A 108,928-nucleotide genomic window follows, 5' to 3' on the forward strand; every position below is an offset into this window, starting at 1 on the left:
AAATCCGCGGGGGGCGCCCGGGCGGGGGGGGGGGGGCCCGCCCCCCCTCCACACCCGCCCTCAAACGCCGACCGGCACCACCCGCAGCGAGACGATCTCATAGGGCGTCAGATCCACGGTCGCGACGCGGTCCCGCAGCGCGACAGGCCCCAGATCCGCCTCGAGGATGGTGACCTTCCGCACCTCCGCCACATCGAACCCAAACCGCAGATCCACCGGCCCGCGCGTGCGCTCATTCTCGAAGATCCGCACGATATAGCCACGCCCATCCTCGGCCTGCTTGACCGTCTCGACCACGGTCGAGAAGCCCGATACGCCCACCATCTGGACCAAAGGCGCGGCCCCCTGCCCGCCCGACACAGGACGGCACAGAACCGGATTGTTCAGGACATAGCCGCTCTCGGTCACATCCGAGCGCCAATTCCCCTCATGGGGGAGCAGCGCATAGGTCATCTCATGGCGGCCCTGATCCTGCTCGGGATCCGGCATGGTCGCGGATTTCAGCAGGCTGAGCCGCATGACATTATCGCGGATATCATAGCCGTATTTGCAATCGTTGAGCAGGGCGACGCCGTAATTGCCCTCGCTCAGATCCGCCCATTTATGCCCCACGCTCTCGAACCGCGCCCAGTCCCAACTGGTGTTGGAATGGGTGCTCCGCTCCGTATTACCGAACTGGATGTCATAGGTCGCGCGCGGGCTGAAGACCGCGACCGGGAAGGCGCATTTCAGCAGGATGTGGGAGGCCTGCCAGTCCACCTCCGTCTTGAACTCGATCCGCTTGGAGTTGTGATGCAGGCAGATCCGCTGGGTGATGGTGGAGCCGCGCCAGTGATGTTCCACCTCAAGGCTTGCGCGCAGCGGGCCGCGTTCGGTGATCTCGAAGCGCACGGGCGCGTCGATCACCTCGCAGCGATCCTCGTAGAAGATGTCGATATCCCAGGCGTCCCAAACCATGGGCCTGTCCTCAAAGGCCAGAAGCTGGTTGCCAAAGGCGTCCTCGGCCAGCACCTCCCGCAGGGCGGTCTTGTCAAAAACAGAGACCAGCTGGCCGTTTGGCGCCACATGCACCCGGATCAGATCATTCTCAAGCACCGCGCCATCGGGGAACTCGGTGATCCGGAGCTCAGTCGGCTCCGGCGCCTCCTCCGACGGGCCAAGGCCAAGCGCCGCATAGCCCGGCAGAGCCGGCAGGTCGATCAGCGTGCCGCCCTCCACCCCTTGGGTCCGCAAGACCCGACCCGAGCGCAAATCCGCGAGGCCCGAGACCGCCGCCCCGATCCAGCCGATCCGATCCACCGAGAACCCCGTGGGGTTCACGGCCATGACCTCGGCCTCTGTGGGCATCTGCGTGCCCAGCGCCGTCAATGCGGCCTCCCGCAGGGCCGTGCCCGTCTCCATCACCTTCGCATAATCCCGCTCCGCATCCGCGAAAACCTCGGTGATCGAGGTCCCCGGCAGGATGTCATGGAACTGGTTGAGCAGCACGAGCTTCCACGCCTCCTCCAGCGCGGCGACGGGGTACTCCGCCCCCGTGGTCAACCCGGCGAGGCTCGCCAGAAACTCCACATCATGGAGCAGGATCTCCGCCTTGCGATTGGCCCGCTTGATCCGCGCCTGGCTTGTCAGAGTGCCGCGATGGAGCTCCAGATAAAACTCCCCGGACCAGGTGGGCAGGTCATGGGCGACCTCGGCCTCCACCCGTTCAAAGAAATCGCGCACCTTGCCCATCCGGACCCGCGGCGTGCCCGGCAGCGCATCATAGGCCCGCGCCGCATCGATCAGCTCCCGCGTCGGGCCGCCGCCACCATCGCCGTAGCCGAAGCAGGTGATCAGCTCCTGATGCAGGTGCTTCTGACGGAAATTCTCCCATGTGCCAAAGACCTCGCGCGCGGTCATCTCCGCCTTGTAGGTCGTGGGATGGGGCAGGTATTGCACGGTCGAGGGCGTCGTCAGGAAATGGCTCAGCACGCGGGAGCCATCGATCCCCTCCCACCAGAAGAGCTGGTTCGGCATCTGGTTATACTGGTTCCAGTTCAGCTTATTGGCCACGAACCATTTCATCCCGGCCTGCTTCATCAGCTGCGGCAAGGCGGCGGTGAACCCGAACGTATCGGGCAGCCAGAGCACGGGAGTCTCGGCCCCCTCGCCGAACTGGTCCTCGTAATAGCGCCGCCCGTACATGAGTTGCCGCACAAGGCTCTCACCGCCTGCAAGGTTGCAATCGGGCTCGACCCACATGCCCCCCATGGGCTCCCACCGGCCCTCGGCCACACGCGCCTTGATCCCCTCGAAGACCTGCGGATAGTCCTCGGCGGTCATCTCGTAGAGCACGGGCTGGGACTGGCTGAAATGGTAGTCCGGGTATTCCTCCATCAGGGCCAGAACGTTCGAGAAACTGCGCCCGCATTTGCGCCGGGTCTGATCCACCTGCCAGAGATAGGCGATGTCGATATGGGCGTGGCCGATGGCGAGGATGTCGACCTCCATCTCGCCGCGATACCCGGCAAGCGTGTCGCGAAACACCGCAAGCGCGCCGGGCACACTGTCATAGAAGGCGTCCGAGCGGATCGGGTCGCGCGTGTCGAGCTCCTTGAAACAGAGATCCAGCGCCCGCAGGATACGGCCCCGCGCGGTGTTGCCCTCCTCCATATGCCCTGCCACGTCGAGCGCGCGGGTCACGAGCGCCACAAGCTCCCGCGTGGGCGTGTCGATCTCGACCACGGCGCAGGGCTTCATGAAGAGCTTCTGTTTGGAGTTGCGGTCGGGGGGCCAACCGCTCAGCCCCGTCCAACCATGGAGCGCGAGCGTGTGACGCGCCCCGTCGCAGAGCCCCGGATCCAGATAGATCTCGTGATGCTGCCGGTCCGCCGAGGCGCAGCTCACCCCGTCGATATAGGCAAGCCCCTCCGGGTGGCAGAAAATATCCCCCGCAACCCCAAGCGGCAGGTGCAGCGCAACCGGACCATGGGCGCCAAACCCATCGGGCACGGCAAACTCCGAGCGCAGGACGAAATCCTGGCTCCAATCGCCCCAATAGCTGTCAAAGGGGATCTCATCCCAGCCGGAGGCATCCACATCCGCGCCCACCGGGGCGTCGGCCAAGGGGCCGGACAGCGGCAGGTAGCGAAAGGGCGGGATCAGAGAGGCGCGGCGATGGACCAGCGGCGTGATCAGCGGCAAACGGCTGAGGATCTTTTGCTCGGTCCAGAAAATCTGGTGCTTCATGGGCTCCTGTCATGCCTTTCGGTCCCGGCCCCCTCAGGCCCTCCGCTCATAGCGCGGCCCAGGTTAAGAGAGAACAAATCCCGGCACCTCCCCGCGGATCACCGTCTCGGTCGAGCGCGCGATTTCGGCCAGACGGGCCGCATCCGCCGCCTCATCTGCATGGCCCCAGTCGCGCCCGAGATCCGGCCACGGGATCGCCTCGATCAGCATCTGGGTATAGGGGTGCTGCGGGTCACCAATCACCTGTTTCGGCGGGCCCGCCTCAACCACATGGCCGTGATAAAGCACCATCACGTAGTCGCTCACATGGTAGGCCGTGGCGAGGTCATGGGTGATATAGAGGATCGAGATGCCGTAGCGGTCCTTCAGGTCGTAGATGTTCTTGAGGATCGTCGCGCGCAGCGAGGCATCGACCATGGAGACCGGCTCATCGGCGATGAGCAGCTTCGGCTCCAGCATGAGCGCGCGGGCCACGATCAGGCGCTGACGCTGTCCGCCCGAGAGCTCATGGGGAAAGCGGCGCAGGATGAGCTGCCCGTCAAGCCCCACGGCCTCGCAGGCCTCGATCATCTTAGCCTCAACCTCGGCGTCCGAAGAACCAAGGCCGAAGCGTTTATAGGGAAACTTCAGGGCGTGATCGACCCGGTAGAACGGGTTGAAGCAGGCATAGGGGTCCTGGAACACCGCCTGCACGGATTTGCGGAACTCCAGCCGCTCGGCGGCGGAGTGTTTGGCGATGTCGTCCCCCTCAAAAAGGACCTGCCCCGAACTTGGCGGATTGAACCCCAGCATCAGGCTGCCCATGGTCGATTTGCCCGAACCGGACTGCCCGACAATCGAGATGATCTTCGGCTTCTCGCCATCCAGCGCGAAACTCATCGGATGGAGCGCGGTGACGTCTCCATAGACCTTTGAAACGGATTTGAACTCCAGAAGCGGCACGCCTTCCTTGCCGCGTTTGACCGGCGCGGCACCGACCTCGGCATCGAGAAAACTCTCGCCACCCACCAAGGGCACCGAGGAAATCAGCTGCTTGGTATAGGGATGCTCGGGCGCCTCGAGAATCTGCTGCACCGAGCCATGCTCGACCAGCACACCGTCCTTGAGCACCGCAAGCTCATCCACCGATTGCGCCATGAGCCCCATATCGTGCCCGATCAGGATCAGACCGGAGCCAATCCGCGCCTGCACATCTTTCAGCGTCTGCATCACATGGCGCTGGGTCACCACGTCGAGGGCCGAGGTCGGCTCATCCGCGATGATCAGTTCCGGGTTCAGGGACACGCCCAGCGCGATGCAGACCCGCTGCTTCATCCCACCCGAGAGCTCATGCGGGTAAAGCCGCCCGGTCCGCGCCGGCAGGCCGACGCTCTCAAGGCAGGCATCCGAGCGGCGCTTCAGCTCCGCCGCATCGGTCTTGCCCTCATGGGCGATGATGCCGTCCCAGATCTGGTTCTCGATCCGCATGATCGGGTTCAGCGAATTCATCGCCCCTTGCGGGATGTAGCTGACGCGGCTGAGCCGGGTCAGGCGCATCTCTTCCTCGCTGAGCGCGAGCATATCCGTCTCGCCGAGCTGGATGGCGCCACTGGCCACGCGCCCCGAGCCGCCGAGCATCCGCATCACCGAGAGCGCCGTGGTGGTCTTGCCCGAGCCGCTCTCGCCTATGAAGCCGACCCGGATGCCCGGGCGGATCTTGAGCGACAGTTTCGTGACCGCATGGACCACCCCTCGTGCTGTGGGGAAGTCGATGGAAAGATCCGTGAGTTCGAGGACATGTTTGTTCATGAGGCGACCTCAGATCTTGCGCAGGCGCGGGTTGGAGACCTCATCGAGGCCGAGATTGATCAAGAGAAGCGCGATAAACATAGTCGCCAGCAGCATCGTGGGCAGCCCCCACCACCACCAGAGGTTCTGGATCAGCGCGCCGGAATTGATCGCGTCATAGATCACCCGGCCCAGGGTCGGGATCCGCTGCGGGCCGAGGCCCAGGACCTCCAGCCCCACGGCGGTGACGATGGCGGTGGTCACGTTGGCGATGAAGGATCCGAAGAGGTACGGGATCAGGTTCGGCAACATCTCCTTGAACATAATGTGGAAGGTCGAGGCCCCCGAGAGCTGCGCCATCTGCACATAGCCCGAGCGCTTCATGGACAGGACCTGCGCCCGGATCAGGCGCGTAGGGGATTGCCACATGAAGCCCGCGATCAGGAAGGCCATCATCACAAGGCTTACGTCTCCGAAGGCCGACTGGAACACCACAAGGATCAGGAGCGGCGGGATCGTGATCATCACGTCCGAGAGCACGCGGATCGTGTCATCCACACGGCCCCCGACAAACCCGGCGGAGAAGCCGAGGAAGATCCCGAGGCTCATGCCGATGATCGAGGCAATCGCGCCGATCATCAGGGTGTTGGGCGTGCCGATGATCAGCATCGCCAGCATGTCGCGCCCGGCCCCGTCGGTGCCAAGCGGGAATTCCGCGACGCCTTCCTGACGGCGCAGGTTCTCAAACCCGAGCGGCGGCAGTTTCAGCGGCGTGGAGCCGGTGAAGACCAGGTCCGTATCCCAGACCATCCGCCCGATGATCCCGCCAAGGATGATCACCAGCAGGATGCCGACGCCCCAGAGGAGCTTGGGATTGAACCACGGATTGTCGAAGCGATTGAAGCGCGAGACCGGGGCGGCATTGGCCTCGGCCGTTTGCTGGTTGACGGAGTCGGTCATGCCGCGGCCTCCTCGGACAGACGGATCCGCGGGTCGATCAGCGGATAGATCAGATCGACGAGGAAGACCGAAAGCGCGGTCATCAGGATGATGATGTAGCTGACCCCTTGAATAACGGCGAAGTCCTGATCGAGGATCGCGTCATAGAGGAGCTTGCCCATCCCATTATAGCCAAAGATCCGCTCCACCAGGATCTGGCCGGAGACCAGCAGCCCGATCTTGAGGGCGAAGGCGGTGATCTGCGGCAGGATCGCATTCCGAACCATGTATTTGTAAAGGACATAGCGCGGCTTGAGGCCCTTGGCCTTGGCGAGGTTTACGTAGTCCTCCCCTTGCACCGAGATCATCAGCCCGCGCATCCCGAGGGTCCAGAAGCCGAAGGTCACCACGATGATCGAGAGCGCAGGGAGCGTGCCGTGTTCGATCACCGAGGAGATGAAGGCCCAGTCCCAGCCGGGCTCCACCGTCAAGCCGTAGCTGCCCGTGAGCGGCAACCACCGCAGCGTGATCGAGAAGATATACATCAGCAGCAGCCCCGACAGGATCGGCGGAATCGAGGTGAAGATCATGAAGGTCGGGATCACCACCTTCCAGATCTTCGGCGTCCGCTCCCAGACCATGAAGGCGCCCAGCGCGTTGCCGATGAGGAAGGTGATCACCACCGACAGGATCATCAGGCCCAGCGTCCAGGGCAGCGCCTGCGCGATCAGCACGGAAACCGGGGTCGGGAAGGATGCGGTGGAGATCCCGAGATTGAAGGTCAGCAGGTTGCCCATGTATTTGAGGTACTGCACGATCAGCGGATCGTTCAGCCCGAAATCCGCGCGCAGCTGGGCGAGGATCGCCTCGCTATCGGCCACCGCGCCGCCCCCGGCCGCCATACGGCTGAGCATGATCTCCGCCGGGTCCACGGGGGAGAACCGCGGGATCAGCCAGATCAGCGTCGCCGCGATGAAGACCGTCAGCACGAAGGTGATCGTGCGGTTGAGCAGATAGCTCCGTGGAATGCCAAACATGGCAGCCCTCCCCCCTCTCAAAGTGATGTGCAGGACGCCGCGCGGCGTCCCGCCGTCGCGCCTCAGGCGGCTGCAGCGCTCGCGCGGCTCGCGTGGTGGTTCCAGCCGCGCAGAACCATGCGCTCGTCCGGATGGGTGTTGCCTTCCACCACCCGGTCCTGACCGTCATACATCTGTACCAGCACGGTCTTGCGGGTCCGGTCCGATCGGTTCGGCATGGAGCCATGCAGGGTCAGATAGTGAAAGAACACCACATCCCCGGCCCTGGCCTCGAGGATCTTGGCCTCCTCGATCGGATATCGGTCGAGCGTGGCGTTGGACTGGCGCCCATCGGCCCCCTCGATCCGGCCCAGCTTGTGAGAGCCCGGGTAAACCCGCAGGCAGCCCATCTCATCCGTGGCATCGCTCACATGGACAATCGCCGCGATCATCCGGTCCTGCTCGGTCGGGAAATAGGGCCAGTCCTGATGCATGGGAAAAGGCGCCCCGGCCTCCGCCGGTTTCTGGAAGAGCTTGGAATGGTGCAGCACGATGTCGGGGCCAAGGATCTCTTCGGCGACATCGAGAAACCCGTCATCGAGAAAGGCGTTGAGCCAGCTACGGGAATACTTCTGCACATTATGGGTGTGCAGGATCTTGTCGCCGGCCCGGGCCAGACGAGCGGTCTCGTCACCCTCCCATGTGGCATCCACCTGTTCGCCAGAGCGCAACAACTGCCCGACGATACGGTCAAAATCCGTGGCCAACGGAGCCAACTGGCTTGCGCTCAGCAGGCCCTTTGCGTGGTAATAGCCATTCTCTTCAAAAAAGCGCCCGATCTCGGATGTGGATCTGTCGGACATGGGTCCTCTCCCTTGGATACATCCCCGGGCAGGACCATCCCGCCCGGGGCATTCTCTCAGATCAGTTCGCCTTCTCGAGGTTGTGAATGATCTGATGCGTGTGGTTCCACCAGAAGAACGGGTGGTTGTAATAGTTCTCAGAGGTCGGCCAACCGGTCCAATAGGTCGTGTTCATCGGCAAAAGCTTCGCCGACTGCACGAGCGGGATAAACGGCACCTCCGCATCGAGATACTGATAGGCCTCGGCGACAAGCGTCGGCACTTCAGGATCCCCCAGGGGCAGCCCGCCGATCTTGTCCACCAGCGCGCTATAGGCCTCGGCGCCCGGACCATCCCAGCGCGAGGTGTTGTTGAACCCGGGGCTCCGCTCGCCCACGGGCACCACATCCTTCACCGTATAGCGCCCCATGGAGGCCCAAGGCTCGTTCACCGACCCGCAAGAGAGCCAGCTATAGGACATCTCGAACCCGCCAAAAGGCAGGACCTCGCCCCAGAACACCCCGTTTTCCACGGGCACCGACTTGGCCTGAATGCCCGCGCGGGTCAGCTGCTCGGCGATCACATCGATGGTGCGGGTGTACTCGGTGGAGGCGGAGTTCACGTGGATATCCACGCTCAGGACCTCACCATCCTTCTCATAGAGCCCGTCGCCATTCTTGGCCCAGCCCTCGCCCTCGATCAGCGCCGCCGCCGCGTCGAGATCCGGCGCATCCGACAGACCAAAGCCCGCCGCCTTTACTGCATCGATGAAGGGCGCCATCGAACCATACTGCGCGAACATCGTCTCCGAGGCGACCGTCGCCCCCTCGGCAGCCACATTCACGATCTGGTTGCGGTCGATGATCATCGCCACGGCCTTGCGCATATTGGCGTTGTCCCAGGGCGCGATGGTGGTGTTGATCTCCAGCTGGCGCGCACAGGGATCGGCGGCCGCGTAAGGGTAGTCCGGGTACCAGGCGATCACCGCCGGGTTCTGGAACTTGATCGCCTCAAATGTCCCGACCGACACGTTCTGGGACGCATCGAGCTGGTTCGTCGCCATGAGCTGCGCGCGGCTCTCCTCCCCGCCGGTCTCCAGCCAGATCAGGCGCTGGGGCTCGGGCAGATCCATGAAGCCCGACTTTGCGCCCCACCAATCATCATTGCGGTCCCAGATCGCCCGGTTCGTGGCGCTGGACGTATACGTATAGGGCCCGGTCCCGATGGGCGGGAAGAAGGCGAAGGTCGCCGGGTCCTGCCCGTTCCAGACATGCTCCGGCATGATCAGAAAGGAGCCAAAGATCCGCACCCCGAAATTCTCGACAAGGAAGCGCGGGTTGGGCGCGTTCAGAGTAAACCGCACGGTCAGGTCATCGACCTTCTCCACAGAGGCCACCTGGGCCCGGATCGTTGCGGCCTCGCGCGAGGAAATCTCGCTGTTCTCAAGGGCCATGGAGACAGTGAAAACAACGTCATCAGCGTTGAATGCCTCACCATCGGACCATTCCACACCTTCGCGCAGTGAGATCGTGAAAACGTCATTGCTGTCATTGCCCTCAAACCCGCTGGCCAGCCAGGGGTCGAGCTCGCCCGTGCCGTAATTCAGGATGAAGAGCGGCTCCCACATGGCCTGATGCGCGCCATGCATGCGCTTGGTGCCGGGGGTGAACCAGTTGAAATTCTCAGGATCCTTGATGGTTCGGTCGAGATCGAAGATCACCGTATCCTCGCGGGCCACATCCTGAGCCAGGGCGGCCCCGCTGGTGGCGGCCAGCGCCGCAATCGAGATCGAAAGCAAGCTGCGTCTGAGGGTCATATCTGTTCTCCTGTTGTCGTGATCCGGCTTGGGTGCCGGTTGTTTTAAAAGGGTGGACGCTTGACAGAATGTCGCAGCTCCGCCGAGGATCAACCCCTGCGGTCAGCCTTCCGGTCGCACATAGTCCATGACAAGCACCCGTGTGTCCGGGGTCAGGTCCGATCTGGTAATCTCCGCATGGGCGCCGAAGGCGAAATCCACCTGCCCGTCGTCAAAATGGCTCAAAAAGCTCTCGATCCACATGGTGTTACGGGGCCGGTAGGTGAGCGTGCGGAAATGCATCGGGATCACCAACTTCGGCTTGGCCTTGTGGATCATCGTCATCAGATCCGGCAACTCGATGGTCAGATACCCGCCCGCCAGCGCCAAAAGGACATCCACATCTTCGAAAAACGCGATCTGATCCTCGGTGAGCGGGTTTCCCACATCGCCCATATGGGCGATCTGCATCCCGTCCATCTCGAACCGGTACATTCCGTTCTGGCCTGGCACACCGCGGGGGTGATGCTCCCATTCCGCGGCTTCGACCGCGCGGATCTCGCGCCCGGCCACGGTTTGAACCCCGCCATGATCCAGCGCCACATTGAGCGCGTTACACACCGCAGGCGCGCCGGGGATCAGGTCCGCCCGGCAATGGGCGTCATCGTCATCAGACGAGATGACCACCAGATCGGCGCTTTCGGTGATGGGCGCATAGCCCACGCCTTCGGGCGTATAGGGGTCCGTGATGACCGAGCCCTTGGCATCGCTCAGCCGGAACGCCGCATGGCCAAACCATGTGATATTCATGAACGCCCTTCCCCTCCCAAAGTCGGTGCGCGAGATTTTTGCATAGGTATGCAAACACCGTGAATGAACCATAGCGCCCGGATCAAAGCAAGCCTCTTCGTCAGACCTAGTGCCCTCGCGCGCAACGTGGTTCTCTCTGCGCAGAGAAAAGGACACCCATCATGAGCATCACCTATTGGCTCGCCCTCGGGGCCGTCGCCCTGGGGGGCGCGGGCATTGCGACCCAAGCCCCGATCAACGCAACTCTCGCCCGCAGCGCCGGCGATCCGGTGGCCACCGCTGCGATCTCTTTCGGCGTGGGCTTCATCGTGCTCAGCGCGATCACCCTGGCCCGGGGCACCGTGCCCAGTTGGGAGGCGCTCGCCCCGTTGCCCTGGTGGGCCTGGACCGGCGGCGCCCTCGGCGCGATCTATGTCTGCGCGGCCGCCTGGAGCGCGGACCGCATCGGGGTCGTCTCTCTCGTGGCGGCTCTGGTCTTCGGCCAGCTGATCGCGGCCCTGATCCTCGATGCGATCGGCGCCTTTGGCATGGCTGCTCGCGAGATCAGCCCAACCCGGATCCTCGCGGTCCTCATGGTGGCAGGCGGGCTGCTCCTGTCGCGGGTCTGAGCGCGGCTCCGACGTCAGCGCCCTAGTTGCCGCCTAGATTTCGGGGGCTGTTTTCCGGCGAGACATCATTGCCTCGGGGCCGGGCATGGTGGCGCCAATGGCCCGACGGGTCCGTGCCCCGGCAGAGGATCGCCTCGACCCCCTGGGCCCAGGCGGCGTCGGTCATCCGCACCTCCGGCGGGCAATAGCGGATCGTCAGACCACAGCGGCGGCGCGCGCTGAGATTGGGCGCCGAGCCATGGGCCAGCATATCCGCATGGACCGACATCTCCCCCGCGCGCAGGGCGTTGGTCACCGGCGCGCCGAGGCTCTCGGTCTCGACAAGCTCCTTGTTGAGCACGCCGCCTTCCGAGGCCCGCCAGTCCAGCGCGCCCTTGTCATGGCTGCGCGGGATGAACTGCATTGCGGCATTTTCCGCATCGGTGTCGTCGATGGCCAGCCAGACCGTCACCGTCCGCGCCGGAGCCAGATGCCAGAAGGCCGCGTCCTGGTGCCAGGGCACATGTTTCGGATCCCCGGGCAGCTTGCAGAAGAAATGTGAGGCCCAGCAGACGATGTTGGGCCCGACCAGATCCTCGACCACATCGAGAATCGCCGGGGCCGTGCAAAGGTCCCAGATCGCCTGGGCACGGGCCTGGTAGCAGTTGATCGCATAGGCCCCGTCGCGACCAAGTCCGGCAAGCAGCCCGTCGAATGTGACGCGATTGGCCTCGGCCTGGCTGGGCGAGAAGGCCCGGAGCCCCGTCAGATACCCTTCGCGATTGTAGTGCGCGATCTGGTCGGGGCTGAGCGTACGGGGGTGCGGTGTTTGAACCGGCGCGAAGGAGAGATCGGGCGATGTGTCAAGCATGGGGGATCCTTTCGCGGCCCAGTATTCCTCTGTTCCTGCGACTATTCTCGCGCTATTTTTCCCTAAACCTCCTCTGCATTGACCTTCTCATGTCTCTGACCCTGCGCCACCGGGACTATCTGAGCCCACCCACCGCCTTTCACTTTGCTCGCGTGACGCTTGGGGAGGGGCCAAGTCCTGCGCCCCATGGGCAGGATTTCCATGAGCTGTTCTATGTGACCGACGGGAGTGTGCAGCACCGGATCAACGGCACGCGGATGTCCTTGGACCCTCGGGCCCTGTGCTTTGTCCGACCGCAGGACCGCCACGGGCTGAGCGGGCCCGCGCAGCTGGTGAATGTGCTGGTGGCGCCGGACAGCCTCGCGCATCTGGTTGCGCGCTACCCGGAGCTGGCAGGGCGCACGTTCTGGAGCGATGGGGCGCGGCCCGTGACCCTGAACCTTGATGCGGATCAGGCCGCCATGATGACCCAGGCGCTCGCGCGGCTCGAGGCGGGGCCCCGGAGCCAGCTCGCGATCGAAGCGCTGCTGCTGGAGCTGCACACGCGGATCCTGCGCCCCCTGCCCGCACTGCCCGGCGGCTTGCCGGGGTGGCTGACGCGCACCCTGCGCGCGGCGGAGGACCCGGCCGTCTTTGCCCGTGGTCCCGCCGCCTTGGCCGAGATCGCCGGGAAGTCTCCGGCCTATCTGGCGCGCAGTTTCCGAGCGCATCTGGGGGCAACACCGACAGAATGGATCAATGCCCGGCGGATGGCCCATGCAGCGCGGCTGATGACCGGGACCGATCTGAGCCTGACCCGGGTGGCCGAGGCCTGCGGTATTGAGACGCCCAGTCACTTTCACGCCCTCTTCAAAGCCCATCACGGCGCGCCCCCGGCCAAATGGAGGCGCGCCCATCGGCGCGACATCGTGCAACCGCCGAAGCGCGCAAAGTGAGATCCCCCGGCGCGGTCCGCATGCGGACCGCGGGGACCCGCATCACTGGACCGTCCTGCCCGGAAGGGGGCGAACCCGGTCGTGTGGGCGCGTCCGCGCGGGGCGCGCAGCGGACCGCGCCACCGAACGCCGAGAGCCGCCGGGACGTCGCGGCGCGCTTGCGCCCCTCCGCGCCCCGTGTCAGCCTCAGTCCAAGCAGCAGGAGACCCTATCGTGAGCAACACCGAACCCGGCCCCACCACCACAGGCCAGCAGGTTGACTTGCACCGCGCGCATTTGCCGGAGGCCGGTTTACCGCGCAATCCGGGCATGGCGCTCGATCTCGACTGGGTGCGCGCGGTTGCGGTGAATACCTCCGCCGTGGAGCGTCGGGCCGCGACCCTGCCCGGGCGGCGGTCGGTCAAGAAGGACTATCAGGCAGCCTGGCTCCTCAAGGCGATCACCCTGATTGATCTGACGACCCTTGCGGGCGATGACACACCGGGCCGTGTGCAGCGCCTCTGCGCCAAGGCGCGTCAGCCCGTGGATCCCGAGATCCTGAACGCCCTCGGGATGGGACCGATCACCACCGGCGCGGTCTGCGTCTATCACGACATGGTCGAAGTGGCCGTCGAGGCGCTTGAGGGCTCGGGCATTCCGGTCGCGGCGGTCTCTACGGGGTTTCCCGCCGGCCTCTCGCCCTTTCATCTCCGCGTGGCCGAGATCGAGGAGAGCGTGGCCGCCGGAGCCGACGAGATCGACATCGTCATTTCGCGCCGCCACGTCCTGACCGGGAATTGGCAGGCACTCTATGACGAGATGCGCGCCTTTCGCGCGGCCTGCGGACCGGCCCATGTGAAGGCAATCCTGGCGACAGGGGAGCTTGGGACCCTCGGCAACGTGGCCAGGGCCAGCCTGATCTGCATGATGGCAGGCGCGGATTTCATCAAGACCTCAACCGGCAAGGAAGGGGTCAACGCGACCCTGCCCGTGAGCCTGACAATGATCCGCGCGATCCGCGACTATGAGGCCGCGACGGGCATCAAGGTGGGCTACAAGCCTGCGGGCGGGATCTCCAAGGCGAAGGACGCGTTGGTCTATCTGAGCCTTTTGAAGGAGGAGCTCGGGGATCGCTGGCTGCAGCCGGATCTCTTCCGTTTCGGCGCCTCCTCGCTTTTGGGGGATATCGAGCGGCAGCTCGAGCATCATGTCACCGGGGCCTATTCCGCGGCCCACCGGCACGCGCTTGGGTGAGGGCGGGTTATGAGTATTTGGGGAACAATGAAGGGGCCTGCGCAATGACGATCAAGGAGATCTTCGAGACGATGGAGTATGGCCCGGCACCGGAGGATGACGGCCCCGCAAAGGCCTGGCTGGACGCCCATGACAGGGTCTTTGGCTGCTTTATCGGCGGCGCGTTCCTGGCCGCGGGGAAGACCTTTGCCACGGCCAATCCGGCCCGTGCGCAGGAGCTCGCACAGGTCACGCAAGCCAGCGTCGCGGATGTGGACGCGGCTGTTGCCGCCGCGCGCAAGGCGCAACCGGGCTGGGCCAAGCTCGGCGGCGCCGGGCGCGCGCGGGTGCTCTATGCGCTGGCGCGGCTCTTGCAGAAACACGCGCGGCTTTTTGCGGTGCTCGAGACGCTCGATAATGGCAAGCCCATCCGCGAAAGCCGGGATATCGACATCCCCCTCGCCCAGCGGCATTTCTACTACCATGCGGGCATGGCCGCCCTGATGGAGGAGGAGCTGCCCGATCGCGCGCCGCTGGGTGTCTGCGGGCAGATCGTGCCGTGGAACTTCCCGCTGCTGATGCTCGCTTGGAAAATCGCGCCGGCCCTGGCCATGGGCAACACGGTGGTTCTGAAACCAGCCGAGTGGACACCGCTTACGGCGCTGCTCTTTGCCGAGATCTGCGGCGAGGCGGGGGTGCCGCCCGGTGTGGTGAACATCGTCACGGGGGATGGCGCGACCGGGGCGGCGCTGGTGGCGCATCCGGATGTGGACAAGATCGCCTTCACTGGCTCCACCGAGGTGGGGCGCGAGATCCGGCGCGCGACGGCGGGCACAGGCAAGGCGCTGACGCTCGAGCTGGGGGGGAAATCTCCTTACATCGTCTTCGAAGACGCGGATCTCGATTCAGCGGTCGAAGGGCTGGTGGATGCGATCTGGTTCAACCAGGGGCAGGTCTGCTGCGCGGGCTCGCGGCTGCTCGTGCAGGAGGGGATCGCAGAGGCGTTCCATGACAAACTGCGCGCCCGGATGGAGACCCTGCGCATTGGCGATCCGCTTGATAAGTGCATCGATGTGGGGGCGATGGTCGATCCGGCCCACTGCGCCAAGGTTGCGGCCATGGTGGCCAGCAGCGGTGGCGCGGTGCATCAGCCCGGCGCGGTGCCTGCAGAGGGGGCCTACTACCCTCCGACCCTGATCACCGGCTTGTCCCCGGCGGATCCGCTGATGCGGGACGAGGTTTTTGGCCCGGTGCTGGTCTCCACGACCTTCCGCACGCCGGCGGAGGCGCTGCAAGTGGCCAATGCCACGCGCTATGGGCTGGCCGCAACGCTCTGGTCCGAGGATATCAACCGCGCCCTGGATATTGCTCCCAAGCTCGCGGCGGGCGTGGTTTGGGTCAATGCCACGAACCTCTTTGACGCGGCGGCGGGCTTTGGCGGCGTCCGGGAGAGCGGGTTTGGCCGCGAAGGGGGCTGGGAGGGCCTGCGGGCCTATACCCGGTCCAAGGACGACACCAAGCCGTTGAAGCCGCGCGCGCCGGTGGCAGCACCCGCTGCGCCCAAGGCAGACGGGATCGACCGGACGGCCAAGATGTATATCGGCGGCAAGCAGGCCCGGCCTGATAGCGGCTATTCCCGGGCCATCTGGTCGCCCAAGGGGCGGCTTCTGGGCCATGCGCCCGAGGGCAACCGCAAGGATATCCGCAACGCCGTGGAAGCTGCGACCGGGGCCGCCAGCTGGGGCCGGACGACCGGGCATCTGCGGGCGCAGATCCTCTATTACGTGGCCGAAAACCTCTCGGCGCGGGCCGACGAGTTCGCAGCCCGACTCAAGGAGATGACGGGCGCGCGGGAGCCTGCGACCAAGGCGGAGGTCGCGGCCTCGGTGGACCGGCTCTTCACCTATGCGGCTTGGGCGGACAAGTATGACGGGGCGGTCAAGCCTGTGCCCCTGCGCGGTGTGGCGCTGGCCATGCCGGAACCGGTCGGGGTGATCGGAGCCTTTGCGCCGGAGGACGCGCCGCTTCTGGGGGCCGTCTCGATCCTTGGGGCCACGCTGGCCATGGGGAACCGGCTGGTGCTGGTGCCCTCCTTCCCGTTCCCGCTGGCCGTGACGGACCTCTATCAGGTGCTGGATACGTCCGATGTGCCCGCCGGGGTCGTCAATATCGTGACCGGGTCGCCCGAGGCGCTGGCCAAGCCTCTCGCGAGCCATCTCGGGGTCGATGCGGTCTGGAACTTCTCGGGCGCGGAGATCTCGGCGCAGATCGAGGCAGAGGCCGCCGGGAACCTCAAGCGCAGCTGGGTGTGCCATGGAACGGCGCGGGATTGGACCAAAGCCGATGCCCGAACTTTTCTGGCCGAAGCAACCGAGACGAAGACCATCTGGGTGCCCTACGGCGCGTGATCCTGGGCGCCTTCGCCCGCGGCGAAGGCGCGGACACGCTCTGTTTCTGGCGGTTCCGAGTGCTGAGCCGAAGGGCTTCTGGGCGGGTCCGCGGGGTCGGGGGGACCGCCCCCGCCCCCCGCCAAGGGGGGTGAAAGACCTCAGGCCTTGCCGCGGACCTTGTCCCACCAGCGGCGCATCCGCCCCTTGGTGGCATCGGCGCGGTCATCGGCCCGGTGCATCGCGATCACCATGTCATCCACGATCGGCTCGATCCGCGCTTCATGGAAATTCGCCCACCAGCGCCAGATCCGCAGCGCGATCAGCGCCAGCACCAGGAAGAACGCGATATTGAACCACGGAATGATCGTCGGATCCGGCGAATCCGTGACTTTCACAGCCACCGCATTCGGGAAGATCGAGAAGAAGTTCGACCGCCACCCGTAATGCCGCACGATCACCCAGGTCGGCGCATCCGCCTCGGAGACCAGATCCTTGGCACGCGCATTCACATCGCTGGAATCAAACTTGAAATAGAACGGCCAGCCCCAGCCCGTATCCTCGTTGCGATAGACGATCTCGCGCCCATTGGGCCGCACCGCATCGATGAAGCGCACATCCCGGCTATCGGCCATGGGCGCGCCGCTATCGGGCTGGGCCCAGAACAACCGGTTGTTATCCGTGAAATCCACGCGCCGCTCATAGGCATCCACCATGCGGACCACATCATGCTGGGGCAGCACGTAATGCAGCAGCCCACCGATCAACACCAAGAGGATCAGTTTCAGCGTCCAGCGCAGATAGGTCCAAAACATCTCAATCCCAATTCGTCAAAAGCGCCAGCAGACCGATCACCGCCACCGGAAACGCATACACACCCCAGATCAACCTCTGCCGGAGCGACCGCTCCAGGGGCGCAAGGCCATCCTTCTCATAGGCCTCCCATGTACCGGGACGCCCCTCCGCCAGCCAGCGCTCCTCCAGCTCCGCCGACTTGCGTGACCGCTGTAGCATGGCCAGCAGGATATGCGCCACTGCCAGCACCAGAAAAACCAACACGCCAACCCGCAGAACCGCCATGGATCTCCCCTTTTTTGCTGCTTTGCCAACTCATGATTAGAAATGGGGCGCGCAGAGCCAAACGCAACGGATAGGCCTGCTTGTGGAGCCCAGGTTGCCAGCCTAGGCTCGCCCCATGCAGACCTTCGCCCCTCTGAGAGACACGATCACCGCTCCGTCCGAACCCTGGGTCATGTGGTGCAGTTACGCCTGCGCAAGCCGCGGCAACAGGAGCGTTGCTGCAGTTGAGGCCAATCCCCGCTCGGCCCTCGCGGTTCACGAGAAGGACAGGAGCCCCAGCGTTTGCATGCCCGTCAATGCGCATCGCAATCTGGTCGCTTTTGGCCATCGTCCGGCCGCAGACTGGTTCGTCGGACAAGCAACAGAACGAGAATTCTCTCGAATACGGGCATACGACATGCAAACAAATGCGGCGCCTCGGAAATCGCCGCGGGAGCCTCGATCTTGATCCAACCGGGACCCGCAGTGGGGTGCAAGACTGGGCCCACCGCCGGTAAGGAGTCGACTGGGTTCGGCAAGATCGGGCTTCAGAGAAGCTGCATCGCCCATGGGCCGAGGAACCGCAATCTCGCACACCATCCAGATGAATGGCTGGCCAAACACGACAGGATCGACAGCGCGGCCCAAGGCTCAGCGGACCGCCGACTGACTGGAGGAGCACTGACATGACCTATGACCCGGGCTTTCTGCCCCATGAGATCCTGATCGGCGGGTCTTGGGGCCCCTGCGCCAGCGGCGAGACAGTGGCCCTGATCGACCCATCCGATGGCAGCCATTTGGCCGAGATCGCGCGCGGCGGTGCGGCTGATATCGACCGAGCGGTTGCAGCAGCACAGGCCGCGCTCGACGGCGACTGGGGCAGGCACAGCGCCACCGAACGGGGCCGCTTGCTCAGCCGCCTCGGCACGCTGGTCCTGCGCGAGGCGGACAGGCTCGCCGAGATGGAAGCCCGCGATGTGGGCAAACCTTTGGGCCAGGCCCGGGCGGATGCGCTGGCTCTGGCGCGGTATCTGGAATTCTATGGCGGGGCCGCCGATAAGATCATGGGCGAAACCATTCCCTATATGGAAGGCTACACGGTCTATACCCTGCGCGAGCCCCATGGGGTGACCGGCCATATCGTGCCCTGGAACTACCCGATGCAGATCATCGGGCGTTCGGTCGGGGCGGCCCTCGCCATGGGCAACGCCTGCGTGTTGAAACCCGCCGAGGAAGCCTGTTTGACAGCTCTGGCCTTTGCCAGGCTCGCCGAAGAAGCGGGCCTGCCCCCGGGCGCGCTCAATGTCGTACCGGGCCTGGGTCCTGAGGCAGGGGCTGCCCTCAGCGCCCATCCCGGCGTCGACCATATGAGCTTCACCGGCTCGGTTCCCGTGGGCGGCGCGGTGCAGGCCGCGGCGGCGACCCAAATCACCCCCGTGACACTGGAGCTGGGCGGCAAATCCCCGCAACTGGTCTTCGCCGATGCGGATCTCGACGCCGCCCTCCCCTTTCTCGTCAATGCCGGGATCCAGAATGCCGGGCAGACCTGCTCTGCCGCCTCCCGGATCCTGATCGAGGCGTCGATTTTCGAAGAGGTCGCGACCCGCATGGCCGAAGCCTATGGCGGCCTGACTGTGGGCCCGGCACGGAGCGACCCCAAGGTCGGCCCCTTGATCTCTGCCCGCCAGAAGGCCCGCGTGACGGAAATGCTCGCGCTGGCCGACCCGACCCATATCCGCGCCAAGGGTGTGCTCAGCCCAGACGCGCCCGAGACCGGCGCCTATGTCGTGCCGCATCTGCTCTCCGGTATGGAGCCGGACCACGCGCTCGCCCAGCAGGAGATATTTGGCCCCGTACAGATCCTGCTGCCTTTCGAGACCGAGGATGAGGCCGTCGCGATCGCCAATGGCACCGAGTTCGGCCTCGTCGCCGCGGTCTGGAGCCGGGATGGCGGGCGCCAGATGCGCCTCGCCAAACGTCTCCGCGCCGGGCAGGTCTTTCTCAATACCTATGGCGCAGGCGGCGGCGTCGAGCTGCCCTTTGGCGGGGTCGGCAAATCAGGGCACGGACGGGAGAAAGGGTTCGAGGCGCTTTACGGGTTCTCGCAACTCAAGACCGTCGCGGCGCGGCACGGCTAGGGATTTGAGTATTTGGGGAACAATGAATTCCCAAACTCTCTTTTCTTAAGTCCTGAAATATCCCCGCCGCAGGCCCCCGCCCCGGCACGGGGCGGAAAACATCATGTGCGCCGAAGGCGCTCCGCTTTGTTCAGAGCTAAAGCAACCCCTCTGAGACAAAGCGGGCGCGGACATCCGTTTTCGGGCGTGCGCCAAAATGGCTGATCACTTCGGCCGCGGCGATCACACCCATGCGCCCGCAGGTTTCGAGCGTCTGACCCGTCGCCAAACCATAGAGGAACCCGGCGGCAAACTGGTCTCCAGCCCCTGTCGCATCCACAGGCACCACCCGATTGACCGACACCTCCGCCCGCTCCGTACCGCGCAGGGCCACGACCGGGTCGCCGGATCGGGTACAGACCACCAGCTCACAGACCGCCGAGGCTTGCGCGAGCGCCGTGTCCAGATCCTCGGTCTGGTAGAGCGCCTTGTATTCATGCTCATTGCCGATCACGAAGGTCAGCTCATCGGCCACAAGCCGCTGGAAGTCCGCCCGGTGCCGGTCGACGCAGAACGGATCGGACAGGGTGATCCCTGCCTGCCCGCCTGCCGTACGCGCAAAGCGCGCCGCGGCCTCGAAGGCAGCCTTCCCCGGAACCTTGTCGAAGAGATAGCCTTCGAGGAACAAGAGCCCCACCTTGTCGAACACGTCCTCGGCCACATCCTCGGGCCCCAGATCCGCGCCCGCACCAAGATAGGTGTTCATGGACCGCTCCCCATCCGGGGTGACAAAGATCATCGAGCGCGAGGTGGGCGCCTCCACATCCGCTTGCGGCGGGTTCGGGAAGGCCGTGCCCTCGGCCTCCATCCCCTGGGCATAGAACCGGCCCAGCGCATCATCCTTCACCCGCCCGATAAAGGCGCAGCGGAGGCCGAGCTCTCCCAGCCCCGCCAGAGTGTTCGCCACAGACCCTCCCGGCGCCTGCACCCGGTCTGACATGGCGGCATAGAGCATCTCGGCACGGGAGCGTTCGACCAGCTGCATGATCCCCTTCTCGATCCCCATGTGGTCGAGAAAGCTGTCATCGGTCTGGGCGAGCACATCGACGATGGCGTTGCCGATGCCGACAACCTGAAACGGGTGGGTCATAGGGCGGGATCCTTTACGACAGCATCTAGTTCGGTCTCGACCAGCCAATCGCGGTCGATGAAACGGCTCACTTCCATGAAGGTGCAGGCCGGGCGGATATCACCGAAGACCTCGCCATGGGCGCGGGCAGCCTCCTGCCATGTCTCGGCATCGGTCAAAAGGATCCGGCTGCGCAGCACATCCTCGGGGCGCGCCCCGGCCTCAGCAAGCGCGGCGAGCCCGATCTCGAGGCATCGCCTGGTCTGGCCATAGACATCACCCGGGCAAGCCGTCCCGCCGGTCTCGGCAATCGGTGCGGTGCCCGCGACGGCGACGATCTCGCCAATCCGCACGGCGCGCGAAAACCCTATCACCGGCTCCATGGGCGAGCCTGAGGCCACATTGATCCGGCTCATTCGGTCTTGTCCTCAAACGGGCAGAGATCGCGGATCAGGCAGGCGCCACAGGCCGGTTTCCGCGCCTTGCAGATATAGCGGCCGTGGAGGATCAGCCAGTGATGGGCGTGGTGCTGGAAATCCACCGGAATGTGATCCTCGATGGCGCGTTCCACGGCGACCACATCCTTGCCCGGGCAGATGCCCGTCCGGTTGCCGACGCGAAAGATATGGGTGTCTACGGCCTGGCTCGGATGGCCCCACCACATGTTCAGCACCACATTTGCGGTTTTCCGGCCCACCCCTGGCAGGCTTTCCAGCGCGGCACGGGAATTCGGCACCTCGCCGCCATACTCCTCCACAAGGATGCGGCTGAGCTTGATGACGTTCTTGGCCTTGTTGCGATAAAGCCCGATCGTCTTGATTTGCTCGATCACGCCCTCTTCGCCGAGCGCCAGCATCTTGTCGGGTGTATCGGCGATCTTGAAGAGCGCGTCGGTCGCCTTGTTCACCCCCGCATCGGTCGCCTGCGCGGACAGGGCCACGGCCACCACCAGCGTATAGGCGTTCACATGGTTGAGCTCGCCCTTCGGCTCCGCCTCGGCGGTCTGGAACCGGGTAAAGATCTCGCGGATCGTGTGGTAATCGAGTTGCTTGGCCATCCGAGCCCGTATGCCCAATGCGCGGCCTCGGGGCAAGCGGCGCAAATGCGCAAAATTCGGGTCGCGAGGCGGGGTGGAGCGGATTAGCTTGAGCCCAACAGGAGGCTTACGATGTCCGACCCGGCCAAGACCGAAATCATGACCGACCCCATCCATGACGACCGCTACCATTATGGTGTGATCCGCCGCGCGATCGACGAGATCGATGCGGCGGGCGGCGCGCCATTGCCGCTGGAGGATCTGGCGACCCGGATCGGGCTTAGCCCGGCCCATCTGCAGCGCACGTTTTCCGCCTGGGTCGGGGTTTCGCCCAAACGCTACCAGCAATACCTGACCCTCGATCATGCGAAGTCTCTGCTCGCCGAGCGGTTCACCACCCTGGAGGCGGCGGATGAGCTGGGGCTCTCGGGGTCGGGGCGTCTCCATGATCTCTTTGTCACCTGGGAGGCGATGAGCCCCGGGGAGTTCGCCCGCAAGGGCGCGGGGCTCACCATTCGCTGGGGCTGGTTCGACAGCCCCTTTGGCCTCGCTCTGGTGATGGGGACAGACAAGGGGATCTGCGGGATCGCCTTTGCCTCCGAGACCGGGACTGAATCGGCGATGGAGGATATGGTCGCGCGCTGGCCCAATGCGGACTATGTGGAGGATCCGATGGGGCTGCGCCCCTGGGCGCTGGCAGCCTTTGGGGCCGAGGACGGCGATCTGGCCAAAGCGCCGCTCTACCTGATTGGAGCGCCGTTTCAGATCAAGGTCTGGGAGGCGTTGCTGCGCATCCCCTCGGGCCACGTCACCACCTATTCCGAGATTGCCCAAGCCATCGGATCACCCAAGGCCGTGCGCGCCGTGGGCACTGCCGTGGGACGCAACCCGGTCAGCTGGCTCATCCCCTGCCACCGCGCCTTGCGCAAATCCGGCGGGCTGGGCGGATACCATTGGGGCCTTCCGGTGAAACGCGCCATGCTCGCGCAGGAGGCAGCCCAGCTCGCAGAAGCCAGTTGACCCCGCTTGGCGCGATTTCTCCGGCAGTTCCGCGCCAAATCACGCGGGTTTTGGGCGTTGGCTATTGAATAACACCGCCAACTGTCCCGATATGCTGGGAAACAACCGCCTGAGGACGAGTACACATGCCCCTACGCACCCCCCTGATCCTGATTACCACCGGCGCGCTGACCCTGTCGGCCTGCACCGTGAGCGAGGATAACAGCAACCTGGCCACCGGTGCCGCGATTGGAGGTCTGATCGGGGCCGCCATCGGCGCGGGCGAGAGCCGGGACAAAGCGCTTGTGGGCGCCGTGCTCGGCGCGGGCGTGGGCGCGGCCATTGGCGACGCGCTGGACCGGCAGGCGCGAGCGCTCGAAGAAGACCTGAACAATGACGCGGTGAAGATCGTCAACACCGGCTCCGAGCTGATCGTGACCCTGCCCCAGGACATTCTCTTTGCCGTGGACAGCACCGTGGTGCAGCCGACATTGCAGGCGGATCTGGTGGCGCTCGCGGGCAACCTGCTGGAGTATCCGGAAACGACCGTGCAGGTGATCGGCCACACGGACAACACGGGCTCTGCTGCCTATAACCAGGACCTGTCCCAGCGGCGCGCCAATGCAGTCTCGTCGATCCTGTTGCAGAACGGGGTGCCGGCCTCACGCGTGGTGTCCTTCGGGCGCGGCGAGGACCAGCCCGTGGCCTCGAACCTCGACGCCGCCGGGCGCGCCCTGAACCGTCGCGTGGATATCGTTATCACGCCCCGCTAGGCGTGCGGTAAAGATACTGGCCCGCATGGGTTGCAGCGCGCCTCCGGTGGTCATATCTTTTGACCAATCAGGGGGCGCATCATGCCATTTCAACGCATCCAGTCCGAGAAGCTCTCGCATTCCGTGGTTCGCCAGATCGAGAAGCTGATCCTGCGCGGCATCCTGCGCCCGGGAGAGCGTCTGCCCTCGGAGCGGGAGCTGTCAGAGAAGCTGGGCGTGTCTCGCCCCTCCCTGCGCGAGGCGCTGGCCGAGTTGCAGGAACGGGGCCTTTTGGAGACCCGGGCCGGAGCGGGTGTCTATGTGGCCGAAGTTCTGGGATCGGCCTTCTCCGAGGCGCTGATCCAGCTCTTTGCGCAGCATGACGAGGCGGTGTTTGATTATCTCGCCTTTCGCCGGGATCTGGAGGGGCTCGCCGCGGATCGCGCCGCGCGGCTCGGGTCCGAGACGGATCTGCGGGTGGTCGACACGATCTTTCGCAAGATGGAAGCGGCCCATTCCAAGCGGAACCCGGATGAGGAATCCGCGCTCGATGCGGAGTTTCACCTCGCGATCATCGAGGCCAGCCACAACGTGATCATGCTGCACATGATGCGGTCCATGTTCGATCTGTTGCGCGAGGGCGTGTTCTACAACCGCAAGATCATGTTCAAACAGCGCGCGACAAGGGACCAGCTGCTGGAACAGCACCGGGCGATTAACGCCGCCGTGCAGGCCCGGGATCCTCTGGCCGCGCGAGAGGCCGTGCAGACCCACCTGGACTTCGTGGAAGGCTCCCTCGCCGATTGGCGGCAGATGGAAAAGAACGAAGCCATCGCCCGGCAACGCTTCGAGCACGAGCAGCAGCGCTAGGGACAGTGGCGCCTTCCGCATGCGGAAGGCGCTGACCCGCAAGCTGCCACTGGGTATCCCAAGCTACTCACGATAGGACAGAGCGCGTCTGCGCGGTCCACATGTGGACCGCGCCCCCTGAAACGAAAAAAAACCCGGCACGGGGCCGGGTTCTTCAAGATCGTTCTGAAATCGTCCCTCAGTGAAGCTTGGCTTGCACTTCCTGGATAGCAGCGGCGTTCATAGCCTCCAGCTCGGACTTGCCCAGCTTGGCTTCGATCACCTCGGCCGCCGCGGCAACAGCCACGGTCACGGCTTTGTCCTTGACCTCTTTGACAGCGGACGCCTGCGCAGAGGCGAGCTGCTCTTCTGCGGCCGCCAGGCGACGCGCAATCGAGGTTTCCAGGTCGATCTTGGCCTGAGCGGCTGCGGCTTCTGCGTCTTCCTTGGCCGTGGCCACGATCGCATCCGCCTGCCCCTGCACCTCGCGCTGCTTGCGCTCGTAGGAGGCCAGGATGGTCTGCGCTTCTTCGCGCAGCGCCTTGGCTTCGTCCAGCTCGGCCTTGATGCCTTCAGCCCGCTTGTCGAGCATCCCACCCAGCATCTGCGGCACCTTGAAGTACAGCACGACGCCGATGAAACACAGGAACGAAATCAACACGATGAAATCCGTGTTGGCCAGCGAGAAGAACGGCCCCTTGGCGGCCAGGGCCGGTGTCGCCACCAGCGAGATCATCGCGGGAAGGATCAGTCTGGTCATGTCCTTACCCTTTCACACGCTGCGCCACAGCCGACGAAACATCCACATCCGTGGCGTTCGGCAGCAGGGCAGAGACCAGCGCGCCTGCGGTCTCGGTCGCGACCTCGGTCACGCTCTCCATCGCATTGGCCCGGATCTCGGCAATGGCTTTCTCCGATTCCGCAGCTTTCGCGGCGATCTCGGCATCGGCCTTCTCAGTGGCCGCGTCCAGATCCGCCTGGATCTCGGCCTTGGCTTCGGCAACGATCTTCTGTGCTTCGGCACGGGCATCGGCCAGCGCCTGGTTATAGGCTTTCTCAGCCTCCACGGCCGCGAGCTTCAGCTCTTCGGCGGCGGCCAGATCGTTGGTGATCGTCCCGCTGCGCTCGGCCAGAACCGACGCGATGCGCGGCAAGGCCACCTTGGTCAGGATCAGATAGATCGCTGCCAGCGTGATGATCAGCCAGAAAATCTGGTTGGGAAAGGTCGAGAAATCCAGCTGGGGCATGCCCGGCGCGGATTCAACGGCCCCTTGTGCGTCTGTTGCCATGCGTCCCTCCTTGGCCCTCTTTCACATCGGATCAGCCCATATCAGGCTGACCCGACCGTAAGGATGGCTTTGGAAAGCTTAGACGGCGAACATCAGCAGCAGAGCGACGAGGAATGCGAAGATCCCCAGAGCTTCTGCGAAGGCGATGCCGATGAAGAGGGTCGCGGTCTGACCAGCAGCAGCGGAGGGGTTCCGCAGCGCGCCTGCCAGGAAGTTGCCTGCCACGTGGCCCACACCGATTGCGGCTGCGCCGGAACCGATTGCTGCCAGGCCTGCGCCGATATGTGCGAGTTCACCTTCCATGATGTGTCTCCTTACGATGGAATGAGTTCGATGAGATGGGACGCAGCAACCCGCCGCGCCCGTGTTCGTTAGTGATGCGGGTGCAGTGCGTCCTTGAGATACACGCAAGTCAGAATGGTGAAGACGTAGGCCTGAATGGCCGACACCAGAACCTCGAGCCCGTAGATCGCCATGACCCCGATGATCGCGATGGGGGCAACGGCAGTCACCTGGGCGAAGCCGGCGAACACCTTCAGAACGGCGTGACCGGCCATCATGTTGCCTGCCAGACGAATGGAGTGGCTGACCGGACGCACGAAGTAGGAAATCACCTCGATCACCGCCAGCACAGGACGCAGCGGCAGCGGCGCCGAGGAGACCCAGAAGAGGCTCAGGAACCCGGCGCCGTTCTTCACAAAGCCGATCACCGTCACGGTGATGAACACGGCGAATGCGAGGATCGCGGTCACTGCGATATGCGAGGTGGTGGTGAAGCTCATCGGGATCAGGCCGAGGAAGTTCGACAGGATGATGAACATGAAGAGCGTGAAGATGTAGGGGAAGTACTTCAGACCGTCCTTGCCGGTCACATCCTCCACCATCTTGTAGACAAAGCCATAGGCAAGCTCGGCGATGGACTGGGCTTTGGTCGGAACCACGGCGCGCCCGCGGGTCCCGGTCACCAGCAGCAGCGTCAGCGCGGCCACGGCAATCGCCATCCACAGGGTCACATTCGTCGGTGTGTAGAAGTGCACCGGGCCATCCCCGAACAGGGGAGACACGATGAACTGATCCATGGGATGAAATGAGAGTCCGCCGCCGTCTTCGCTTGCCACAGTCTAGTCCCCTTCACGCTCGGCGGATGCCTCCGCCTTCAGTCTTTCCGCCTGGATTTCGCGCGAGGACCGGATCATGGTCTGCACCCCCGCCGCAAAGCCCAGCAATGTAAATACCACCAGGAGGATCGGCGTTGTGCCGAACAGGCTGTCCAGCCCGTACCCGATGCCAAAGCCGATCCCGAGACCGGCCACCAATTCCACCACCATCCGCCAGGCATGCTGGGCCAGAGAGTAGTGCTCATCCTTCTTCGGAGCCGGGGCCTGTGCCTGTTTGGCGGCGTCGATCCGCTCCTCCAGCGCTTTTAGGCGCTCTTTATGAGGGTCGTCGACCATGCCCCACGTCTCCGCGTTGTTGCGGGCAAGCTAGGCCGGAGGGCGGGGCAGAGTCAACGCGCCGCAGCGCGGCGCAGGGCGCGCGTAAGGCCCTGAAATTGAAAATATTTTTAAAACTGCGACAAGCTGGCCACCGCGCCGTTAGCGCCATCAGGCCGCCTGGGCTTATTCAACCAATCGGTTGATTTTGGCGGGCACGCCCGGGTGAGCGCCCCGCCAAACCCCGGCCGGACCCGTGCCCGGCGGAGCGTGGGATCAGGTCGGGTTGACGAAGCTTACCCGCAGCTGCGCGGCGGCGGCGGCGTCCATCTCCCCCTCCAGGTTGCGCTTCACCAGATCGGCGACGGAGGTCGTGGCGTGGAGGTTCTCCCAGCCAAACGCGCCCAAGGCCTCGGGGTTGAGGAATTCACGCGTCATGAACCGATTGCTCAGGATATGGCGGAACGCGTGCTTGGCGATCGCCCCCATCAGGGTGGGCCCGATGATCGGGTCATCCTTCAGGCCCAGCTTTTCCGCGAGACCGGGCTGAGGCAGTTCCGCCAGGATCCCTACCGCGTATTCCACGCGGTTCGCCTTGCCTTGGTAAAGTTCCCGCAACTGATCGCGGAACGCGGGATCGAACCCGTCAAAGCCCAGCGCGTCCTTGTTATGGGCCGCCCGATGGGCGTTGAAGAAGCCCAGCACGCCCCGCGCCTTGGAGATCCCGGCCTCCTCCGCCTTGAGCAGCTTGGTATGGGTGTTGCCGAGCCGGACCTGCCCCGCGCCCTGGCTGGAGGCGATGCGGAAGATCTCTCCGATCCCGGTTTCCATCACCATGTTGTTGTTCGCGAGCATGGCCGCGAAGCCCTTCTCCTCATGGCCCTTCAAAGCGTCGGGGAGCATGGCGTGGATGCGGTAGAGAATGTTGAAGTGATAGGGCAGCGGCGTCTCGCGGGACCAGCGCTTGTCCTCGTAAAAAAAGCTCTGCGTGTCGAGGAAGAAGAGCTTCTGCCCGGCGAAGGCGTTGATGTAGTCCTCGATCACCACCTTCATATAGGCGGTCACGTTGTTCTGTTGCGCGATACGGAAGATCTCGTCATCGCTGGTCGAGAGGCCCTTGCGCTCCCGTTCGGCCAAGATGCCCTCACAGAGCCGGTTGTGTTCGCGCACCATCAGGGTCGTGATCGCGAAATTGCCGAGGGTCATGTTGCCCTGAAAGAGACCCGTGGCGCAGACATCCGCCTCGCGCCCCTCGTACCGCTTCAGCAGCACGTCGACCTTCTTGGGGTTGAGGTATGAAAGGCCCGAGAAATGGGGCCGGACGCGCCAGCTACCCTCATGCTCTTCGAGCAGGGCATCGGGGAAGCTCGCGCTGCCCCCGTTTACCTGCCGGCTCTGCACCCGGAGCTTGCCGCCCTCATGGCTGCGCAGCAGGTCCTCATCCCCCGGCGTGTTGCCGTAGATCTGGTTCAGGATGATCTCGTGGGCGGCGTTGGTGCCGTACATCCCGTCGCTCTGAAACACCGCATCGGTCAGGTGCTGGGCAAAGAGCGGCAGCAGGACCGAAACCCGGCTCACCGGCGCGGGCCCCTTGCGTTCAAAAAGGGCCGTGACCGCCTCGATATCCGGCAGGGTCTCGATCTCCTCCGGCGAGGGGGTCGGCACTTCGAGGGCGAAATACTCCTTATGGAGCATCTCGCGCAGGGGAGTGATCCCCCGCTCCTTGGTGGTATAGAGCCCGGGCAGCGGGCCGCTATCGGCGTATTTCGAAATCACGTAGCGATTGATCAGCCGGTGTACGGCCGGGATCGCGATGATGGCTTTAAAGAGTGTGTCGCCAAATCCACTGGGCATGATTGTCTCCTGTAATGTCTTTCGTCTCAAAATCGGGCGCTGAAAATGCGGGGCCGGCGGCTCAAATCGTCTGGCACCCACGCGAACCACGGAGGGCATCACGGGGGCGTGCCGGTATTGCGGCACCTCCACGCTCCCCCAGAACCGCGTCCCGGGCAAGGGGTTTTGTGTATCAAACGCCCGGATCGGGGCGGGTCGTCTTGCGCGCGACCGCTTTTCGATCCAGACCCGAAGGGCGCAGCGACGGAGGTCGAGGATGGAAAAGGTGACGGGGGGCTGCCTTTGCGGCAAGGTCCGGTTCGAGGCCGAAGGTGCGCCCCTGCGCGTGGGCCTCTGCCATTGTCTGAACTGCCGCAAGCATCACGGGGCCCTTTTCTATGCGGCGGCGATTTATCCGCAGGCGCGCGTCACGGTGACCGGCGCGACGCAGGTCTTCGAGGGGCGGCATTTCTGCCCGACCTGCGGCAGCTCGGTTTATGCCGAAACCGATGGCGACCGCGAGCTGCATCTCGGAGCGCTCGACCAGCCCAGCCAGTTTGCTCCGGACTATGAGCTCTGGACTGACCGCCGCGAGGCGTGGCTCCCGCCCTTTCCGGGCACCATCTGCCACGCCCGGAACCGCGACTGACCGCGACCCGCGCGCGCTGAGGCGCCTGGATTGGGATCTTTTTGCGGGGCCAAGCGACGGAAACCCCGCGCCCCCGCGTAAAATGGGCAAAGACTTCGAGGCCCGACATGACTTTGCTTAAATCCATCTGGGATCATCCCATAACCTTCTGGGCCCTGCTCAGCCTGCCGCTCCTGCCGATCAGCGTGGGGCTCAGCTCCGGCGATCCGAAGGCTGTGCATGACATGCTCCACCCCACCGGGGAGTTTGCCGCGCGCTTCATGATCCTTGCGATGATGATCACACCCCTGACCCTCTGGCTCAAGGGATGGCGCGGCCCGCGCTGGCTGATGAAGCGGCGGCGTTATCTGGGCGTGGCGGCCTTTGGCTATGGGGCGCTGCACACGGTGCTCTATCTCTTGGATACAGGCGCGGTCGCGATCTCCGGTGCCGAGCTCTCCAAGCTCTATATCTGGACCGGCTGGTTGGCTTTCGTGATCTTCGTGCCGCTCGCGATCACCTCAACCGATGACTGGGTCCGCCGATTGGGCCCACGCTGGAAGGCGCTGCAACGCTGGGTCTATGGCGCGGCGGTCCTGACCCTGCTCCATTGGGCGGCACTTCATGACTGGGGCGGGATCGGCCCGGCGCTGGTGCATTTCGCGCCTCTCGCGCTGCTCGAAACCTATCGGGTGGCGCGCTATCTGCAGCGCCGAACCGCACGCGCCGCCTGAACCGCCGCGCGCGGCTCGCGACGGCGCTCTACCCTTGGGCGCGGCCCCGTGATAGCCAAGCGGCCATGACCCCTCGCCTCGACACTGTCTTTGCGGCGCTTGCCGATCCCACCCGCCGGGCCATCCTGACCATGCTTCTGGAGGATGACATGGCGGTCACGGATGTGGCCGAACCCTTCGAGATGTCGCTCGCCGCGATCTCGAAACACCTGACGATCCTGACCCGCGCCGGGCTGATCAGTCAGGAAAAGCGCGGCCGGGTGAAATGGTGCAAACTGGAGCCCGACGCCCTGCGCGATGCGTCGATCTGGATGCAGAGCTTCGGGCAGTTCGAGGCGGTCAATCTCGACGCGTTCGAGCGCTTTCTGGAGACGGAGCTGCCCCAGCGACCTGATCCCGAATGATCTTGCGGATGACCTTGGCCGCCGAACGGTAATGGCTGGCGCCTGAGGCCTCGGCCCAGCGCCCGAGTGTCCAATCATTCATCCAGGGCATGAGATGAGGGGTATAGAGGCTCTCGTCACTCTCCCCCGCGAGAAACGCCATGAGGCGCTCATGACCCTCGGCGAGATCCGTTTGCACAGTCTCCCAGCCCCGCCCGGCCTGGGCCTCGCGCAGCTGCGCGTTATAGGCCTTCAGCTCGGACCATTTATAACCCGGCGCCGGCGTCTGGACCTCAGCCCCGGCGCGCCCTTCCGTGACCCAACCAAGATAGAGCCCGATCCAATGGGCCCGGTGACCCACCGTATCCTTGATCGACACGCCCTCGGGTCCAGGCGCAGTGGCCTCCGCCTCGGTGAGCGGAGCGATCAGGCGCGAGAGCTTGGCATATTCTTTGGCACAGATGGCAATGAGATCGGCTTTGTTGGTAGCAGCGGGCATCGCGGGCCTCCTTTCGCCCGCCAGTCTGCGCGCATGGCCCGCCCCTGTCCTTGCGCCGGGTCAAAGACCTGCACCGGATAGTCAGCTTTGCGGCATTTCTTCCTTCAAAAGCAGCACCAGCGCCACGCAAGTCAGGGCCACCCCGATCAGGATCATCGGGTTCGGCACCGGCTGGCCCAGCCCGATCTGCCACAGGATCACCCAACTTGGCGTCAGATAGGTATAGGCCATCACCTTGGCAGAGGGCAGGCGCAGGGTCGCGGCCTGCAGCAGCACGAAGGTCGCGGCACTCGCCCCGACCGAGAGATAGCCCATGGCGATCCAGACCAGCGGGCGCAGCTCGGACCACCCGGTCGCCTGCACATCGCGCCAGCCATAGGCAAAGAGGAGCCCGCAGCCCGCGATCAGCATGCCAAAGGTGAAGCCCGCCGCGCTCTCGCCCCGGTTCAGGAGCCGAGCCATGGGGGCATAGGCCGCGTGCGAGATGCAGCCGATGAAGAAGATCGCCTCGCCCCGTCCGATATCGAAAGCCAGCAGAGCCGCAAAAGAGGCATCGAAGATCACCCAGAGCGCGCCCGCCGCCCCCACCGCCAGCGCCAGGGCCATGCGCGGTGTCGTGACCTGCCGCATCAGGATCCAGCCAAAGACGCCCGACATGATCGGCGTGAGGGTAAAGACCGCGGCGGTCGAGACCGGGTCCGCGGTTTTCAACCCTTCGAACATCAAGACGAAGTAGATCCCGAAAAGCCCGCCCAGCACCAGAAACCGCCAGGGCGCCCGCAGGAGATCCCGGCTCAGCCCGCCGCTCGCCCAGGCCGCGAGCCCGACAACCCCGCCTGCAATACCGAAACGCACCGCGTTCAGGGCCGCGGGTGCGATCTCATTGGCGATCTGTCCGCCCAGCGCGAACGATCCTGCGACCAGCGCTGAGAAGGCGAGCATCGCCAGATGGCCTTGGGCCGGGCGCGACAGGGCGCGCACCCGCGCCACCGGGCTCAGCGCCATGGGCCGACCCCGCCGCACCGGCACGCTTGCGCGGTCATGGCCAGTCCTTGGCCGATGCCTTGAGGAAGTTGGTGAAGCTCTGCACCTTCGCCGTGCGGTGCAGATCCACATGGGTGATCAACCAGACCCGGCTTGACCAGTCATCGAGCGGATCGCAAAGCGGCACGAGGTTCGGGCATTGCGCCGCCCACCACATGGGCAGGAAGCCCGCCCCGATCCCTGCCACCACCGCATCACCGCCGGCCCGGATATCCGAGGCGCGATAGATGATGCGATCCGCGGGCATGTTCTCCTTCATCCAGATGTTGAAGGGCGCACGCGGCTCCTCGATCGTGCTGCCGACGATCCGGTGTCCGGCATAATCGCTGCCCATGACAATCGGCCCATGGGTGTCGAGGTATTCCTGCGTGCCATAAAAGGTCATCCGCTGGGTATAGAGCGGCTGCACGATATTGTCGGGGTCATCCGGCTTGCGCCCGGCGCGGATCGCAACATGGGCCTCGCCATATTCCAGCCGGAAGACGCGGGTGTCGGTGATGAACTTGACCGCCAGATCCTCATGATCCGCCTGAAACTGCGCCAGCACTGGCGCGATCAGCGGCGAGAACACCTCGAGCGAGGTGATGATCAACTCGCCCGTCACTTTCGCCCCATGGCCATGGAGCCGCCCGGAAAGCTGATCGAACTGATCCGCTGTGACCTGCGCCACCTGGAGCAGATCATTGCCTGCATCCGTGGCCGTGTAACCCCGCGCATGGCGCTGGAACAGCTTCACCCCGAGCCGCCCCTCAAGGCTGTCGATATGGCGGATCACCGTGGCGTGGTGCACCCCCAGCACCTCCGCCGCGCCGCTCACCGTCCCCAGTCGCGCCACCTGAAAGGCGGTGCGGATTTCATCCCAGTTTTCAATCGGCATGTCGTCTCAATCACTACAAATCGTCTTGGATCAAAAATGTGCGCTCACTCACATTTCCTGTTCAATATGTGGAATTGTGTTCATTTACGCAATGGCTAATTCTTGCCTCACACGACGCACGCAACTTCCCGCTCATGGCCCGAGCCTCTCTGGATCGGACCGGCAAAACCCGGGGCCACATCGCCTCAGACAGCACAGGACCAGATCCATGACCCATGTTCTCCGCATTGACAGCTCCCCCCGCAGCGACGCCTCGGTCTCCCGCGCGCTGGCCGACCGGATCGTGACCCGGCTTGCTCCGACCCAAACGACTTCCCGCGACGTCAGCACCGGCCTTCCGGTGGTCGATGCGGACTGGATCGGCGCCAACTTTACCCCCGCCGAAGACCGCACTGCGGAGCAGGTCGAGCGGCTCGCGCTCTCCGACACGCTGGTGGCCGAGCTTCAGGCCGCCGATGTGGTCGTCATTTCCCTGCCGATCTGGAATTTCGGGATCCCCGCGAGTCTCAAGGCCTGGATCGATCAGGTCGCCCGGGCCGGGCTGACCTTCCGCTACACCGCGGACGGCCCGAAAGGCCTGCTCACCGGCAAGCGCGCGATCCTCGCCATCGCTTCGGGTGGCACAGAAGTCGGAAGCCAGATCGACTTCGCCACGGATTACATGAAACACGTGCTCAGCTTCATCGGCGTGCACGAGGTCGAAATTGTCGCCGCCGACCGCCTCATGGTCGATGCGGATGCCAGCCACGCCAAGGCCAATGCCGCGATCGAGGCCCTCGCCGCCTGACCTCCGCCCACCTGTTCCTCTCCCACCTGCCCCGTCGCACCTCCCTGCGGCGGGGCTTTTTCGTATCCCTTAAGTCGCCAAATATCCCCGCCGGAGGCCCCTGCGCCCGCCCCGGACCCGGGGCCAGGGCGCAGCCAGACTAAAAAACGCGCCGCAGGCGCTCAATTTAACAAGCATCGCAAGGGTTCCGCCGCCCCACGCACCGCTTGACAGATCCCCCGCAACCGTCCATATGCCCCCCAACCCCCGGAGAGCCTGTGCCCTCCGGTCCCTATGCCATTGGGCAGGGATCGCCACCCGTCAGCGCGTTGCGCCCACGGGTGCGTTTCCGGTTGGGGCTTTGGGACAGCGCAGGAAATCCTGCACCAGACGACGACACCGCGGGGCGGACGCGCTCCGAGAGGACCAAAAGGAAGACCTGATGTTCGAAAATCTGTCCGATCGCCTCTCCGGTGTCTTTGACCGCCTGACCAAGCAGGGTGCGCTGAGCGAGGCCGACGTCTCCACCGCCCTGCGCGAGGTCCGCGTGGCCCTGCTGGAGGCGGATGTGTCGCTTCCCGTGGCGCGCGACTTCGTCAAGGCGGTGCAAGCCAAGGCGACCGGTCAGGCGGTGACCAAATCGGTCACCCCGGGCCAGCAGGTGGTCAAGATCGTCCATGACGAGCTGGTCCATGTCCTCAAGGGCGACGAAGACCCCGGCGCCCTGAAGATCGACAACCCGCCCGCGCCGATCCTGATGGTCGGCCTGCAGGGCTCCGGTAAGACCACCACCACCGCCAAGCTTGCCAAGCGCATGTCCGAGCGCGACGGCAAGCGCGTGCTGATGGCCTCGCTCGACGTGAACCGCCCCGCGGCCATGGAACAGCTCGCCATCCTCGGCGTGCAGATCGGCGTCGATACGCTGCCCATCGTCAAGGGCGAGGACCCGGTGGCGATTGCCAAGCGCGCCAAGACCCAGGCCTCCCTCGGCGGCTATGACGTCTACATGCTCGACACCGCCGGACGTCTGTCCATCGACGAGGAGCTCATGGCCCAGGTCGAGGCGGTCCGCGACGTGGCCAACCCGCGCGAGACCCTGCTGGTGGTCGATGGCCTGACCGGTCAGGACGCGGTGCACACGGCCGAGAACTTCGATGACCGCATCGGCATCTCCGGCGTCGTTCTGACCCGGATGGATGGTGATGGCCGCGGCGGTGCGGCGCTCTCCATGCGCGCGGTGACCGGCAAGCCGATCCGCTTTGTCGGCCTTGGCGAGAAGATGGACGCGCTGGAGACCTTCGAGCCCGACCGCGTCGCCGGCCGCATCCTCGGCATGGGCGATATCGTGGCTCTGGTCGAGAAGGCCCAGGAAACCATCGAGGCCGAGCAGGCCGAGCGCATGATGAAGCGCTTCCAGAAGGGTCAGTTCAACATGAACGACCTGCGCGGCCAGCTCGAGCAGATGGAAAAGATGGGCGGCGTCGAGGGCCTTATGGGCATGATGCCCGGCATGAACAAGATGAAGGGCAAGCTCGACGAGGCCGGGTTCGACGACAAGGTCATCCGCCGTCAGATCGCCCTGATCCAGTCCATGACCAAGCGCGAGCGCGCCAATCCGCAGATCCTCCAGGCCTCCCGCAAGAAGCGGATCGCCAAGGGCGCGGGAATGGAGGTCTCGGATCTCAACAAGCTCCTCAAGATGCACCGTCAGATGGCCGATGCCATGAAGAAGATGGGCAAAATGGGCAAGAAAGGCATGATGAAGAACCTGGGCGGCCTCTTGGGCGGCAAGGGCGGCATGCCTGCCGGAATGCCCGGCGATCTCGCGGGCATGAACCCCGCCGATCTGGAGAAAGCCGCCAAGGCCATGGGCAACATGCCCGGCGGCGGCCTGCCCGGACTGGGCGGCGGGGGTCTTCCCCCCGGCCTTTCGGGGTTCGGCAAGAAGAAGTAATGCACACCGCCACCGCGCATATCCCGGTGATCGAGACCGATCGCCTGACCCTCCGGGCGCCTGAACTGGCGGACTGGCCGGGATATTGCGCGCTGCTGGCGAGCCCGCGCAGCCTCTATATCGGTGGGCCTTATGAAGCAGCGGATGCCTGGGGCTGGTTTGCTTCGGATCTGGCGCATTGGGGCTTCTTTGGCCATGGCGCCCTCTGGATCGAGGAGCGCACCACGGGTGAGACCGTCGGCCAGACCTATATCCTCAACCCGCCCCATTGGCCCCAGGAGGAGCTCGGCTTCATGCTGCTCGACGGCCATGAAGGGCGCGGCTACGCCACCGAGGCCGCCGCAGCCCTGCGCGGCTGGTATTACGGCAACCACCCGGCACCCGTGCAACTCGTGAGCTATGTGGCGGCCGGGAACACCGGGTCGGCGGCGATCATGGCCCGGCTCGACGCCACCCGAACCGAAGGCCAGCCAAGCCCGCTCGCCGGATATGACGTCTATACCCATCCCGCGCCGGAGCGTCTGCAATGACCGGCACGACCCTGCATATCCCGACGCTCGAAACAGAGCGCCTGATCCTGCGCGCGCCACGCAACGCGGATGCAGGCGCCTATGGCGCGTTCCTCGAAAGCCCGCGCTCCGCGGGCGTTGGCGGCCCCTACAAGGCGTCCGATGCGTTCGATCGGATGTGCAACACCGTGGGGCATTGGTATCTGCGCGGCTATGGCCGTTGGATGATCGCGGATCGCGAGACCGACGCAGCCCTCGGCATTTGCGGCCCCTACTTCCCCGAGACCTGGCCGGAGCCGGAGATCGCCTGGACCGTCTTTGACGGCGCCGAGGGGCGCGGCATCGCCTTCGAGGCGGTCACCGCCGCGCGCCGCTGGGCCTATGAGACCCTCGGTTGGGACAGCACGATCAGCCTGATCATCGCGGGCAACACCCGCTCCTTTGCCCTGGCCGAGCGGCTGGGCTGCACAAGGGAAGGCTCCTATGAGAGCCCGCTCTACGGCTCCATGGAAGTGTGCCGCCACCCGAACCGGACAGAGGTGCTCGCATGATCACCCTGACCACCGAGCGTCTGACCCTGCGCCCGCCGACCCCGGCGGATGTGCCCGCCCTGACGGAGTTCTATCGCTCCGAGCGGTCGCAATACGCAGGCGGACACGTGCCCCATAGCAAGGCGTGGAGCAATGCGGTGGCCATGCTCGGCCATTGGCAGGTGCGGGGCTACGGGCTCTGGGCCGTGACCGAAACCGGCGACGACACCGCCCTGGGTCTGGTCGGCCCCTACTACCCCGATGGCCGTCCAGAGACAGAGCTCGGCTGGGTCCTGTTCCCGGCGGCCGAAGGCCGCGGCATCGCACAAGAGGCCGCCCTGGCGGCCCGCGCAGATGCCCGTTCCCGTCTCGGCTGGACCGAGATCGTCAGCTATATCGACGCGCGCAACACCCGCTCGATCGCACTGGCCGAACGGCTGGGCGCAACCCTGGACGCGGACGCCCCGCAGCCCAAGCCCGATGATCCCTGCCTGATCTTCCGCCATCCATCCGACGCAGGAGGGACCCCATGACCCTCCTGACCACAGATCGCCTGATCCTGCGCCCCCCCGCGGCCCAGGATTTCGACGGCTACCGCGCCTTCTACATGTCCGACCGCTCCCGCTTCGCCCATGGCCCTCTGAGCGAGACCGACGCCTGGTACGCCTTCTGCGTGGAGATGGCCCATTGGCCCATGCGGGGCTTTGGCATGTTCACCGTGCTCGCCCAGACCGATCCGGAAACCCCGATCGGCCTTGTGGGTCCCTGGTTCCCGGCCGATTGGCCCGAACCCGAGATCGGCTGGCTCCTCTGGGACGGGCATGAGGGTCAGGGCTATGCCGATGAGGCCGCCCGCGCCTGCCTGATCCATGCCTTCGGGCATCTGGGTTGGGACACCGCCGTCAGCTATATCCACCCGGAAAACGCCGCCTCCACCAAACTGGTGGAGCGTCTCGGCGCTGAGCGCGACCCCCATGCCCGCGCGGCCAAGCCCGAGCTCCTCGTCTGGCGCCACAGCCGTACCTATTGGGTCGGCGAGAACGCCGAAACCGGAGGCGCCGCGTAATGGGCCATCGCGACATCCCCGTGCTGGAAACCCAGCGCCTGTCCCTGCGCGGCCCAGACCCGCAGGACTACCCGAATTTCAAGGCGACCTTCGCCTCCTACCGCTCGCGCTTCATGGGCGGTCCGCTGAACCCCTACGAGACATGGATGCTCTACGCCGCCGAGATCGGCCATTGGGAGATCCGCGGCTTTGGCATGTGGATGATCCACGACAAGCTCACGGATGAGACCTATGGTATGGCGGGCGGCTGGCAGCCGGCAAAATGGCCCGAGCGCGAGATCGCCTGGATCATCTGGCCCGAGAAAGCCGGCAAGGGCTTTGCCCTGGAGGCCACCCATGCCTGCCGCCGCTACTTCTATAACGAGAGCGGTTGGGACGGCGCGGTCAGCTATCTCGACCCGATGGACCTCAACAGCATCCGGCTGGCCGAGCGCCTCGGCGCGGTCAAGGACAAGGCGGCGGCGACCGTGGCCGGGGACGACGTGGTCTACCGCCACCCGAGCCCCGACACCCTGCGCGACAGCCAGCTCGCCCATGGGATCGAGATGGAGATCGGCCATTATGCCGACCCGCTCTTCAAACCGAAAGGATACGCGCTTGACTGACGCCGTGACCCGCGCCGCGGAAGTGCTCGCCGAGCACCGCGACAGCATCGATCGCCTCGATGCCATCCTCGTCTTCACCCTGGCCGAGCGCTTTGCCCATACCCAGGCCGTGGGCAAGCTGAAGGCCGAGCATGACCTGCCGCCCTCGGATCCCGCCCGCGAGGAGACACAGATCGCACGCCTGTCGGAGCTGGCCAATATGGCCGATCTCGACCCCGACTTCGCCAAGAAATTCCTGAATTTTATCATTCAGGAAGTCATCCAACATCACAAACAACACCAATCCTGAACCCCGGTTCAGACAGAAGAAACTCTAGGAGACCTACACCATGGCAATGAAAATCCGGCTCGCCCGCGGCGGTTCCAAAAAGCGCCCCTTCTACCGCATTGTGGCCACCGACAGCCGCATGCCCCGCGACGGCCGCTTCATCGAGAAGCTCGGCACCTATAACCCGCTCCTGCCCAAGGACAGCGAAGAGCGCGTGAAGATGGACATGGAGCGCGTGCAGTACTGGCTGGGCCAAGGCGCAAAGCCGACCGACCGGATCGCCCGCATGCTCGAAGCCGCAGGCACCCTGCCCAAGACCGAGCGCTCGAACCCCAAGAAAGCCGTCCCGGGCAAGAAAGCGCAGGAGCGCGCCGAAGAGAAAGCCGCCAAGGCCGCAGAAGCTGCCGAAGCCGCAACTGAAGACGCCGCAGCCGAGTAATCGGCACAGGCTCGCTTGTGACTGCGCGCAGCTTCACGCCCGAGTTTCGGGCAGAACTGACCGAATTGATGCGTTGGCGGCGCGATGTGCGCCGTTTTCGCACCGATCCGGTGCCCGAGCCTCTGCTCGCGCGCTGTCTCGACGCGGTCCGGCTGGCCCCCTCCGTGGGTCTGTCTGAACCCTGGCGCGTGGTCCGGGTCGACAGTCCTGCGGCGCGGGCGGCGGCAGCGGCGAATTTCGCCGAAGCCAATGCTGCAGCGCTTGAGGGCCAAAACGGCGACAGGGCGGCGCGCTACGCGGCGCTCAAGCTCTCGGGGATGGATGCCGCCCCCGTGCAGCTCGCGATCTATTGCGACACGGATCCGCCCAAGGGGGCGGGTCTCGGTGCGGCCAGCATGCCGCAAATGCGCCAGTACTCCGTCGTGGCGGGGGTCACGATGATGTGGCTCACCGCCCGGGCAGAGGGTCTGGGACTGGGCTGGGTGTCCATTCTGGACCCGGAGCGTCTGGCGCGGGACCTCGACGTCCCAACCACATGGGATCTGATCGGCTATTTCTGCCTCGGCTGGCCCGAGCAGGAGACCGACAGCCCGGAATTGGAACGCGCGGGGTGGGAAACACGCGCCGACACTTTGGATTTGGAGGTCCGCTGAGGTGGCACGATATTGGATTGGATTGGCCGAGCGCGACAGCGTGCATGCGGCGGTGGCAAATGGCGTCTGCGTCTTTTCCGGCGGCAAGGTGGCGCCCGTCCGCAAGCTCGAGCCGGGAGATGGCATCCTTTATTATTCTCCCCATGAAAGCGCAGGCGGCGCGCCCCTGGAATGCTTCACAGCCGTGGGCGAGGTGGTCGATGACACGCCCTGGACCCAGAACTGGACACAGATCTGCGCCGGTGGCCCCTATTGGACCCAAGCCGCGGCCCGCGACAGCGGCCTGACCTGGGTGCGGCGCTGCGACTATGACGCGGTGGGCGAGGTCTCGGTGCGCCCGCTCCTCTCCGCCCTGCGTTTCGTCGCCCAGCCCCGCCATTGGGGCCGGACCTTCCATCGCGGCCAGATGGAGATCGGGGCCGAGGATTTCTTCCGCATCGCCGACCGCCTCCGCGCGGTGGCCTGAGGGGCTGGGGTGACCAAGACCGTGATCCTTCTGGTGTTCGGCGCGAGCGTTTATATCGGCATGCAGTTCGAACAGCGTCTTGCCGCGGATCGCTGCCTCGCAGCCGGGGGCACCCCCGATGCACGCGGGGTCTGCACAGGAGTGCCCGCGCGATGAGCAAGCGCAAGGATCTGACCTGCGTCGGGGCGATCGCCGGCGCCTTCGGGGTGCGCGGCGAGGTGCGGCTCAAGAGCTTCTGCGCCGTGCCCGAGGATATTGCCGACTACACCCCGCTCAGCTTCGAGGATGGGCGCGAGGTCACTTTGCGCCTCACGGGGCAGATCAAGAACGGGCTTTCCGCGCGGCTGTCGGGCGTGGGCAACAAAGAAGCGGCGGACGCCCTGCGCGGCACGCGGCTCTACGTGCCACGGGACCGGCTGCCCCACCTGCCCGATGACGAATACTACCACACGGATCTGATCGGGCTGGCGGTCCATGACACGGGCGGCACCCATCTGGGCAAGGTCACGGCGGTGCATAATCACGGGGCGGGCGACCTGCTGGAGGTCAAGGGACCGCTTGCCAAGGGTCCGGTCCTAATCCCCTTCACCCTGGCCATCGTGCCGACAGTGGATCTGCGGGCCGGGCGCATCGTGGCCGACCCGCCAGAGGGCCTCTTCTAACCTCGCCTCTCCCGCACAGACTGTGCCGCGACGCGGGTCCGCGCGGTCCTGACAGGGACCGCGCCACCGATTCCCTATTCCGCCGCGAGGGTCGTGGCCGCCCGTTGCAATTGTACCAGCCGCTCCTGCTGAAACGCGCTGCGCTTGCCACCGATCGACGGCATGGCCGCCCAATCCTGCAGCACCCGGCAGCGACACAGGAACATCAGACAGGGATCCGCGCCCAGATCCGCGCCATAGCCGTCCGACAGGGCCGCCAGATCCTCTGGCGGCAGCCCGCAATTCGGATCGAGCGCCCGCTCCCCGGCAAAGCGCGCGCCGAGATCCACGATCAGCCGCGCGAGATCATAGATCGTGGGCGCGTCCTTATCCTGCATGAAATCGATCAGTGTCGCCCGGTTTGCCGAAAGGATCATGTTGCGCGCATGCAGATCCCCGTGCTGGGCCGCCAGCGTCACGCTGCCCCCCTCCGCCGCCTCGGCAGCCTCCGCGAGACTGTCCACAAGCACCGCGAAAAGATCCGGATCCACGATCGCCAGTTGCCCGTCCAGAGCCTTGCGCGCGAGCCGCTTCATATAGTCGGTCATCCGCACGGGGTTGAAAGGTTTCTCCCCCGCAGCCGTGCTGTCGTGATAGGCCCGCAGCGCCGCTCCCGCACGGCTCAGCAGCGCGGTGCGCTGCGCCGGCTTATCGTATTTCAGCAGGAGGTGGTCCTGTAACGTCCGCCCGGTCACATAGTCCTGAATGGTCGACAGGCTCTCGGCCTGCTCGGCGAGAATTGCGGCGGGCGCATGCACTTTGTCACCCCGCAACGCCCGCAAGGCGCGACGCTGCCCGGCCAGCCCCTCGGCCCAGCGCTCCCGGTCCATGGGGGCGAAGATCCGCTTGAAGACAAGGTTGCGCCCATCGGGTCCGGTCATGCGCAGCACGATCCGCACCCGGTCCGAGTCCTCACGCCGCCACAGCTCCTCTCCGCTGAAACGCGCCGGATCCAGCCCGGCAAAGGGCGCGAGCTGCTGCCAGCTGCCAAGGGCCGATGCCATCATGCGGTCGTCTCGGGTCATGCCTGCCTCCGGTTCGCGGGCCCCGCCATACGGGCACCCGGGCGCAAAATGCCTTGCAGGTTGCTAAACATTGATTAAACCGCCCAAACATGACCAAATCGCCTGCCACGCCCCCCAGCCGCTCCCACGGCACCAAAAGCATTTCGCTCTCGGCCCAGCCCACGGACCTGATGGCCCCGCGCCAGCGCAAACCCGGGGCCTGGACGGCCAAGGTGATTACGCTCTTCCCCAAGGCCTTTCCCGGCGTGCTCGGCGAGAGCCTGACCGGCAAGGCCCTGGATGAGGGGCTCTGGGCGCTGGAGACGATGGATCTGCGCAGCTTCGGCGTGGGCAAACACCGCAATGTGGATGACACGCCCGCAGGCGGTGGCGCGGGCATGGTCCTGCGCCCGGATGTGCTGGGCCGCGCGCTCAGCACCGCCGCCAAGGGCACGCCCGAGGATCGCCGCAAATGGCCCGTGGTCTATCTCAGCCCCCGCGGCGCGCCTTTCACCCAGGCCCGCGCCCAGGCCTGGTCCGAGGCCGAGGGGATCACCCTGCTCTGCGGCCGGTTCGAGGGCGTGGATGAGCGCGTGATCGAGGAATTCGGCATAGAAGAGGTCTCGCTCGGGGACTTTGTCCTCACCGGCGGCGAGATCGCAGCACAAGCCTTGATTGACGCCACAGTCCGACTTATACCGCGCGTGCTTGGGAATCAGGCGTCCACGGAGGAGGAGTCCTTCTCCACCGGTCTGCTGGAACACCCGCAATACACACGACCCGCTGTCTGGAAGGGACGCGAGATACCCGGGATTCTCCTTTCGGGCCATCACGCGAAGATCACCGACTGGCGCCGGGACATGGCCGAAAGGCTGACCAAAGAACGCCGCCCTGACCTCTGGCGGGCATATTGTGAAAGCCACGATATGGACCCGGACGGAGACCAAGAGCTCTAGGGGCAGCCCCACGTCGCGGAACAACCGCGCTTATATAGGAGTCAGGGCCAATGAACCTGATTGCACAGCTTGAAGCCGAGCAGATCGAAGCGCTCGGCAAGGACATCCCGGATTTCAAGGCCGGTGACACTGTCCGCGTCGGCTACAAGGTGACCGAAGGCACCCGTAGCCGTGTTCAGAACTACGAAGGCGTCTGCATCGCCCGCAAAGGCGGCGACGGCATTGCAGCCTCGTTCACCGTCCGCAAGATCAGCTTCGGCGAAGGGGTGGAGCGTGTGTTCCCCCTGCATTCGACCAATATCGACAGCATCACCGTGGTGCGTCGCGGTAAGGTCCGTCGCGCCAAGCTCTACTACCTGCGCGCCCGTCGCGGGAAGTCTGCGCGTATCGCCGAGCAGACCAACTACAAGCCGAAATCGAACTGAGGGCCGTAGAGATGAAAAAAGATACCCATCCCGAGTACCACATCATCGACGTCAAGATGACCGACGGCACCGTGGTGCAGATGCGCTCCACCTGGGGCAATGAGGGCGACCAGCTGGCGCTGGACATCGACCCCTCCGTGCACCCGGCCTGGACCGGCGGCACCTCGCGCCTGCTGGACACCGGCGGCCGCGTGTCGAAGTTCAAGAAGAAATACGAAGGCCTCGGCTTCTAAGCTCTGCCCCTTCGATGCAAGACAAGGCGCGCCCAGGTGGCGCGCCTTTTTCGTTTCTCTGCCCGTCAGGAGCGGTTGAGGAACAAAGCCTCAGGATCGCTCTGTAGCAGCGCGGGCGTGCAGCGCTCGGGCGGGATCTCGGCCAGCCGAGGGCACGCGTTGAGGATCTCATCCAAGGGGAAGCGCTCCGGCACCCGTGGGCGCGCGAGACAGATTGCGCCATCCGCGCCCCAGATCGCTTCGACTTGGCCGAGACGGGGCGCGCGCGGCGGATCATGGCGGGCAAAGACCTCAATCTTGCGCCCTGCCACCGTGTGCGGCACGCCCGTCCCGCAGTAATCTGCGCGCATCATGCGGGTGCAGGCCACGTGAAGCGCTGTCCGGCGTGCCGCCTCTGGCCCTATGCCCCCCGGTGCATAGCCCAGACGCAGACACTTCACATGGGCCCCGGCGGTACAGGTGAAGTTGAACCGGCCCTCGGGGAGTGCCCTGTAGCCCCCATCGGCAGTCGAGCTCCCAGGTAGGGCCACAGCCATCTGCAAGCCGAAGGGCCCCGGATGGCAGAGCGGCTCCCACGCACCGCCTTCGGGGTTCAGGAAAGACACCTGGTGGAGCCGGAACGCATGCGGGCCGCCATAAGGATCCATCCGCGTGCTCTCGATCCGCGCCAAGTAGCCCGGCATCGCGAAGGCCCGCCCCAACAGAGCGGCCTCCGTCAGGCGGGTCCCGTCTGCGGTGATGCCAACAAGGCCTGAGTCCTCCAGATGAAGCTCAAGCTCCGGAGCGGCGGGCTGTTCCGCGCCCGCAGACATCGCCGCGATGAACCAAAGGACAAGGCCGAAGATACATGGTCTCATGATCGCCCTCCGGCAGGGAAGGAACGGGCGCCACATGACAGATCCACGCCGCGCCCACCTCTTAAGGCCTCTGCTCAGAATGAGCCTTACTCAGCCGGAGTGGGCGTGCTTCCACTGCGCAGCCCGTCCAGCGCGGGCCCGTTCGTGGGACAGCCCTGGGTGGGCATGCAGCTATCGCCCATACCACCACTCCAGACATCGTCCAGATCCTGAAGACGCTGTTCGGGTTTCGCTTGCGCGATGCGGCTGCCATCCATGGACGGGCCATTGAAGGTCGCAACCGCCAAAGCAGGGCTCGCGGCAAATGTCAGGAAGAGCGCTCCTGTGGAAAAGGTCAATTTGGTCATCATGTCACTCGGGTTCGCTGCGACGCCAGCACCGCGCCGGCATCGAAAGGTGCCCTGATCTGACCTGGCCATGTTTCAGCCCGATTTCCGCGCTCGGGTCACCGTGTTTCAAGTGTTGCCGCGCACAGGGACCACGTGCAGGGACCACGCGCAGGGGCCGCGAATGCAAAGATCCGCGCCTTGGTTAACCAAAAAGCAAAGAGCCCCATGGCATGACACTGACCAATGACGCCGCACTTGGCGGATTGTCGCCGTTTTGGGATTCCAAACCGGGAAGCAGCTGAATACTGTGCGCGCAATCCGGCGGGGCACGGGTCACGTCGAGAAAAAGGGTCGCGCAGTGGCACATATCATCGTCTTCGGCAACGAAAAGGGCGGCTCGGGCAAGTCGAGCACCTGCATGCATGTGGCCACCGCGCTCGCGCGGATGGGGCATCGGGTCGGCGGGGTCGATCTGGACCTGCGCCAGCGCAGCTTTGGCCGATATCTCGAGAACCGCGCCGCGACCTGCGAGCGCGAGGATGTCGTGCTGCCGCTGCCGACGCTGATCGAGCTGCCGCAGATCGATCAGGCGAGCCTGCCCGAGGGCGAGAATATCTGGGACTACCGGCTGAGTGCGGCGGTCTCCTCGCTTGAGGAGGAGTGCGATTTTGTCGTGATCGACTGCCCCGGCTCCCATACGCGGCTGAGCCAGGTGGCCCATTCGCTCGCCGATACGCTGATCACGCCGCTGAACGACTCGTATGTGGATTTCGACATGCTGGCGCGGATCGATCCGACCACGAACAAGGTGCTCGGCCCGTCTGTCTATTCCGAAATGGTCTGGAGCGCGCGGCAACTGCGCGCGCGGGCCGGTCTGCCGCCGATCGACTGGATCGTGCTGCGCAACCGTCTCGGCACGCAATACATGCACAACAAGAAGAAGATCGGCGACGCGCTGCAGGATCTGAGCAAGCGGATCGGGTGCCGCGTGGCCCCGGGCTTCTCCGAGCGCGTGATTTTCCGCGAGCTCTTTCCCCGGGGCCTGACCCTGCTGGACCTGCGCGATATCGGCATCGCGCAGCTCAATATGTCAAACGTGGCCGCCCGGCAGGAGTTGCGTGATCTCATCACCGCGCTGAACCTGCCCGGGGTTGAGGTGGATTTCTGAGCGTCGCGCCCTTGCGCCGCCTCACACCCGATCCCACGAGCCGGATGATCAGGGGTGCAGCCCCGTCAGCCGCAGGACAGGTTGGTCACATCATTCCAGGGATCGATCTGGATGTTCAGGCGATCCGGCCGGAAATCCATGGTCACAGGGCCGAAATAGATAACCCGCACACTGCCGGCGCCGCGCGGCACAAGGGTGGAGTTCGGATCAATCGGCTGCCCGATCAAGCCTTCATTGTCCCACGCGCCACATGTATCGGCATCCCGCGGCGTGATCACGCCCCAACTCTCCGGATCGGGCTGGAGGGCCTTGCGGATCCAGAATCGCTCCCCCTCCCGGCTCAAACGGGTCTGTTCCTTGGGAGCCAGTTCATCCCCATAGGCCTGATTGCGCCCGTCGAACGCATCCATCAACGCTCGCAGCGCGGGCGGCAGCGGTGTGGCTTCCAAGGCCGACGGGCTGACCGGACCCAGTTTCAGGTAGCGGCCCAGACTGCTCAGCCCGCGCTCTGTCGAGGCCCCCACGACCCCGTCCACCGGTCCCGGAATGAACCCGTAGAAATGCAGCGCCGTCTGAATGTCGAACACATCCTCGCGCAGCCCGGACTGCGCCTGCGCCGCTCCATAGGGCACGATTGCCAGCAAACTCATCCACAGCCCAACTACAATAGCGCGCAGCATGCCACAGCTCCTTCTCTCTCGCGTCGCCCCACCCTAGCCGCAGCGCAGCACCGGGGTCCATCCTGTAACAAAGCCCGCGATCACCGGGCCCGCTGTTACAGTTTTCCGCCCTTTTGCAATGAAAGCCCCCGCGCCGATCACCCGCGATCAAGCGGGCGTGATCGCTCTAACGGAGCCGCGCAATCGGGCGCAAATCATGGGACAACAGACCCATAGCCAAAGGAACCCCGGGATGTCGTCCATGGAAGAAAACCGCAAATCCGCTCTGCCCCGCTGGGTCCCCCTGGCCGGCATTGCTGCCATCGCCGCGATCGGCGCCTTCACCCTCAAGGACACGCTGAGCTTTCAGGCGCTGGCCGACAATCGCGAGGCCCTGATCGCCTTTCGCGACGCCAATCTGATCCTGACCATCGCGGCCTATATGGCGATCTATATCGCCGTCGTGGCCTTCTCGCTGCCGGGGGCCACCATCGCCACGCTGGCGGGCGGGTTCCTCTTTGGTCTGACCACGGGCACCGTCCTGACAGTCGCGTCGGCCACAATCGGCGCCACGCTGATCTTCCTCGCCGCCCGATGGGGCCTGGGCGAGAAGCTGGCCGCCAAGATGGACGGATCCGAAGGCAAGGTGAAGCAGCTCAAGGAAGGTCTCGCCGAGAATGAGATCAGCGTGCTCTTTCTGATGCGCCTTGTTCCGGCCATCCCGTTCTTTGTCGCGAACCTGCTGCCGGCCCTGGTCGGGGTCAGCCTGCGGAACTTCGTCTTCACCACCTTCTTCGGGATCATCCCCGGCACCGCCGTCTACACCTGGGTTGGCGCCGGTCTGGGTGAGGTCTTTGCCCGCGGCGAGACCCCGAACCTCGGCATCATCTTCGAGCCCCATATCCTCGGCCCCATCCTTGGCCTCTCGGCGCTCGCCCTCCTCCCCATCATCCTCAAGCAATTCCGCAAGACCAAAGGCGCCTGATCCATGACCAACCGTATTGAAACCGATATCTGCGTAATCGGCGCAGGCTCTGGCGGGCTGTCCGTCGCAGCGGGCGCGGTCCAGATGGGCGCAAAGGTCGTCCTGATCGAAGGCCACCTGATGGGCGGCGACTGCCTGAACTTCGGCTGTGTCCCCTCCAAGGCGCTGATTGCCGCCGGGAAACAGGCCCATATCGTCCGCAAGGGCGGCTTCGGGGTCGCCCCCGCCGAGCCCGAGATCGACTATGCCGCCGCCAAGGATCATGTGCGCAGCGTGATCGACACCATCGCCCCCGTGGACAGCCAGGAGCGGTTCGAGGGCCTCGGCTGCACCGTGATCCGCGAGTATGCCAAGTTCATCTCGGAAACCGAGGTGCAGGCGGGCGATACGGTCATCAAGGCCCGTCGCTTTGTGATCGCCACGGGCTCGCGCCCCTTCGTGCCGCCGATCCCGGGTGTCGAGGATGTGCCCTATTTCACCAATGAGACGATCTTCGATCTGCGCGAGAAGCCGGAGCACCTGATCGTCATCGGCGGCGGCCCGATCGGCATGGAAATGGCCCAGGCCCATGTGCGGCTTGGCTGCAAGGTCACCGTGCTCGAAGGCGCGAAAGCGCTCGGCAAGGACGACCCGGAACTGGCCGCCATCGCGCTGGAGCGTCTGCGCGGCGAAGGGATCGAGATCCTTGAGGGCGCGCAAGCGGCCAAGATCTCCGGCGGCGAAGGCGCAATCACGGTCGAGACCGCTGATGGCAATTCGGTGACGGGCACGCATCTCTTGATGGCTGTGGGCCGGACGCCGAACCTCGACAAGCTGAACCTCGAGGCCGCCAAGGTCGACTATGACCGTCGTGGGCTGAAGGTCGATGCCTCCCTGCGGACCACGAACAAGCGCATCTATGGCGCGGGCGATGTGGCTGGGCCGCTGCAGTTTACCCATGTGGCGGGCTATCACGCGGGCGTGCTCATACGGCAGATCGTACTGGGCCTGCCCGCCAAGACCCGGGACGACCATGTGCCCTGGGCCACCTACACGGACCCGGAAATCGCGCAGGTCGGTCTGACCGAGGCGCAGGCGCTTGAGAAACATGGCGCTGCGCTGGAAGTCGCCCGGTTCGAGTATGACGAAAACGACCGCGCGATTGCGTCGGGCAAGACCACCGGCCTGATCAAGGTCATGGTCGTGAAGGGTCGCCCCGTGGGCGCCTCGATTGTCGGCGCCGAGGCGGGCGAGCTGATCGGGCTCTGGGCCTATGCCATCGCCAACAAGCACAAGATGGGAGCCGTGGCCAACATGATCGCGCCCTATCCGACGCTGGGCGAGATCAACAAGCGCGCCGCCGGGGCCTATTTCAGCCCCCGTCTGTTCGAAAGTGACCTGATCAAACGCATCGTGCGCATTGTCCAGAAGTTCTGACAGGCTTATGTCAAGGTCGAGAGAGGAGCGACTGACTTGAATTCGCTATCTGGACGCTTTCTGATCCTGACCGTCATCTTCGTGATGCTGGCCGAGGTGCTCATCTTTGTGCCCTCGGTCGCGCGCTTCCGCGAAGACTATCTGCTCGACCGGCTGGAGCGGGCGCAGATCGCCTCGCTCGCTCTGCTGGCCACGTCAAATGACATGGTCGAGCCCGAACTCGAGGCCGAGCTGCTGGAGAATGCCGAAGTCCTCAATGTCGTGCTGCGGCGGGATGAGGTGCGTCAGCTGGTTCTCTCGACCCCGATGCCCGGCGAGATTTATGGCACCTATGATTTGCGGGATCCTTCGGCCTTTGAGCTGATCAAGGACGCCATGTGGAACCTCACCATGACCGAGGATCAGGTGATCCGCGTGATCGGCACCCCGGTACGCGGGGCGGGCGAGGTCATCGAAGTGACCATGCCTACCGGGCCCTTGCGCGCCGCCTTGATCGATTACGGGGTACGGATCCTGATTCTCTCGGCTGTGATCTCGATCTTCACGGCTGCACTCCTGTTCCTCGCCGTGCGCCGCTTCCTCGTCAAACCCATGCGCCGGGTGGTCAACCACATGACCGCCTATGCGGAAGCGCCCGAGGATGCGCGCCGGATCATCGCCCCGGATGCGGGCGTGACGGAGTTGCGCGACGCGGAGGTTGCCCTGAATTCCCTGCAAACCCAGCTGACCACGGCCCTGAAACAGAAGGATCGTCTGGCGCAGTTGGGCGGGGCGGTGGCCAAGATCAGCCATGATCTACGCAATATCCTCACGGTGGCGCAGCTCCTGGCGGACCGGATGGAGCGCTCCGAAGATCCGACAGTGCAGCGCGCGGCACCGAAGCTCGTGAACGCGATCAGCCGGGCGGTGAACCTCTGCGAAGGCACGCTGGCCTTCGGCAAGGCCGAAGAGCTGCCGCCAACCCTCTCTCGGTTCAACCTGGGCCCGCTTATCGATGACGTCATCGACAGTGAGACCCTGGCCTGCACCGGTGACAACGTCACCCTGACCTCAGATGTGCCCCCGGCTCTCGCGATCCGCGCCGATAGCGAGCAGCTCTACCGCGTGATCTCGAACCTTGTGCGCAATGCCCGTCAGGCGATTGAGGCCACGGGCGTGCCCGGTAAGATCTGCGTGGCCGCGCGCGAGGAGGACGCCGAATGGATTATCTGCATCCGGGATACCGGGCCGGGCCTGCCGCCCCGGGCGCGCGAGAACCTGTTCACGGCCTTCCAGGGCGGTGTGCGCAAGGGGGGTACCGGGCTCGGTCTGGTGATCGCTGCGGAACTGGTGCGCGGCCATGGCGGGGCACTGGAGCTTGTGCAGACCGATGCGGAGGGCACCGAATTCGCCCTGCGTCTGCCGCGAAACTCCGCCATTCTCGACGCGGCTGCAGAATAACGAAAAACCCGCTTGCAATGACCGGGGACGGGCGTTAGTCACCGCCCTCACGGACCGATAGCTCAGCTGGATAGAGTACCTGACTACGAATCAGGGGGTCGGGGGTTCGAATCCTCCTCGGTCCGCCACTCCCCCCTCAAGGCGCTGTGTAACACAGCCTGCAGGGGTGGAGGAAACGCCGCAAACGCGTTGACTCAAATGGCCCGTGCGCCTAAACGACGGGCTCTGTAGATTTTCTGGCACGTGCGCCATCCGGGCGGCGGGTCAACCGAAGGAGAAAAGCGATGAAGCGCACGTACCAACCGTCGAACCTGGTTCGCAAGCGGCGTCACGGGTTTCGCGCGCGCATGGCCACCAAGGCCGGCCGCAAGATCCTCAACGCCCGTCGTGCTCGCGGCCGCAAGTCGCTGAGCGCCTGAGCCCTGCCGCTGGCCTTCGGGCTATGATGACAGAGCGCTCGTCCTCCGAGCCCGGTGCCGAAAAGGCACCCGCACCGCCGCCCGCGACTTCGCCGGCGGCGCTTGTCGTTCTGACCAAGCGCGCGGATTTTCTGGCCGCGGCCCGCGCCCGGCGGCAGGCAGCCCCCGCCTTTCTCTTGCAGGCGCGACGGCGCGCCGAGGACATGTCCTCGGCGCAGACCCGCATCGGGTTCACCTGTTCCAAGAAGGTTGGCAACGCCGTGGCCCGCAACCGCGCCAAACGCCGCCTGCGCGAGATCGCGCGGCTTGAGCTGCCGCGCCATGGCAAACCGGGTTGGGACTATGTGCTGGTCGGGCGCAAGGAGGCGACCGCGACCCGCGATTTTGCGGCTTTGCGTGCGGATCTCGTAACAGCGCTCGGTCGGATCCACGCGCCGCGCAACCCCTCGGGTAAACCGCCACGCAACAAGGCCCCGCGCCCATGAGCCCACTGGCCTTTGTGCTCTCCCTGCCCGTTCGGGCCTATCGCGCGGTGTTTTCGCCCTGGGTCGGGCATAACTGCCGCTATGATCCCACCTGCTCTGCCTATGCCATGGAGGCCCTGCGCAAGCATGGCGGGATCAAGGGGGGCTGGCTTGCCCTGCGCCGGATCCTGCGCTGCCATCCCTGGGGCGGCATGGGTGTGGATGACGTGCCCGATTGAATAGCGGACGCATCTGCGTTTCACTCACGCCCATGTGGCGGGCTCAGAGTTTCTCGAAGGTGATGATCACGTCACCCACATAGATCCCGGCGCGGGTCATATAGGCCCGGTTCAGCAAACGATCTTCGGAAAGCAGCCACATCCAATCGTCAAAGGAAAACCGCGTGGTCGTCCCGTCCCCGAGAGGCAGATCGATCGTATAGACCCAGTTGAATGTATCGCCTTGCTCGATGCCGCTGGCCGTCCCGATCACCCCCGGCGCGGTGCCTTCCCAGCTGTCCGGGCCGGTTTTGGTCAGGGTCCAGATCCGCTGCTCGGTGCTTGCATCTTCATAGACGAAATCCTCGACCAGCCACAGGGTTTCCCCGTCCCAGGTGCCCGTGATCTCCACCTCGAAGCGGCGGCGCACAGTCCCCAGCACGTCCTGAAACTGGCCATAAGCCACGAGATCGCCCGCGAAGAACTCCTCGAGATTGAGCTGCCGGTTGCTCAGCGCTGGATCCTCCAGCGCCGGTTTGCCCGTACAGGACGCGAGGAGCAGCACCGCTCCGATCAGAAATGCGCGCATCAGATCCCCCTTTGGGCCAGAGCTAAGCCACCAGGGGCCGCGGGCAAGCGATTGACGCCGGGGGGTGGGCTCGCCTATGCCCTGCGGGACCCCTCAAGGATGCCCGACATGCTCGACGAAACCGAGATCCATCCCCTGTTTCACGGCGCCCCCAGCAGCACCGAGTTCAAGAAGCTGCGCAAGCGGATCATCCGCAACACGCGCGAAGCGATTGAGCAATATGGGATGATCGAGCCCAGCGCGCGGGATGGCGCGAAGCCGCGCTGGCTGGTCTGTCTCTCGGGCGGCAAGGACAGCTACACACTGCTCGCGGCGCTCTACGAGCTGCAATGGCGCGGGCTCCTGCCGGTGGAGATCCTCGCCTGCAATCTCGATCAGGGGCAGCCGGGGTTTCCCGCCACGGTCCTCCCCGCGTTTCTGGAACGAATGGGTGTCCCCCATCGCATCGTATATCAGGACACCTATTCCATCGTGATGGACAAGGTGCCCGAGGGGCGGACCTATTGCGCGCTCTGCTCGCGGCTGCGGCGCGGTAATCTTTATCGCATCGCGCGGGAGGAAGGCTGCTCGGCCGTGGTACTGGGGCACCACCGGGACGATATTCTCGAGACATTTTTCATGAATCTTTTTCATGGCGGTCGTCTGGCCACCATGCCACCGAAACTGCGCAACGAAGAGGGCGATCTATTCGTCTATCGCCCGCTCGCCCATGTGGCCGAAGCCGATTGCGAGAAGTTTGCCCGCGCCATGAACTATCCCATTATTCCCTGTGACCTTTGTGGCAGTCAGGACGGGCTGCAGCGGCAGCAGGTGAAAGCGATTCTCGATGGTTGGGAGGCCAACAGTCCCGGGCGCCGACAGGTCATGTTCAAGGCCCTGACGAATGTCCGGCCGTCTCACATGCTGGACCCGAAACTATTCGATTTCGCCAATCTGTCCCTGGATGCCGCGGCGTTTTCAGAAAATTCGAAACAGAAGGAAACCGGGCCTTAACGGCTTGGCCATGGACGACCCATAGCCTCATTCACAGCGATCGGCACAAGGCCGTCCGCGCAAGATGAGGCATGCGTTTTGGTTTCGCGTCTATTGGACACTTTGAAGAACACTGGTCGGCAGCTCCTTCGCGATCCGGCCTTGCTCGTTGGGTTTATTCCTCTTTTTGTGGCCATTTCCTATTCCACCCGGGATATCCGCTGGCTGGTCGGGGCCAGCACGCTGATCCCCTTCCTCGTGCTGGCCTTCCGCGCAATGGATGTCGTGAATTCTCCGAAAGGCGGGCGCGATCCCTTGACGGGTCTGCCCAGCCGGGCGGCACTGCTGGATGTGGTGGACCGCTATTTCGCGACCCCGGGCGCCAGCACACGGACTGCGGCCTGCCTTGTGATCGATATTGATGAGTTTCATTCATTCAACGAACGCTGGGGCCGGGATGCGGGCGATGAGGTGTTGCGCCAGACCGCCCAACGTCTGCGCAGCGCTGTGCGCGAAGATGACCTCGTTGTAAGGCTCGATGCGGATGCCTATGCGCTCTATCTGGCACCCTCTCAGGGCATGACGCTCGATTCGATCCTCTCCATTGGCGACCGGATCCAGCGCGCACTGAGTGAGCCCGTCATCGTCCACGGGACCACCGCCTATGTCAGCGCTTCGGTCGGGATTGCCCTAGCCAGCAAGTCACCTGAGCCTACGGCAGCCAGCCTGCTGGTGGCGGCTGAGCGCGCAATGGTCGAAGCACGGTCCCATGGGGCCGGCGCGCTGCGGCTATTCTCTTCCGAGATGCAGACCGAGATTCGCGCGAGCCATGAACTGGCAGAGGACTTGGCCAAAGCCTTGGAAAACGGGGAGATTGTTGCCTGGTTCCAACCCCAGGTTTCCACCGAAACCGGTCAGGTCACGGGCTTCGAAGCGCTGGCCCGGTGGGAGCATCCCACACGCGGGACTGTGTCTCCGGCAGAGTTTCTGCCCGCGATCGAAGCAACAGGCCGTACGGAACGGCTGAGCGAGGTCATGCTCTATCAAGGGCTCAAGGCGCTGGTGGCCTGGGAACGCGGCGGCTTCGCCATTCCGAACATCGGCGTGAATTTCGCCGGGATGGAGCTGCGCAATCCCCATCTGATCGACAAGGTGAAATGGGAGCTTGACCGGTTTGGCCTGACCGCCGATCGCCTGGCGGTTGAGATCCTCGAATCCGTGATCTCGCAAACTGAAGACGACATTATTCTGCGCAATATCAGCGCCTTGGGGGAGCTGGGTTGCGGCATAGACCTAGATGACTTCGGGACCGGTCACGCCTCGATCAGTTCGATCAAGCAGTTCCGGATCAATCGGATCAAGATCGACCGCTCCTTCGTGACCCATGTGGACAAGGATGGGGAGCAACAGCGTATGGTCGCCGCCATCCTGACCATGGCGCAGCAGCTTGGGCTGGACGCCCTAGCCGAAGGGGTTGAAACGATTGGGGAGCATTCGCTGCTCGGCCAGCTTGGTTGTCACCACGTACAGGGCTATGGCATCGCGCGCCCCATGCCTTTTGAGGACACCTTTGCCTGGCTTGAAGCGCATAATGCGAAGCTTGCCCCGCCGCCCCGGATTGAACGGCAACAGGGTCACTAAGGCCTGCCCGGGTTGAAATCGCTTGCGTGGCAATGCCACGGCTGCGGTCACATTCGGGAAAATGACTTGACCTTCTTCTGCCTTCTCGGTTGAACCCACCTATTCCAAGGTCAATAGGTGTGGGTCCCAGATGGACGATCAGAATAAGAACCTCATTCTCGCCACGGCGCTCAGCTTCCTGGTGATCCTGGTCTGGTTCCTGGTCTTTCCACCGGAAGAGCCGGTCTCCGATCCCAATGCCCCAGCGCAAGTGGCCGAGCAGGCCGGAGGCGATGTCGCCCTGACCCCACCTGCGGCCATTACCGAAGCCGCTCCAGGGGCTGCACCGCAAGCGACGACCTCCTCGACCAGCAACGCCCCACGCCTGCCCATCGAAACACCGGCGGTCGAAGGCTCGATCTCGCTGCTTGGCGGTCGGATCGATGACCTTAGCCTCAAGGGCTACAATGAAACGCTGGAGCCTGACTCGCCCATCGTGCGCCTGCTCTCGCCTGTTGATCAGCCCGGCGCCTATTACGCCCTCTACGGCTGGGCCCCGGCAGGAGCGTTGTCCTTTGACGACGTGCCCGGCGCAAACACCGTATGGTCCGTGGAAGCGGGTGAGACCCTGTCTGTCGACACCCCTGTCACCCTGCGCTGGGACAGCCCCTCGGGCCTGATCTTCCGGCGCACCATCGCGATTGACGAGGATTTCATGTTCTCGATCGCTCAAAGCGTCGAGAACCCCACCGAGACCAGCCAGCGCATGCAGCCTTACGGGATCATCGCGCGCCATGGCGAGCCGGAGACCGTCAACTTCTTCGTCCTGCATGAGGGCGTCGTCGCCATGGCCGATGGCGGCTTGATCGAGTCCGATTACGACGACATGCTCGACTATGACTTCGTCGAGCGGGAAGGTGCACGCGCCGAAGTGACCCAGATCGAGGAAAACGGCTGGATCGGCTTCACTGACAAGAACTGGATGACCACGCTCATTCCGACGCCGGGGCAGCCCTTCACCTCCGTTGCGAAATACGTGGCCAGCGCGGATATCTACCAGACCGAAACGCGACTCGCGACCCAGAGCATCGCTGCAGGCCAAACCGTCAGCGTCGAGTCGCACCTCTTCGCGGGCGCCAAAGAATGGGAAGCCATCCGCGGCTATGAGAAAGACCTCGGGATTGTCGGCTTTATCGACAGCATCGACTGGGGCTGGTTCTACTTCCTGACTAAGCCGATCTTCTTCGTGCTGCACGAACTGAACCTGCTGATCGGGAATATGGGCGTCGCCATCATCGTTCTGACGCTTCTGATCAAGGCGCTCCTGCTCCCGCTCGCGTGGAAATCCTACGTCTCCATGGCCCGCATGAAAGAGCTCCAGCCGCAGATGGAAAAGCTCAAGGAGAAGGCTGGCGACGACCGCCAGAAGCTTCAGGTGGCGATGATGGAGCTCTACAAGAAGGAAAAGGTGAACCCGGCCGCGGGCTGTTTGCCGATCCTGCTGCAGATCCCGATCTTCTTCTCGCTCTACAAGGTGATCTTCGTCACGATCGAACTGCGTCATGCGCCGTTCTTTGGCCCGTTCCAGGATCTTTCTGCGCCGGATCCGACCTCCATCATGAACCTGTTCGGCCTCCTGCCAAACGCCGCGCCCGAGCCAGGCTCGATCCTCGCACTGGTCTTCATCGGGATCCTGCCGCTCCTGCTCGGCATCTCCATGTGGCTGCAACAGAAGCTGAACCCGGCGCCCACCGACCCGACCCAGGCCATGATCTTCGCCTGGCTGCCTTGGGTGTTCATGTTCATGCTCGGCACTTTCGCCAGCGGCCTGATCGTCTACTGGATCGCCAACAACGTCATCACCTTCAGCCAGCAGTATTTCATCATGCGGCGCCACGGGTACAAACCGGACGTGTTCGGCAACATCACGGCGAGCTTCAAGAAAAAGAAGCCGACGGAGGATAAGTGACCGGCACCATCGCCGAAATCTGGCGCCATCCGATCAAGTCCCACGGGGTGGAGGCGCTCACGGAAGCCGCGCTCGAACCGGGCAAGACCTTGCCCGGGGACCGGCTTTGGGCCGTGCACCACGAAGCTGCCAAGCTGACAGGCACGGACTGGGCGCCCTGCGCGAATTTTTCGCGCGTGGCCAAAGCCCCGGCGCTGGCCGCAATCCGAGCGCGCCTGCATTCGGATGACGCCACCGTGACGCTGACCCATCCGGACCGCCCCGATCTGACCTTCCAGCCGGATCAGGAAGCCGCCGCTTTCCTCGACTGGGTCACCTCCCTTTGCCCCGCGAACCGGGCGCAGCCCACGGGGATTCTGCGCAATGACGCACGAGGCTTCACGGACTCACCTGAGCCGACAATCAGCATCTGCAACCATGCGAGCCATCGCGCCGTGTCCCAGAAGCTCGGGCGCGAGATCTCGCCCCTGCGCTGGCGCGGCAATATCTGGCTCGACGGTCTCGGCCCTTGGGAAGAATTCGAATGGATCGGTCGCACCTTGCGTATTGGCACTGCCGAGCTTGAGGTCACCGAGCGGATCGAGCGCTGCACCGCCACCATGGCAAACCCGGACACCGGATTGCGCGACGCAGACACCCTTGCTGCCCTGCGCGAGGGGTGGGGTCATCAGGATTTCGCCATCTACGCCGTGGTCAAAACCCCCGGCGAGATCGCCATCGGCGCGACCTGCGAGGTCATCGCGTGACCTCCCTGCCCTTTCCGCTCACACCAGAGCCGGACGCCGCCAGCCTTGAGGCCGGGCGCAAGCTTTTCGCGGGGGAGGTCACCTTCCTGAAAGGTGTCGTCGCCATGAACGGGCTGCCCCCGGCGGACCGGCTCGAGGTCTGCTTTGCCGGGCGCTCGAATGTGGGCAAGTCCTCGCTGATCAACGCGCTGACCGGGCGCAAGGCCCTTGCACGGACCTCCAACACCCCAGGACGCACCCAGGAGATCAACTATTTCTGCCTCGGCACCGACCGCTACCTCGTCGACGTGCCCGGCTACGGCTTCGCCGAAGCCCCTGTCGCCGTGGTCGCGAAATGGCAGGCCCTGCTCAAGGCCTATCTGACCGGGCGCCAAACCCTCCGCCGCGCCTTCGTGCTGATCGATGCGCGCCACGGGATCAAAACGGTTGACCACGAGATCATGTCGCTCCTCGACACCGCGGCGGTCACCTTCCAGGTGGTGCTGACCAAGGCCGACAAGATCAAGGTGAGCGAGCAGGACCGCGTTCTCGATCAGGTGCGCAAAGCCCTCGCAAAACACCCCGCCGCTTTCCCCGAACTGCTGCTCACAAGCTCCGCCAAAGGCGATGGCATCGCCACGCTCCGCGCCCTCATCGCCGGGCTGGTCTGACTTAAGTCTCTAAATATCCCGGGGGTTTGGGGGCTGGCCCCCAAGACGCTAGACGTGCTGCCCGCCATTCACCTCGATCTCGGTACCCGAGATATAGCTGCCCGGCTCCGAGCAGAGGAAATAGATTGCGGCCGCCACCTCCGAGGGCTGGCCCAAGCGGCGCAGAGGCAGCTTCTCGACGATCTTCTCTGTACCCGGCGACAGGATCGAAGTCTCCACCTCCCCCGGTGCAATCGCATTCACCCGTACACCGAGCGGGCCGAAATCATGGGCCATCTCCCGTGTCAGGGCTGCCAGCGCCGCCTTGGAGGTCGCATAGGCCGCGCCGGCAAAGGGATGCACCCGCGTCCCGGCAATCGACGTCACATTGACCACTGCGCCCCCAGCGGCCGCCAGCTCTGACTGCAATCCCCGCGCCAGCACCACGGAGGCAAAGAAATTCACATGGAACACCTGCCCCCAGGTCCGCAGGTCGGTCTCCAGCGTGTTGAGCCGCGCGCCGCCTTCGCCCTTGGGCGAGATCCCCGCATTGTTCACCAGCGCGTCGAGCTTGCCATCAAGCTTGCCTCGGATCGTCTCAATCGCCTCGATCGTGTTCTTCGGGTCCGCCAGATCAAGCTGGATGTGGTTGTCCTCCCCCCCCGGCCATGGACAGCGCGCATCGAAGGGCTGGCGAGAGCAGGTCAGCACGCGCCACCCCTCGGCGGAGAACGCCTTGACCGTGGCATGGCCGATACCGCGGCTGGCACCGGTGAGAACGAGTGTGCGTTGGCGACTCATGGGACAGGACCTTTCCCGGCAACCCTACGCCTTGGCAGCGAAGCGCGAAACAGGTAACAGGCAGCACCACCAAGACAGAGCCAAGATGAAAACGAGATCGATGAAAAGCGACTGGATCGCCACCGCGCGCACCCTCTCCGAAGCTGTGCCGTTCCTGCGGCGCTATGACGATGCCATCGTCGTGGTGAAGTTCGGCGGCCACGCCATGGGGGATGCCGAGGCGCTGGCGAGCTTTGCCCGCGACATCGTTCTGATGCGGCAGGTCGGGGTGAACCCGGTGATCGTCCATGGCGGCGGGCCGATGATCAACGACATGCTGGCCAAGCTCGACATCAAATCCGAATTCGTCAAAGGCAAGCGCGTGACCGATGCGGCCACGGTCGAAGTGGTCGAGATGGTGCTCTCGGGCCTCGTGAACAAGCGGCTGGTGCAGGCCATCAATGGCGAGGGCGGCCGCGCCATCGGGCTGAGCGGCAAGGATGCCAATCTGATCGTCTGCGACCCGGCAGATCCCGAGCTCGGCTTTGTCGGCGACCCGGTCGAGGTGACGCCGGACACGCTGCTGCAGCTTGTCCGCTCCGAGATCATTCCGGTGATCGCCCCCATCGGCACGGGCCGCGAGGGCGAGACCTATAACATCAATGGCGACACGGCAGCCGGTGCCATCGCGGCGGCGCTCAAGGCAGATCGGCTGCTGCTGCTGACCGATGTGGCGGGCGTGAAGGACGCGGATGGCAAGGTCGTCACCGAGCTGACCGTCGAACATATCGCCGAGATGACCGAGAGCGGTGTGATCGCCGGCGGCATGATCCCCAAGACCGAGACTTGCGTCGCAGCGGTCAAGGGCGGGGTCCGGGCCGCGGTGATCCTCGACGGACGCGCGCCCAATGCCTGCCTGCTGGAGCTTTTCACCGAGCATGGTGCGGGCTCGATGATCCGAAGTGGCTGACACGCCCAGCTATGCCGCGTTGGAGGCTGCCGCCGCCACGCGGCAGCTCGCGATCTTTGGCGCCTGGCACCCCGCAAACGATCCGGACGTGCCCGAGGGCACGCAGACCATGCTGCTCCTCGGCCCCGGCGAGCCCGGCTTCTGGGCGCATGTGCAAACCACACCAGAATTCACCGATGGCACGCCCGATCCTCTGGATCGCTGGTCCCGCCGGGTGATCGGGCAATGGGCGTGTGATCTGGGGGACCGGACCAAGGCGCTTTTTCCCTTTGGCGGCCCGCCCTGGCGCCCGTTCATCCGCTGGGCGCAAGACAGTGGGCGCGCCCATGTCTCACCGGTTGGGCTGCTGGTGCATGACGCCGCCGGGCTGATGATCAGCTACCGTGGGGCTCTGGCCCTGCGCGCGCGGATCGACCTGCCCCCGCCCCCGTCCAACCCTTGTGAGCGCTGCACGCACCAGCCCTGCCGCATCGCTTGCCCGATCTCGGCCCTTGCGCCCACGGCCTATGACGTGCCGCTCTGCAAATCCTTTCTGGACACATCGGCCGGTCTGGATTGTCATGGACGGGGCTGCGCGGTACGCCGCGCCTGCCCGATCAGCAAGACCTATGGCCGCGCCGAGGCGCAATCGGCCTTTCACATGAACAGCTTTCACAGGCGCCCATGAAAACACTGCTTCTTCTACGTCATGCCAAGTCGAGCTGGGCCGAGCCCGGGCGCGATGACCATAGCCGTCCCCTGAACGGGCGTGGCCGGCGCGGGGCGGAGGCGTTGGGGCGCTGGATCACCGACGAGGCGCTCGTGCCGGACGAAGTGCTCTGCTCGGACGCGGCGCGCACGCAAGAGACCTGGCGCAGGCTGGGACTAAGCGGCGAGGCCAGCCTAACCTCGTCCCTTTACCATGCGGGGCCTGCCATGCTCCTGCAGGCGGTCCAGGGGGCGTCGGGCGCGCGGGTGCTGGTGGTGGCGCACAATCCGGGGATCGCGGAGTTTGCTGACCAGATGGCCGCGACCGCGCCGGAGCATCACCGCTTTGCGCAATACCCCACCGGGGCGCTGACAGTGCTCGATTTCGATATCGAGGATTGGGCCGAGCTCTCCCCCGGTACAGGCGCCGTCCGCGCCTTCGTGATCCCGGCGGATCTGGGCGTCACCCGGACATGACAAAGCCCCGGGAGATCCCGGGGCCCTGCCACAAATTCAGATCGATCAGTGACCGAGGATCTGGCTGAGGAACAGCTTGGTCCGGTCGCTTTGCGGATTGTTGAAGAACTCTTCGGGCTCGTTCTGCTCCACAATCTGGCCCGCATCCATGAAGATAACCCGGTTCGCGACCTGACGGGCAAAGCCCATCTCGTGGGTCACGCAGAGCATGGTCATCCCCTCTTCGGCGAGCTCGATCATGGTGTCGAGCACCTCCTTGATCATCTCCGGGTCGAGAGCCGAGGTCGGCTCGTCAAAGAGCATGATCCGCGGCTTCATGCAGAGCGACCGGGCAATCGCCACTCGCTGCTGCTGCCCCCCCGAGAGCTGGCCCGGATACTTGTTCGCCTGATCCGGGATCTTGACCTTTTCCAGGAAGTGCATGGCCGTCTCCTCGGCCTCCTTCTTGGGGGTCTTGCGCACCCAGATCGGGGCGAGCGTGCAGTTCTCGAGGATCGTCAGATGCGGGAAGAGGTTGAAGTGCTGAAAGCACATGCCGACCTCGGACCGGATCGTGTCGATGTTCTTGAGATCCGAGGACAGCAACGTGCCATCCACGGTGATCGAACCAGCCTGATGCTCCTCCAGCGCGTTGATGCAGCGGATCAACGTGGATTTGCCCGAGCCCGAAGGCCCGCAGATCACGATCCGCTCGCCCCGGTACACGGTCAGGTCGATGTCCCGCAGCACGTGGAATTGCCCGTACCACTTGTTCATCTTGTCGATTTCAATCGCCACCTCCGAAGAGACGGTCATTGTCGGGGCTTGGTCAGTCATAGCCATTTTCGTGCCCTTTCCTTAACGATGTCCGGTCTGAAGCTGACGCTCCAACCATTGCGAGTATTGCGAGATGCCGTAGCAGAAGATGAAGAACAGAACGGCGGCGAAGCCGAGCAGTTCCCAGTAGACGCCGAACCATTCCGTGGTGGACAGGATCGGACCCTGGATCATCCCCAGCATGTCGAACATCGAGATGATCGAGACGAGGGTCGTATCCTTGAAGAGGCCAATCGCGATGTTCACGATGGAGGGGATCGAGATCTTCAGCGCTTGCGGCAGGATGATCAGGCGCATGGATTGCCAGTAGTCGAGGCCGAGACTGTCGCCCGCCTCATACTGTCCCCGCGGCAGGGCCGCGAGACCACCCCGGATCGCCTCGGCGATATAGGCGGCGGCAAAGAGCGTGATCATGATGATCACCCGTAGCACCAGGTCGAAATTCGTGCCCGGCGGCAGGAAATACGCCAGCATGACCGAGGCCACGAACAGGAGCGTGATCAGTGGCACACCCCGGATGAACTCGATGAAGACCACACAGATGCCCTTGATGATCGGCAGGTTCGACTGCCGCCCAAGCGCGAGCGCGATCCCCAGAGGCAGCGACAAGACGATGCCCGAGGTTCCGAGGATGAAGTTGATCATGAACCCGCCGATGAAGCGGCTTTCCACCGGTGTCAGCGACAGCGACACGATGGCCGCGAAGCCGCCGCTCAGGAGCGGCGCAATGAGGATCCAGAAGGCCACCGTCGCAACAATGGCCGCGACGATCCCGCCAAAGAAGGACCGCGCCTCAAGCCCGCGGAAGACAAAGTAGCCGACCACGACCCCCACCAGCGCAAAGACGGAAACCCAGAGCGAGCCGCCCCAGATCAGCCAATAGGCGATGAAGGGAAAGAGACCCGTGAACCACAGAAGCTGCCGGGGCAGTTTGTAGAAGAGCACCGGAGCCAGTGCCACGAAGAGCCCGATAAAGGCCAGAACCGCGCGCCAGTACTCATCCGCTGGGTAGTTCCCGAAGATCAGCTGTGGCCAGCGCTCGGAGATCACGGCAAAGCAGCCGCCCACCTTGCCCTGCAACTGCTCGCGGCAGTCCCGGATCGACTCCGCATCCCAGACCCCGTTGAAAAGCCAGGGCAGGATGATCGAAGACAGCCAGTAGATGAAGAGAACCGTCACCACCGTCAGGATCGAGGACGGGATCGAGTAGAACAGATTGCTCCGCAGCCACCCGACGACGCCAACCTCAGTGGCGGGCGGCGGGCTTGGCGGGATCTGATCCCTCCGGACGAAACCGATGCCGGAATTTGCGTTTGTATCACTCATCTCAACGCTCCTTCAGCTTCACGGCATTGTTGTAGACGTTCATCAGCGCCGAAATGCTCAGAGAGATCAGCAAATAGAACAGCATGAGCAACAGCACGCATTCAAAAGACCGCCCGGTCTGGTTCAGGGTCACGCCCCCGAGGGTTCCGGTCAGATCCATGTAGCCAATGGCCGCCGCGAGCGACGAGTTCTTGGTCAGGTTGAGATATTGCGAGATCAGCGGCGGGATGATCACCCGCAGCGCCTGCGGCAGCACGATCAGGTTCATGATCCGGCCCGGGCGCATACCCAGCGCGGCTGCGGCCTCTGTCTGGCCCTTCGAGACCGCGAGGATCCCTGCCCGCACGTTCTCGGCGATGAAGGCCCCGGTATAGAGCGCGAGCCCGAACCACAGGGCGATCAGCGTGCCTTTGACATTGATGCCGCCTCGGAAGTTGAAACCGCCGAGCTCCGGGTAATCGAGACCGATAGGACGGCCCATGATGAAAAACATCAGCAGGGACGGAACGATCAGGATCGCCAGCGAGATGCGGCCCGTGGGCAGCAGCTTACCGGTGCTGAAGAGCAGGTTGCGCGCATAGCGCCGGAAGACAAACACGCCGATGATCGACAAGAGGAACGTTGCAACGACAATGCCCGAGCCCGGGTTCCAGACCGGCGCGGGCACATAGACACCCCGGTTGGTGAAGGCGACGCTGTCCCACAGGATCATCGCGGCTTCGGCGTCCTCGCCCCGGAAATCCCGCGGTTGCGGCAGGGCCTGGCTCATCACGGCGGAAACGATGACGATCCAGATCAGAACCGGGATGTTGCGGAAGATCTCCACATAGAAGGACATCACCTTGGCCACGAGCCAGTTCTGCGACAGGCGCAGAACACCCACCACCACCCCGAGGACGGTCGCGGTGATACAGCCGAGGAAAGCCACCAGCAGCGTGTTGAACAGGCCCACAAAGGCCGCCCGCATATGGGTGTCGGTCGAGGTATAGGGGATCAGCTTCTGGTCGATCTCATAGCTTGCAGCCTGACCGAGGAAGTCGAAATTGATGTCTTGGCCCAAAGCCGCGAGGTTCTGGATCGCGTTGCTGACCAACCAGCCGATGCCAAGCACCAGCGCGCAGGTCGCGATAAACTGAAAGGTGTAGCCGCGGTAGCGCGTGTCATTGAGCAACATGCCCAGTTGGAAAGACTGGCCAGGTGGTCCGCTGGAGGGTGGCGGATCGCTATAAGTCGTCATCTGAGGCCCCTGGAGTGTCGCAAGGTTCTGTTTTGCGCACAGGTTCGCGCGCTGCCTTGCTGTTTTGATTGCCTAAAAGAAAAAGGGCGCAGGAAATCCTGCGCCCGATCTTTGCGAGTGTTTACCGGAAGGGCGGTGCGTAGAGCAGGCCGCCTTCGGTCCACTGAGCGTTCAGCCCGCGGGCCAGACCGATCGGCGTGTTCTCACCGATATGGGTCTCGAAGATCTCGCCGTAGTTGCCACCGGCCATGATCACGTTCTTCGCCCAGTCGGCGGAGAGGCCGAGCTGCTCGCCCAGGTTGCCCTCGGTGCCCAGCAGACGGTTGATCTCGGGGTTGTCGGTGCCTGCGGCCAGTTCAGCCACATTGGCGGAGGTCACGCCGAGCTCTTCGGCAGCGATCAGAGCGTTGAGCGACCAGCGCACGATGTCGCCCCACTCATTGTCGCCGTGACGCACGAGCGGGCCGAGCGGCTCTTTGGAGATGATCTCGGGCAGAACCACGTGATCGCCCGGGTTCTCGAAGGCGGCGCGGGTCGCGGCCAGACCGGAGGCGTCCGTGGTGTAGACGTCACAGGCGCCTGCGAGATACTGCTGCTGCGCTTCGGAGGCAGTCGAGATCGGCACCGGCTCGAAGGAGATGTTGTTGGCACGGAAGAAGTCCGCGAGGTTCAGCTCGGTCGTGGTGCCCTTCTGGATGCAGACGGTCGCACCGTCGAGCTCGGTCGCCGAGGAGACGCCCAGCTCCTTGGGCACCATGAAGCCCTGACCGTCATAGTAGTTGATGCCGCTGAACTCGAGCTTCAGGTCGACGTCACGGGAGAAGGTCCATGTGGTGTTCCGGGCCAGCATGTCGATCTCACCGGAGTTCAGAACCTCAAAGCGCACCTGGTTGGTGACCGGGTTGAAGTTCACGGCAGCCGGATCGCCGAAGACAGCGGCGGCAACAGCGCGGCACACAGCCACGTCAAAGCCCTGCCAGTCGCCATTCGCGTCCTGCGATGCAAAGCCCACGAGGCCGGTGCTGATGCCGCAATTGACGGCTCCGCGTGCCTTGACCTCTTCGAGCGTATCCGCAGCAGCGCCGCTGGCCGCGAGACCCGCGACAGCCAAAGCGCTAAAGAGTACGGTTTTTTTCATTTTTTCCTCATCCTGATGGAGCGCCGCACAGTTGCGACGCATTCGGCCCTTTGCGGCCGATCTTAACGTTTCGAGAGGGAGCACCCCTCCCACCAGCGCCATAAATTGGGCATGTACCCAAAATAACGTCAAGAGTGGGCGAGAACATTCCCATGCGCCCTATGCTAGGGCGTTTCTGCGATGGGGAAATGCCCAGAAAATACGCGGCTGCACTCAAAAGAGCCGCATCCTACGGACAAATATGCGGAAAAACAGCGCTTTTTGGTCGGGTTTACGACCTCTAAAGGCTTGGAAACGATGCGCGTTGCGCGCCTTGCCCAGGGCGGCGCCCGGTCAGGCGTCCGGTTGACGTTGCGACAAGTCGAAAATTTCTTTGGCGCGCAGGTAGTCTGTTCGCTTTAGAGAAACAAGCTCCGCCTCTTCTTCGTCTTCACCCCATTGTTCGATCTGCCAATTCTCATCGATTCGGGAGAGATCGAACCCCTCTTCGGGTGTCAGCCGCCCGCGCGCCACAGCAAGGCCCAGCACCAGCGAGCCAGAGATCGCGATCAAGTCATGGAGCCCGGTCAGAGCGAAGGGCTCATAACTGTGCACGGCCTCCGCAAGCTTGGCGAGATCGGCGGCGTTCTGATCGACGGGAACGATCCCGGCGGTCACCTGCAACCGCGCGCCATAGGTCTCAGCGGTCCAATCGAGCAGCGGATCCCAGGCCGCCGCCTGCCGGGCCCGCAACCCCTCGGGATCCGTCGCGCGGTAGCAGAGCAGATCGGTGCCCCCATAGGCGGCCAGCATATCCGCGACCTCGGCCCGCTGAACCGTCACCTTGTCCAGCGCCGCATTGGCCGCGCGGGTGAAAGGCATGGTCTTGGGATCGATCAGCTCTTCCTGAGCCTGCCATTCCGCGGCGATCTTCTCGGCAAAAGCCGCGGTTGGCACGACAAGCCGGGTCTTGAGCGGCGTCTTCACGCTGCGCCCATCGAGCTGCACCTCATAGCCTGCGCCACAGGCCACCACTTCGGCGGCGGTCCAGAACCGTTTCGGAGCCCAATTGCTCATGACATTCTCCAGATCGTGTTGAGCGCGGGCATAAGGGCGCCGAAATCCGGCAGCACCTCCACCGCGCCATGGTCGCGCAGGGCCTGCGCCGGGTGGTAGCCCCAGCTGACGCCCAGGGACGACAGGCCTGCCGCGCGCCCCATTTCCATATCAAAACTCGTATCGCCCAGCATGACGCCCGCGTCAGCCGCCACCCCGGTCTCGGAGAGAACCTGCCAGAGCATCGAAGGATGCGGCTTCGAGGGATGATCATCCGCCACCTGGGTCGAGATGAAGAAGCGTCGCAAATCATGGGCCTCGAGCAGATGTTCCAGCCCGCGCCGGGACTTGCCCGTGGCCACGGCGAGCAGGACCTCCTCGTCTTTCGCCAGAGCCTCCAGTGCCATGCGCGCCCCGGGATAAAGGGGGGAGGCGGCCTCCGCCCCGCCTTGGGTGCGGCGGGTGAAATAGGCCTCCTTATAGGCCGCCACGAGGCGCGCCTGCGTGTCCTCGGAGGCGTCGGGCGCCAGCACCGCCATGGCCTGCGGCAGGGACAGACCGATGATCCCGCGCACCGCCGCCCGGTCCGGCGCGGTCAGGCCGAGAGCCGCAAAGGCATCCTCCATCGCCTGATGGATCTGGCCCTGGCTGTCCACCAGCGTCCCGTCCACGTCGAACACGACCAGTCGCAGGCTCATTCAAGCTCCTCGAACGGGTCCACGGGCACGTCGCGGGGATCCCAGCCCAGAGCCTCCCACGTGCGGGTCATATGGGGCGAGAGCGGCGCGGTCAGGGACAGGCGCGCGCCGGTGACCGGGTGCGTCAGGCTCAGGTGCCGCGCATGGAGGTGGAGCTTCTTCGACATCTCACCGCCCAGCTGCGCGCCCCAGCCATCGCCGAGGTTTTCCTGTCCGGAGCCGCCATATTTGCCATCCCCGATGATCGGATGCCCAAGCTCCGCCATATGCGCCCGGAGCTGATGGGTCCGCCCGGTCACGGGCACCAGCGCGCACCAGGACACCCGCCGCCCCAGCGCCGAGAGCACCGCGTAGTCGGTCGTGGCGCGCTTGGCCTCCGGATGGGCGGCCATCTGGCGCGGATCGATGCAGAGCATCTTCTCCCCCTCGCCATGGCGGCCATGGCCCGGGGCTTTCACAAGCGCGTAGCGGATCGTGCCCATCTGCGGATGGGGCACCCCGGCCACCGCCGCCCAATAGATCTTGCGCGTCTCCCGCGCCCGGAAGGCCGCCGTCAGGGCCGCAGCGCTCCGCCGGGTCCGCGCCATGAGCAGCACCCCGGACGTGTCCTTGTCGAGCCGGTGAACAAGGCGCGGCGGATCCTCGAACCCGAAGCGCAACGCGTCGGACATGCCATCCAGATGCCGGTCCTGCCCCGAGCCGCCCTGCACCGGCAGGCCAGCGGGCTTGTTCAGCGCAAGGATGTGGTCATCGCGATAGAGAACCGCCTTTTGCAGCATCTCCACATCGGCCTCGGAGATCCGGGGCCGCGCCGGGCGCGCGGTAATCTCGCCGGGCTCCGGCAGGGGCGGGATGCGCACGGACTGGCCGGTGTGGACCCGCGTGGCGGGCTTCACCCGCCCGCCATCCACGCGCAGCTCCCCCTTGCGGCACATCTTCTCGATCCGGCCCTGACCCACATGGGGAAAGCGCCGCCGCAGCCAGCGATCGAGCCGCTGATCGCCCTCATCAGGCTCCACCACCAGAGTTTGCACACCGCTCATGTCAGCACCGCCCGGGCCAAGCTCAGCCCTGCAAAAAGACCGCCTACCGAGAGGCAAACGGACGCCAGCACATAGATCGCTGCATGGCCCATCTGGCCGCGCTCGATCAGGGTGACCGTCTCCAGCGAGAAGGCCGAGAAGGTTGTGAACCCACCGAGCAGACCGGTCATCACCAGAGGCGACAGATGGGTCAGGCCCCGGTGGGCCGCGAGCACCACAAAGACGCCCATGATGAAGGAACCGACGATATTGGCGGTCATCACAGCCACGGGGATCGCGGTGGGCCCTGTCATCCGCAGGATCCACACCCCGAGCAACCAGCGGCAGCTGGCCCCGACCGCGCCCCCGAGGGCGACCTGTGCAAGCGTTGTCATCATGGGCGTTCTGTCCGCGCTGTGGCGGCGGATGTCAACTCTGCCTCTTGGCGCGGAGCTTGTTGAAATAGGCCATGCGCTTGGCCAGATCCCGCTCAAACCCACGCTCCACGGGCGCAAAGATCGCAGGCCGCTCCATCTTGTCAGGGAAGTAGTTCTGGCCCGAGAACCCGTCTTCGGCGTCGTGGTCATAGGCATAATCCACACCGTAGCCTTCGGCCTTCATCAGGGCCGTGGGCGCGTTGAGGATATGTTTGGGCGGTGGGGCCGAGCCGCTGGATTTCGCGAGCTTCATGGCCGCCTTATAGGCCTTGTAGGAGGCGTTCGATTTCGGCGCGAGCGCGAGATAAAGCACCGCCTGGGCGATCGCCAGCTCGCCCTCGGGACTGCCCAGCCGCTCATAAGTCTGCCACGCGTCGAGACAGAGCCGCTGGGCTTGCGGATCAGCGAGGCCGATATCCTCGACACTCATCCGCGTGATCCGCCGCATGAGGAATCGCGGGTCCTCCCCCGCGGTCAGCATGCGCGCCAGCCAGTAGAGCGCCGCCTCCGGGTCCGAGCCTCGCACGGATTTATGCAGCGCCGAGATCAGGTTGTAATGCCCGTCCCCGGACTTGTCATATTGCGCGGCGCGCTGGCTGAGCCGCTGCCCCAGCGCCTTGGCATCCAGCGGTGCCTCGGGAGTCCAGCGGGCAATCTGCTCGACCAAGTTCAAGAGCGCGCGCCCATCCCCATCGGCCATCTCAAGCAGCGCGGCACGCCCGCCCGGATCCAGCGGCAGGGTCGCGCCCAGCAGGCTCTCGGCCCGGGCGGCGAGCTTCTCCAGAGCCGCAAGATCGAGCCGGTGCAAGACGAGCACCTGCGAACGGCTGAGCACAGCGGCGTTCAGCTCAAAGGACGGGTTCTCGGTGGTCGCGCCCACCAGAAGGATCGTGCCGTCCTCCATATGGGGCAGGAAGCCGTCCTGCTGCGCCTTGTTGAAGCGGTGGATCTCATCCACGAAGAGCAGAGTGCCCTGCCCCGAGCGGCGGCGCAGACGCGCGGCGTCAAAGACTTTGCGCAGCTCCGGCACACCGGTGAAGATTGCGCTGATCTGTACAAACTCGAGCTCCGTCTCATGGGCCAGAAGCCGGGCGATGGTGGTCTTGCCCACACCGGGCGGGCCCCAGAAGATCACCGAGCCAAGCCCTCCCGAGGCGAGCATCGTGCCCAAGGGGCCGTCGGGTCCGAGCAGGTGGTCCTGCCCAATCACCTCAGACAGCTTTGCCGGACGCAGCCGGTCCGCAAGCGGGCGCGGCGCGGTCTCCTCCGCATCCTCTGTATCAAAGAGATCGGCCATGTCAGCGCCTCCGCAAAGCCCGACGCGCAAGAGCGCAGGGCGGTCGCAGGGTCGGAGGGCGCGGGGAGCAGACACATGGCAGCATGATCCCAGCATATGCGCCCTCCGGGGGTCTTACACAAGCATCGCGCGGCTTAGTGCAGCTTGCGGGTCAGGTCGATCGAAACGCATTGGTTGTCGATGCCGTCGATCTCCATAACGCGGCCGGCGGGCTCGATATCGAGGCCCAGACGATCCGCAAAGCGGGTCCAGACGGCCGGGACCAGCCCGATCACCTTGGAGGCGCCATTGTCCCGCGCAGCCTTGGTCATCTCGCCGATCAGATAGGCATGGACCCGGCGCCGGATCTTCTGCGGCGTGGTGTGCGAAACGAAGACGCGGCTGGATTCCCAGACGCTCTCATCGACCGGAGCCGGACCATAGAGCAGGTCCTGGGGGATCGAATCCAAAAGGCCCATCTGGGCATCCCGGATCATATAGGTATAGATCCCGCAGCGCGCCGTGGTGGGCGTCAGACGGATGCCGGCATAGACCTCGCCGAATTCGTGGACGGCCACCCAGCGGCTCGCGGGGGTGTCGTATTGATCATACTCCATTCCCATGGCCTCCGGCAGGTCCCATTTGTTCTGAACGATGAACGACTGTCGTCTTGCGCGAAATAGATTCGCAAATAACTCGCCATGGTTGTGCAGATTTTCGAACGAAAGCGTGGTGGTTTGCATGGGTCAGTCTCCAGTTTGTGGTGGGTCGGTAGTCAGTCGACCGAAACGACGCCCGTCAGAGCAACCGGTAATCCTTTGCCCGCTGAATGGCTTCGGCTGTGGTACGTGCCATCAGCTTCTGTCTCGCCGCAGTCAGGCGAGCCTTCAACGCACTCTCAGAAATACCCAGCTTGGCAGCAGCTGCCGTGTGACGGTCGCCGGCCGCAATATGGCCGAGCGCTTCGATCTGTGCCTTGGTCAGGCTGTCCGGCGGCGTCGTGGTGTCGTGAAGCCGCAGGACGATGGCTTGGATGGCCGAGATCTCGTCATCCGTGAATTCGCGATCCGGCCGGGCAGCTCCGGCAATGGTCCGCGATTTGATCTCGCCGCAAGAGACGGCGACACCGTAGTTCAGTCCGAACCGAGCGGCATCTTCGAGAATGCCAAACGGATCGGGTATTCCGATCTCGCTCCACCGCGTAGCCCCGGTCATCCCGAAGCCCCATGCGAGTAGGGGGTCGCGCAGGGCATAGGCCTGCTCGGTGTAGCGGTCTTTCCATTCCTGTGGATAGGTCTGGTAGTCCATAAGCGGAGCCGCGAACCGGATATGAAGGCCAATATAGTAGCCTGCCGGGGAAAGAAGCCCCAGTTGATGTAATTCCAGATCGATGCCGAGTTTCGTGGACATGTCTTTTTAGACAAGTTGCGAGAATCCACGTCAAGCTTCAAAACTATTCTACCGAAGGTTGTAACGAGGTATCGAATGCCCGCAAAAATAAGTCCGGGCCTGTTTGCGCGCGTCATGGCATTGCCTGATGCCGCCCGGGAAGATTTGCTTGAGTTTATGGGCGGTTCGCCTGTGGATGACACCTGTCTCGAGGCCCTCATCGATGACATTTCGGATCGTATTGAAGCCGAACGTTTGCAACGAAAAGCCAAGGTTTCGGAACCGAATTAACGGACCTGACCACACGTCACAAAAAACCCCGCCTCAGGCGGGGTTTTTTACATCTTTAAGCCATTTTGGCTGAATTAAAGGGCGTCTTCTTCCGCCTCGACGCGTGCTTTATCCGCCGCGCCTTTTGCATCCACATCGCGGTCGACAAACTCGATGATTGCCATCGGTGCCATGTCGCCATAACGGAAGCCCGCTTTCATGATGCGGATATAGCCGCCCTGACGCTCGGCATAGCGCGGTCCCAGCACGTCAAACAGCTTGGCCACATAGGCGTCCTGCTTGAGTTGAGCGGCGGCCTGACGGCGCGCATGGAGGTCACCACGCTTGGCCAGGGTGACCAGTTTTTCAACGATCGGGCGCAGTTCCTTTGCTTTTGGCAAAGTCGTCTTGATCTGTTCATGTTCGATGAGCGACCCGGCCATGTTGGCGAACAGGGCCTTGCGGTGCTCATGGGTGCGGTTCAGGCGACGATAGCCTCTCGCGTGACGCATTTTCTTACTCCGTAACTTTGTTTTGCTTTGTCCGGCAGCCGATGCGTGTCAGCCGCTCTCCTTGGGGCGGGATGCCCGGGGGTGGGCCGGCGGGTCTCCCCGCCGATCCGATCAGAATTGATCTTCGAATTTCTTCGCCAGATCCTCGATGTTCTCAGGCGGCCAGTCGAGGATATCCATCCCCAGATGCAGGCCCATGCCCGAGAGCACCTCCTTGATTTCGTTGAGCGACTTGCGGCCGAAATTCGGCGTGCGCAGCATCTCGGCTTCGGTTTTCTGAATCAGATCCCCGATATAGACGATGTTGTCGTTCTTCAGGCAGTTCGCAGAGCGCACCGACAGCTCGAGCTCGTCGACCTTCTTGAGCAGGAGCGGGTTGAATTCCAGATCGTCTTCTTCGGTCTGGCTGCGCGCCGCTTCGGGCTCGTCGAAATTCACGAATACCGACAGCTGGTCCTGCAGGATCCGCGCGGCATAGGCCACAGCGTCGTCCGGGCTGACGGAACCATCTGTTTCGAGCTTGAGGGTCAGCTTGTCATAGTCGAGCACCTGGCCCTCACGGGTCGGCTGCACGTCATAGGAGACCTTCTTGACCGGCGAGTAGATCGCATCGATCGGGATCAGGCCGATCGGCGCATCCTCCGGACGGTTCTTGTCCGCCGAGACATAGCCTTTGCCGGTGTTCACGATCAGCTCCATGAAGAGGTCTGCGCCGTCATCCAGGTGGCAGATCACGTGCTCGCGGTTCAGAACCTCGATGCCCGCGCTCTCGGAGATGTCGCCTGCGGTCACAACCCGCGGCCCCTTGGCCGAGATCGAGACGCGCTTGGGCCCTTCGACTTCCATGCGCAGGGAGACCTGCTTGAGGTTGAGCACGATATCCGTGACATCCTCGCGCACGCCTGCGACGCTGGAAAACTCATGCAGGACGTTGTCGATCTGCACGCTGGTGATGGCCGCGCCTTGCAGCGAGGACATCAGAACCCGGCGCAGGGCGTTGCCCAGCGTCAGGCCAAACCCGCGCTCGAGCGGCTCTGCCACGACCGTGGCCTGCCGTGCGGGCTCATTGCCCGGCTTGACCTCAAGCTGGGTCGGTTTGATCAGTTCTTGCCAGTTCTTATGGATCATAGGTGTCGCCTCCATGCCTGTCTCCAGCGGTGATCCGTTGCCAGAGACGCCCGAGGTAAAAATGACACCAAGGGCCACGGGTCATGCCGTGGCCCTCGGGTAGATAGTCTGTGCCTCAGACGCGGCGGCGCTTCGGCGGACGGCAGCCATTATGGGCAATCGGGGTCACGTCACGGATCGCCGTGATGTTGAACCCGACAGCGGCCAGAGCACGCAGCGCGCTCTCACGGCCGGAACCGGGACCCTGCACCTGAACCTCGAGCGTCTTCACGCCATGTTCCTGTGCTTTCTTGCCCGCGTCTTCGGCGGCCATCTGGGCGGCGTAGGGGGTGGACTTACGCGAGCCCTTGAAGCCCATCGTCCCTGCGGAGGACCACGAAATCGCGTTGCCCTGCACATCGGAGATGAGGATCTTGGTGTTGTTGAACGAGCTGTTCACATGCGCCACGCCTGCGGCGATGTTCTTGCGTTCCTTGCGCTTGGTGCGCTGCTTGTCACGTGCCATATCTGCGCCCTCCCCTTACTTCTTCTTGCCGGCAATGGCCTTCGCGGGGCCTTTGCGGGTGCGAGCGTTGGTGTGGGTGCGCTGACCGCGCACGGGCAGATTGCGGCGATGACGCAGACCGCGGTAGCAGCCCAGGTCCATCAGACGCTTGATGTTCATCTGGGTCTCGCGACGCAGGTCACCTTCGACGGTGTAGTTTGCGTCGATATGCTCGCGGATCGCGAGGATCTCACCATCGGAGAGCTCGTTGAGACGGCGGGTCTCGTCGATACCGACCGCTTCGCAGATCGCTTTCGCGGAGCTGGGGCCGATCCCGGTGATATAGGTGAGGGCGATGGGTGCGCGCTTGCCCGTGGGCAGGTTCACGCCAGCGATACGTGCCAAATCGTCTTTCCTTTTCGTTGCGGTTCCGTGGTTCCAGAACCTTTTTTCACAACCAAAAGCCCGTGGAGGCTCCACGGGCCCGGACCGGGACTTGCGGGCGAGGAATCGCCCATCCCGGGATGCGTTGACCTAGGCCCGTTCAGACCGGAGGTCAACCCAATTCAAATGCTGTCAAGAGTTTTCTTGATCTCGCCTGCAACCGTCTCGATCTCGGCCAGGCCATCCACGGCCCGCAGGGCCTTGTGGGCGTGATAATACCCGATCAGCGGCGAGGTCTTTTTGTAGTATTCGATGAGCCGTTTCTTGAGGCTTTCCTCATTGTCATCGGCCCGCACAGGCTGCCCTGCGGCGGCGGCTTCCTTGGCGCGGTTGACGATCCGGTCCACCAGAACATCGTCATTCACGGCCAGCTCGATAACGCAATCGAGGCTCTGCCCCGTCTTCTCCAGCAGCGCGCCCAGAGCATCCGCCTGGCCCAGCGTGCGCGGGAAGCCGTCAAAGATAAACCCGTTCCCCTCGGAGGACTCCAGCTTCTCTTCGATCAGGCCGATCACGATCTCATCGGTGACAAGCCCACCGGAATCCATGATCGCGGCGACCTTCTGGCCCATCTCCGTGCCGGAGGCCCGCGCCTCCCGCAGCATGTCACCCGTGGAGAGCTGGACCATGCCGCGCTCGCTCACAAGCCGCGCGGCTTGCGTTCCTTTACCGGCCCCCGGAGGCCCAAGCAGAATAATGTTCATCGACGTGCGGGGCTCCTCTTCCCTTTGCCGCGTTTTTTGCCGCGCAGCTGGGACTTTTCAATAAGCCCTTCGTATTGGTGCGCCAGCAGATGGGACTGGATTTGTTGGACAGTGTCCATCCCCACCGACACGATAATCAGGATCGAGGTGCCGCCGAAATACGCGGTGATGGCCAATTCCGTGCGCACCATCTCGGGAATGAGACAGACCAGCGCCAGATAGCCGGAGCCCACCACAAGGATGCGGCTCACCACATAGTCGAGATATTCTTCGGTCTTCTTGCCCGGGCGGATGCCGGGAATGAAGCCGTTCTGGTTCTTCAGATTGTCCGCCACGTCCTCGGTCTTGAAGGACACATTGGCCGTATAGAAATACGTGAAGAAGATGATCATGCCCGCGAAGAACAGCAGGTAGAGCGGCTGACCCGGCCCGAAATAGGCGAGGATCGTCGACATGATCGGACCCGTCTGGCCGCCCGAGAAGGTGCTGATCGTCGTCGGCAGCAGCAGGAGCGAGCTGGCGAAGATCGCCGGGATCACGCCTGCAGGGTTGATCTTGACCGGCAGGTGCGAGGACCCGCCATCATACATCTTCATGCCCACCTGACGGCGCGGATACTGGATGTGGATCTTGCGAAGCGCCCGCTCCATGAAGACCACGAAGACCAGCGTGCCGAGCAGCATGGCGACCACGCCCAGGATCACCGGGGTGGAGAGCGCGCCGGAGCGGCCCGAGGCAAAGAACTGCGCCAGAGCGGCGGGAAGTTCGGCGATGATGCCCACGAAGATGATCAGCGAGATACCGTTGCCGATGCCGCGCTGGGTGATCTGCTCGCCCAGCCACATCAGGAACATGGTGCCGCCCACAAGGGTGATCACGCAGGCCGCGCGGAAATACCAGCCCGGATCGGTGACAAGCCCGCCGGATTCAAGGCTCACCGCCAGCCCGTAAGCCTGGAACGTGGCCAGGAACACCGTGCCATAACGGGTGTATTGGTTGATCTTCTTGCGGCCCTGCTCGCCCTCTTTCTTCAGCTGCTCAAGCTGCGGCACCATGGCCGTCAGGAGCTGCACGATGATCGAGGCCGAGATATAGGGCATGATCCCCAGCGCGAAGATCCCCATCCGGGAAATCGCGCCGCCGGTGAACATGTTCAGAACGCCCCCCAGACCAGCCGCAGCCTGATCCATGAACTCGCGCAGCTGCGCGCCGTCGATCCCCGGCACCGGGATATAGGTTCCCAGCCGGTAAACGATCAAAAGACCCAGGGTGAAGAAGATCCGCTGTCTGAGCTCGGTCGCCTTTCCCAAGGCGCTCCAGCTCATATTGGCGGCCATTTGCTCTGCTGCTGATGCCATATCTCGTTCCTCGGGGCCGTATCAAAGGCGTCTTAATGAACAACGCCGCCAAACCGTTTCCCGGTCAGGCGGCGATGGAAAACTGATATCAGATGTAAGGGCCGCTCTGGCCGCTCACAACCGGTTACGCAGCCGCCTGCGCAGATGTGACCGAAAGGGAGCCACCGGCCTTCTCAACCGCGTCCACGGCGGATTTGGAGGCGCCGGTCACGGTCAGCTCGACCTTGGAGGTCAGCTCACCCTTGGCCAGAACGCGCACACCGTCGAGCTTGCGACGGATCAGGCCGGAGGCCAGCAGTGTGTCCTCGGTGATCGGTGCGGAGGCGTCGAGCTTGCCGGCTTCGATGAATTTCTGGATCAGGCCCAGGTTCACCACGGCGAACTTCTTGCGGTTCGGCTTATTGAACCCGCGCTTCGGAAGGCGCTGGTAGAGCGGCATCTGGCCACCCTCGTAGCCATTGATCGCCACACCCGAGCGGGACTTCTGACCCTTGATACCACGGCCACCGGTCTTACCCGTGCCGGAGCCCGGACCACGGCCGATGCGCTTGCGGGGTTTGGTTGCGCCGGGATTGTCGCGCAGTTCGTTGAGTTTCATATCGCTTCTCCTTGCCGGATGCGGGGATCGAAGCGAAAGCCCCCGACCTCGGCGTTTCTTAATTGTTTTAGACTCGGGTCCTGAGACCACCGGGGGCGTATACGCGGGCGCGCGCCATGGTTCAAGCCCTTCCGGCTCTGGCGCGCGCAGATGCCCCCACTCGGGCCAGCACGTCGACCAACCCCGGCGCATCCGGGGTCCGTTCGCCTTGGTCCGCTGGCCGGGACCGCAAGGGCCGCCGCGCCTCGCATTCGCGCCAAGAGAGCGCCCCGGCACATCTGCAATGCGGCAGTGCAGCGGGAAAAATCCTTGTCGCAAAGGGGGCTAGCGTGTCACGCTGCCCGCCTATCGAAGACGGAGAATAGCCAATGAAGTATTTCATAGCCACCATTGCAACTGCCTGTGTCCTCAGCGCGTGCGCACCCACGGAAGAGATGTCCATGGCCAGCGCGGTCGACCCGTTCATCGGCAAGAGCCTCGTTGCCGCCGATGGCACCACCTTCAAGTTCATGTCCGATGGCTCGGTCGGTGGCATGTTGGGCGGCGAAGAGATTGTGGGCACCTACACAGTGGATGGCGCCGAGATCTGCAGCACCTATAGCGCGCCGGAGCGCCTTACTGGTCGCGAGTTCTGCTCGATCCCGGATATCGATGGAGAGAGTGTCGTCTTTAACCGGCGCGATGGCAGCCAGTCGGCAGTCTACAACATACAAGGGTGAACCGCCCCTTCGCGGTGGCTGCGTGCCGCCCACAGGAAAACGCCCCGGATCTCCGGGGCGTTGTCTTTTTTGGATGTCTCTTGCGGTGCTGACCTAGGTTCAGCGCTGGCGGCGTCGCAGCAGCCCCAGGGCGCCGATACCCAGCATCGCCAAGGGCAAGGAGGCAGGGATCGGAATGGGCGCCACATGGAGGTCTAAGCTCCGGACCTGATGCAGGTTGCTCGCCCCGCCCGTCGACCCGGTGAAGCCGAAATAGGCCTGAGGGCCCACGATATCGAAAAGATCGAGATCGGCGGAGACAAGGCTCGTGCCCGGCTTCACATCGGTCGTGGCAGCAAACACATCGAGGGTCGTGCCGTCATACTCGACCCAGGCAAAAAGGGCGTCCGTCGTCTCAATCGTGAAACCCGGCGTGCCCGTGGCGATCGAGGTGACGCTGCCATTCAGGTTGATCCCCACATGGTTCCCGTCCGGATCGGCGAACTGAGTGTTTTGCCAAGTGTCGAACTCCACCCCGACACTTTTGGTGATCCCCTCATAGCCAATCCCACCTCCATTGAAGCCCTGGGCGACGGGCCCGGCGGGTGCGTTCTGCACCACAAAGACGATCCCATCGGCGCCCCCGCCCCGCGGGTTCGAGAAACTGAGCTCGAAGGCTGCGGAAAACGCTGTCTGCCCGGTTATCGCAATCGGCGTGTCAAGAAAGGCGGAGCCGTTCTGATAATCCACGGACTCGGTCAGGGTCAGCGTGTCCTCAGCCGCATTGAGTGACGCATTGCCGTTCAGTTGCAGGTCGCTGAACGGCACCGGGGCCGACTGGGCCGCACTTGCCGCGAGAATGAACGCCGCGCTGAGCAAAGAAAATCTGTACATGGCAAAATCCAATCGATGAAAAAAGTGCCATGGAGTTGGGCATGGAATGCTCGCTCAGTCAACAATTGCTCCAATCCGGCGGGACCGTCGCCGGTATCGACGCCCGGATGCGAAAAAGGCCCCGCAGGATCTGCGGGGCCTTTATTCGGTGCCTCAAGGCTTGGGTCAGGCGGGTGCCTTAGCCCTTTTCCTCGAGGATTTCGACCATGTGCGGGATCTTGTTGATCATGCCGCGGACAGCAGGCGTGTCCTCCAGCTCGCGCACGCGGTGCATCTTGTTGAGGCCCAGGCCGATCAGCGTCTGGCGCTGCTTTTCCGGGCGGCGGATCGGGGAGCCGATCTGCTTGATGACGATGGTTTTTGCCATGTCCCGTTCTCCTTAGGCTTCGGCCGGCTCGGCGGCCGCCTCGGTTTCCGGCTTCTTGAGGATGTCAGACACCTTCTTGCCGCGACGCTGCGCGACCATGCGGGGGCTGGTTTCCTTCGTCAGGCCGTTCAGCGTGGCGCGGATCATGTTGTAGGGGTTCTGGGAGCCGATGGACTTCGCCACCACGTCCTGAACACCCAGCATTTCGAACACGGCACGCATCGGACCACCGGCGATGATCCCGGTACCTTGCGGAGCGGTCCGCATCATGACCTTGCCGGCGCCGTGGCGGCCTTCCATGTCATGGTGCAGGGTCCGGCCTTCACGCAGGGGCACGCGGATCATCTGACGCTTGGCCTGCTCGGTGGCCTTGCGGATCGCCTCGGGCACCTCTTTGGCCTTGCCCTTGCCGAAGCCGACACGGCCCCGCTGGTCGCCAACGACAACAAGCGCGGCGAAGCCGAAACGCTTACCGCCCTTAACGGTCTTGGACACACGGTTGATCGCGACCAGACGGTCTGCGAATTCCGGGGTCTCATCGCGGTCTTCGCGACGTCCCCGACGGTTCTCACGCTCTGCCATAGAGGCCTCCTTGAGCAAATATTGTCTCGATCCCAGTGACGAGCACTTGCCTGTCCCGGATCATCGAGGGCGCCCCGCCGGAGCGCCCTGCAAGTCTTAGAACTTCAGACCACCTTCGCGGGCGGCGTCGGCCAGAGCCTTGACCTTCCCGTGAAAGAGGAAGCCGCCACGGTCGAAGTAGCACTCTTCGACACCGGCCTTCTTGGCCCGTTCGGCAATCGCCGCACCCACCTTGGCGGAGGCTTCGACATTGTTCTTGCCGACGACGCCCAGATCCTTCTCGAGGGTCGAGGCGGAGGCCAGAGTGCGCCCTTCCAGATCGTCGATCAGCTGAACGCTGATGTTCTTGCCGGAGCGGTGCACGGACAGGCGCGGACGCCCGTCTGCCATTTTCTTCAGTTTGTTCCGAACGCGCAGGCGGCGCTTCAAGAACAGGTCTCGTTTGCTGTTTGCCATTTTTCGCGTCCTTACTTCTTCTTGCCTTCCTTACGGAAGATGAACTCGCCCTTATAGCGGATCCCTTTGCCCTTGTAGGGCTCGGGCTTACGCCAATCGCGGATATTGGCCGCGACCTGACCGACGAGTTGCTCATCCGTACCCTCGATCACGATCTCGGTGACCTTCGGGCAGGTGACGGTGACGCCCGCGGGGACGTCGTAGTTCACCTCATGGGAGAGGCCGAGGTTCAGCTTCAGGGTGTTGCCCTGCATCTGCGCCCGGTAACCCACACCCTGGATTTCCAGCTCTTTCTTGAAGCCTTCGGTGGAGCCCTTCACCAGGTTTGCAACCATGGTGCGGGACATCCCCCACTGCTGGCGCGCGCGCTTGGACTTGCCGCGCGGCTCAACGGTGACGACGTTGTCTTCGACCTTGAGGGTCACGTCGTCGGTGGCGGTGAAGCTGCGGGTGGCCTTGGGCCCCTTCACTTCGATGGTCTGGCCGGACACGGAGGCGGTAACACCTGCGGGCAGCTCGACCGGTTTTTTACCAATACGGGACATCGCAGGACCTCCTTAGAAGACCGTGCAAAGCACTTCGCCGCCAACATTGGCAGAGCGTGCATTTGCATCCGACATGACACCGCGCGGCGTGGAGACGATGGAAACACCCAGGCCCTGACGGACCGAGGGGATCTCTTTCGAACCCATATAGACGCGACGGCCGGGCTTGGAGACGCGCTTGAGCTCACGGATCACCGGAACGCCTTCGTAGTATTTCAGGCTGATTTCCAGTTCCGGGTGCTTGCTGTCCTCGACCTTGTCATAGCCACGGATGTAGCCTTCGTCGGTCAGAACATCGAGCACCCAAGCGCGCAGTTTGGACGCCGGAGTGCGGACGGTGGACTTGCCACGCATCTGCGCATTCCGGATACGGGTCAGCATATCGCCGAGAGGATCGTTCATCATGGTCTAACCCTCCTTACCAGCTGGACTTCACGAGGCCAGGGATCTGACCTGCGGAGCCGAGGTCGCGCAGGGCGATCCGGCTGATTTTCAGCTTGCGGTAGTAAGCGTGCGGACGGCCCGTGAGCTGGCAACGGTTGTGCAGCCGGGTCGCCGAGCTGTTGCGCGGCAGTTCAGCGAGCTTCAGGCGCGCCTTGAAGCGCTCTTCCATCGGCTTGCTCTCGTCATTCGCGATCTCTTTGAGCGCGGCCCGCTTGGCGGCGTATTTCGCCACCAGCTTCTCGCGCTTCTTTTCGCGTTCGATCATTGCTTTTTTAGCCATATCAGTCTCTCCCGCGCGTCACGAGTTGAAGGGCATGTTGAAATGCTTCAACAGCGCTTTCGCTTCCGCGTCGTTTGCCGCGGTGGTGCAGATAATGATGTCCAGACCCCAGACCTCATCGACCTTGTCGAAGTTGATCTCGGGGAAAACGATGTGCTCCTTCATGCCCATGGCGTAGTTGCCACGGCCATCGAACGCCGTGCCTTTGACGCCGCGGAAGTCGCGGATCCGGGGCATGGCGATCGTGATCAGACGATCGAGGAATTCGTACATCCGGTCCCCACGCAGGGTCACCTTGGCACCGAGCGGCATGTCTTCCCGAACCCGGAAGCCCGCGATGGACTTCTTGGCTTTGGTGATCATCGCCTTCTGACCAGCGATCGCGGTCAGGTCTTCCTGAGCCGATTTCGCCTTCTTGCTGTCTTTGACAGCTTCGGCACCACAGCCAATGTTGAGAACGATCTTCTCAAGGCCGGGGATCATCATGTCGTTCTTGTAACCGAACTCTTCCTTCATGGCGGCGCGGATCTTCTCCGCATAGGCCACCTTCAGGCGCGGTGTATAGGTTGCAGCGTCCAGCATCAGACAGCCTCCCCAGTGGTCTTGGCGAAACGGACCTTCTTGCCGTCTTCCTCACGGAAGCCAACGCGGGTCGGTTTGCCGTTGCTGTCCAGAAGCGCCAGATTGCTCAGGTCGATCGGCATGGCCTGGGGCAGACGCCCGCCCTGAGAGTTCTGGGACTGCTTGGCGTGGCGGATGGCGATGTTCAGCCCGTCCACAACAGCCTTGCCGGTCTTCGGGGACACGGAGGAAATCTCACCCTCTTTGCCCTTGTCCTTGCCAGCGAGCACGACGACCTTGTCGCCTTTTTTCAGTTTCGCAGCCATCTCAGAGCACCTCCGGCGCCAGCGAGATGATCTTCATGAAGCTCTTGCCGCGCAACTCGCGCACAACCGGCCCGAAGATACGGGTGCCGACCGGCTCGTTGTTGTTGTTGAGGATCACGGCCGCATTGCGGTCGAAACGAATGGCGGTGCCGTCTTCGCGACGGACCTCTTTGGCGGTGCGCACGACGACAGCCTTACGGACGTCGCCCTTCTTCACGCGGCCGCGCGGGATGGCTTCCTTCACCGAGACGACAATGATGTCGCCCACGGAGGCGTATTTACGCTTGGACCCACCCAGAACCTTGATGCACTGAACTCGGCGTGCGCCGGAGTTGTCAGCAACATCCAGATTGGTTTGCATCTGGATCATGTGGTGTCTCCCGACCTTTGGGGACACCGATGCATGGTGCCCCAGGGTTTCGAATCTGGGAGAAGGGGTCGCTTATCCGACGACCACTTCCCATCGTTTCGTTTTCGACATCGGCGCGCATTCCTGGATGCGGACTTTGTCACCGACTTTGAAAGCGTTCTCGGCATCGTGAGCCCGGTACTTCTTGGACTTACGAATGGTCTTTTTCAGAACCGGGTGCGTGAAGCGACGCTCCACGGAAACGGTCACGGTCTGAGCATTGGCGGCGCTCGTCACAACGCCATTCAGGATACGCTTGGGCATGTGAGGAGGTCCTTATTCCGCAGAGGCCGCGGCAGCGGCTTTTTCGTTGAGCACGGTGGCCACGCGGGCCACGTCCCGACGCACAGAGCGCATGCGGGCGGTGTTCTCAAGCTGGCCTGTGGCCTGCTGGAAGCGCAGGTTGAAGGCTTCTTTTTTCAGAGAGGCAAGCTGGTCACGCAGCTCGTCCGGCGTCTTGTCACGCAGTTCCTGGGCGTTCATCGCCATTTTCCTTTTTTCAACGTCACTGGCAGGCCCCTTACGGGTCACCCTGATTCCAGTGGAGGTCAGATGAAGGGGCCGTATAGGCCCGTTGCGATGCTGTGGCAAGCCTTGTTTTTCAAGGCTGCGACGGTTCTGCCCGCCTGCCTCTCGCCCATCCCGAGTTTCCACGCTAAGACGGGCCCATGGCTACCATCTCATCGCTCTTTGTGACCCGTCTTTATCGCGCCCCGTTGGGGGAGTTCAAACCCGCCGTGGATGCCACCGAGCTGGAGCAATCCTGCCTCGTGATCGCCGAGGATGACGAGGCCGGGCAGGAATGGTGTGAGGAGAACGGCTATCCTGGCTATACCTCCTACGCCTCGCTCACGGATCTGCCCTGGCGGTTCCCGATCTTTGCCGATCTGGTCAAATCGCTCGACGCCCATGTGGCGGCCTTTGCCGAGGATCTGGCCTTTGATCTCGACGGGAGGGCGCTCAAGCTGGAGGACCTGTGGATCAATATCCTGCCCGAGGGCGGGATGCATGCGAGCCATATCCATCCCCATTCGGTGATCTCCGGCACCACCTATGTGGCCATGCCCGAGGGCACCTCGGCGCTGAAGCTCGAAGACCCGCGCTCGGCCCGGATGATGGCCGCCCCTGCCCGCCGCAAGGACGCCCCCGAAGAGCTGCGCCAGTTCGTCTATGTGGCGCCCAAGGTCGGTGATGTCCTGTTATGGGAAAGCTGGCTGCGCCACGAAGTGCCAATGAACATGGCCGAGGAAGAACGGATCTCCGTCAGCTTCAACTACGCCTGGGCCTGATCATGCCCCGGGAGATCTCTCCCACAGTGGCCCGGGCACGGCTCGCCACCGCCCAGCGGGTGCTGGTCTTCGGCGTCTCGGGCGGCGGCAAGTCCACGCTCTCAGCCGCCATCGAGCGCGAATACGGCCTCCCCCATATCTCCATCGACCGGGACATCCGCTGGCTGCCGGGTTGGCAGGTGCGCGACCGGGCGGAGCAGCGCAAACTGACCGAAGGCTTCGTGGCCCAGGATCGCTGGGTGATCGACGGCACGACCGTCTCAACCTTTGATCTCCGGGTGCCCCGGGCGGATCTCGCGATCTGGGTGCGCGTCTCCCGCGCGCGGGCCCTCTGGCAGCTGACGAAACGCGTCTGGAGAAGCTACGGCCAGGTGCGCCCGGATATGGCCGAAGGGTGCCCGGAACAGCTCCCGGACCGGGAGTTCCTGACCTGGATCTGGACCTTTGAGGCCAAGCAAAGCCCCAAAATCCGCGCGTCCCTGGATCGGTATGGCCCCGATCTGCCTCTGGTCACGCTCCGCACGACAGCGGAGAGCCGCACCCTTATAAAACCCTCCTAGGACGCGCCTGCCCGCGCAACGGGTGCGTTTTGCACGACCCGGGATCGACACCCGCGCAGCGCCGCCTATCTGTCCGTGACCTTTGACCGGAGGATCACATGACGGAAATCGCACTCTTGCTCTCGGCGACGCTGCTGGGGGGCATGGTCTTTTACAGTTTCGGCTTTGCACCGGTGCTCTTCGCGCAGCTCCCGATGGAGCGGGTGCGCCCGCTCTTGCGCGGCACCTTTCCCTACTACTACCTCGCGGTGATCGGGCTCTCGGCAGTCACGGCGGTGGCGGCGTGGTTCGTTTCGCCGCTGGCCGCAGCACTGTTCGGAGCGATCGCGCTCAGCACCGTCTATGCCCGCCAAGTCCTGATGGCGCAGATCAACGCGGCCACGGATCGCGGCGACAAAAAGGCGTTCGGGCGGCTCCACGGCCTCTCGGTGGTGATCCAGCTGATCCAGATCGGGCTTGCAGGTTGGGCTCTGGTGCTCGTCGCCTGAGCCCTGGCCCAGACACGCAGCGCGACCTTGGTGTCAATGACGACACTTGAACAGTTGTTTTAGTGTTTGCGCATGAAGCGTGATCTGTCACTCGATCAGACAACCGAACTTGCCCAGACCTTTGGTTTGCTGGCGGACCCCACACGACTGTCCATCGTGATCTCTTGCATGGATCAGGAGCGGTCGGTCGGGGAGATCGCCGAGACCCTGGGGCTGTCGACGTCTCTGACAAGCCACCACCTCAGGCTGTTGCGCTCCGCGCACATCCTGAGATCAGAGCGTCGCGGCAAGCAGGTCTTCTACGCCATGGCCGATGCCTGCGTGGAAAGCGTGCTGAACACGATGATCGAGCACGTCTTCACACATGACCACAACCTGAACTGAGGAGAGACCGGGATGCCCACTGTCACGCAACAAAAATGCGCCTGCGACGATTGCGTCTGCATTGTCGAGATCAAGGACGCGGTGATGAAAGACGGCCGCAATTACTGCAGTTCGGCCTGTGCAACCGGACATCCTGACGGCGCCGGATGTGGCCATAGCGGTTGCGCCTGCGACGGATAAAGCTGGCGCGCCCCACCACTCACGCAACGGAAAAGCCCCCGCTGGATCAGCGGGGGCTTTTTTTGTCTCGGGGATCAGATCCCGCTTACCAGTCCTCGCGGACCACGGTGCGGGTCTTGATCGGCAGCTTCATCGCGGCGAGGCGCAGGGCTTCGCGGGCGACGGTTTCGGACACGCCGTCGATCTCGAACATGATCCGGCCGGGCTTGACCTTGCAGGCCCAGAAATCGACGGAGCCCTTACCTTTACCCATACGCACTTCGACGGGCTTGGAGGTCACCGGCAGGTCCGGGAAAATCCGGATCCAGACACGACCCTGACGCTTCATGTGACGCGTCATGGCCCGGCGGGCGGCTTCGATCTGGCGCGCGGTGATGCGCTCCGGCTGGGTCGCTTTGAGACCGTAGGTCCCGAAGGTCAGGTCAGACCCGCCCTTCGCTTCACCCCGGATGCGGCCCTTATGCTGCTTGCGGAATTTAGTACGCTTTGGCTGTAGCATCTTTCTCTACTCCTCAGCGGTCGCGGCGCGGACGGCCGCCACCTTGCGGACGCGGGCCACCACCTTCTTGCAGTTCCGCGTGACGACGGTCACGGGCCTGCGGGTCGTGTTCCATGATCTCGCCTTTGAAGATCCAGACCTTGATCCCGATGATCCCATAGGCGGTCATCGCCTCGGAATGCGCGTAATCAATGTCAGCGCGCAGGGTGTGCAGGGGCACACGGCCTTCGCGATACCATTCGGTCCGGGCAATCTCGGCACCGCCGAGACGACCGGCGAGGTTCACCCGGATCCCCTGGGCGCCCATGCGCATGGCGTTCTGCACGGCGCGCTTCATGGCGCGACGGAAGGACACCCGGCGCTCGAGCTGCTGAGCGATGGATTCGCCGACCAGAGCCGCGTCGAGTTCCGGCTTGCGGACTTCGACGATGTTCAGGTGCAGCTCGCTATCGGTCATCGTCGCCAGCTTCTTGCGCAGGGTTTCGATGTCTGCGCCTTTCTTGCCGATGATGACCCCCGGACGGGCGGTGTGGATCGTGACGCGGCACTTCTTGTGCGGACGCTCGATGATCACACGACTGATGCCGGCCTGCTTGCACTCTTCCTTGATGAACTCGCGGATCTTCAGATCCTCGAGCAGAAGGTCACCGTAATCCTTGGTATCTGCATACCAGCGGCTGTCCCAGGTCCGGTTGACCTGAAGCCGCATGCCGATGGGATTAACCTTGTTACCCATTATGCCTGCTCCTCAACTTGACGGACCTTGATGGTGATTTCCGCAAAGGGCTTGATGATCTTGCCAAACCGGCCACGGGCCCGCGGACGACCGCGCTTCATGGTCAGGTTCTTGCCAACCCAGGCTTCCGCGACGATCAGCTCGTCCACGTCCAGACCGTGGTTGTTCTCGGCATTGGCGATCGCGGACTGAAGGCATTTCTTCACGTCCACAGCGATGCGCTTGTGCGAGAAGGTCAGATCGGCGAGCGCCTTGTCGACCTTCTTGCCGCGGATCATCTGGGCGACGAGGTTCAGCTTCTGCGGCGAGGTGCGCAGCATGCGCGTCTTCGCCATGGCCTCGTTCTCAGCCACGCGGCGGGGATTCTTGTCCTTACCCATGACTTACTTCCTCTTCGCTTTCTTGTCCGCCGCGTGACCGTAATAGGTCCGGGTCGGAGAGTACTCGCCAAATTTCTGGCCGATCATATCCTCGGTGACATTCACCGGGATGTGCTTTTTGCCGTTGTAGACCCCGAAGGTCAGGCCAACGAATTGCGGCAGAATGGTGGAGCGACGCGACCAGATCTTGATCACTTCGTTGCGGCCCGACTCGCGGGTCTTTTCGGCCTTTTTGAGGACGTAAGCGTCGACAAAGGGGCCCTTCCAAACAGAACGCGACATCTATCAGCGGCCCTTCTTCTTGGCGTGCCGCGAGCGGATGATCAGCTTGCTCGACGCCTTGTTCTTGTTGCGGGTACGGGCACCCTTGGTCGGCTTGCCCCAGGGGGTGACCGGGTGACGACCGCCAGAGGTCCGGCCTTCACCACCACCATGGGGGTGATCGACGGGGTTCATCACAACACCACGCACAGAGGGACGGATGCCCTTGTGACGGTTGCGGCCCGCTTTACCGAAGTTCTGGTTGGAGTTGTCGGGGTTCGACACGGCACCGACGGTGGCCATGCATTCCTGACGGACGAGACGCAGCTCGCCAGAGCTCAGACGGATCTGGGCGTAGCCGCCATCGCGACCGACGAACTGTGCATAGGTGCCCGCGGCGCGTGCGATCTGGCCACCCTTGCCGGGCTTGAGCTCGATATTGTGGATAATCGTCCCGATCGGCATCCCCGAGAACGGCATCGCGTTGCCCGGCTTGATGTCTGCCTTTTCGGAGGCGATGACCTTGTCACCAACTGCGAGACGCTGGGGGGCCAGGATATAGGCCTGCTCGCCATCGTCATATTTGACCAGCGCGATGAACGCGGTGCGGTTGGGGTCATATTCGATCCGCTCGACCGTGGCGGCCACGTCAAACTTGCGACGCTTGAAGTCCACGATGCGGTAGAGACGCTTTGCCCCGCCACCGCGGCGGCGCATCGTGATCCGTCCCGTGTTGTTCCGGCCACCGTTCTTCGTCAAACCCTCGGTGAGGGATTTGACCGGACGGCCTTTCCACAACTCAGAACGGTCGATCAGAACCAGCCCACGCTGGCCCGGCGTCGTCGGCTTATACGACTTGAGTGCCATGCTTTCTGTCTTCCGTTACTGTGTACCGGGTATCCCCGGCTTTTCGGTTTAAAGGGCCCCGAAGGTCCCCGTCGTCACGCCCGGGATCAGAGATCCAACGAGCAAAAGCGAAGCCCCGGACGAATCCGGGGCCTTGCGGATGAGGTCGTGTAGGGGATGCGCCCAGAAGCGTCAACCAGAGTCCCAGAAAAACAAGGCAAATACCGCCTGTTTCGGGCAACGCGCCCGGGGCCTTTGCCTTGGTCAGCCGAGCGCGGCTCCCAATTCGGCGATCTCGGCCAGCTCCTCGGTGACAAGCCGGTCATGGGCGCGCAGGAACGCGCCCTCCACAAGGCTCCGATCATCCGGTGGCATCCGCGCCATCAGCTCTTCCATCAAGGTCGCATCAGACTGGTCAATCGGGCCCGGCACAGCGGGCAAATGCACGCCGGAACAGCCAAAGAGCCGTGCCGTGTCCGCCCATTGCCCGTCCATGCAACGGATGAAGGCCATTGCCTGCTTGATCGCCTTGATCCGGGCCGAGGTCTCTTTCAACTGCGCTCTGGTATCGTCAGTCCATTCGAGCAGGCCGTCGGACGTATAGTCGAGAAACAGCGTCCAGGCGGTCAGAACCCCGCCATCTCCAACCGCATTGTCCTGAACCTCAAGCACCCACTCCCCCTCAATTTGAGAGCCGGCAAAATCGCTCAGCGGCTGCACGGGTCGGAAATACCCGCGATAGGGCGCGACCCCATTGGAAATCGAGACGGTTGCGTTGTCGTCAAACACGGTCCGATCAAAGTCGTGGCGGTCTCCGCCCTCGCGATTGACCAAAAGGACGCGCTGACCGTTCGGGCTGATCAGGGTCAGCCTCAGGTCGCTGACAAAACTGTGCTGGATCGACACGGTTACGGTCACATTGTTGACCGTGCCCTGCCCGGGAACTCTAACTTCGGACGTCACCGTCGTGACCTGCTGCTCCGTCAGGAATTTGGGGGAGCTGTTCGTGGCTTGGAAAATCATAGCTATCTCTCAGCTTGGAATGTGCACGGGTCCCGAAATTGGACCCGATGCCAAGGTAGCGTTCGCACGTCAGGGCCGCGTTAGCGCGGAGGCGACGTATAAAACCGCATGTGGCGCTTCCGACGGACCAGTTTGGACGCGAGGCGTCAGCCACTCTTAGCCTTCCCGACCCAACCCGTCCGGCACACCGGGTTAAGAGCAGGACCGGCGCGTCCACTTGGCGCACAATCGCGGGGGATTGACCGAAAGGCAGTCCCGATAGTTCAATCAGAGCCGGGCAGCCCGCCCGAACTTGAAGAAAGAAATCACAATGAAAAAACTTGCTGTAGTCCTCATTGCCCTCGGTGTCGCCGCTTGCGACACGCCCGCGCCGGACACCGCCATGATGGGTGATCCTTTGAAAGACGCGCTGGCCGGCAAGACCCTGATGAACGTCGATAATCCCGATACTCTGCTGACTTTTGGCGCCGATGGCAGCCTCAGCGGTGCTGTGACGGGCACATGGTCGGTGGAGAACGGTCAGTTCTGCCGGACCCTGACCGAACCTGCGTCGGTTGCGGGCTCTCTCTGTCAGGACGTGGTAATCGACGGGGATGTTCTCACATTCCTCGCAGGGACCAACGGCGATTCCAGCTGGACACCCGTCGCTGGCTGAGCCAGCGCAGCGACGAACGCCAAACACACGAAACCCCCACCAATGGCAGGGGTTTCTCTTTTGGAAAGCGCCGAATGGCGCGACGGGTCAGGAAGACTTGCGGCGGCGCGCGACGAGCCCCAGGCCCCCGAGGGTCGTCAGCAGAAGCGGCAGACCGGCCGGAAGCGGGATCGGGCTGGTCGCATCGTCAAAGGTCCAGTCCGCATAGGACACGCCAAAGGCCGTGGAACTGTCATCCAGGAAGATGCTGGTCACGCCCGTGCTCGAGAAGCTGACGACCCCATTGGCCAGAATGGTCGTCGTCTCCAGCGCGTTCGACATCGCGTCGAACAGGGTGACGTCAATCCGGTCGCCACTCTGCCAGCCTTCGACATTGAAAGAGAGGTTGGCCACCGCAGAGCTGAACTCCACAGTCAGGTCATTCGCGCAATTGAAGGCCGAAGTGCTCAGCGCGCAGATGGAATTGGTGCTGTTGGCGCCGACAAAGAACGCATCTGCGCCGGAGGTCAGGGTCGCCTCGGGTAGAAGCGCGGTGCTGCCATTCACCGTCCCGGACCCGAGCGTGGTGAAATCCAGAGACCCGGCGGAGGCGGCAGAGGCGCCAAGGGCAAGGGTCAGGGCGGAGGCGGTCAGTAGAGGCTTCAACATGGAACAGATACTCCCGAGGAACGCGTGAAACACAAGGACAGAAAACCAGGCCCCGGCCGGTGTGATGGTCGATCCGGGGTATCTGCACATTACGTGCGGGCGAACGCTGTCACAACAAACAAGTAGACTGTCGGTTAATTGAACTAAAATTTGAAATAGTTGGTGCGCGATTGGAACCAGTCGCGGGAAAAACCCGGGGTTGAACCGACCCGGGCACATCCGAGCCAATCGCAATCCAATGTACGCCGCGCACAAAGAAAAAGGGCCCCGGCATGTGCCGAGGCCCTTTCCTAAGTCTGTCAGATCCGATCAGAGACCGGTGGAGACGTCGATCGTGTTGCCCTCTTCGAGGGTCACATAGGCTTTCTTCACGTCCTTCCGCTTGCCGAGCTGGCCGCGGAAACGCTTGGTCTTGCCTTTGGTGATCGTGGTGTTGACCGCTTTGACCTTCACACCAAAGAGCGCCTCGACGGCCTCCTTGATCTGGGGCTTGTTGCTGTCGATCGCCACTTCGAAAACCACTGCGCCATTCTCAGACGCCATGGTGGCTTTCTCAGTGATGACCGGCTTGCGGATCACGTCGTAATGCTGTGCCTTCGTGCTCATTTCAGGCGAGCCTCCAGTGCTTCGACACCCGCTTTGGTCAGCACGAGCGTGTCGCGCTTGAGGATGTCATAGACGTTTGCGCCCATGGACGGCAGCACATCGAGCGTGTCGATATTGGCGGCCGCTTTGGCGAAGCCTGCATCCACAGCGGCACCGTCGATGACAAGCGCGCGCTTCCAGCCCAGATCCTTGATCTGCTTGGCCAGGGTTGCGGTCTTGCCATCATTGGCTGCGGTGTCGATCACAACCAGCTCACCTGCCTTGGCTTTGGCGGAGAGAGCATGCTTGAGACCGAGCTTGCGGAACTTCTTGGGCAGATCATGGGCGTGGCTGCGCGGGGTCGGACCTTTGTAGATACCACCCTTGCGGAAGATCGGTGCGTTCCGGTCCCCGTGACGTGCGCCACCGGTGCCCTTCTGGCGATAGATCTTCTTGGAAGAGTAGCTGGTCTCGGACCGCGTCTTCACCTTGTGGGTGCCAGCTTGCGCCTTGTTGCGCTGCCAGCGGACCACACGGTGCAGGATGTCCGCGCGCGGCTCGAGGCCAAAGAGGTCCTCGGACAGCTCGACGGAGCCGGCAGTGCCGCCATCCAGAGTGATCACATCAGTTTTCATTCTTCAGACCCTCCCTCAGCGGGGGCTTCTGCGGGTGCCTCGGCAGCAGCCTCGGTCACAGCGGCAGCTTTGATCGCAGCAGGGGTCGGCAGACCTTCGGGTGCCTTCTTCTTGACGGCATCCTTGATCGTCACCCAACCACCTTTGGAGCCGGGAACGGCGCCCTTGATCATGATCAGACCACGGTCGGCATCAGTACGCACCACTTCAAGGTTCTGCGTGGTCACCCGCGCTGCACCCATGTGGCCCGCCATTTTCTTGCCTTTGAAGACCCGGCCCGGATCCTGACACTGACCGGTGGAGCCGTGCGAACGGTGCGAGATGGACACACCATGGGTGGCGCGCAGGCCCCCGAAGTTGTGCCGCTTCATCGCACCGGCAAAGCCTTTACCGATGGAGGTGCCGGAAACGTCGACCTTCTGACCTTCAAGGAAGTGCTCGGCGGAGATTTCCGCGCCGACTTCGATCAGGTTGTCCGGGCTCACGCGGAATTCCGCAAGCTTGCGCTTGGGCTCCACTTTCGCGGCGGCATAGTGGCCGCGCATCGCCTGGCTGGTCCGCTTGGCTTTGGCTGCGCCAGCGCCGAGTTGCACGGCCGAATAGCCATCCTTCTCAGCGGTCCGCTGGGCGACCACCTGCAGGTTTTCCAGTTGAAGAACGGTCACAGGGATCTGCTTGCCGTCTTCCATGAACAGGCGGGTCATCCCCACCTTCTTTGCAATTACTCCAGAGCGCATCTGTTCTGCCCTCCTTAAACCGAGATCTGCACGTCCACGCCAGCCGCGAGGTCGAGCTTCATCAGCGCGTCCACGGTCTGGGGGGTCGGGTCAACGATATCGAGCAGACGCTTATGGGTGCGGATCTCGAACTGGTCCCGGGACTTCTTGTCCACGTGGGGACCACGGAGAACCGTGAACTTCTCGATCTTGTTCGGCAGCGGGATCGGCCCGCGCACCTGTGCACCCGTGCGCTTGGCGGTGTTGACGATCTCCTGCGTGCTGGCATCGAGCACGCGGTAGTCAAACGCCTTCAGGCGGATGCGAATGTTCTGGCTTTGGATGGCCATTGGTCAGTGCCTTTCGCGGCTTGAGATTGAGAGGAGGAGCGGCGAGTACCGCCGCCCCTCGTCGAACCTTTTGGGCAGGGTTTGGGCCCTGCCCGATTGGTCTTTTACTCGATGATTTTGGAGACGACGCCCGCGCCGACGGTGCGGCCGCCTTCGCGGATGGCGAAGCGGAGGCCGTCTTCCATGGCGATCGGCGCGATCAGCTCGACACCGAATTTCAGGTTGTCGCCCGGCATCACCATCTCGGTGCCTTCCGGCAGCGTCACGGTCCCGGTCACATCCGTCGTCCGGAAGTAGAACTGCGGACGGTAGTTCGCGAAGAACGGCGTGTGACGGCCCCCTTCATCCTTGGTCAGGATATAGGCTTCGGCTTCGAACTTGGTGTGCGGCGTCACGGAGCCCGGCTTGCAGAGAACCTGCCCGCGCTCGACACCTTCACGGTCCACACCGCGCAGCAGGGCGCCGATATTGTCGCCCGCCTCACCGCGATCCAGCAGCTTGCGGAACATTTCCACACCGGTGCAGGTGGTCTTGGTGGTGTCGCGGATGCCGACGATTTCGATCTCGTCGCCCACATTGATCACGCCACGCTCCACACGACCGGTCACAACCGTGCCGCGGCCGGAGATCGAGAACACGTCTTCGATCGGCATCAGGAAGGGCTGGTCCACGGCGCGGGCCGGGGTCGGGATGTAGTCATCCACAGCCGCCATCAGCTCGGCGATCTTCTCGGTGCCGATCGCGTCGTCACGGCCCTCGAGTGCGGCCAGAGCGGAGCCCGCAACGATCGGAATATCGTCGCCCGGGTACTCGTAGCTGTCCAGCAGCTCACGGATTTCCATCTCGACGAGCTCCAGGAGCTCTTCGTCGTCGACCTGGTCAACCTTGTTCATGAAGACGACCATGTAGGGGATACCCACCTGACGGCCGAGCAGGATGTGCTCGCGGGTCTGGGGCATGGGGCCGTCGGCCGCGTTCACCACGAGGATCGCGCCGTCCATCTGGGCCGCGCCGGTGATCATGTTCTTCACGTAGTCGGCGTGACCCGGGCAGTCCACATGGGCGTAGTGACGGGTCTCGGTCTCGTATTCCACGTGCGCGGTGGAAATCGTGATCCCGCGAGCCTTCTCTTCCGGCGCGCCGTCGATCTCGTCATAGGCCTTGAAGTCGCCAAACTGCTTGGTGATCGCAGCCGTCAGCGTCGTCTTGCCGTGGTCAACATGCCCGATCGTGCCGATGTTAACATGCGGTTTAGAACGCTCAAACTTTTCCTTAGCCATGATGGCCTCCTTGTCTCTTGTCGGGGTGGCGGGGTCGGCCCCGCCCTACGGTGGTGGGTAGGGCGGGGGTCCCCCCGCCATCCCGGTTATGCAAATTTCTCTTGGATTTCCTGGCTGATATTCGCCGGAACCGGATCGTAGTGATCGAACTGCATCGTGAACTGCGCGCGGCCCGAGGACATGGAGCGCAGGGTATTGATGTAGCCGAACATGTTGGCCAGCGGCACGAAGGCGTTGATCGCCACGGCATTGCCGCGCGGCTCTTGCCCGGTGACCTGCCCGCGACGGGAGGTCAGGTCGCCGATGATGCCACCGGTGTACTCTTCCGGGGTCACAACCTCGACCTTCATGACCGGCTCGAGCAGCTTGGCGCCCGCCTTCTTCATGCCTTCGCGCATGCCCATGCGGGCTGCGATTTCGAACGCCAGAACCGAGGAGTCCACATCGTGGAACTTGCCGTCGATCAGGGCGACCTTGAAGTCGATTACCGGGAAGCCTGCGAGCGGGCCGCTATCCATCACGGACTGGATACCTTTCTCGACGCCGGGGATGTATTCCTTCGGCACGGCACCACCGACGATGCGGCTCTCGAAGGAATAGCCTTCGCCGGGCTCAGTCGGGGTGATGATCATCTTCACTTCGGCGAACTGACCCGACCCACCAGACTGCTTCTTGTGGGTATAGGTGTGCTCCACCTCGTGACCGATGGTCTCGCGATAAGCCACCTGCGGCGCACCGATGTTGGCCTCAACCTTGAACTCACGCTTCAGACGGTCGACGAGGATGTCCAGGTGAAGTTCGCCCATGCCCTTCATGATGGTCTGACCGGACTCGAGGTCGGTCTCAACCCGGAAGGACGGATCCTCGGCCGCGAGACGCTGCAGACCCTGAGACATTTTCTCCTGGTCGTTTTTCGTCTTCGGCTCGACGGCGATCTCGATCACCGGATCGGGGAAGGTCATCGTTTCGAGAACCACCGGATCCTTGGCATCCGACAGGGTGTCCCCGGTCGTGGTGTCCTTCAGACCCGCGAGCGCGATGATGTCGCCGGCAAAGGCTTCTTCGATCTCTTCGCGGTTGTTCGAGTGCATCATCATCATCCGACCGACGCGCTCTTTCTTGCCCTTGGTCGAGTTCAGAAGGGTGTCGCCCTTGTTCAGCACACCGGAATAGATCCGGGTGAAGGTCAGGGAGCCCACAAAGGGGTCGTTCATGATTTTGAACGCCAGCGCGGAGAAGGCCATGTCGTCATCGGCGCGGCGCGCGATGTCGCGGGTTTCCGTCTCGTCGCCCGGCTTGAAGCCCATGTAGTCGACCACGTCGAGCGGGCTCGGCAGGAAGTCGATCACAGCGTTGAGCAGGGGCTGAACACCCTTGTTCTTGAACGCGGAGCCGCAGAGCACCGGGATGAAGGCGATCTCGAGCGTGCCCTTGCGGATCAGCGCGCGCAGCGTGTCCGCGTCGGGCTCGTTGCCCTCGAGGTACTCCATCATGGCGTCGTCATCCATCTCGACCGCGGTCTCGATGAGCTTGCCACGCCACTCTTCGGCGGTGTCCTTCAGGCTGTCGCGGATCGGGCGACGCTCCCAGGAGGCGCCCAAGTCTTCACCGGCCCAGACCCACTCTTCCATGGTGATCAGGTCGACGATGCCCTCGAGTTCGTTCTCGGCCCCGATCGGGATCTGAACGGGCGCCGGGGTGGCACCGGTGCGGTCCTGGATCATCTCGACGCAGTTGAAGAAGTCAGCGCCGATCTTGTCCATCTTGTTGACGAAGACGATGCGCGGAACCTTGTAACGGTCGGCCTGGCGCCAGACGGTCTCGGTCTGGGGCTCCACACCAGCATTGGCGTCGAGCACGGCAACCGCGCCATCGAGAACGGCGAGCGAACGCTCCACCTCGATGGTGAAGTCCACGTGGCCCGGCGTGTCGATGATGTTCATCCGGTGCTTTTCGGTCTGGGCGGTCTGACCGTCTTCGGTCCGTTCCCAGAAGGTGGTGGTCGCAGCAGAGGTGATCGTGATGCCACGCTCCTGCTCCTGTTCCATCCAGTCCATGGTGGCCGCGCCATCATGAACTTCGCCGATGTTGTGGGACTTACCGGTGTAATACAGGATGCGCTCGGAGCAGGTGGTTTTCCCTGCATCGATATGCGCCATGATCCCGAAATTCCGGTACCGTTCGAGGGGATATTCGCGTGCCATTGGGTTCGGTCCTAGGCTGAAAGAAAATTACCAGCGGTAATGGCTGAAGGCTTTGTTCGCCTCGGCCATCTTGTGCGTGTCTTCGCGCTTTTTCACGGCGGAACCACGGGAGTTCACGGCATCGACCAGCTCACCGGCGAGACGCTCTTCCATGGTGTTCTCGTTGCGCGCGCGGGAGGCGTTGATCAACCAGCGGATCGCCAGGGCTTCGCGGCGCTCGGGGCGCACTTCGACCGGCACCTGATAGGTGGCGCCACCAACCCGGCGGGAGCGAACCTCGACCGACGGTTTGATGTTGTCGAGCGCTTCGTGGAACACCTCGACGGGTGCGCGCTTCAGCTTGCCCTCAACGCGGTCAAACGCGTTGTAGACGATCTTCTCGGCGGCGGACTTCTTGCCGTCGATCATCAGGTTGTTCATGAACTTGGTCAGAACGCGGTCGCCAAACTTGGCGTCCGGCAGAACTTCGCGTTTTTCGGCGGCGTGACGGCGAGACATCTACTCTTCCTCTTACTTCGGACGCTTCGCGCCGTACTTCGAACGGCGTTGCTTACGGTCTTTGACGCCCTGGGTATCCAGAACACCACGCAGGATGTGGTAGCGCACACCGGGAAGGTCTTTGACACGACCGCCGCGGATGAGGACCACAGAGTGCTCCTGCAGGTTGTGGCTTTCACCCGGGATGTAGCTGATCACCTCGAAGCCGTTGGTCAGGCGCACTTTGGCGACCTTCCGCATGGCCGAGTTCGGCTTCTTCGGCGTGGTCGTGTAGACCCGCGTGCAGACGCCGCGCTTCTGCGGGCAGCCTTCCAGGTGCTGAGACTTGGAGCGTTTTACTTTGGGCTGCCGCGGCTTGCGGATCAGCTGTTGAATCGTTGGCATTCCGGTTCCCCGTTTAGCTCGTCATGACATCGCGCGACGGTCGCGCGGATTGCGTTAGGCACTTCACGCGTCCGCAAAGCGCAAAACCGCGGACGGACCCTTCGCGAGCCCGACGCGGTGGAATTCCAGAGGATCGGGGCGTGAACCCGGATCGTGACCACTTCGAATTGTGATGCCCGAGGACCGGCGTTCCGGCACCTCAAGTGGCGCGGGGTATAGGGGGAGTCGGGAGGGTTGTCAACACGCCCCGAAGCCGCCTTCGGGCTTTTCACGCAAGGCGTTATCGCGCCCGCGCCCGGCGGCGGACGACCTGCTCCCGATAGAGCGTATAAAGCCCCGTGGCCACCACGATTCCCGCCCCGATCCAGGTCAGCGTATCCGGCCATTCGCCAAAGACAAAAAAGCCGATCAGCACCGCCCAGACCAGCGCCATATAGCGGAAAGGGGTGACAAATCCGATCTCCCCATGGCGCATTGCGAGTGCGGCAAAGGTATAGCCCGAGGCAATAAAGCCCCCTGCCCCCAAGAGCAGCACCGCCCCGATCGGCGAGATCGCGGCCCAGGGCGTCAGCAGCGACAGTCCCCCTGCCGCGAGGGTCACCAGAATGGCCATGACAAAGGCCAGCAGAACCGCCGGGATCTCGGGCGTGATCCGCCGGGTCGAGAGGTCGCGGAAGGTGACAAAGCAGACCGCCAGCAGGACCAGCAGGGAATAGGCGCTAAACCCCGCCTCGCCGGGCTGCACGATGCAGAGCACCCCGATGAGCCCGACACCGATCGCAGCAAGACGCCGCCACCCCACAGGCTCCCCGAGGAACAGCGCCCCAGCCAGGGTCAGGGTGAGCGGCAGCGCCTGCAAAAGCGCACTGACATTCGCGAAGGGCATGTTGGCCAGCGCAATGAAGAAGGGGATCATCGCGCAGATCTCGGCGACACTGCGCAGCCCGATCAGCTTGCGATCGCGGGGCGCGATGACCATCGCAAACGCCCCGCTGCGCCAGGCCATCACCCCGAGCAGGACGGAGGCGATCACACCCCGTAGGAAGACCACCTGAAAGAGCGGCATCTCTTCGGCTGCGGCGCGGATGAAGGCATCGCCCACGGTAAAGCTGGCCGTGACCAACAGCATGTATACCGCACCGCGCAAATTGCCGGCGCTGCGCGGCGGGATCATCTCGGACGGGGACATGGCACGGGCCTCGGTCGGCAGGTCGGGGCAAAGCAAAACCCCCGCATCAGGATGCGGGGGTTTCGGTGTCTAGATATGGGGCCGCGGCTTACTCACGGCTCTCCGGCATGGCGATATCGGACATGTCCATATCGCTGCCACCGTCGAACACGTCCTCGGGCGCCGGAGCGGCCAGGGCTGCGGCCTCTTCAGCCTCTGCCTGACGTTGTTCCAGCACCTTCTGGTCACGATCCTGAGCGATGCGGCGCATCTGCTGGGTCGCACCTCCGGTGCCCGCCGGGATCAGGCGACCCACGATGACGTTCTCCTTCAGGCCGATCAGCTTGTCGCGCTTGCCCATGGTCGAGGCCTCGGTGAGCACCTTGGTCGTCTCCTGGAAGGAGGCCGCCGAGATGAAGGACCGGGTCTGCAGGCTCGCCTTGGTGATCCCCAGGAGGATCGGCTCGCCCTGTGCCGGACGGCGCCCTTCGGCGACCGCCTTCTCGTTGGCCGCCTCGAACTGAAGCTTGTCCACATGCTCGCCCTTCAGGAGCGTGGTCTCGCCACTGTCGAGGATCTCCCATTTCTGCAGCATCTGGCGAACGATCACTTCGATATGCTTATCGTTGATCTTCACACCCTGCAGTCGGTAGACGTCCTGAACCTCGTCGATCAGGTAATCCGCGAGCGCCTCGATCCCCATGATCCGGAGGATGTCATGGGGGGCCGGGTTGCCATCCATGATGTAATCCCCCTTCTGGACGAAGTCGCCTTCGGCCACCGGGATGTGCTTGCCCTTGGGCACCATGTATTCGACCGCGTCCAACGTGTCATCGGAGGGCTCGATCGAGATGCGACGCTTGTTCTTGTAGTCGCGCCCGAACCGGACATAGCCATCGATTTCCGCGATGATCGCGTGATCCTTGGGACGCCGCGCCTCGAAGAGCTCGGCCACACGCGGCAGACCACCGGTGATGTCCTTGGTCTTCGCGCCTTCGCGCGGGATCCGGGCCACCACGTCACCCGCTGTCACCTGAGTGCCGTCCTCGATCGAGAGGATCGCATCCACGGACATCGGATAGGTCACCGGGTTGCCTGCATCATTGCGCACAGGCTCGCCGGTTTCGGAATCCGCGATCAGGATCTCGGGCTTGAGCTCGTTGCCCTTGGGCGCCGCGCGCCAGTCGGACACGATCTTCTGGGTCATGCCGGTGGCATCGTCGGTCTCTTCGCGCACGGAGATGCCCGAGACGAGGTCGACAAAGCGGACCGTCCCCGATTTCTCGGCGATGATCGGCAGGGTGTACGGGTCCCACTCATAGAGCTTGTCGCCCCGCGCCACATCGGCCCCTTCGGCCACGTGGATCTTGGTGCCGTAGCCAAGCTTGAAGCTCGCCCGCTCATTGCCCTCACCATCCACGATCGCGAGCTGCATGTTGCGGCCCATGACGATGGTCTCACCAGCCGCATTGGCCAGCAGGTTCGGGTTGCGGAACGCGACCTTGCCCTCTTGGCCAGCTTCCTGGAAGGACTGCTGACCACCCTGAGCAATACCGCCGATGTGGAAGGTCCGCATCGTCAGCTGCGTGCCGGGCTCGCCGATGGACTGTGCCGCGATGATGCCGACGGCTTCGCCCACATTGACCTTGGTCCCGCGTGCGAGATCCCGGCCATAACACTGGGCGCAGACGCCTTCATCCGCTTCACAGGTCAGCGGGCTGCGGATCCGCATGGAGGCAATGTCGGCCTGTTCGATCAGGTCGGCCTTGCGCTCGTCGATCAGCTCGCCAATGGCCACGATCACATCGCCCGTTGCCGGATCGAGCACATCCTCAGCCGCAACACGGCCCAGAACCCGCTCGCCGAGGCTCGCCACAACCTCACCGTCATTGACGGCTGCGGTCGCGGTGATCGAGTTCTCGGTGCCACAATCGTTCATCCGCACGATGCAGTCCTGCGCCACGTCCACGAGACGCCGGGTCAGATAGCCCGAGTTCGCGGTCTTGAGCGCGGTGTCCGCCAGACCCTTCCGGGCCCCGTGGGTGGAGTTGAAGTACTCCAGAACGGTCAGACCTTCCTTGAAGTTCGAGATGATCGGTGTCTCGATAATCTCGCCGGACGGCTTGGCCATCAGACCGCGCATCCCGCCGAGCTGCTTCATCTGCGCAGGGGAGCCTCGCGCACCGGAATGGGCCATCATGTAAACCGAGTTCGGCTCCATCTGCTCCGCAGTCTCGGGATCAAAGCGATCCTTGGAGATCTCGTCCATCATCTCGCCGGCGACTTCATCCGAACACTTCGACCAGGCATCGACGACCTTGTTGTACTTCTCACCCTGGGTGATCAGACCGTCCATGTATTGCTGTTCGAATTCCTTCACCTGATTGCGGACACCTTCGACGATGTTCCACTTGGTGTCGGGGATCAGCATGTCGTCCTTGCCGAAGGAGATGCCCGCCTTGAAGGCCTCGCGGAAGCCCATGGTCATGATCTGGTCACAGAAGATGACCGACTCCTTCTGACCGCAATAGCGGTAGACGGTGTCGATGACCTGCTGCACTTCCTTCTTCCGCAGAAGACGGTTGACCAGCTCGTAGGGCGCCTTGGCATTGAGCGGCAGAAGCGCACCGAGACGCACACGCCCAGGCGTGGTCTCGAACCGCTTGTAGACCTCGTTGCCTTCGTCATCGATCTGCTTGACCCGCGCCTGGATCTTGGAGTGCAGATGCACCTCGCCCGCATTGAGCGCGTGCTCCACCTCTTCGACCGAGCCGAAGACCATGCCCTGACCGGGCAGGCCGTCACGCTCCAGCGTGATGTAATAGAGACCGAGGATCATATCCTGCGACGGCACGATGATCGGCGCGCCGTTGGCGGGCGACAACACGTTGTTCGTGGACATCATCAGGACGCGCGCCTCGAGCTGCGCCTCCAGCGAGAGCGGCACGTGGACCGCCATCTGGTCGCCGTCGAAGTCGGCGTTAAAGGCCGAACACACGAGCGGGTGCAGCTGGATCGCCTTGCCTTCGATCAGCACCGGCTCAAACGCCTGAATGCCCAGACGGTGCAGGGTCGGCGCGCGGTTCAGCATGACCGGGTGTTCGCGGATCACCTCGTCGAGGATGTCCCAGACCTCCGGACGCTCTTTCTCGACCAGCTTCTTGGCCTGCTTCACCGTGCTGCTGAGGCCTTTGGCCTCGAGCCGCGAATAGATGAACGGCTTGAAGAGCTCGAGCGCCATCTTCTTGGGCAGACCGCATTGGTGCAGCTTGAGCTCCGGGCCGGTCACGATGACCGAACGACCCGAGAAGTCGACCCGCTTGCCGAGAAGGTTCTGGCGGAAGCGGCCCTGCTTACCCTTCAGCATGTCCGACAGCGATTTCAGCGGGCGCTTGTTGGCCCCCGTGATCACGCGGCCACGACGGCCGTTGTCGAACAGGGCGTCGACGGATTCCTGCAACATCCGCTTCTCGTTCCGGATGATGATATCCGGCGCGCGCAGCTCGATGAGCCGCTTGAGGCGGTTGTTCCGGTTGATCACCCGGCGATAGAGGTCGTTGAGGTCCGACGTTGCGAAGCGACCGCCATCCAGCGGCACCAGCGGGCGCAGCTCTGGCGGGATCACCGGCACGACGGTCAGAACCATCCACTCCGGGCGGTTGCCGGATTCGAGGAAGTTCTCGACCAGCTTCAGACGCTTGATGATCTTCTTCGGCTTCAGCTCACCAGTGGCCTCGGCCAGATCCGCGCGCAGCTGCTCGGCCTCGGTTTCCAGATCGATCGCCGAGAGCATCTCACGGATGGCTTCCGCACCGATATTGGCGGTGAAGGCGTCCATGCCATAGGCGTCCTGGGCGTCGAGGAACTCCTCCTCGGTCATCAGCTGACCATAGGTGAGGTCCGTCAGACCCGGCTCGATCACCACGTAGTTCTCGAAATAGAGGATCCGCTCGAGATCCCGCAGGGTCATGTCCAGCATCGTGCCGATCCGGGACGGCAGCGACTTCAGGAACCAGATATGGGCGACGGGGGCGGCCAGCTCGATATGGCCCATGCGCTCACGCCGGACCTTCTGCAAGGTCACCTCGACCCCGCATTTCTCGCAGATAACCCCGCGATACTTCATGCGCTTATACTTGCCGCAGAGGCATTCGTAATCCTTGATCGGGCCAAAGATCCGCGCACAGAAGAGACCGTCACGCTCGGGCTTGAACGTCCGGTAGTTGATCGTCTCGGGCTTCTTGATCTCGCCGAAGGACCACGAGAGGATCCGTTCCGGGCTCGCCAGGGAGACCTTGATCTCGTCAAAGGTCTTGACCGGAGCGACCGGGTTGAACGGGTTGGTTGTCAGTTCCTGGTTCATTCTATTCTCCCCATAAGGGTGCAAATCCAAAAAATGCGGCGTCTAGGGCAATCGCGATCGCTGCGATGCCCCAGACGAGGGCTTTCGGACGGTCACTTTGGTCAAACCATCGTTCCCCTTGGGCAGGTGGCCAACACGCATAAGCAACAAGCGCGAGGCCAATGGGAAATCCCAAGAAAGCGATCCAGACCGGGACCATTATTTGTCCGTTACTCCTCTCCCTCCGCATCCAGGAGTTCCATATTGAGGCCGAGGCCGCGGACTTCTTTGACGAGCACGTTGAAGCTCTCCGGCACGCCGGCCTCGAAGTTATCTTCGCCCTTGACGATGCTCTCATAGACCTTGGTCCGGCCCGCCACGTCATCCGACTTCACGGTCAGCATTTCCTGCAGGGTATAGGCGGCGCCGTAAGCTTCCAGAGCCCAGACCTCCATCTCCCCGAAGCGCTGACCACCAAACTGCGCCTTACCACCAAGCGGCTGCTGGGTGACGAGCGAGTACGGCCCGGTAGACCGCGCGTGGATCTTGTCATCCACGAGGTGGTGCAGCTTCAGCAGGTACTTGACCCCGACGGTGACCTGACGCGCGAATTTCTCGCCCGAGCGGCCATCGAAGAGATCCGACTGACCCGAAGTGTCAAAGCCCGCGCGGGTGAGCGCATCGTTGACATCGGCCTCTTTCGCACCGTCGAAGACCGGCGTTGCAATCGGGACACCGCGGGTGACGTTGCCTGCACGCTCCAGCAGCTCATCCTGCTCGAGACCGGCAATCGCATCCTCATAGGCTTCGTCGCCATAGGCCAGACGCATCGCCTCGCGCACCGGGGTCATGTCGCCGGAGCGGCGATACTCACCCAGAGCCTCATCGATATGCAGGCCCATGCCGCGCGCGGCCCAACCCATATGGGTCTCAAGGATCTGACCCACATTCATCCGCGAGGGCACGCCGAGCGGGTTCAGCACGAAATCGACCGGGGTCCCGTCGGCGAGGAACGGCATGTCCTCCATCGGCACCACTTTCGAGATCACACCCTTGTTCCCGTGACGGCCGGCCATCTTGTCGCCCGGCTGCAGCTTGCGCTTCACCGCGATGAAGACCTTGACCATCTTCATCACACCCGGGGGCAGATCGTCGCCGCGACGGACCTTCTCGACCTTGTCCTCGAAACGTGCGGTCAGGGCGCGCTTCTGTGCCTCATACTGCGCGTTAAGGGCCTCGACCATCTGGGCTTCGGCTTCGTCCTCGAGGGCGAGCTGCCACCACTGGCCACGGCTGAGCGTACCGAGGAGCTCCTCGGTGATCTCGGACCCGGCCTTGATGCCTTTGGGGCCCTTCACTGCGGATTTGCCGAGGATCATGTCCTTCAGACGGGCGTAGATGTTGCGCTCGAGTATGACCATCTCGTCATCCCGGTCGCGCGCGAGGCTTTCGACCTCTTCCCGCTCGATCTGCAGGGCGCGCTCGTCTTTCTCCACACCGTGACGGTTGAAGACGCGCACTTCCACGACGGTCCCGAAGTCCCCCGGCGGCAGGCGCATGGAGGTGTCACGGACATCCGAGGCTTTCTCGCCGAAGATGGCGCGCAGAAGCTTCTCTTCCGGCGTCATCGGGCTCTCGCCCTTCGGTGTGATCTTGCCCACGAGGATGTCACCCGGCCCCACATCGGCACCGATATAGACGATGCCCGCCTCGTCGAGGTTGCGCAGGGCTTCCTCGCCGACATTCGGGATGTCGCGGGTGATCTCTTCCGGCCCAAGCTTGGTGTCCCGGGCGGCGACTTCGAATTCCTCGATATGGATCGAAGTGAAGACGTCGTCCCGCGCCACGCGCTCGGAGATGAGGATGGAGTCCTCGTAGTTGTAGCCATTCCACGGCATGAAGGCGACGACCACGTTCTTGCCGAGCGCCAGTTCCCCGAGATCCGTGGAGGGACCATCGGCGATCACGTCGTTCTTGCCGACCTTGTCACCGACCTTCACCAGCGGGCGCTGGTTGATGCAGGTGTTCTGGTTCGAGCGCTGGAACTTGCGCAGACGGTAGATGTCCACGCCGGGATCGCCCGGCTCCAGATCTTCGGTCGCGCGGATCACGATCCGGGTGGCGTCCACCTGGTCGATGAAGCCGCCGCGACGGGCCATGATGGCCGCCCCGGAGTCGCGCGCCACCACACCCTCGATGCCGGTGCCGACAAAGGGCGCGTCTGCCTGCAGCAGAGGCACGGCCTGACGTTGCATGTTCGAGCCCATCAGAGCGCGGTTGGCGTCGTCATTCTCGAGGAACGGGATCAGCGAGGCCGCAACAGAGACCAGCTGCTTGGGTGAGACGTCGATCAGGTCGACGCTCTCCCGCGCGGCCAGCGTGTATTCGCCAGACTGACGGGTGTTGACCATCTCGTTCACGAACTGGCCCGAACCGTCGAGATTGGCGTTCGCCTGGGCCACGGTGTGGCGCATCTCTTCGGTTGCGGACATATAGTTCACCTCATCGGTGACCTTGCCGTCCTCAACCTTGCGATAGGGGGTTTCGATGAAGCCGTACTTGTTCACGCGGGCAAAGGTGGCCAGCGAGTTGATCAGACCGATATTCGGCCCTTCCGGCGTCTCAATCGGGCACATCCGACCATAGTGGGTCGGGTGCACATCGCGCACCTCGAAGCCTGCACGCTCGCGGGTCAGACCGCCCGGCCCAAGCGCCGAGAGACGGCGTTTATGCGTCACTTCGGACAGCGGGTTGGTCTGGTCCATGAACTGCGACAGCTGGCTGGAGCCGAAGAACTCGCGCACGGCCGCAGCAGCGGGCTTGGCGTTGATCAGGTCTTGCGGCATCACCGTGTCGATCTCGACGCTGGACATGCGCTCCTTGATGGCGCGCTCCATGCGCAGGAGACCCACGCGGTACTGGTTCTCCATCAGCTCGCCGACCGAGCGCACCCGGCGGTTGCCGAGGTGGTCAATGTCGTCGATATCGCCGCGCCCATCGCGCAGATCCACCAACGCCTTGATGCAGGAGATGATGTCTTCCTTGCGCAGAGTGCGCATGGTGTCCGGCGCATCGAGAGCCAGACGCATGTTCATCTTCACCCGGCCCACGGCCGAGAGGTCATAGCGCTCGCTGTCGAAGAAGAGCGTGTCGAAGAGCGCAGAGGCGGCCTCGACGGTGGGCGGCTCGCCCGGACGCATGACGCGGTAGATATCCATGAGCGCGGTGTCGCGGTTCATGTTCTTATCCGCCGCCATGGTGTTGCGCATATAGGCGCCCACGGTGACGTTATCGATGTCGAGCACGGGGATCTCTTCGATGCCCGCATCCAGCAGCTCCTTGAGGGAGCCACCGGTGACCGCACCATCCTTGTCGACTTCCCAGGTCAGCTCGTCGCCAGCCTCGACATAGATCGCGCCGTTCTCTTCGTTGATGATGTCCTTGGCGGCAAACTTGCCGACAATCCCATCGAAGGGCACGAGCATCTCGGTGACGGTGCCTTCGTCGATCAGCTTCTTGACCGCGCGCGGGGTGACTTTCTTGCCGGCCTCAGCAATCACCTCGCCCGTGGCGGCATCAACGACATCCTGTGTGGGACGGGTGCCGCGGATCCGCTCGGGGAAGAACTTGGTCACCCAGCCTTCGCCCTTGCGATAGGTGTAGTTCACCGTCTCGTAATAGGCGTCCATGATATCCTGCTGGTCGAGGCCCAGCGAATACAGGAGCGTCGTGACCGGCAGCTTCCGGCGACGGTCGATGCGCGCAAAGACGAGGTCCTTGGCGTCGAACTCAAAGTCCAGCCAGGACCCGCGATAGGGGATGATCCGGCAGGCAAAGAGCAGCTTGCCCGAGGAGTGGGTCTTGCCCTTGTCATGGTCAAAGAACACGCCCGGGGAGCGGTGCATCTGGCTCACGATCACACGCTCGGTGCCGTTCACGATGAACGTCCCGTTCGGGGTCATCAGGGGCATGTCGCCCATGAAGACATCCTGTTCCTTGATGTCCTTGACGGACTTGGCGCCGGTATCCTCGTCCACATCGAACACGATGAGGCGCAGGGTCACCTTCAGCGGCGCCGAATAGGTCATGTCGCGCTGCTGACACTCTTCAACGTCGTATTTCGGCTTCTCGAGCTCGTATTTCACGAACTCCAGCACTGCCGTTTCGTTGAAATCCTTGATCGGGAAGACCGACTGGAACACGCCCATGATCCCCTCGCCATCGAGAGGCTGGGGCTGGTCGCCGGATTTCAGAAAGAGATCGTAGGAGCTTTTCTGCACCTCGATCAGGTTGGGCATCTCCAGAACTTCGCGGATCTTGCCATAATACTTGCGGAACCGTTTTTGGCCGAGAACGGTTTGAGCCATGCGCGCTGTATCCTCTTGCATCGCAGCACCGCGCGCCTTGGGGGGAAAGCTCGCCGTGCCGGGTCGGATGAAGACCGGTCCTATCCCTGCGCGCCGTCCCACTGGCGCACGCCCGAACCGGAAACCTCATCTGGGAAAACCGCTCACCCCTGCAACACGCAGCAAGCGGCTTACCAAGACAGGTTTTGCCGGACACGGAAACCTCCGAACCCGGCGCGTCAAAGCCCTCCTGGGGCCACGTATGAAATGCTATGTCAGCTCGACCTTGCCTCTCATAGAAAAGCGCTGCGACCTTGCCCCCTTGCATGAGGCATGTTTTTCAGCGACTTTCTGTGAAGGGCGTTTCACATGACCGGGAAAATGTTGCTCCTTCTGTCTGAAAACGCCAAAAAAGCGCCCGAATCGCGCGCTTGCTCAGGATTAGCTATCTAGGTCAGCCCTCAGCCGAGTGCAACTGCGTCACGCGCAATTTATGCATGAGCCTCGGTTTTTGCCGATCGGTGCGGAACGCCGCTGCCGCGACGAGGCCGTTTTCGCGGACCCGAGAGGCATCTCAACCACCGCGAGGATTTGTGAGTTGCGCGCCCCTCGACAATGCCTGAGATAGACGCCACTCTCTCGGATTCAACGGCAAACAAGGGGAAATCATGCTTTTTACGGCGCATGTTATCGAGCTCTCAGACGACCAGAAGGTTGCGAGCGGCACCGTGCGCTCGGTCTATGAATTCCCTCAACAGCCCGAGTTGTTGATCAAGGTCTTTCATTCGCCGGAAAACAGATCCCCGAGAAAACCGCTCAAACGTCTTTTGTGGAAGTATTTCCCGACCATGGAATATCGCAGCATGCTCAATGAGCTGAAATGCGAGCTTCTGGCCGCCCTCAAATTAAACGGGGATGTCCGTCATATGCCGCTTTCCAGAATGCTGGGCATTGTCCAGACCAATCGCGGACCGGGCGTGGTGGTGGAGCGTATCGCGGGTTCCGACGGGGGGCTCGCCCCGCAGCTACACAGGTTTGTCAAAGACGGACACATGGCGGAACCGGAGCTCAATGCGCTCAACGCCTTTGTGCGTCGATTGTATGAGCTGCAGATCGTGGCCCGCGACATCAACTTCTCGAACATCGTCTATGGGACGCGCGATGGCTCCATGGCCTGCTTTTTGATTGACGGGTATGGCGAACGAAATCTCATCCCCCTGCGCAGCATGTCCAAAAGGCTGAATGCGCGCTCGCTGGACAAGCAATTTGCCAAGATCGCCCGGCGCGCTGGCTTGAATTGGGATCCGATCCGGCAAGCTTTCTCAGTGTCGGGCGAGGCAGGTTAGCCCCAAAACCCAAAACGGCCGCATCAACCCAACTGCGCCAATCAGTGAAATGAGCAGCACCGACGAAACTCATGGCCGGCGCGGGGTATTCGGCGGCTTCCTGCGAGCGGCATCTCAGCTCGCGACTGTAGGGAGGCCCGCCTGATTTTCAGAAACACCCAAAAACACCCGAAGCAAACGCACGCTCAGAACTGCCATTCTGAGTTGCCGCTCGGCGAAGGTCTACTCGACGCGCTGCAGGTATTTGATAGTCACGGCAGGTGAGCTGCCGAGTGTCGAGCAAGCCCGCAAACCCTTCGTCACCGAGACAAGAGCGATCCTGCGACAAGGGCGGCTTAACAGAAAGGCGCTCAACCGATCACCGTTCGACGACCACTCCGCGCCTGCCGCGCATTGCCTGTTGTGAGCCTTGCTTGCACTTCCATTGTGGCGCGGCCAATGTCTGCCTCAACGACGATCCTACCTGTTTTCATCACTGGAAACCGCAAATGGTTTGCATCCCGCATCTAACAACAGATCGGCTCCTTCTGCGACCGCCAAGTGAGCTTGATCTCGCAGCCTATTGTGAGTTCTACGGCGATGGAGAAGCGTCGCATTTCTCTGGCGGACCACTCGATGCGGTAGGGGCGTGGAACAGACTTGCGCGCGATTGTGGTCATTGGCACCTGCGTG

The 108,928-nt window shown here is 63.5% G+C and carries 128 protein-coding genes and 1 tRNA gene (1 of these 129 only partly in view); 53 read left to right on the plus strand and 76 right to left on the minus strand.

The window, feature by feature from the left end; all coding sequences use genetic code 11:
* Positions 1–60: 60 nt before the first annotated feature.
* The 7 genes from ACP153_RS04810 to ACP153_RS04840 all read right to left on the minus strand — a co-directional run bounded on the left by ACP153_RS04810 (position 61) and on the right by ACP153_RS04840 (position 10,397).
* Positions 61–3,228 (minus strand): alpha-mannosidase, encoded by a 3,168-nt coding sequence (locus ACP153_RS04810; RefSeq protein ID WP_424969825.1) that lies wholly within the window; start codon positions 3,226–3,228, stop codon positions 61–63.
* A gap of 63 nt (positions 3,229–3,291) precedes the next feature.
* On the minus strand, positions 3,292–5,016 hold the full coding sequence (locus ACP153_RS04815; RefSeq protein WP_424969826.1) for an ABC transporter ATP-binding protein: 1,725 nt from the start codon (positions 5,014–5,016) through the stop codon (positions 3,292–3,294).
* A 9-nt stretch (positions 5,017–5,025) separates the two neighbouring features.
* Positions 5,026–5,955, minus strand: coding sequence for an ABC transporter permease (locus ACP153_RS04820; RefSeq protein ID WP_424969827.1), 930 nt, complete (start codon positions 5,953–5,955; stop codon positions 5,026–5,028).
* Positions 5,952–6,971 (minus strand): ABC transporter permease, encoded by a 1,020-nt coding sequence (locus ACP153_RS04825; protein ID WP_424969828.1) that lies wholly within the window; start codon positions 6,969–6,971, stop codon positions 5,952–5,954. The genes ACP153_RS04820 and ACP153_RS04825 overlap by 4 nt, the downstream gene beginning before the upstream one ends.
* 62 nt (positions 6,972–7,033) lie before the next feature.
* Entirely contained in the window at positions 7,034–7,813 is a 780-nt protein-coding gene (locus tag ACP153_RS04830; protein ID WP_424969829.1) for a phytanoyl-CoA dioxygenase family protein, read from the minus strand.
* Between the two features lie 61 nt (positions 7,814–7,874).
* Positions 7,875–9,608 (minus strand): ABC transporter substrate-binding protein, encoded by a 1,734-nt coding sequence (locus ACP153_RS04835; protein WP_424969830.1) that lies wholly within the window; start codon positions 9,606–9,608, stop codon positions 7,875–7,877.
* Between the two features lie 102 nt (positions 9,609–9,710).
* Positions 9,711–10,397 carry an MBL fold metallo-hydrolase gene (locus tag ACP153_RS04840; protein ID WP_424969831.1) on the minus strand — a complete coding sequence of 229 codons (687 nt, stop codon included), beginning with the start codon at positions 10,395–10,397 and terminating at the stop codon, positions 9,711–9,713.
* Positions 10,398–10,558: 161 nt separating this feature from the next.
* Here ACP153_RS04840 and ACP153_RS04845 point away from each other — a divergent pair, with 161 nt between their 5' ends.
* A complete protein-coding gene (locus ACP153_RS04845; protein ID WP_424969832.1) occupies positions 10,559–11,005 on the plus strand; it encodes a DMT family transporter in 447 nt (148 codons plus the stop codon).
* Positions 11,006–11,027: 22 nt separating this feature from the next.
* On the opposite strand, the gene ACP153_RS04850 is transcribed toward ACP153_RS04845, so the two are convergent.
* Positions 11,028–11,855, minus strand: a complete 828-nt coding sequence (locus ACP153_RS04850; protein ID WP_424969833.1) for a phytanoyl-CoA dioxygenase family protein — start codon at positions 11,853–11,855, stop codon at positions 11,028–11,030.
* A gap of 89 nt (positions 11,856–11,944) precedes the next feature.
* Here ACP153_RS04850 and ACP153_RS04855 point away from each other — a divergent pair, with 89 nt between their 5' ends.
* The 3 genes from ACP153_RS04855 (at position 11,945) to ACP153_RS04865 (ending at position 16,410) form a co-directional block, all read left to right on the plus strand.
* Positions 11,945–12,790 carry an AraC family transcriptional regulator gene (locus ACP153_RS04855; RefSeq protein WP_424969834.1) on the plus strand — a complete coding sequence of 282 codons (846 nt, stop codon included), beginning with the start codon at positions 11,945–11,947 and terminating at the stop codon, positions 12,788–12,790.
* A 261-nt stretch (positions 12,791–13,051) separates the two neighbouring features.
* Entirely contained in the window at positions 13,052–14,023 is a 972-nt protein-coding gene (deoC, locus tag ACP153_RS04860) for a deoxyribose-phosphate aldolase (protein WP_424970014.1), read from the plus strand.
* 44 nt (positions 14,024–14,067) lie between these two features.
* Positions 14,068–16,410 carry an aldehyde dehydrogenase family protein gene (locus ACP153_RS04865; protein WP_424969835.1) on the plus strand — a complete coding sequence of 781 codons (2,343 nt, stop codon included), beginning with the start codon at positions 14,068–14,070 and terminating at the stop codon, positions 16,408–16,410.
* Between the two features lie 140 nt (positions 16,411–16,550).
* Here the strand turns inward: ACP153_RS04865 and ACP153_RS04870 are convergent, their stop codons facing one another.
* Together ACP153_RS04870 and ACP153_RS04875 are read right to left on the minus strand one after the other, a co-directional pair.
* Positions 16,551–17,204: a DUF1523 family protein gene (locus ACP153_RS04870; RefSeq protein WP_424969836.1), complete on the minus strand. Its 654-nt coding sequence runs from the start codon at positions 17,202–17,204 to the stop codon at positions 16,551–16,553.
* A 1-nt stretch (position 17,205) separates the two neighbouring features.
* The gene (locus ACP153_RS04875) at positions 17,206–17,469 is read right to left on the minus strand and encodes a hypothetical protein (RefSeq protein WP_424969837.1); all 264 of its coding nucleotides are present in this window, start codon (positions 17,467–17,469) and stop codon (positions 17,206–17,208) included.
* Between the two features lie 665 nt (positions 17,470–18,134).
* Here ACP153_RS04875 and ACP153_RS04880 point away from each other — a divergent pair.
* Positions 18,135–19,586: an aldehyde dehydrogenase family protein gene (locus ACP153_RS04880; RefSeq protein WP_424969838.1), complete on the plus strand. Its 1,452-nt coding sequence runs from the start codon at positions 18,135–18,137 to the stop codon at positions 19,584–19,586.
* A 136-nt stretch (positions 19,587–19,722) separates the two neighbouring features.
* Here ACP153_RS04880 and ACP153_RS04885 read toward each other — a convergent pair whose 3' ends face one another.
* The 3 genes from ACP153_RS04885 to nth are packed head-to-tail and all read right to left on the minus strand — an operon-like array spanning position 19,723 to position 21,751.
* A complete protein-coding gene (locus ACP153_RS04885) occupies positions 19,723–20,715 on the minus strand; it encodes an adenosine kinase (RefSeq protein ID WP_424969839.1) in 993 nt (330 codons plus the stop codon).
* The gene (locus ACP153_RS04890) at positions 20,712–21,110 is read right to left on the minus strand and encodes a Rid family hydrolase (protein WP_424969840.1); all 399 of its coding nucleotides are present in this window, start codon (positions 21,108–21,110) and stop codon (positions 20,712–20,714) included. The genes ACP153_RS04885 and ACP153_RS04890 overlap by 4 nt, the downstream gene beginning before the upstream one ends.
* Positions 21,107–21,751: an endonuclease III gene (gene nth / locus ACP153_RS04895; protein ID WP_424969841.1), complete on the minus strand. Its 645-nt coding sequence runs from the start codon at positions 21,749–21,751 to the stop codon at positions 21,107–21,109. Before nth ends, ACP153_RS04890 begins: the two co-directional genes overlap by 4 nt.
* A 138-nt stretch (positions 21,752–21,889) precedes the next feature.
* On the opposite strand from nth, the gene ACP153_RS04900 reads away from it, so the two are divergent.
* The 3 genes from ACP153_RS04900 to ACP153_RS04910 all read left to right on the plus strand — a co-directional run bounded on the left by ACP153_RS04900 (position 21,890) and on the right by ACP153_RS04910 (position 24,351).
* Complete coding sequence (locus tag ACP153_RS04900; protein ID WP_424970015.1) at positions 21,890–22,750, plus strand: methylated-DNA--[protein]-cysteine S-methyltransferase; 861 nt, start codon at positions 21,890–21,892, stop codon at positions 22,748–22,750.
* A 125-nt stretch (positions 22,751–22,875) separates the two neighbouring features.
* A complete protein-coding gene (locus tag ACP153_RS04905) occupies positions 22,876–23,502 on the plus strand; it encodes an OmpA family protein (protein WP_424969842.1) in 627 nt (208 codons plus the stop codon).
* An 81-nt stretch (positions 23,503–23,583) separates the two neighbouring features.
* Positions 23,584–24,351, plus strand: a complete 768-nt coding sequence (locus ACP153_RS04910) for a FadR/GntR family transcriptional regulator (protein ID WP_424969843.1) — start codon at positions 23,584–23,586, stop codon at positions 24,349–24,351.
* A 178-nt stretch (positions 24,352–24,529) separates the two neighbouring features.
* Here ACP153_RS04910 and ACP153_RS04915 read toward each other — a convergent pair whose 3' ends face one another.
* The 6 genes from ACP153_RS04915 to ACP153_RS04940 form a co-directional block, all read right to left on the minus strand.
* Positions 24,530–25,090 (minus strand): F0F1 ATP synthase subunit B, encoded by a 561-nt coding sequence (locus ACP153_RS04915; protein WP_424969844.1) that lies wholly within the window; start codon positions 25,088–25,090, stop codon positions 24,530–24,532.
* A gap of 4 nt (positions 25,091–25,094) precedes the next feature.
* Positions 25,095–25,619: a F0F1 ATP synthase subunit B' gene (locus tag ACP153_RS04920; RefSeq protein WP_424969845.1), complete on the minus strand. Its 525-nt coding sequence runs from the start codon at positions 25,617–25,619 to the stop codon at positions 25,095–25,097.
* 78 nt (positions 25,620–25,697) lie between these two features.
* Positions 25,698–25,922 carry a F0F1 ATP synthase subunit C gene (locus ACP153_RS04925; RefSeq protein ID WP_012179690.1) on the minus strand — a complete coding sequence of 75 codons (225 nt, stop codon included), beginning with the start codon at positions 25,920–25,922 and terminating at the stop codon, positions 25,698–25,700.
* Positions 25,923–25,990: 68 nt separating this feature from the next.
* Positions 25,991–26,698 carry a F0F1 ATP synthase subunit A gene (locus tag ACP153_RS04930; protein WP_424969846.1) on the minus strand — a complete coding sequence of 236 codons (708 nt, stop codon included), beginning with the start codon at positions 26,696–26,698 and terminating at the stop codon, positions 25,991–25,993.
* Between the two features lie 42 nt (positions 26,699–26,740).
* Positions 26,741–27,073: an AtpZ/AtpI family protein gene (locus ACP153_RS04935; RefSeq protein WP_424969847.1), complete on the minus strand. Its 333-nt coding sequence runs from the start codon at positions 27,071–27,073 to the stop codon at positions 26,741–26,743.
* Positions 27,074–27,328: 255 nt separating this feature from the next.
* A complete protein-coding gene (locus tag ACP153_RS04940) occupies positions 27,329–28,906 on the minus strand; it encodes a peroxidase family protein (protein WP_424969848.1) in 1,578 nt (525 codons plus the stop codon).
* Positions 28,907–29,162: 256 nt separating this feature from the next.
* On the opposite strand from ACP153_RS04940, the gene ACP153_RS04945 reads away from it, so the two are divergent.
* From ACP153_RS04945 to ACP153_RS04955, 3 genes are all read left to right on the plus strand, one after another.
* A complete protein-coding gene (locus ACP153_RS04945) occupies positions 29,163–29,534 on the plus strand; it encodes a GFA family protein (RefSeq protein WP_424969849.1) in 372 nt (123 codons plus the stop codon).
* Between the two features lie 107 nt (positions 29,535–29,641).
* Positions 29,642–30,247: a sulfite oxidase heme-binding subunit YedZ gene (locus tag ACP153_RS04950; RefSeq protein ID WP_424969850.1), complete on the plus strand. Its 606-nt coding sequence runs from the start codon at positions 29,642–29,644 to the stop codon at positions 30,245–30,247.
* A gap of 65 nt (positions 30,248–30,312) precedes the next feature.
* Positions 30,313–30,651, plus strand: coding sequence for an ArsR/SmtB family transcription factor (locus tag ACP153_RS04955; RefSeq protein ID WP_424969851.1), 339 nt, complete (start codon positions 30,313–30,315; stop codon positions 30,649–30,651).
* On the opposite strand, the gene ACP153_RS04960 is transcribed toward ACP153_RS04955, so the two are convergent.
* The 3 genes from ACP153_RS04960 to ACP153_RS04970 all read right to left on the minus strand — a co-directional run bounded on the left by ACP153_RS04960 (position 30,587) and on the right by ACP153_RS04970 (position 33,044).
* Positions 30,587–31,129 carry a ClbS/DfsB family four-helix bundle protein gene (locus ACP153_RS04960; RefSeq protein ID WP_424969852.1) on the minus strand — a complete coding sequence of 181 codons (543 nt, stop codon included), beginning with the start codon at positions 31,127–31,129 and terminating at the stop codon, positions 30,587–30,589. The two genes, ACP153_RS04955 and ACP153_RS04960, sit on opposite strands and share 65 nt — an antisense overlap.
* Before the next feature lie 81 nt (positions 31,130–31,210).
* Positions 31,211–32,101, minus strand: coding sequence for a DMT family transporter (locus tag ACP153_RS04965; protein WP_424970016.1), 891 nt, complete (start codon positions 32,099–32,101; stop codon positions 31,211–31,213).
* 67 nt (positions 32,102–32,168) lie between these two features.
* Positions 32,169–33,044, minus strand: a complete 876-nt coding sequence (locus ACP153_RS04970) for a LysR family transcriptional regulator (protein WP_424970017.1) — start codon at positions 33,042–33,044, stop codon at positions 32,169–32,171.
* Positions 33,045–33,258: 214 nt separating this feature from the next.
* Here ACP153_RS04970 and ACP153_RS04975 point away from each other — a divergent pair, with 214 nt between their 5' ends.
* The 13 genes from ACP153_RS04975 (at position 33,259) to rimM (ending at position 40,968) form a co-directional block, all read left to right on the plus strand.
* Entirely contained in the window at positions 33,259–33,837 is a 579-nt protein-coding gene (locus tag ACP153_RS04975; RefSeq protein WP_424969853.1) for an FMN-dependent NADH-azoreductase, read from the plus strand.
* Positions 33,838–34,258: 421 nt separating this feature from the next.
* Positions 34,259–35,770 (plus strand): signal recognition particle protein, encoded by a 1,512-nt coding sequence (gene ffh, locus ACP153_RS04980; RefSeq protein WP_424969854.1) that lies wholly within the window; start codon positions 34,259–34,261, stop codon positions 35,768–35,770.
* Positions 35,770–36,300, plus strand: coding sequence for a GNAT family N-acetyltransferase (locus ACP153_RS04985; protein ID WP_424969855.1), 531 nt, complete (start codon positions 35,770–35,772; stop codon positions 36,298–36,300). The genes ffh and ACP153_RS04985 overlap by 1 nt, the downstream gene beginning before the upstream one ends.
* On the plus strand, positions 36,297–36,830 hold the full coding sequence (locus ACP153_RS04990) for a GNAT family N-acetyltransferase (protein WP_424969856.1): 534 nt from the start codon (positions 36,297–36,299) through the stop codon (positions 36,828–36,830). The genes ACP153_RS04985 and ACP153_RS04990 overlap by 4 nt, the downstream gene beginning before the upstream one ends.
* On the plus strand, positions 36,827–37,342 hold the full coding sequence (locus ACP153_RS04995) for a GNAT family N-acetyltransferase (protein WP_424969857.1): 516 nt from the start codon (positions 36,827–36,829) through the stop codon (positions 37,340–37,342). Before ACP153_RS04990 ends, ACP153_RS04995 begins: the two co-directional genes overlap by 4 nt.
* Entirely contained in the window at positions 37,339–37,875 is a 537-nt protein-coding gene (locus ACP153_RS05000) for a GNAT family N-acetyltransferase (protein ID WP_424969858.1), read from the plus strand. The genes ACP153_RS04995 and ACP153_RS05000 overlap by 4 nt, the downstream gene beginning before the upstream one ends.
* Positions 37,875–38,480, plus strand: coding sequence for a GNAT family N-acetyltransferase (locus ACP153_RS05005; RefSeq protein ID WP_424969859.1), 606 nt, complete (start codon positions 37,875–37,877; stop codon positions 38,478–38,480). Before ACP153_RS05000 ends, ACP153_RS05005 begins: the two co-directional genes overlap by 1 nt.
* Positions 38,473–38,769 (plus strand): chorismate mutase, encoded by a 297-nt coding sequence (locus tag ACP153_RS05010; RefSeq protein WP_424969860.1) that lies wholly within the window; start codon positions 38,473–38,475, stop codon positions 38,767–38,769. Before ACP153_RS05005 ends, ACP153_RS05010 begins: the two co-directional genes overlap by 8 nt.
* Positions 38,770–38,809: 40 nt before the next feature.
* A complete protein-coding gene (gene rpsP / locus ACP153_RS05015) occupies positions 38,810–39,187 on the plus strand; it encodes a 30S ribosomal protein S16 (RefSeq protein ID WP_424969861.1) in 378 nt (125 codons plus the stop codon).
* 17 nt (positions 39,188–39,204) lie between these two features.
* Positions 39,205–39,840: a 5,6-dimethylbenzimidazole synthase gene (gene bluB / locus ACP153_RS05020; protein WP_424969862.1), complete on the plus strand. Its 636-nt coding sequence runs from the start codon at positions 39,205–39,207 to the stop codon at positions 39,838–39,840.
* 1 nt (position 39,841) lies between these two features.
* Positions 39,842–40,306, plus strand: a complete 465-nt coding sequence (locus ACP153_RS05025; protein ID WP_424969863.1) for an EVE domain-containing protein — start codon at positions 39,842–39,844, stop codon at positions 40,304–40,306.
* Positions 40,307–40,315: 9 nt separating this feature from the next.
* The gene (locus ACP153_RS05030) at positions 40,316–40,462 is read left to right on the plus strand and encodes a hypothetical protein (protein ID WP_424969864.1); all 147 of its coding nucleotides are present in this window, start codon (positions 40,316–40,318) and stop codon (positions 40,460–40,462) included.
* Positions 40,459–40,968 (plus strand): ribosome maturation factor RimM, encoded by a 510-nt coding sequence (gene rimM, locus ACP153_RS05035; RefSeq protein WP_424969865.1) that lies wholly within the window; start codon positions 40,459–40,461, stop codon positions 40,966–40,968. Before ACP153_RS05030 ends, rimM begins: the two co-directional genes overlap by 4 nt.
* A gap of 74 nt (positions 40,969–41,042) precedes the next feature.
* On the opposite strand, the gene ACP153_RS05040 is transcribed toward rimM, so the two are convergent.
* Positions 41,043–42,032 carry a phosphotransferase gene (locus ACP153_RS05040; RefSeq protein WP_424969866.1) on the minus strand — a complete coding sequence of 330 codons (990 nt, stop codon included), beginning with the start codon at positions 42,030–42,032 and terminating at the stop codon, positions 41,043–41,045.
* An 89-nt stretch (positions 42,033–42,121) separates the two neighbouring features.
* Between ACP153_RS05040 and trmD the strand changes: the two genes are divergently transcribed.
* The 3 genes from trmD to rpmE are packed head-to-tail and all read left to right on the plus strand — an operon-like array spanning position 42,122 to position 43,625.
* On the plus strand, positions 42,122–42,967 hold the full coding sequence (gene trmD / locus ACP153_RS05045; protein WP_424969867.1) for a tRNA (guanosine(37)-N1)-methyltransferase TrmD: 846 nt from the start codon (positions 42,122–42,124) through the stop codon (positions 42,965–42,967).
* 50 nt (positions 42,968–43,017) lie between these two features.
* Positions 43,018–43,392: a 50S ribosomal protein L19 gene (gene rplS / locus ACP153_RS05050; protein ID WP_424969868.1), complete on the plus strand. Its 375-nt coding sequence runs from the start codon at positions 43,018–43,020 to the stop codon at positions 43,390–43,392.
* 11 nt (positions 43,393–43,403) lie between these two features.
* On the plus strand, positions 43,404–43,625 hold the full coding sequence (gene rpmE / locus ACP153_RS05055; RefSeq protein ID WP_424969869.1) for a 50S ribosomal protein L31: 222 nt from the start codon (positions 43,404–43,406) through the stop codon (positions 43,623–43,625).
* 65 nt (positions 43,626–43,690) lie between these two features.
* On the opposite strand, the gene ACP153_RS05060 is transcribed toward rpmE, so the two are convergent.
* A complete protein-coding gene (locus tag ACP153_RS05060) occupies positions 43,691–44,482 on the minus strand; it encodes an ADYC domain-containing protein (protein ID WP_424969870.1) in 792 nt (263 codons plus the stop codon).
* 86 nt (positions 44,483–44,568) lie between these two features.
* Positions 44,569–44,829, minus strand: coding sequence for a hypothetical protein (locus ACP153_RS05065; RefSeq protein WP_424969871.1), 261 nt, complete (start codon positions 44,827–44,829; stop codon positions 44,569–44,571).
* Positions 44,830–45,169: 340 nt separating this feature from the next.
* Between ACP153_RS05065 and ACP153_RS05070 the strand changes: the two genes are divergently transcribed.
* The gene (locus tag ACP153_RS05070; protein ID WP_424969872.1) at positions 45,170–45,979 is read left to right on the plus strand and encodes a division plane positioning ATPase MipZ; all 810 of its coding nucleotides are present in this window, start codon (positions 45,170–45,172) and stop codon (positions 45,977–45,979) included.
* 65 nt (positions 45,980–46,044) lie between these two features.
* Here the strand turns inward: ACP153_RS05070 and ACP153_RS05075 are convergent, their stop codons facing one another.
* Complete coding sequence (locus ACP153_RS05075) at positions 46,045–46,629, minus strand: I78 family peptidase inhibitor (protein ID WP_424969873.1); 585 nt, start codon at positions 46,627–46,629, stop codon at positions 46,045–46,047.
* Between the two features lie 262 nt (positions 46,630–46,891).
* Between ACP153_RS05075 and ACP153_RS05080 the strand changes: the two genes are divergently transcribed.
* The 7 genes from ACP153_RS05080 (at position 46,892) to yidD (ending at position 51,601) form a co-directional block, all read left to right on the plus strand.
* Positions 46,892–47,623: a TVP38/TMEM64 family protein gene (locus ACP153_RS05080; protein WP_424969874.1), complete on the plus strand. Its 732-nt coding sequence runs from the start codon at positions 46,892–46,894 to the stop codon at positions 47,621–47,623.
* A 3-nt stretch (positions 47,624–47,626) separates the two neighbouring features.
* Positions 47,627–49,039, plus strand: a complete 1,413-nt coding sequence (locus ACP153_RS05085) for a dihydrolipoyl dehydrogenase family protein (protein ID WP_424969875.1) — start codon at positions 47,627–47,629, stop codon at positions 49,037–49,039.
* 84 nt (positions 49,040–49,123) lie between these two features.
* Positions 49,124–50,479, plus strand: a complete 1,356-nt coding sequence (locus ACP153_RS05090; protein ID WP_424970018.1) for a sensor histidine kinase — start codon at positions 49,124–49,126, stop codon at positions 50,477–50,479.
* A 51-nt stretch (positions 50,480–50,530) separates the two neighbouring features.
* Positions 50,531–50,607: transfer RNA gene (locus tag ACP153_RS05095), tRNA-Arg, on the plus strand.
* Positions 50,608–50,763: 156 nt separating this feature from the next.
* Complete coding sequence (rpmH, locus tag ACP153_RS05100) at positions 50,764–50,898, plus strand: 50S ribosomal protein L34 (RefSeq protein ID WP_005980833.1); 135 nt, start codon at positions 50,764–50,766, stop codon at positions 50,896–50,898.
* A gap of 26 nt (positions 50,899–50,924) precedes the next feature.
* Positions 50,925–51,383, plus strand: coding sequence for a ribonuclease P protein component (gene rnpA, locus ACP153_RS05105; RefSeq protein WP_424969876.1), 459 nt, complete (start codon positions 50,925–50,927; stop codon positions 51,381–51,383).
* On the plus strand, positions 51,380–51,601 hold the full coding sequence (yidD, locus tag ACP153_RS05110) for a membrane protein insertion efficiency factor YidD (protein ID WP_424969877.1): 222 nt from the start codon (positions 51,380–51,382) through the stop codon (positions 51,599–51,601). Before rnpA ends, yidD begins: the two co-directional genes overlap by 4 nt.
* Before the next feature lie 43 nt (positions 51,602–51,644).
* Here the strand turns inward: yidD and ACP153_RS05115 are convergent, their stop codons facing one another.
* Positions 51,645–52,169 carry a DUF3833 domain-containing protein gene (locus tag ACP153_RS05115; RefSeq protein ID WP_424969878.1) on the minus strand — a complete coding sequence of 175 codons (525 nt, stop codon included), beginning with the start codon at positions 52,167–52,169 and terminating at the stop codon, positions 51,645–51,647.
* A gap of 108 nt (positions 52,170–52,277) precedes the next feature.
* On the opposite strand from ACP153_RS05115, the gene ttcA reads away from it, so the two are divergent.
* From ttcA to yihA, 5 genes are all read left to right on the plus strand, one after another.
* Positions 52,278–53,162 carry a tRNA 2-thiocytidine(32) synthetase TtcA gene (ttcA, locus tag ACP153_RS05120; protein WP_424969879.1) on the plus strand — a complete coding sequence of 295 codons (885 nt, stop codon included), beginning with the start codon at positions 52,278–52,280 and terminating at the stop codon, positions 53,160–53,162.
* A gap of 168 nt (positions 53,163–53,330) precedes the next feature.
* Positions 53,331–54,782 (plus strand): putative bifunctional diguanylate cyclase/phosphodiesterase, encoded by a 1,452-nt coding sequence (locus ACP153_RS05125; protein WP_424969880.1) that lies wholly within the window; start codon positions 53,331–53,333, stop codon positions 54,780–54,782.
* A 130-nt stretch (positions 54,783–54,912) separates the two neighbouring features.
* Positions 54,913–56,730, plus strand: a complete 1,818-nt coding sequence (gene yidC / locus ACP153_RS05130; RefSeq protein WP_424969881.1) for a membrane protein insertase YidC — start codon at positions 54,913–54,915, stop codon at positions 56,728–56,730.
* Positions 56,727–57,476: an MOSC domain-containing protein gene (locus ACP153_RS05135; protein ID WP_424969882.1), complete on the plus strand. Its 750-nt coding sequence runs from the start codon at positions 56,727–56,729 to the stop codon at positions 57,474–57,476. Before yidC ends, ACP153_RS05135 begins: the two co-directional genes overlap by 4 nt.
* Entirely contained in the window at positions 57,473–58,126 is a 654-nt protein-coding gene (gene yihA / locus ACP153_RS05140; RefSeq protein WP_424969883.1) for a ribosome biogenesis GTP-binding protein YihA/YsxC, read from the plus strand. Before ACP153_RS05135 ends, yihA begins: the two co-directional genes overlap by 4 nt.
* Before the next feature lie 48 nt (positions 58,127–58,174).
* On the opposite strand, the gene ACP153_RS05145 is transcribed toward yihA, so the two are convergent.
* Positions 58,175–58,906, minus strand: a complete 732-nt coding sequence (locus ACP153_RS05145; RefSeq protein WP_424969884.1) for an SDR family NAD(P)-dependent oxidoreductase — start codon at positions 58,904–58,906, stop codon at positions 58,175–58,177.
* Positions 58,907–58,991: 85 nt separating this feature from the next.
* On the opposite strand from ACP153_RS05145, the gene argB reads away from it, so the two are divergent.
* From argB to ACP153_RS05160, 3 genes are read left to right on the plus strand one after another with little or no spacing between them, the layout of a single operon-like run.
* Complete coding sequence (gene argB / locus ACP153_RS05150; RefSeq protein WP_424969885.1) at positions 58,992–59,855, plus strand: acetylglutamate kinase; 864 nt, start codon at positions 58,992–58,994, stop codon at positions 59,853–59,855.
* Positions 59,848–60,522 (plus strand): ferredoxin, encoded by a 675-nt coding sequence (locus tag ACP153_RS05155; RefSeq protein ID WP_424969886.1) that lies wholly within the window; start codon positions 59,848–59,850, stop codon positions 60,520–60,522. Before argB ends, ACP153_RS05155 begins: the two co-directional genes overlap by 8 nt.
* The gene (locus ACP153_RS05160; RefSeq protein WP_424969887.1) at positions 60,519–61,019 is read left to right on the plus strand and encodes a SixA phosphatase family protein; all 501 of its coding nucleotides are present in this window, start codon (positions 60,519–60,521) and stop codon (positions 61,017–61,019) included. Before ACP153_RS05155 ends, ACP153_RS05160 begins: the two co-directional genes overlap by 4 nt.
* Before the next feature lie 45 nt (positions 61,020–61,064).
* On the opposite strand, the gene ACP153_RS05165 is transcribed toward ACP153_RS05160, so the two are convergent.
* The 11 genes from ACP153_RS05165 to ACP153_RS05215 all read right to left on the minus strand — a co-directional run bounded on the left by ACP153_RS05165 (position 61,065) and on the right by ACP153_RS05215 (position 71,414).
* The gene (locus tag ACP153_RS05165) at positions 61,065–61,835 is read right to left on the minus strand and encodes an amino acid ABC transporter ATP-binding protein (RefSeq protein ID WP_424970019.1); all 771 of its coding nucleotides are present in this window, start codon (positions 61,833–61,835) and stop codon (positions 61,065–61,067) included.
* Positions 61,836–61,856: 21 nt separating this feature from the next.
* Positions 61,857–63,161 carry an amino acid ABC transporter permease gene (locus ACP153_RS05170; RefSeq protein ID WP_424969889.1) on the minus strand — a complete coding sequence of 435 codons (1,305 nt, stop codon included), beginning with the start codon at positions 63,159–63,161 and terminating at the stop codon, positions 61,857–61,859.
* Between the two features lies 1 nt (position 63,162).
* Complete coding sequence (locus tag ACP153_RS05175) at positions 63,163–64,398, minus strand: amino acid ABC transporter permease (RefSeq protein WP_424969890.1); 1,236 nt, start codon at positions 64,396–64,398, stop codon at positions 63,163–63,165.
* A gap of 121 nt (positions 64,399–64,519) precedes the next feature.
* A complete protein-coding gene (locus ACP153_RS05180) occupies positions 64,520–65,536 on the minus strand; it encodes an amino acid ABC transporter substrate-binding protein (RefSeq protein ID WP_424969891.1) in 1,017 nt (338 codons plus the stop codon).
* Between the two features lie 333 nt (positions 65,537–65,869).
* Positions 65,870–66,592 carry an ATP12 family chaperone protein gene (locus tag ACP153_RS05185; protein WP_424969892.1) on the minus strand — a complete coding sequence of 241 codons (723 nt, stop codon included), beginning with the start codon at positions 66,590–66,592 and terminating at the stop codon, positions 65,870–65,872.
* Entirely contained in the window at positions 66,589–67,269 is a 681-nt protein-coding gene (locus ACP153_RS05190) for an HAD-IA family hydrolase (RefSeq protein WP_424969893.1), read from the minus strand. The genes ACP153_RS05185 and ACP153_RS05190 overlap by 4 nt, the downstream gene beginning before the upstream one ends.
* A complete protein-coding gene (locus ACP153_RS05195; RefSeq protein ID WP_424969894.1) occupies positions 67,266–68,312 on the minus strand; it encodes an RluA family pseudouridine synthase in 1,047 nt (348 codons plus the stop codon). The genes ACP153_RS05190 and ACP153_RS05195 overlap by 4 nt, the downstream gene beginning before the upstream one ends.
* A complete protein-coding gene (gene crcB, locus ACP153_RS05200; RefSeq protein ID WP_424969895.1) occupies positions 68,309–68,689 on the minus strand; it encodes a fluoride efflux transporter CrcB in 381 nt (126 codons plus the stop codon). The genes ACP153_RS05195 and crcB overlap by 4 nt, the downstream gene beginning before the upstream one ends.
* Before the next feature lie 31 nt (positions 68,690–68,720).
* Positions 68,721–70,025, minus strand: coding sequence for a replication-associated recombination protein A (locus ACP153_RS05205; protein WP_424969896.1), 1,305 nt, complete (start codon positions 70,023–70,025; stop codon positions 68,721–68,723).
* 134 nt (positions 70,026–70,159) lie between these two features.
* Positions 70,160–70,747: an acyl-homoserine-lactone synthase gene (locus ACP153_RS05210; RefSeq protein ID WP_424969897.1), complete on the minus strand. Its 588-nt coding sequence runs from the start codon at positions 70,745–70,747 to the stop codon at positions 70,160–70,162.
* Positions 70,748–70,802: 55 nt separating this feature from the next.
* Positions 70,803–71,414 (minus strand): autoinducer binding domain-containing protein, encoded by a 612-nt coding sequence (locus tag ACP153_RS05215; RefSeq protein WP_424969898.1) that lies wholly within the window; start codon positions 71,412–71,414, stop codon positions 70,803–70,805.
* Between the two features lie 75 nt (positions 71,415–71,489).
* On the opposite strand from ACP153_RS05215, the gene ACP153_RS05220 reads away from it, so the two are divergent.
* The gene (locus tag ACP153_RS05220; protein ID WP_424969899.1) at positions 71,490–71,684 is read left to right on the plus strand and encodes a hypothetical protein; all 195 of its coding nucleotides are present in this window, start codon (positions 71,490–71,492) and stop codon (positions 71,682–71,684) included.
* A gap of 74 nt (positions 71,685–71,758) precedes the next feature.
* Here the strand turns inward: ACP153_RS05220 and rplQ are convergent, their stop codons facing one another.
* The 7 genes from rplQ to rplO form a co-directional block, all read right to left on the minus strand.
* Positions 71,759–72,175, minus strand: a complete 417-nt coding sequence (rplQ, locus tag ACP153_RS05225) for a 50S ribosomal protein L17 (RefSeq protein WP_424969900.1) — start codon at positions 72,173–72,175, stop codon at positions 71,759–71,761.
* 111 nt (positions 72,176–72,286) lie between these two features.
* Entirely contained in the window at positions 72,287–73,303 is a 1,017-nt protein-coding gene (locus ACP153_RS05230) for a DNA-directed RNA polymerase subunit alpha (protein WP_424970020.1), read from the minus strand.
* A gap of 115 nt (positions 73,304–73,418) precedes the next feature.
* Entirely contained in the window at positions 73,419–73,808 is a 390-nt protein-coding gene (rpsK, locus tag ACP153_RS05235; protein WP_424969901.1) for a 30S ribosomal protein S11, read from the minus strand.
* 15 nt (positions 73,809–73,823) lie between these two features.
* Positions 73,824–74,192, minus strand: a complete 369-nt coding sequence (gene rpsM / locus ACP153_RS05240; protein WP_424969902.1) for a 30S ribosomal protein S13 — start codon at positions 74,190–74,192, stop codon at positions 73,824–73,826.
* Between the two features lie 161 nt (positions 74,193–74,353).
* The gene (locus ACP153_RS05245) at positions 74,354–74,935 is read right to left on the minus strand and encodes an adenylate kinase (RefSeq protein ID WP_424969903.1); all 582 of its coding nucleotides are present in this window, start codon (positions 74,933–74,935) and stop codon (positions 74,354–74,356) included.
* Complete coding sequence (gene secY / locus ACP153_RS05250) at positions 74,932–76,293, minus strand: preprotein translocase subunit SecY (RefSeq protein ID WP_424969904.1); 1,362 nt, start codon at positions 76,291–76,293, stop codon at positions 74,932–74,934. The genes ACP153_RS05245 and secY overlap by 4 nt, the downstream gene beginning before the upstream one ends.
* A gap of 124 nt (positions 76,294–76,417) precedes the next feature.
* Complete coding sequence (gene rplO / locus ACP153_RS05255; protein WP_424969905.1) at positions 76,418–76,891, minus strand: 50S ribosomal protein L15; 474 nt, start codon at positions 76,889–76,891, stop codon at positions 76,418–76,420.
* Between the two features lie 368 nt (positions 76,892–77,259).
* Here rplO and ACP153_RS05260 point away from each other — a divergent pair, with 368 nt between their 5' ends.
* Positions 77,260–77,610: a hypothetical protein gene (locus ACP153_RS05260; RefSeq protein WP_424969906.1), complete on the plus strand. Its 351-nt coding sequence runs from the start codon at positions 77,260–77,262 to the stop codon at positions 77,608–77,610.
* A 99-nt stretch (positions 77,611–77,709) separates the two neighbouring features.
* On the opposite strand, the gene ACP153_RS05265 is transcribed toward ACP153_RS05260, so the two are convergent.
* The 12 genes from ACP153_RS05265 to rpmC form a co-directional block, all read right to left on the minus strand.
* The gene (locus ACP153_RS05265) at positions 77,710–78,483 is read right to left on the minus strand and encodes a lectin-like domain-containing protein (protein WP_424969908.1); all 774 of its coding nucleotides are present in this window, start codon (positions 78,481–78,483) and stop codon (positions 77,710–77,712) included.
* 178 nt (positions 78,484–78,661) lie between these two features.
* On the minus strand, positions 78,662–78,850 hold the full coding sequence (gene rpmD, locus ACP153_RS05270; protein ID WP_073199656.1) for a 50S ribosomal protein L30: 189 nt from the start codon (positions 78,848–78,850) through the stop codon (positions 78,662–78,664).
* A 12-nt stretch (positions 78,851–78,862) separates the two neighbouring features.
* Complete coding sequence (gene rpsE / locus ACP153_RS05275; RefSeq protein ID WP_424969909.1) at positions 78,863–79,432, minus strand: 30S ribosomal protein S5; 570 nt, start codon at positions 79,430–79,432, stop codon at positions 78,863–78,865.
* Positions 79,433–79,528: 96 nt separating this feature from the next.
* Positions 79,529–79,888 (minus strand): 50S ribosomal protein L18, encoded by a 360-nt coding sequence (gene rplR, locus ACP153_RS05280; protein ID WP_424968083.1) that lies wholly within the window; start codon positions 79,886–79,888, stop codon positions 79,529–79,531.
* Positions 79,889–79,899: 11 nt separating this feature from the next.
* Complete coding sequence (rplF, locus tag ACP153_RS05285; protein ID WP_424969910.1) at positions 79,900–80,433, minus strand: 50S ribosomal protein L6; 534 nt, start codon at positions 80,431–80,433, stop codon at positions 79,900–79,902.
* Positions 80,434–80,445: 12 nt separating this feature from the next.
* On the minus strand, positions 80,446–80,835 hold the full coding sequence (gene rpsH / locus ACP153_RS05290) for a 30S ribosomal protein S8 (protein ID WP_424968114.1): 390 nt from the start codon (positions 80,833–80,835) through the stop codon (positions 80,446–80,448).
* A gap of 16 nt (positions 80,836–80,851) precedes the next feature.
* Positions 80,852–81,157, minus strand: coding sequence for a 30S ribosomal protein S14 (gene rpsN, locus ACP153_RS05295; protein ID WP_424968085.1), 306 nt, complete (start codon positions 81,155–81,157; stop codon positions 80,852–80,854).
* Between the two features lie 18 nt (positions 81,158–81,175).
* Positions 81,176–81,739 carry a 50S ribosomal protein L5 gene (gene rplE / locus ACP153_RS05300; RefSeq protein ID WP_424969911.1) on the minus strand — a complete coding sequence of 188 codons (564 nt, stop codon included), beginning with the start codon at positions 81,737–81,739 and terminating at the stop codon, positions 81,176–81,178.
* Positions 81,739–82,044, minus strand: a complete 306-nt coding sequence (rplX, locus tag ACP153_RS05305; protein WP_424969912.1) for a 50S ribosomal protein L24 — start codon at positions 82,042–82,044, stop codon at positions 81,739–81,741. Before rplX ends, rplE begins: the two co-directional genes overlap by 1 nt.
* 1 nt (position 82,045) lies before the next feature.
* The gene (rplN, locus tag ACP153_RS05310) at positions 82,046–82,414 is read right to left on the minus strand and encodes a 50S ribosomal protein L14 (protein WP_424968088.1); all 369 of its coding nucleotides are present in this window, start codon (positions 82,412–82,414) and stop codon (positions 82,046–82,048) included.
* Between the two features lie 72 nt (positions 82,415–82,486).
* Complete coding sequence (rpsQ, locus tag ACP153_RS05315; RefSeq protein ID WP_424968089.1) at positions 82,487–82,717, minus strand: 30S ribosomal protein S17; 231 nt, start codon at positions 82,715–82,717, stop codon at positions 82,487–82,489.
* A gap of 12 nt (positions 82,718–82,729) precedes the next feature.
* The gene (gene rpmC, locus ACP153_RS05320) at positions 82,730–82,936 is read right to left on the minus strand and encodes a 50S ribosomal protein L29 (protein ID WP_424970021.1); all 207 of its coding nucleotides are present in this window, start codon (positions 82,934–82,936) and stop codon (positions 82,730–82,732) included.
* 185 nt (positions 82,937–83,121) lie between these two features.
* On the opposite strand from rpmC, the gene ACP153_RS05325 reads away from it, so the two are divergent.
* From ACP153_RS05325 to ACP153_RS05345, 5 genes are all read left to right on the plus strand, one after another.
* The gene (locus tag ACP153_RS05325; RefSeq protein ID WP_424969914.1) at positions 83,122–83,742 is read left to right on the plus strand and encodes a 2OG-Fe(II) oxygenase family protein; all 621 of its coding nucleotides are present in this window, start codon (positions 83,122–83,124) and stop codon (positions 83,740–83,742) included.
* A 2-nt stretch (positions 83,743–83,744) separates the two neighbouring features.
* Positions 83,745–84,302, plus strand: coding sequence for a hypothetical protein (locus ACP153_RS05330; RefSeq protein ID WP_424969915.1), 558 nt, complete (start codon positions 83,745–83,747; stop codon positions 84,300–84,302).
* A 98-nt stretch (positions 84,303–84,400) separates the two neighbouring features.
* The gene (locus tag ACP153_RS05335) at positions 84,401–84,790 is read left to right on the plus strand and encodes a DUF4149 domain-containing protein (RefSeq protein ID WP_424969916.1); all 390 of its coding nucleotides are present in this window, start codon (positions 84,401–84,403) and stop codon (positions 84,788–84,790) included.
* 72 nt (positions 84,791–84,862) lie between these two features.
* On the plus strand, positions 84,863–85,174 hold the full coding sequence (locus tag ACP153_RS05340; protein ID WP_424969917.1) for an ArsR/SmtB family transcription factor: 312 nt from the start codon (positions 84,863–84,865) through the stop codon (positions 85,172–85,174).
* 12 nt (positions 85,175–85,186) lie between these two features.
* Positions 85,187–85,354 carry a metallothionein gene (locus ACP153_RS05345; RefSeq protein ID WP_424969918.1) on the plus strand — a complete coding sequence of 56 codons (168 nt, stop codon included), beginning with the start codon at positions 85,187–85,189 and terminating at the stop codon, positions 85,352–85,354.
* Between the two features lie 85 nt (positions 85,355–85,439).
* On the opposite strand, the gene rplP is transcribed toward ACP153_RS05345, so the two are convergent.
* The 6 genes from rplP to ACP153_RS05375 form a co-directional block, all read right to left on the minus strand.
* Positions 85,440–85,853 (minus strand): 50S ribosomal protein L16, encoded by a 414-nt coding sequence (gene rplP / locus ACP153_RS05350; RefSeq protein ID WP_424969919.1) that lies wholly within the window; start codon positions 85,851–85,853, stop codon positions 85,440–85,442.
* 13 nt (positions 85,854–85,866) lie between these two features.
* Positions 85,867–86,589, minus strand: a complete 723-nt coding sequence (gene rpsC, locus ACP153_RS05355; RefSeq protein WP_424969920.1) for a 30S ribosomal protein S3 — start codon at positions 86,587–86,589, stop codon at positions 85,867–85,869.
* Positions 86,589–86,969, minus strand: a complete 381-nt coding sequence (gene rplV, locus ACP153_RS05360; protein WP_012176967.1) for a 50S ribosomal protein L22 — start codon at positions 86,967–86,969, stop codon at positions 86,589–86,591. The genes rpsC and rplV overlap by 1 nt, the downstream gene beginning before the upstream one ends.
* A 3-nt stretch (positions 86,970–86,972) precedes the next feature.
* Positions 86,973–87,251 (minus strand): 30S ribosomal protein S19, encoded by a 279-nt coding sequence (rpsS, locus tag ACP153_RS05365; RefSeq protein ID WP_424968098.1) that lies wholly within the window; start codon positions 87,249–87,251, stop codon positions 86,973–86,975.
* A gap of 3 nt (positions 87,252–87,254) precedes the next feature.
* Positions 87,255–88,097, minus strand: a complete 843-nt coding sequence (rplB, locus tag ACP153_RS05370; RefSeq protein WP_424969921.1) for a 50S ribosomal protein L2 — start codon at positions 88,095–88,097, stop codon at positions 87,255–87,257.
* A gap of 243 nt (positions 88,098–88,340) precedes the next feature.
* Positions 88,341–89,099: a proprotein convertase P-domain-containing protein gene (locus tag ACP153_RS05375; protein WP_424969922.1), complete on the minus strand. Its 759-nt coding sequence runs from the start codon at positions 89,097–89,099 to the stop codon at positions 88,341–88,343.
* A 310-nt stretch (positions 89,100–89,409) separates the two neighbouring features.
* Between ACP153_RS05375 and ACP153_RS05380 the strand changes: the two genes are divergently transcribed.
* Positions 89,410–89,754, plus strand: a complete 345-nt coding sequence (locus ACP153_RS05380) for a hypothetical protein (RefSeq protein ID WP_424969923.1) — start codon at positions 89,410–89,412, stop codon at positions 89,752–89,754.
* 87 nt (positions 89,755–89,841) lie between these two features.
* On the opposite strand, the gene ACP153_RS05385 is transcribed toward ACP153_RS05380, so the two are convergent.
* The 12 genes from ACP153_RS05385 to rpoB form a co-directional block, all read right to left on the minus strand.
* A complete protein-coding gene (locus ACP153_RS05385; RefSeq protein WP_424969924.1) occupies positions 89,842–90,402 on the minus strand; it encodes a VPLPA-CTERM sorting domain-containing protein in 561 nt (186 codons plus the stop codon).
* Between the two features lie 309 nt (positions 90,403–90,711).
* Entirely contained in the window at positions 90,712–91,008 is a 297-nt protein-coding gene (locus ACP153_RS05390; protein WP_424969925.1) for a 50S ribosomal protein L23, read from the minus strand.
* Positions 91,005–91,622 (minus strand): 50S ribosomal protein L4, encoded by a 618-nt coding sequence (gene rplD, locus ACP153_RS05395; protein ID WP_424969926.1) that lies wholly within the window; start codon positions 91,620–91,622, stop codon positions 91,005–91,007. The genes ACP153_RS05390 and rplD overlap by 4 nt, the downstream gene beginning before the upstream one ends.
* Complete coding sequence (rplC, locus tag ACP153_RS05400) at positions 91,619–92,359, minus strand: 50S ribosomal protein L3 (protein WP_424968106.1); 741 nt, start codon at positions 92,357–92,359, stop codon at positions 91,619–91,621. The genes rplD and rplC overlap by 4 nt, the downstream gene beginning before the upstream one ends.
* A gap of 14 nt (positions 92,360–92,373) precedes the next feature.
* Positions 92,374–92,682, minus strand: a complete 309-nt coding sequence (gene rpsJ, locus ACP153_RS05405) for a 30S ribosomal protein S10 (protein WP_044028221.1) — start codon at positions 92,680–92,682, stop codon at positions 92,374–92,376.
* Between the two features lie 110 nt (positions 92,683–92,792).
* Positions 92,793–93,968: an elongation factor Tu gene (gene tuf / locus ACP153_RS05410; RefSeq protein ID WP_424969927.1), complete on the minus strand. Its 1,176-nt coding sequence runs from the start codon at positions 93,966–93,968 to the stop codon at positions 92,793–92,795.
* A gap of 86 nt (positions 93,969–94,054) precedes the next feature.
* On the minus strand, positions 94,055–96,172 hold the full coding sequence (fusA, locus tag ACP153_RS05415) for an elongation factor G (RefSeq protein ID WP_424969928.1): 2,118 nt from the start codon (positions 96,170–96,172) through the stop codon (positions 94,055–94,057).
* Positions 96,173–96,199: 27 nt separating this feature from the next.
* Entirely contained in the window at positions 96,200–96,670 is a 471-nt protein-coding gene (gene rpsG / locus ACP153_RS05420) for a 30S ribosomal protein S7 (RefSeq protein ID WP_424969929.1), read from the minus strand.
* 12 nt (positions 96,671–96,682) lie between these two features.
* A complete protein-coding gene (rpsL, locus tag ACP153_RS05425) occupies positions 96,683–97,054 on the minus strand; it encodes a 30S ribosomal protein S12 (protein ID WP_116133146.1) in 372 nt (123 codons plus the stop codon).
* 280 nt (positions 97,055–97,334) lie between these two features.
* Positions 97,335–98,243, minus strand: coding sequence for a DMT family transporter (locus ACP153_RS05430; protein ID WP_424969930.1), 909 nt, complete (start codon positions 98,241–98,243; stop codon positions 97,335–97,337).
* Between the two features lie 88 nt (positions 98,244–98,331).
* Positions 98,332–102,585: a DNA-directed RNA polymerase subunit beta' gene (rpoC, locus tag ACP153_RS05435; protein ID WP_424969931.1), complete on the minus strand. Its 4,254-nt coding sequence runs from the start codon at positions 102,583–102,585 to the stop codon at positions 98,332–98,334.
* Positions 102,586–102,794: 209 nt separating this feature from the next.
* Positions 102,795–106,931 carry a DNA-directed RNA polymerase subunit beta gene (gene rpoB, locus ACP153_RS05440; RefSeq protein WP_424969932.1) on the minus strand — a complete coding sequence of 1,379 codons (4,137 nt, stop codon included), beginning with the start codon at positions 106,929–106,931 and terminating at the stop codon, positions 102,795–102,797.
* Positions 106,932–107,578: 647 nt separating this feature from the next.
* Between rpoB and ACP153_RS05445 the strand changes: the two genes are divergently transcribed.
* Together ACP153_RS05445 and ACP153_RS05450 are read left to right on the plus strand one after the other, a co-directional pair.
* Positions 107,579–108,256 (plus strand): YrbL family protein, encoded by a 678-nt coding sequence (locus ACP153_RS05445; protein ID WP_424969933.1) that lies wholly within the window; start codon positions 107,579–107,581, stop codon positions 108,254–108,256.
* 488 nt (positions 108,257–108,744) lie between these two features.
* Positions 108,745–108,928 carry the beginning of a GNAT family N-acetyltransferase gene (locus ACP153_RS05450; RefSeq protein ID WP_424970022.1) on the plus strand. Its footprint extends 335 nt past the window's final position, so the window shows 184 of its 519 coding nt (coding positions 1–184); its start codon is at positions 108,745–108,747; its stop codon lies beyond the right edge, outside the window.

This window comes from Dinoroseobacter sp. S76 (assembly GCF_049801095.1).
Lineage (GTDB): Bacteria > Pseudomonadota > Alphaproteobacteria > Rhodobacterales > Rhodobacteraceae > Dinoroseobacter.

Coding starts and splice junctions, on each gene's coding strand:
- ACP153_RS04810 (WP_424969825.1), bottom strand. CDS start 3,228: ATGAAGCACCAGATTTTCTGGACCGAGCAAAAGATCCTCAGCCGTTTG.
- ACP153_RS04815 (WP_424969826.1), bottom strand. CDS start 5,016: ATGAACAAACATGTCCTCGAACTCACGGATCTTTCCATCGACTTCCCC.
- ACP153_RS04820 (WP_424969827.1), bottom strand. CDS start 5,955: ATGACCGACTCCGTCAACCAGCAAACGGCCGAGGCCAATGCCGCCCCG.
- ACP153_RS04825 (WP_424969828.1), bottom strand. CDS start 6,971: ATGTTTGGCATTCCACGGAGCTATCTGCTCAACCGCACGATCACCTTC.
- ACP153_RS04830 (WP_424969829.1), bottom strand. CDS start 7,813: ATGTCCGACAGATCCACATCCGAGATCGGGCGCTTTTTTGAAGAGAAT.
- ACP153_RS04835 (WP_424969830.1), bottom strand. CDS start 9,608: ATGACCCTCAGACGCAGCTTGCTTTCGATCTCGATTGCGGCGCTGGCC.
- ACP153_RS04840 (WP_424969831.1), bottom strand. CDS start 10,397: ATGAATATCACATGGTTTGGCCATGCGGCGTTCCGGCTGAGCGATGCC.
- ACP153_RS04845 (WP_424969832.1), top strand. CDS start 10,559: ATGAGCATCACCTATTGGCTCGCCCTCGGGGCCGTCGCCCTGGGGGGC.
- ACP153_RS04850 (WP_424969833.1), bottom strand. CDS start 11,855: ATGCTTGACACATCGCCCGATCTCTCCTTCGCGCCGGTTCAAACACCG.
- ACP153_RS04855 (WP_424969834.1), top strand. CDS start 11,945: ATGTCTCTGACCCTGCGCCACCGGGACTATCTGAGCCCACCCACCGCC.
- ACP153_RS04865 (WP_424969835.1), top strand. CDS start 14,068: ATGACGATCAAGGAGATCTTCGAGACGATGGAGTATGGCCCGGCACCG.
- ACP153_RS04870 (WP_424969836.1), bottom strand. CDS start 17,204: ATGTTTTGGACCTATCTGCGCTGGACGCTGAAACTGATCCTCTTGGTG.
- ACP153_RS04875 (WP_424969837.1), bottom strand. CDS start 17,469: ATGGCGGTTCTGCGGGTTGGCGTGTTGGTTTTTCTGGTGCTGGCAGTG.
- ACP153_RS04880 (WP_424969838.1), top strand. CDS start 18,135: ATGACCTATGACCCGGGCTTTCTGCCCCATGAGATCCTGATCGGCGGG.
- ACP153_RS04885 (WP_424969839.1), bottom strand. CDS start 20,715: ATGACCCACCCGTTTCAGGTTGTCGGCATCGGCAACGCCATCGTCGAT.
- ACP153_RS04890 (WP_424969840.1), bottom strand. CDS start 21,110: ATGAGCCGGATCAATGTGGCCTCAGGCTCGCCCATGGAGCCGGTGATA.
- nth (WP_424969841.1), bottom strand. CDS start 21,751: ATGGCCAAGCAACTCGATTACCACACGATCCGCGAGATCTTTACCCGG.
- ACP153_RS04900 (WP_424970015.1), top strand. CDS start 21,890: ATGACCGACCCCATCCATGACGACCGCTACCATTATGGTGTGATCCGC.
- ACP153_RS04905 (WP_424969842.1), top strand. CDS start 22,876: ATGCCCCTACGCACCCCCCTGATCCTGATTACCACCGGCGCGCTGACC.
- ACP153_RS04910 (WP_424969843.1), top strand. CDS start 23,584: ATGCCATTTCAACGCATCCAGTCCGAGAAGCTCTCGCATTCCGTGGTT.
- ACP153_RS04915 (WP_424969844.1), bottom strand. CDS start 25,090: ATGACCAGACTGATCCTTCCCGCGATGATCTCGCTGGTGGCGACACCG.
- ACP153_RS04920 (WP_424969845.1), bottom strand. CDS start 25,619: ATGGCAACAGACGCACAAGGGGCCGTTGAATCCGCGCCGGGCATGCCC.
- ACP153_RS04925 (WP_012179690.1), bottom strand. CDS start 25,922: ATGGAAGGTGAACTCGCACATATCGGCGCAGGCCTGGCAGCAATCGGT.
- ACP153_RS04930 (WP_424969846.1), bottom strand. CDS start 26,698: ATGGATCAGTTCATCGTGTCTCCCCTGTTCGGGGATGGCCCGGTGCAC.
- ACP153_RS04935 (WP_424969847.1), bottom strand. CDS start 27,073: ATGGTCGACGACCCTCATAAAGAGCGCCTAAAAGCGCTGGAGGAGCGG.
- ACP153_RS04940 (WP_424969848.1), bottom strand. CDS start 28,906: ATGCCCAGTGGATTTGGCGACACACTCTTTAAAGCCATCATCGCGATC.
- ACP153_RS04945 (WP_424969849.1), top strand. CDS start 29,163: ATGGAAAAGGTGACGGGGGGCTGCCTTTGCGGCAAGGTCCGGTTCGAG.
- ACP153_RS04950 (WP_424969850.1), top strand. CDS start 29,642: ATGACTTTGCTTAAATCCATCTGGGATCATCCCATAACCTTCTGGGCC.
- ACP153_RS04955 (WP_424969851.1), top strand. CDS start 30,313: ATGACCCCTCGCCTCGACACTGTCTTTGCGGCGCTTGCCGATCCCACC.
- ACP153_RS04960 (WP_424969852.1), bottom strand. CDS start 31,129: ATGCCCGCTGCTACCAACAAAGCCGATCTCATTGCCATCTGTGCCAAA.
- ACP153_RS04975 (WP_424969853.1), top strand. CDS start 33,259: ATGACCCATGTTCTCCGCATTGACAGCTCCCCCCGCAGCGACGCCTCG.
- ffh (WP_424969854.1), top strand. CDS start 34,259: ATGTTCGAAAATCTGTCCGATCGCCTCTCCGGTGTCTTTGACCGCCTG.
- ACP153_RS04985 (WP_424969855.1), top strand. CDS start 35,770: ATGCACACCGCCACCGCGCATATCCCGGTGATCGAGACCGATCGCCTG.
- ACP153_RS04990 (WP_424969856.1), top strand. CDS start 36,297: ATGACCGGCACGACCCTGCATATCCCGACGCTCGAAACAGAGCGCCTG.
- ACP153_RS04995 (WP_424969857.1), top strand. CDS start 36,827: ATGATCACCCTGACCACCGAGCGTCTGACCCTGCGCCCGCCGACCCCG.
- ACP153_RS05000 (WP_424969858.1), top strand. CDS start 37,339: ATGACCCTCCTGACCACAGATCGCCTGATCCTGCGCCCCCCCGCGGCC.
- ACP153_RS05005 (WP_424969859.1), top strand. CDS start 37,875: ATGGGCCATCGCGACATCCCCGTGCTGGAAACCCAGCGCCTGTCCCTG.
- rpsP (WP_424969861.1), top strand. CDS start 38,810: ATGGCAATGAAAATCCGGCTCGCCCGCGGCGGTTCCAAAAAGCGCCCC.
- rimM (WP_424969865.1), top strand. CDS start 40,459: ATGAGCAAGCGCAAGGATCTGACCTGCGTCGGGGCGATCGCCGGCGCC.
- ACP153_RS05040 (WP_424969866.1), bottom strand. CDS start 42,032: ATGACCCGAGACGACCGCATGATGGCATCGGCCCTTGGCAGCTGGCAG.
- trmD (WP_424969867.1), top strand. CDS start 42,122: ATGACCAAATCGCCTGCCACGCCCCCCAGCCGCTCCCACGGCACCAAA.
- rplS (WP_424969868.1), top strand. CDS start 43,018: ATGAACCTGATTGCACAGCTTGAAGCCGAGCAGATCGAAGCGCTCGGC.
- rpmE (WP_424969869.1), top strand. CDS start 43,404: ATGAAAAAAGATACCCATCCCGAGTACCACATCATCGACGTCAAGATG.
- ACP153_RS05060 (WP_424969870.1), bottom strand. CDS start 44,482: ATGAGACCATGTATCTTCGGCCTTGTCCTTTGGTTCATCGCGGCGATG.
- ACP153_RS05065 (WP_424969871.1), bottom strand. CDS start 44,829: ATGACCAAATTGACCTTTTCCACAGGAGCGCTCTTCCTGACATTTGCC.
- ACP153_RS05075 (WP_424969873.1), bottom strand. CDS start 46,629: ATGAGTTTGCTGGCAATCGTGCCCTATGGAGCGGCGCAGGCGCAGTCC.
- ACP153_RS05080 (WP_424969874.1), top strand. CDS start 46,892: ATGTCGTCCATGGAAGAAAACCGCAAATCCGCTCTGCCCCGCTGGGTC.
- ACP153_RS05085 (WP_424969875.1), top strand. CDS start 47,627: ATGACCAACCGTATTGAAACCGATATCTGCGTAATCGGCGCAGGCTCT.
- ACP153_RS05090 (WP_424970018.1), top strand. CDS start 49,124: ATGCTGGCCGAGGTGCTCATCTTTGTGCCCTCGGTCGCGCGCTTCCGC.
- rpmH (WP_005980833.1), top strand. CDS start 50,764: ATGAAGCGCACGTACCAACCGTCGAACCTGGTTCGCAAGCGGCGTCAC.
- rnpA (WP_424969876.1), top strand. CDS start 50,925: ATGACAGAGCGCTCGTCCTCCGAGCCCGGTGCCGAAAAGGCACCCGCA.
- yidD (WP_424969877.1), top strand. CDS start 51,380: ATGAGCCCACTGGCCTTTGTGCTCTCCCTGCCCGTTCGGGCCTATCGC.
- ACP153_RS05115 (WP_424969878.1), bottom strand. CDS start 52,169: ATGCGCGCATTTCTGATCGGAGCGGTGCTGCTCCTCGCGTCCTGTACG.
- ttcA (WP_424969879.1), top strand. CDS start 52,278: ATGCTCGACGAAACCGAGATCCATCCCCTGTTTCACGGCGCCCCCAGC.
- yidC (WP_424969881.1), top strand. CDS start 54,913: ATGGACGATCAGAATAAGAACCTCATTCTCGCCACGGCGCTCAGCTTC.
- ACP153_RS05145 (WP_424969884.1), bottom strand. CDS start 58,906: ATGAGTCGCCAACGCACACTCGTTCTCACCGGTGCCAGCCGCGGTATC.
- argB (WP_424969885.1), top strand. CDS start 58,992: ATGAAAACGAGATCGATGAAAAGCGACTGGATCGCCACCGCGCGCACC.
- ACP153_RS05160 (WP_424969887.1), top strand. CDS start 60,519: ATGAAAACACTGCTTCTTCTACGTCATGCCAAGTCGAGCTGGGCCGAG.
- ACP153_RS05165 (WP_424970019.1), bottom strand. CDS start 61,835: ATGACTGACCAAGCCCCGACAATGACCGTCTCTTCGGAGGTGGCGATT.
- ACP153_RS05170 (WP_424969889.1), bottom strand. CDS start 63,161: ATGAGTGATACAAACGCAAATTCCGGCATCGGTTTCGTCCGGAGGGAT.
- ACP153_RS05175 (WP_424969890.1), bottom strand. CDS start 64,398: ATGACGACTTATAGCGATCCGCCACCCTCCAGCGGACCACCTGGCCAG.
- ACP153_RS05180 (WP_424969891.1), bottom strand. CDS start 65,536: ATGAAAAAAACCGTACTCTTTAGCGCTTTGGCTGTCGCGGGTCTCGCG.
- ACP153_RS05185 (WP_424969892.1), bottom strand. CDS start 66,592: ATGAGCAATTGGGCTCCGAAACGGTTCTGGACCGCCGCCGAAGTGGTG.
- ACP153_RS05190 (WP_424969893.1), bottom strand. CDS start 67,269: ATGAGCCTGCGACTGGTCGTGTTCGACGTGGACGGGACGCTGGTGGAC.
- ACP153_RS05195 (WP_424969894.1), bottom strand. CDS start 68,312: ATGAGCGGTGTGCAAACTCTGGTGGTGGAGCCTGATGAGGGCGATCAG.
- crcB (WP_424969895.1), bottom strand. CDS start 68,689: ATGATGACAACGCTTGCACAGGTCGCCCTCGGGGGCGCGGTCGGGGCC.
- ACP153_RS05205 (WP_424969896.1), bottom strand. CDS start 70,025: ATGGCCGATCTCTTTGATACAGAGGATGCGGAGGAGACCGCGCCGCGC.
- ACP153_RS05210 (WP_424969897.1), bottom strand. CDS start 70,747: ATGCAAACCACCACGCTTTCGTTCGAAAATCTGCACAACCATGGCGAG.
- ACP153_RS05215 (WP_424969898.1), bottom strand. CDS start 71,414: ATGTCCACGAAACTCGGCATCGATCTGGAATTACATCAACTGGGGCTT.
- ACP153_RS05220 (WP_424969899.1), top strand. CDS start 71,490: ATGCCCGCAAAAATAAGTCCGGGCCTGTTTGCGCGCGTCATGGCATTG.
- rplQ (WP_424969900.1), bottom strand. CDS start 72,175: ATGCGTCACGCGAGAGGCTATCGTCGCCTGAACCGCACCCATGAGCAC.
- ACP153_RS05230 (WP_424970020.1), bottom strand. CDS start 73,303: ATGATCCATAAGAACTGGCAAGAACTGATCAAACCGACCCAGCTTGAG.
- rpsK (WP_424969901.1), bottom strand. CDS start 73,808: ATGGCACGTGACAAGCAGCGCACCAAGCGCAAGGAACGCAAGAACATC.
- ACP153_RS05245 (WP_424969903.1), bottom strand. CDS start 74,935: ATGAACATTATTCTGCTTGGGCCTCCGGGGGCCGGTAAAGGAACGCAA.
- secY (WP_424969904.1), bottom strand. CDS start 76,293: ATGGCATCAGCAGCAGAGCAAATGGCCGCCAATATGAGCTGGAGCGCC.
- rplO (WP_424969905.1), bottom strand. CDS start 76,891: ATGAAACTCAACGAACTGCGCGACAATCCCGGCGCAACCAAACCCCGC.
- ACP153_RS05260 (WP_424969906.1), top strand. CDS start 77,260: ATGAAGTATTTCATAGCCACCATTGCAACTGCCTGTGTCCTCAGCGCG.
- ACP153_RS05265 (WP_424969908.1), bottom strand. CDS start 78,483: ATGTACAGATTTTCTTTGCTCAGCGCGGCGTTCATTCTCGCGGCAAGT.
- rpmD (WP_073199656.1), bottom strand. CDS start 78,850: ATGGCAAAAACCATCGTCATCAAGCAGATCGGCTCCCCGATCCGCCGC.
- rpsE (WP_424969909.1), bottom strand. CDS start 79,432: ATGGCAGAGCGTGAGAACCGTCGGGGACGTCGCGAAGACCGCGATGAG.
- rplR (WP_424968083.1), bottom strand. CDS start 79,888: ATGGCAAACAGCAAACGAGACCTGTTCTTGAAGCGCCGCCTGCGCGTT.
- rplF (WP_424969910.1), bottom strand. CDS start 80,433: ATGTCCCGTATTGGTAAAAAACCGGTCGAGCTGCCCGCAGGTGTTACC.
- rpsH (WP_424968114.1), bottom strand. CDS start 80,835: ATGAACGATCCTCTCGGCGATATGCTGACCCGTATCCGGAATGCGCAG.
- rpsN (WP_424968085.1), bottom strand. CDS start 81,157: ATGGCTAAAAAAGCAATGATCGAACGCGAAAAGAAGCGCGAGAAGCTG.
- rplE (WP_424969911.1), bottom strand. CDS start 81,739: ATGCTGGACGCTGCAACCTATACACCGCGCCTGAAGGTGGCCTATGCG.
- rplX (WP_424969912.1), bottom strand. CDS start 82,044: ATGGCTGCGAAACTGAAAAAAGGCGACAAGGTCGTCGTGCTCGCTGGC.
- rplN (WP_424968088.1), bottom strand. CDS start 82,414: ATGATCCAGATGCAAACCAATCTGGATGTTGCTGACAACTCCGGCGCA.
- rpsQ (WP_424968089.1), bottom strand. CDS start 82,717: ATGCCCAAGCGTATCCTGAATGGCGTTGTGACGAGCGCCGCCAATGCT.
- rpmC (WP_424970021.1), bottom strand. CDS start 82,936: ATGAACGCCCAGGAACTGCGTGACAAGACGCCGGACGAGCTGCGTGAC.
- ACP153_RS05325 (WP_424969914.1), top strand. CDS start 83,122: ATGGCTACCATCTCATCGCTCTTTGTGACCCGTCTTTATCGCGCCCCG.
- ACP153_RS05330 (WP_424969915.1), top strand. CDS start 83,745: ATGCCCCGGGAGATCTCTCCCACAGTGGCCCGGGCACGGCTCGCCACC.
- ACP153_RS05335 (WP_424969916.1), top strand. CDS start 84,401: ATGACGGAAATCGCACTCTTGCTCTCGGCGACGCTGCTGGGGGGCATG.
- ACP153_RS05340 (WP_424969917.1), top strand. CDS start 84,863: ATGAAGCGTGATCTGTCACTCGATCAGACAACCGAACTTGCCCAGACC.
- ACP153_RS05345 (WP_424969918.1), top strand. CDS start 85,187: ATGCCCACTGTCACGCAACAAAAATGCGCCTGCGACGATTGCGTCTGC.
- rplP (WP_424969919.1), bottom strand. CDS start 85,853: ATGCTACAGCCAAAGCGTACTAAATTCCGCAAGCAGCATAAGGGCCGC.
- rpsC (WP_424969920.1), bottom strand. CDS start 86,589: ATGGGTAACAAGGTTAATCCCATCGGCATGCGGCTTCAGGTCAACCGG.
- rplV (WP_012176967.1), bottom strand. CDS start 86,969: ATGGGTAAGGACAAGAATCCCCGCCGCGTGGCTGAGAACGAGGCCATG.
- rpsS (WP_424968098.1), bottom strand. CDS start 87,251: ATGTCGCGTTCTGTTTGGAAGGGCCCCTTTGTCGACGCTTACGTCCTC.
- rplB (WP_424969921.1), bottom strand. CDS start 88,097: ATGGCACTCAAGTCGTATAAGCCGACGACGCCGGGCCAGCGTGGGCTG.
- ACP153_RS05375 (WP_424969922.1), bottom strand. CDS start 89,099: ATGATTTTCCAAGCCACGAACAGCTCCCCCAAATTCCTGACGGAGCAG.
- ACP153_RS05380 (WP_424969923.1), top strand. CDS start 89,410: ATGAAAAAACTTGCTGTAGTCCTCATTGCCCTCGGTGTCGCCGCTTGC.
- ACP153_RS05385 (WP_424969924.1), bottom strand. CDS start 90,402: ATGTTGAAGCCTCTACTGACCGCCTCCGCCCTGACCCTTGCCCTTGGC.
- ACP153_RS05390 (WP_424969925.1), bottom strand. CDS start 91,008: ATGAGCACGAAGGCACAGCATTACGACGTGATCCGCAAGCCGGTCATC.
- rplD (WP_424969926.1), bottom strand. CDS start 91,622: ATGAAAACTGATGTGATCACTCTGGATGGCGGCACTGCCGGCTCCGTC.
- rplC (WP_424968106.1), bottom strand. CDS start 92,359: ATGCGCTCTGGAGTAATTGCAAAGAAGGTGGGGATGACCCGCCTGTTC.
- tuf (WP_424969927.1), bottom strand. CDS start 93,968: ATGGCTAAGGAAAAGTTTGAGCGTTCTAAACCGCATGTTAACATCGGC.
- fusA (WP_424969928.1), bottom strand. CDS start 96,172: ATGGCACGCGAATATCCCCTCGAACGGTACCGGAATTTCGGGATCATG.
- rpsG (WP_424969929.1), bottom strand. CDS start 96,670: ATGTCTCGCCGTCACGCCGCCGAAAAACGCGAAGTTCTGCCGGACGCC.
- rpsL (WP_116133146.1), bottom strand. CDS start 97,054: ATGCCAACGATTCAACAGCTGATCCGCAAGCCGCGGCAGCCCAAAGTA.
- ACP153_RS05430 (WP_424969930.1), bottom strand. CDS start 98,243: ATGTCCCCGTCCGAGATGATCCCGCCGCGCAGCGCCGGCAATTTGCGC.
- rpoC (WP_424969931.1), bottom strand. CDS start 102,585: ATGAACCAGGAACTGACAACCAACCCGTTCAACCCGGTCGCTCCGGTC.
- rpoB (WP_424969932.1), bottom strand. CDS start 106,931: ATGGCTCAAACCGTTCTCGGCCAAAAACGGTTCCGCAAGTATTATGGC.
- ACP153_RS05445 (WP_424969933.1), top strand. CDS start 107,579: ATGCTTTTTACGGCGCATGTTATCGAGCTCTCAGACGACCAGAAGGTT.